This is a genomic window from Micromonospora sp. NPDC002575 (assembly GCF_042889525.1).
GTDB lineage: Bacteria > Actinomycetota > Actinomycetes > Mycobacteriales > Micromonosporaceae > Micromonospora > Micromonospora carbonacea.
The window spans coordinates 1-110,877 of sequence record NZ_JBIARA010000006.1 but is presented as its reverse complement, the minus strand read 5'-3'; the positions used below and the strand labels follow the sequence as shown (position 1 = coordinate 110,877).

The following is a 110,877-nucleotide window of genomic DNA, read 5'->3' as shown; positions in this document are numbered from 1 at the left end:
CTACACCATCTTCCCGATCGACGTGCTCCCCGACCCGATCTACCTGGACGACATCGGGGTGCTCGCCGCCGCCCTGCTCTACCTGGGCCGGCTGGTCCGGCAGCACCGCGCCGCCCAGCGGCAGCTTCCCGGCCAGCCCGGGCCCGACGCGAGCAGGAGCCGCCGCCCGGTCGGCTGAGCGTGCCATGATCGGAGTCGGCCCCCGCCCAGGGGGCGGCATGGTGCGGCGGGATCGGACAGGGGCGGGACAATGCCGGGCGACCATCGGTTGGGCATCCACGACGAACGGGTCCTCGCGTTCTGCCGGGAACGGCACCTGGCCACCCTGACGACGCTGCGCGCCGACGGGACCCCGCACGTCGTGCCGGTCGGGATGACCCTCGACCCGGCGGCCGGCCTGGCCCGGGTGATCACGTCGGGCACGTCGGCCAAGGCCCGGCACGTCGCGGCGGCCGGCGCGGCGGGCACGCCGGTGGCGGTCTGTCACGTCGACGGGAGGCGCTGGCTGACCGTGGAGGGTCGGGCGGTGCTGCGCGCCGACGCGGCGGCGGTCGCCGAGGCCGAGCGCCGGTACGCCGAGCGCTACCGCGTCCCGCGCCCCAACCCGCAGCGGGTCGTCATCGAGATCGCCGTGACCCGGGTGCTGGGCAGCCTCTGACCGTTCGGACGGTCGCTGCCTGCCGGGTCCTTCCCGGGCGACCCGGCAGGCGGCGGCGTGCCGATCGTTCCTAGCGGGACGGTGTGTCGACGGTCAGGGCTCGGGGGCGATCTGCCGGCGGCTGTCCGCCTCGGAGACGAGGATCGCCTCCATCGGGCAGGAGTCGGCCGCGTCGAGCACCGCCTGCGCCGGGGCCACCCGCTCGGCCAGCGGGCGGGACAGCCCGTCCACCAGGCCGAAGTGCCTGGGTGCCGTCCCGGCGCAGATGCCCGAGCCGATGCACCGCGTCGGGTCCACGTGCAGCCGCCACCCCGGGCCGGGCTGTCCTTCCTCCACGCTCACCTGATCCTCCCCCTCACCAGGCCACCGGCATCGCGGTGAGGCCGCGTACCAGTAGGCCGCTCTTCCAGGTCAGCTCCGGCTCGGGCACCGCCAGGCGCAGCCCCGGAGTGCGGTCGAGCAGGGTGTCCAGCACCACCTGGAGCTCCATCCGGGCGAGCTGGGCGCCGACGCAGTGGTGCACGCCGTGCCCGAAGCCCAGGTGCGGGTTGACCTCCCGGCCCAGGTCGAGCCGGTCGGCGTCGGCGAAGACCGTCTCGTCCCGGTTGGCCGACGGGATCGACACGATCACCGGCTCGCCCGCGCGCACGAGCACCCCACCGATCTCGACGTCCTCCTTCGCGTAGCGGGCGAAGGCGCTGGTCGCGCCGAGCGGCACGAACCGCATCAGCTCCTCGACCGCGCTGGGGACCAGCGTCCGGTCGGCCAGCAGCCGGGCCCACTCGTCGGGGTGGTGCAGCAGGACGTACACGAAGTTGGGGATCTGGGTGACGGTGGTCTCGTGGCCGGCGGCGAGCAGCCCCGCCGCGAGCTGGACCACCTCCTCCTCGCTGAGCCGGTCGTCGGCGTCGCGGGCCCGGACCATCGCGCCGATCAGGTCGTCGGTGGGCTCGTCGCGCCGCCGCGCGATCAGCTCGCCCATGTACGCGAACAGGTTGTCGATGTACTGCTGAATCCGCTCCTGGCTCAGCGAGGTGGTCGAGACGATCGCCTCCGACCAGGTGTGGAACCGGTCCTGGTCGGCGACCGGCACACCGAGCAGGTCGCAGATGACCCGGATCGGCAGCGGGGTGGCCACGTGCTCCACCAGGTCGGCCGGCGGGCCGGCGGCGAGCAGGTTGCCGACCAGTTCGTCGGCCACCTGCCGGGTGCGGGGGCGCAGCTCCTCGACCCGCCGCGCGGTGAACGCACGCGCCACGAGCCGGCGCAGGCGGGTGTGGTCGGGCGGGTCCATGGACAGGATGCCGCCCTGGATCTGCCGAGCGGTGTTGCGTGGCTCGTCGCGCCCCACGGCGGCGGCCCGGCTGAATCGGGCGTCACCGAGCACGGTACGCACGTCGGCGTGCCGGGTGGCCAGCCAGGCCGGCTCGCCGTACGGCAGGCGGACCCGGATCAGCGGCTCGTCGCGGCGCAGCCGGGCGTAGCGCGGATCGAGGTCGAGCCGGTCGGGGGCACTGAACGGGTAGTGCGGGATCGTCGCCTCGGATGTATCGGTCACCGGATGACTTCCTCTCGTCCGCGGCCCCGCCGTCGGGCCGCCCGGTCCGCCGGGGCAGCCCACCTGGAGTCATGCCCCGAATACGGATCGTAGCGAGAGTGTTCGATGGTCGGCCAGTGAGCGGGGCCGGATTTCCGGTGCCGGGTCGCGCTGCGGTCCCGGGCCGCCTCGGCGCGGCGGCCCGGGACCGCAGGCGGGCCCAGGTCAGCGTGGCGAGGTGTCGCCCTCGCCGGTGCGCCGCTGGGCCATGTCGACACCCTTGTCGATCTGCTTGTCGTACTTGCCGCCGCTGCGCTGGTCGGCCATGTCGCCGGCCTTCTCGATGCCCTGGTCGACCTGCTTGTCGTGCTTGTCGGCGACGTCCTTGGCCTTGTCCATGAAGTCACTCACGCGCTTCTCCCCCTCTGCTGGGTCCCTCCGCTGATTCCCTGGTGGCGGCGTTCCCTGCCGCAACCCGCACAAACCGCCGCCGGACCGGCCCCGCGCCAGCCGGACAGTTCGCGTTCCGCCCGAACGACAACTGTCCAAGATTGGTACGAGGTGGGGCGGGTGTCGGGGAGGCGGCGTTCGGGTACGGGGACCTCGCCGAGAGTGGGAGGCTGACGTGGTCGACGACGGTGCCGTGGGTACGACGGACGACGGGGAACACGCCGGGCGGGTCACGGTCGACGCAGGCGGGACGGTGCCGCGCCAGGCGTGGGCCGGGCTGCCGTGGCTGGTCCGCTCGGCCGTGCTGTGGAGCGCCTGCCTGGTGGTGGTCGTCGCCGGGCTCTACCTGGTCGGGAAGATCGCCGTGCTGCTGGCTCCGCTGGCGATCGCGCTGGCCGCGACGCTGTTCCTCACCGCCCTGCTCGACCCGGTGCTGCTCCTGCTGCGCCGGCTCCGGCTGCCGGCGGCGCTGGCCGCCCTGCTCACCGTGCTGTTCCTGCTCGGCGTCCTGGTCGGCGTCGGGGTGCTGGTGTGGAACCTGACCGCCAGCCAGTTCGGCGAGCTGAGCCAGGAGCTGGACCAGGGTCTCCAGCGGACGCGGGACTTCGTCACCTCCACCCTCCCGGTCACCGACGCCCAGCTCGACAAGCTGATCCGGCAGACCCGGGACGGGCTGGGCGGTGGCGCCCCCGACCCGGTCGGCGGGGCGCGGACGGCCGCCGAGGTCGCCGGCTCCGTCCTGCTCTCCCTGGTGCTGCTCTTCTTCCTGCTCAAGGACGGCCGCTCGATGTGGCACTGGGTGCTACGCCGCACGGCCGGCCCCAACCGGGACGTCGCCGCCGAGGCCGGCCGGGTGGGCTGGCGGACGCTCGGCGCGTACAGCCGGGGGACGATGATCATCGCGGCGATCGACGCGCTCGGGATCGGCCTGGCCCTGGTGGTGCTCCGGGTGCCGCTCGCCCTGCCGCTGGCCCTGATCACCTTCCTCGGCGGGTTCGTCCCCATCATCGGGGCTACCGTGGCCGGGGCGGTGGCGGTGCTGGTGGCGCTCGCCGCGAAGGGGCCGACCGTCGCGCTGCTCACGCTGGCCGCCGTGATCGCCGTACAGCAGATCGAGGGCAACCTGCTGGAGCCGCTGGTGATGAAGCGGCAGGTCCAACTGCACCCGGCGGTGGTCCTGGTGGCGGTGACGGCCGGCACGCTGATCGCCGGCATCGCCGGGGCGTTCGTCTCGGTGCCGGTCACGGCGGTCGCGTACCGGGTGATCGACACCGTGCAGCGGCACCGGCAGGCCGCCGCCGCACGGCCGCCCGCGCCCGCCTGAGACCGGTGGCCCGTCAGGCGGGCGGGCGCAGGTGGGTGGCGAACCAGTCGGCCGCCGCCTCGGCGACCTGCTCCAGGGTGCCCGGCTCCTCGAACAGGTGCGTCGCCCCGGGCACCACCCGCAGCTCGCCCGCCTCGCCCAGCTCCGCCATCGCCTGCTCGTTGAGCGTGATCACCTGCTCGTCCAGGCCACCCACCAGCAGCAACGTCGGGGCGGCCACCCGGGGCAGGGCCCGGCCGGCCAGGTCCGGCCGGCCGCCCCGGGAGACCACGGCCCGGACGCGCTCGGGACGGGCCGCCGCGGCGACCAGCGCGGCGGCGGCGCCGGTGCTCGCGCCGAACAGACCCACCGGCAACCGGGCCAGCGTCGGCTCGACGCCCATCCAGTCGACGATCGCGGCCAGCCGGTCGGCGAGCAGCCCGATGTCGAACCGGAGTTCGGCGGTGCGGGCGTCGACCCGGTCCTCCTCCGGCGTGAGCAGGTCCACCAGCACCGTGCCGAGCGCCCGCTCGTTCAGCACCCCCGCCACGGCCCTGTTCCGGGGACTGCGCCGGGAGCTGCCGCTGCCGTGCGCGAAGAGCACGACACCCGTGGCCCCGGCCGGGACCAGCACGTCGGCCGGCAGCCCGGCGTCGCCCACCGGGATCGTGACCTCGCCGCCCCGGGTCGTCGTGCCCACCTGTCCGCGCGTCGCCATCGCACACCCTCCCCACGGCTTCCGCCTCGTCCGGTGCCGCTTACCCGCCCCGGCGGCCGGGATTCGCCGTTGCCTTGACATCGGCGGCAAGGTCTAGCGTGGCGGTCAGCGACGGGTGGAGGAGGTCGGATGCTGATCGGTGAGCTGGCGGAGCGCGCCGGCACGAGCACCCGGACCCTGCGGTACTACGAGTCGCAGGGGCTGGTCCGGCCCCGGCGCTCCGCCAACGGCTACCGCGTCTACGACGAGGCGGAGCTGCGGGTCGTACACGAGATCCGGGCCCTGCTCGCGGTGGGCTTCGGCCTGGACGACATCCGGCCGTTCGTGGCCTGCCTCCGGGCCGGGCACGCCTCGGGGGACGTCTGCCCGGACTCGGTGGCCGTGCTGCGCCGCAAGCTGGCCGAGGTCGACGCCTACCTCGACCGGCTCGGCGCGGTGCGGCGGCAACTGCACGACCAACTCGCCCAGGCCATCGCGTACCGGGAGGAAACATGCCTCAGGAAACGGGAACGTCCCCGCTGACCGCCGTCACCGACGCCTCGTTCGCCGCGACGGTGCTCGCCGCCGACCGGCCGGTGGTCGTCGACTTCTGGGCCGAGTGGTGCCCGCCCTGCGTGGCGGTCTCGCGGAGCCTCGCCGAGTTGGCCGGGGAGTTCGGCGACCGGCTGCGCATCGTCACGCTGAACACCGACGAGAACCCGGCGACGACCCGGGCGTACCAGGTGATGTCGCTGCCGACCCTGCTGGTGTTCCGCGGTGGCGAGATGGTCGGCTCGACCGTCGGGGCCCGCCCCAAGAGCAACCTGCGGCTCAGCTTCGCCCGGCACCTGGAACCCTGGCGGCCCTGACCCGGCCGGCCCTGACCCGGCCGGCCGCCGCCCGCCGCAGATCGCCGCCGCCGTTTGCCGCCCAGCCGAGCGGGAAGGTGCGGGGTGACCGCAGCACCGGCGCAGCCGCGCCCCGACGGATCGCGAGGATCGTCATGGCCCGACAGCAGGACAGGTCCAAGCAGCAGACCGCCGAGCGGGACGAACGGCGGGAACGGGACGCCGAGCGCAGCCGGGACTGGGCGGACGAGGCGGCGCAGGCCCGCACCGCCGACGACCCGCGTACCGTCGCCCCGCACGACGCGGCCGGTCGCCCCTCCAACGGGCGACAGTTCTGACCCCTCCCCGGTCGGTCGGGGAAGCGCCCCGGCCGACCGGGAACGCCCGCCGCGGGGACGGGCTCAGCCGAGCTGCTCCGGGAGGCGGAGCCGCGGTGCCCGGCCGGGCGGCTGCTCCGGTTCGGTGGCCGGCGGCGTGAACGGCGGCACCGGCACGGTGACCGGCTCCGCGTAGGTCACCCGCACCTTCTCGCCGTGGTGCCGCAGTTCCACCACGTCGTCGGCGCGGCCGTGGCGCAGCGCGTACGTCGTCTGGTGCGCCCGAACGTCGACCCGCAGCCGCAGCCCCCGCCACTGCAACGAGAACTCCAGCCGGTCGAGCCGGCTCGGCAGCCGGGGCGCGAACGTCAGCGTCCCGTCGTGGTCGCGCAGCCCGCCGAACCCGGCGACCAGGGCGATCCACGCGCCGGCGAGGGACGCCATGTGCACCCCGTCGCGGGTGTTCTCGTTGAGGTCGTGCAGGTCCATCAGCGCGGCCTCGCGCAGGTACCGGTGGGCCAGCTCCAGGTAGCCCACCTCGGCGGCGATCACCGCCTGCGTGCAGGCCGACAGCGACGAGTCCCGTACGGTGCGCCGCTCGCAGTAGAGGAAGTTGCGCCGCTTCTGCTCCTCGGTGAACGCGTCCCCCCGCCAGTGCATGGCGAGCACCAGGTCGGCCTGCTTGATGACCTGCTTGCGATACAGGTCGAAGTACGGGTAGTGCAGCAGCAGCGGATACTTCTCGGTCGGCGTGTGCTCGAAGTCCCACTCCTGGAGCCGGGTGAACCCCTCCACCTGCTCGTGCACGGCGACGCCCTCGTCGTACGGGACGCACATCGCGTTCGCCGCGTCCCGCCAGGCCGCCGCCTCCTCCTCGGTGACCCCCAGGTCGATCGCCTGGTCCCGGAAGCGCATCGCGCACTCGGCGGCGGTGAGCAGGTTCCGCTGCGCCATCAGGTTGGTGTAGACGTTGTCGTTCTTCACGGCCGTGTACTCGTCGGGGCCGGTCACGCCGTCGATGTGGAACCGGCCGTGCCGGTCATGGTGCCCGAGGGAGCGCCACAGCCGGGCCGTCTCGATCAGCAGCTCCAGGCCGATCTCCCGCTCCAGCCCCTCGTCGCCGGTGACCAGCACGTACCGGCGCAGCGCGTCGGCCACGTCGGCGGCGATGTGGAACGCCGCCGTCCCCGCCGGCCAGTACGCCGACGACTCCGGCCCCTCGATCGTGCGCCACGGGAACGCCGCCCCGGCCAGGTTCAGCGTGCGGGCCCGCTCCTGCGCCTGGGCGATAGTGGAGTGCCGCCAGTACAGGGCGTCGCGCACCGCGCCGGGCTGGGTGTAGGTGAGCACCGGCAACACGAACATCTCGGTGTCCCAGAAGGCGTGCCCGTCGTACCCCGGGCCGGTGAGGCCCTTCGCGGAGATCGGCCGGCGCTCGGCCCGCGCCCCGGCCTGGAGCACGTGGAACAGCCCGAACCGCACCGCCTGCTGCACCTCCGGGTCGCCCTCGACCCGGACGTCGGCGGCGTCCCAGAATTCGTCGAGGTATTCCCGCTGCTCCCGGCGCAGCCCGTCCCAGCTGTCGAGGCGGGCCGCGGCGAGGGCCGCGCCGACCTGGTCGCGCAGCGCCGGCAGCGACCGGCGGCTCGACCAGCCGTACGCCAGGTACTTGACCACCCGCAGCGTCTCGCCGGGCTTCAGCACGCAACCCACGGTGGTACGGACCCAGTCCTCGTACCCCTCGGTGTCGACGGTGGCGTGCTCCGGCGCGTACACGTCGTGGTCCATGGCGGCGGCCACCCGCAGCCCGCTGACCTTGGTGCGGTGGATGAGCAGCCCTCCGTCGTTGGTGGTCAGTTCCTCCTCGGCCTGCAACGGCGACTCCAGCACCGCCGCCACCCGGGGGTCGCGGCTCTGCGCCGGCAGGGACTCGTTGGCCACCAACTCCGACTGGAGGATCAGCCGCAGCGGCCCGTCGACCGCCTCGACCTCGTAGTTGATGGCGGCCACGGAGCGCTGGGTGAACGACACCAGCCGGGTGCTGCGCACCTTGACCTCGCGCCCGGCGGGGGTGCGCCAGTGCAGCTCCCGGTGCAGGGTGCCGGCGCGCAGGTCGAGGACCCGCTCGTGGGCGAGGAGCTCGCCGTACCGCACGTCGAGGGGTTCGTCGTCGACGAGCAGCCGGATCAGCTTGCCGTTGGTGACGTTGACGATGGTCTGTCCGGACTCGGGGAAACCGAACCCGGCCTCCGCGTACGGCAGGGGGCGCAGCTCGTAGAAGCTGTTCAGGTACGTCCCGGGCAGGCCGTGCGGCTCGCCCTCGTCGAGGTTGCCGCGCAGGCCGATGTGCCCGTTGGAGAGCGCGAAGACCGACTCGGACTGGGCCAGGACGTCCATGTCGAGCCGGGTCTCCCGGATGTGCCAGGGCTCCACCGGATAGGCGCGTTCCCGGATCATGCGTCGGGCCTCCCGTCCACCAGGTCGGCGAGGTCGGTCACCACGACGTCCGCCCCGTGCGCGCGCAGCTCGTCGGCCTGGCCCACCCGGTCGACGCCGACGACGTACCCGAATCCGCCGGCCCGGCCGGCGGCCACCCCGGCTAGGGCGTCCTCGAAGACGGCGGCCTGCGCGGGGTCGACGCCGAGCAGCTTCGCGCCGGCCAGGAACGTGTCGGGCTGCGGCTTGCCGCGCAGCCCCTGCTCGCGGGCGACCACCCCGTCGACCCGGGCCTCCAGCAGCGGCTCCAGCCCGGCGGCGGCGACGACGTCGCGGCAGTTGGCGCTGGCCGAAACGACGGCGCGGCGCAGCCCGGCGGCGGTCGCCGCCCGCAGGTACGTCACGGAGCCCGGATAGACCTCGACCCCGTCGGTGTGGATGCGCTTGAGCAGGACCGCGTTCTTCCGGTTGCCGACACCGTGGACGGTGTCCGCGTCGGGCGGGTCGTCGGGCGAGCCCTCCGGCAGGACGATGCCCCGGGAGGCGAGGAACGACCGCACCCCGTCGGCGCGGGGCTTCCCGTCGACGTACCGGTTGTAGTCGGGCCCCGGGTCGAACGGCCGGTACGGCTCCCCGGTGGCCGCCGCGCGACGCCGGAGGAACGCGTCGAACGTCTCGGTCCACGCGGCGTTGTGCACCCGGGCGGTCTGCGTCAGCACACCGTCCAGGTCGAAGAGACACGCGGTCACGTGAGCAGGCAGGCCCAGCACGGTACGAATCTATCCACCCCCGGAACCCGCCAAACCCCTTTGAGAAGGAAGGGCCCCTTGTTAACGCCTACGGTATAGAAGGTCACCCCTCTCACCACGCGAGGCGGCGGCGCGCGGCGGCGGGGCGGCGCGCGGCGGCGGGGCGGCGCGCGGCGGCGGGGCGGCGGCGCGGCGGCGGCGGGGCGGCGCGGGATCGGGGCGCGGGGTCAGCGGTGGGGGCGCAGCGTCCAGACGACCGTCATCGCCGAGGTCGGGGTGCCGTCCTCGGTGCCGATCCCGACCTCGACCGGGAACTCGGGCCGCCGGCCGGCCTCCAGCTCCGCGAGCACCTCGGACGCGGGCCGGCCGAGCCGCGCGGTGGCCAGCACCGGGCCCATCGCCACCTTCTGGTACGCGATCTCCGCCCGCACCGCCAGCGGCACCACCCGGTCGAGGAGCTGCCCGAACGCGGCGAGCACCACCGCGCCGGAGGCGGTCTCGCCGAGGGCGAACATCGCTCCGGCGTGCGGGCCGCCGACGTGGTTGTGGGTGGCCGGCGAGTCGGGCAGCCGGACCACGGCGCGCACGCCGCCCTCGGCCTCGGGGGCCACCTCGACGAATTCGACGCCGAGCGTGCGGGCGAACGGCACCGCCTCCAGCATGCCGGCGGCGACCTGGCGCGAGTCGATGGTCATGCCCGCAGGCTACTCCGCAGTAACTTGTAGCTCAAGCAGCGGCCCGCGCCTCAACGCCGAACCACCTCAGCGCTGAACGACCACAACGCCGAGCGACCACAACGCCGAGCGACCTCAGCGCTGAACGATCTCAGCGCTGGACGACCACAACGCCGAGCGACCTCAGCGCCGAGCGAACTCGGCGGCGGTGGCCTCAGCGGCGCTTCGCCTGCGCGACGAACGCCGCCCAGCTCGCCGGGGCGAACACCAGCGCGGGGCCCCGCCGGTCCTTGCTGTCGCGCACCGCGACCGCCCCCGGCAGGTTGTCGGCCACCTCCACGCAGTCGCCCTGGTTGCCGCTGCTGCGGGAGCTCTTGCGCCAGGTCGCGCCGGTCAGGTCCATGCCTCTGCCGCCTCCGTGATCGCCGTGAGCGTGGCGCCGTGCGGCAGCGCCTCCGCCCGCACGGACTCCCACCCCTGCCGCAGCGAGTGTACGTCCACTGTGCGCTCCACGATGGTGCCCTGCAACTGGTTGTCCAGGTAACCGACGTCGTTCGCCTCGGGCAGGGTGGCGAGCACGAACGCGCCGTTGAGCCCCGGGTACGCGCCGGTGCCGCGCGGCACCAGGTGCAGGTGCACCCGGGGGCGGCGGCCCATCTCGACCAGGTGCCGCAACTGCTCGCGCATCACGGCGGGCCCGCCGACGGGGCGCTCCAGCACGGTGTGGTCGAGCACGGCCACGAGCTGCGGCGGGGCGGGCCGGTCGAGCACCGCCTGCCGGGCCAGCCGCGCGGCGAGGGGCTGCTCGATCGCGTCGCCGACGAGCTGGGCCGCGCCCTCGTAGAGCGCGCGGGCGTACGCCTCGGTCTGTAGCAGGCCCGGCACGACCAGCGGCTGGAAGCTGCGCAGCGTGGTGGCCTCCTGCTCGATGGTCACCCACTCGCGGAACCACGGCATCAGGCTCTCCCGCACCAGCGTGTCCCGGATGCGCACCAGCAACCCCTCGCCGCCCAGCGTGTCGTCGCACCGCTGGGTGAACTCCTCCCGGGGCGGGCGGCGGCACTGCTCGACCGCCGCCACCAGCGACGCCGAGTAGTTCACCCGCTCGCCGAGGGCCTCCTGCGACAGGCCCGCGCCCGTCCGCAGGCGGCGCAGCTCGCCGGCGAACAGCTCCAACATGGGGATCCGATGGCTCATCTGCACACCTCTGCACGCACGCCCGGGCCGAATCGGACGGCCGGGCTGGTGGGAGCGGAAAGGCTTCTGAGAGTAGTACCGCGATCAGCAGACTGTCACGCAGCGGGGCCGCCGCCGCTTCCACCCCCGGGAACGCGGCGCGACCGCGCGGGCCCGCCCCGCCATTCCCCCGGCGGGGCGGGCCCCTTCCGGCAAGAAAGGAGACGTACGTGATCAGCCACCAGCTTCCGCAGCCCGGTGACGGGCCGGCGGCGGACCGCCCTCGGGCGTACCCGCCGCACGCCACGCCGCACACCCCGCTGCGCCCACTGTGGTGCTGCCGGGCGTGCGGGCAGCCGTGGCCGTGCGCCGAGGCGCGGTTGCTGCTCAGGGCGGACTACGCGGACAACGCGATCGGCCTGTCGATCTACCTGTGCGGGATGTTCTACGAGGCGGCCCGGGACCTCTACCGGCTCAACCCCGACGACGGCCCCGCCCCCGGCGACCTGTACGCCCGCTTCGTCGCCTGGGGCCCGTACCGCCGCCGCCCACCCACCCCCGACCCCCCGTAGCCGATCATGCCCGCCTGGCCGGCGGCACCCGGGCCGCACGAACGAACCCGCATGATCGCGCTCGATCAGGGATCGAGTGGCCACGTTGCGCCGGAATGGCAACTCTTTCCGCGATCGAGCGCGATCATGCGGGACCGGGGGTCTACCGGACGGGCGTCAGAAGAGGTTGCCGATGGTGCGGATGATCTCGGCGTAGAAGTTGCCCTCGATGCTGCGGAACAGCGCGAACCCCTCCCCGGGGCTGCCGAAGAACGGGCGCAGGGTCCACGCTAGCTGGGTGCCGACGAAGCCGAACAGCAGGATCCACACGTACAGCAGGGTCATGCTGGCCGGGCGCTGCCCGTCCGGTGCGGGGCGCTCCGCCGGGTACGGCCACTGCCGGTGCGGCTGCGCCGGGTACCCGGGCGGGAGCGGGCCCGGCCCGGCCGGCACCAGGTGCTGCCCGGCCACCACCTGCTGCGGCGAAGCGCCGGCCGCGACGGGCACGGGCGCGGCAGGCACGGGCACGGGCACGGGCGCGGCAGGCACGGGCACGGGCGCGGCAGGCACGGGCGCGGCCGGCACGGGCGCGGCGGCGGGCTCGCCAGCCGCAGCCGCCGCAGTGGCGGGGGCGGCCGGAGCCGCCGGAGCGGCCGGGACCGCCGGGGTCGCGGCGCCCGCGCCGTTCGCGCCGACCGCCACCGGCTCGGCGGCGGGCTGACCGACGGCCTGCGGCGTCGCCTGAGCAGCCGGCACCCCCAAAGCCGGCGCAGCCGGCACCCCCAAAGCCGGCGCAGCCGGCACCCCCAAAGCCGGCGCAGCCGGCACCCCCAAAGCCGGCGCAGCCGGCACCGCCAAAGCCGGCGCGGCCGGCACCGCCGGAGCCAAAGCCGCCGGAGCCGAAGCCGCCGGAGCCGAAGCCGCCGGGGCCGGGGCAGCCGGGACGACGGCCGGGGCAGCCGGGACGACGGCCGGGGCAGCGACGGCAGGAGCCGCCGCCGGGGCGAGCAGGCCGTGCGCGTTGAGCACCTGCATCCCGCCGGTCAGGAAGCGCAGCCCGACCACCGCGCTCAGCGTCAGGATCGCGACGTTGAGCAGCTTGAAGAAGCCGTAGTCCGGTGCGGTGATCAGGAAGAACAGGCTGATCGGCGCGAACGCCACGGCCAGCATCGAGGTGACGGTGATCGCCACCATCACCAGCGCCAGCGACTGCCGCACCGACAGCCGGGCCCCGAACACGAGGTTGAACAGGTAGAGCGTGGGCAGGCAGATGGCGAGGGTGACCAGGAACAGCAGCGGCAGCTTCACCGCCGACGTCAACGCCATCAGCACGCTGTGGAACGCGCCCAGCACCGCGCCGTAGCAGGCCAGGGCGATGCCCGAGCTGGCCAGCATGCGCAGCGTGAGGCCGGTGAGGTCGCGGTCGGCCACGATCTGCTGCCAGACGCCCTGCCGGTCGCGCAGGATGCGTTCGATGACGAGCGGGCTCGGACGGTCACCCGACACGGGCTGACCCCTTTCTCACACCGTGCTCAGTGGACGAGGTCCGCTGACCGTAGGGCACCGCCCACCCCGCCCGCCACCCCGCTCCGGACCAGACCGCTCCGGACCAGACCGCGCCGGACCAGACCGCGCCAGCCCGGAGCGAAACGGGCCGCTCAGCGCCAGCCCACGTCGATCCGGTCGCCGCGCTCGTCGAAGAAGTGCAGGGCGTCCATGCGTACGGAGATGGCCAGCGGGTGCCCGGAGCTGACCGCCGGGTACGGGGCGAGCCGCACGGCCAGCTCGGCGGGACGGCGGTGGTGCCGGCCCGGGTCGTTGAGCACGCTGGTGCGGTTGCCGCCGCCCCGGGCCTGCTCGGCGGGGGCCTCCTCGGCGTCACCGGCGCGCCCGGTGAGCCGCTGCATGACCTGCCCGAACCGGCGCAGCCCGCGCTGGCCGCCGCCTGCCTCCTCGGCCCGGTTGCCCATCTCGTCGACCACGATCGCGGTGGCCCCGATGTCGAGGAAGGCCAACGACTCGTGCCCGTGGTGCTCCAGGTAGCGGATCCGGCCCTGGAGGACGTGCCCGGGGGTGTCCGGCGCGACCGGGGTGAGCGCCTCGGCCCGCATCCCGACCACGATCCGCTCGCCGTGGTAGTGCGCGACGGACCGGCTGCGGATGTCGTCCCACGGCAGGTAGAGCGACTGCTCGCCCAGGTTCAGCGTCACGTACCGGTCGAGGTGGACGTAGACCGACGCCTCCAGCAGGTTCATCCTCGGGCTGCCGAGGAACGCGGCGACGTAGAGGGTGGCCGGCCGCCCGTACACCTGGGTGGGGGTGCCGACGTCCTGGAGGACGCCCTTGCGCATGATCGCCACCCGGTCGGCCATGGTCAGCGCCTCGGCCTGGTCGTGGGTGACGTAGATGGTGGTGACGCCCAGCTCGCGGGTGAGGGCGGAGATCTCCGCGCGCAGCTCCGCCCGCAGGCCGCTGTCGAGGTTCGACAGCGGCTCGTCCATCAGGAACAGGCCCGGCCGGCGGACGATGGCGCGGCCCATCGCGACCCGCTGGCGCTGCCCGCCGGAGAGCTGGCTGGGCTTGCGGCCCAGCACGTCGCCGATGCCCAGCGCGCTGGCCACGTCGGCGACCCGTTCCCCGCGCGGCGACGGGTCGACCCCGGCCAGCCGCAGGGGGAAGCCGATGTTGTCGCCCACCGTCATGTGCGGGTAGAGGGCGAAGTCCTGGAAGACCATGGCGATCTTCCGGTCCCGGGGCGGCAGGTCGTTGGCCAGCTCGCCGTCGAGCAGCACCGCACCGGCGGTCGGGTCCTCCAGGCCCGCGATCATCCGCAGCACCGTCGACTTTCCACACCCCGACGGGCCGAGCAGGACCATGAACTCCCCGTCGTTCACGTCCAGGTTTATCTTGTCGACGGCTATCGTGCCGTCCTGAAACACCTTGGTCACATCCTTGAGCGCGACGGTTGTCACCGTCTCCTCCCCAGCCCCTCGGTTGAACCCCGAATGAATGTGACCAGGATCATGGACGCCGCACATCGGGTAAACGTGCCATGTTCGGCTCGTGACAGACCTATTACATGATCCTGCGGTTCAGCCGGCTTCCCCCAGGAACACCCGCCGGACGACCCGCTCGGCGGCGTGCCCGTCCTCCAGGGCACAGAACCGCTCCCGGAACCGGCGGCGGGCCGCCGTGGCGGGTTCGGCGTCGACCGCGCCGGAGCGGAACAGGTCCAGCAGGCCGGGGAAGCTGGTGGTCACCGCGCCGGGCGGCTCGGCGAGCAGGTCCAGGTAGACGCCCCGGGCCAGCCGGTACGCCTCCCAGTCCGGGGCGTATACGACGATCGGCCGGTCCAGCACGGCATAGTCGAACATCGCCGACGAGTAGTCGGTGACCAGCACGTCGGCGGCGAGGTAGAGGTCCTCCACCCGGTCGTGCCCGCTGACGTCGAGCACCCGCGCGGGGCCGGGACCGGGCGCGGAGCCGAGCGACGAGCCGGCAGCCGCCGGCAGCCGGTCCCGGTCCCGATCCCGCTCGGCGAAGTAGTGGCTGCGCATCAGCAGCACGCCGGCCGGGCCGAGCGCGTCGCGCAGCAGCTCCGGGTCGAACGGCGGCCGGTAGCCGGGCAGGTGCTCGCGGTGCGTCGGCGCGTACAGCACGACCCGGGCGTCCGCGGCGAGGCCGAGCCGGGCGCGCACCTCGCGTACGTCGGCGTCGGTGGCCGTGACCAGCCGGTCGTTGCGCGGGTAGCCCACCTCCAGGGTGGTGTACGCGGCCGGGTACGCCCGCTCCCACATCTGGGTGGAGAAGCTGTTCGCCGAGACGCTGTAGTCCCACCGGTCCACCCGGCGCAGTAGCTTCGCGAAGTCCATCCCGACCGCGCCGACCGGGTACCGCTGCTGGTCCAGCCCCATCACCTTTACCGGGGTGCCGTGGTGGGTCTGCACGTGCACCGACCCGGGGCGCTTGCGCACGAAGTCGGGGAAGTTGACGTTGTTGACCAGCCACGTCGCCCGCGCCAGCACGCGCTGGCACTCGCGGGTGCCGGCGACGACGTACTCCACCCCGGGCGGCAGGGACTCGACCCGGTCCCGCCGGACGATCCACACCCCGCGCACCTGCGGGGCCAGCCGGCGGGCCGCCTCGTAGATCGCGGCCGGGTTGCAGGCGTACCCCCGGAACCAGTAGGCGGCGTAGACGGCGAGCTGCGGGTCGAGCGGCCGGCGCAGCTCCGCCAGGTAGTACTCGCGCAGCACCGCGTCGCGGCCCAGCCGGGCGGCCCGACGGGCAGCGGGCCTGCCCCAGCGGACGTGCCGCCCGGCGACCTCCCGGGCCTGGTTGGCGGCCCGCAACGCGCTGAACGTCCGCCACCGGCCCGCGGCGACCAGCCGGTGCTTGAGCCCCTCCACCCCGGGTGGGGCCGGGTAGCCGCCGGGCGGCAGCCAGCGGACGTAGTCGGCGGTGATCCGGTCGAAGAAGGCCGACCGCAGCTCGGGGGCGATCCGCTCGCCGTTGCCGAGCACGGTCAGGTAGTGCCAGATCATCCGCTCGAAGACCGCCGGACGCAGGCCGTCGACCGGCGGCGTCCGCTCGGCCATCCACCGGAACACCCGGTGCCACTGGACGAACACCTCGAAGTGCCGGTCGCCCCGGGTGCGGGTGATCGCCCCGGCCCGGCGCTGCCGGTAGTTGAGGCAGACCCGGTCGAGCACCCCGATCCGCTCCGCGCCCAGCAGCAGCGGGTAGCTGAACGCGACGTCCTCGTACCAGCCGGGTTCGAAGCGCAGCCCGAGGTCGACCAGGAACTCCCGCCGGACCAGCTTGTTCCAGGCGGTGTGCAGCAGCCGCAGCGCCTCCGGCCGCTCGGCCAGCCGGAACGTCTCGTCCCCGGGCGGGGTGGGGAAGGCGTCGGCCAGCGCGCTGCGGGTGGTCCGCCCGTCCCAGCGCACCCGGACGTGGTCGACGACCAGCACGTCCGGGCGGGTCCGGCGCAGCCGGGCGGCCACCTCGGCGAGGCAGTCCGGGGCGAGCCAGTCGTCGCCGTCGACGAACCAGACGTACTCGCCGCCGGCCCGGTCCAGCCCGACGTTGCGGGCCGGACCGAGGCCGACGTTGTCGTCGAGCCGGACGGCGTGCACCCGGTGGTCCCGGGCCGCGTAGTCGGCGAGGATGCCGCCGCTGCCGTCCGGCGAGTGGTCGTCGACGCCGATGACCTCGACGTCGTCGAACGGCTGGCCGAGGATCGAGTCGAGGCATTCGCTCAGGTACGCCTGCACCCGGTAGGCCGGTACGACGAAGCTGATCAGCGTCATCGGCCGGCCCCTCACGTCAGCCCGGCTGGCGGACCTCACCGCCCGCCGGGACCCCCACGCCCCGCCGGGCGCGGGCGGGCAGCACGACCCAGGCCAGGACCACGCTCCCGACGAAAACCACGAGCAGGTACGCACCGAGTGTAGTCATGGCAATCCCCGCGAAACCGGCGAAAGCCGCTACCGCGAGCGCCGCCGAGCGCCCCTCCCAGCCCAGCGTGGCGCCGTGCAGCGGCGGGGCCGACTGCCGCTTCTCCAGCCGGGCGGTCAGGTCGTAGTGGTGCAGGGTCAGCACGAAGACGTAGCCGAAGACCACCCAGGCGGGGGCCCCGCCGACCACGCCGGCGGCGATGGCGAACAGGTACTCGCCGGCCCGCAGCGCCGCCGGCACCAGCCAGTCCAGCGGGCCGTTGTGCGCCGCCCCCGCCCCGAGCGCGGCGACCAGCAGCACCAGCAGCGCCACCGGCGTCGCCCAGGCCAGCCCGCCCGCCTCGTCGCCGGCCCGCACCCGCAGCCCGGCCGCGACCAGCAGCGCCGCCGGGCCGAGCGCCCCGAGCACGGCCAGGGTCAGCGGGCCCATCGGCCGCAGCACCGGGAACCGGGCCGCGATCGGCCCGTCGTCGCGGTGCAGCGTCGCGTCGACCGTGTCCAGCACCGGCACCCACATCCAGCGGGCCCGCAGCGTGCGCAGCGCACCCGTGTACGCGAACGCCAGCACCCCCCAGGCCAGCACCGCGACGAGGCTGACCAGCGGGCCGAACAGCGCCACCGTCAGCGCGATCAGCGCCCACCGCTCCCCGATCGGGAACACCACCGTGCGCTTGAGCCAGTACGACAGCGAGCCCGTGTCGGCCTGCACCCGGGTCGACGCGGCGTTCAGCCGGTCGCCGATCCCGCCGCCGCCACCGCCCGCGCCGACGGCCTTCGGCCGGCGGGCCGCCTCGTCGTGCAGCACCCCGTACCAGGTGTCGGTCATGTGCCGGACGGTCTGCAACGTCATCGCGGCCACGGCCAACGCCCAGCCGTAGCGGAACCCGGCGGCCGTCGCCCCGTAGCCGAGGCCGGCGTAGACCAGGTATTCCTTGGCCCGGTCGGCCATCGTGTCCAGCCAGCCGCCCCACGCGCTGAAGTGCCGGGTGTAGCGGGCGAGCTGCCCGTCGACGCAGTCCAGCACGAAGCCGAGGTAGAGCAGCACCGCGCCGGTGACCAGCGCCGGCCGGCCGCCGACGCCGAACAGCACCGCCGCGACGGCCGCGAACAGCACCGAGATCGCGGTGACCCCGGTCGGCGTCAGGCCGAGCTTCGCCGACGCCTTCGTCACGTACGGCGACCAGGTGCTGACGAAGAACGTGGTGAAGAAGTCGTCCTTCTCCTTCACCGACAGCCGCAGCTCGGCCCGGTCCTCGTCGACGGCGGCGACGGCCGCCTCGGCGGCGGCCAGCCCGGCCGGGTCGGTGACCCGGTGGGCGACGAGCAGGCGTACCCGGTGGGCGAACGTCAGCGTGCCCAGCGCGGTGAGGCCGGTGAACAGCCGGTCCACGGCGGACCCGGCCGCCTCGGACCCGGCGGCCGGCGGCGTGCCCGCGACGGCGGCCGGGTCGGTGCCGGCGATCGGCGTGCCCGCGACGGCGGCGCGGGCGGCGGCGATCGGCGTTCCAGCGACGGCGGCGCGGGCGGCGGCGGCCAGCGCGGGCAGGTCGTCGCGGCCCACCCGCAGCGCGCCGCCGAACACCCCGGTCTGCCCGCCGTCGAGCCGCCCGTCCGGGCCGGCGTCGACGACCTGGCCGCGCTCCTCGCGCACCACGGCCTGGCCGGGGGCCGGCGGATCGGTCAGCACCAGGGCCACGGTCGGGCCCACCGGGCTGGTGGCCAGGTGCCGCAGTACGGCGGTGTGCGCGACCAGGTCCGTCCCGCTGACGATCACCGGGCCGGTGGCGGCGTCGACAAGCGTCGCCAGCTCGGTCAGGTTCGCGGCGCGCCGCACGTGGGTCACCCCGGCCCGGTGCCACTGCTCGGCGAGCCGGTCGGCGAGGGTGGCCCCGGCCGCGTCCCCGCCTCCTGCCTGGGCATCGGCGGCGGTCGGCTGGCCCGCGGCCGGCGTTTCGGCGGCGAGCACGATCGCGACGGTCACCGCGCGACCGCGGCGTGGTAGGCGTCGAGCGCCTCGGCGATCGTCCCGTCGACGGTCAACCGCCCGGCGTCGAGGTAGAGCCCCCGACGGCAGAACCGGGTCAGATCCTTTTCGTTGTGTGACACCAGCACGAGTGTGCGTCCCTCCCGAAGCAATCGCTCGATCGTCGCATAGCACTTCTCGCGGAACTCCGCGTCCCCGACCGCCGTCACCTCGTCCATCAGCAGGATCGGGTGCGGCAGGTGGGAGATGATCGCGAAGCCGAGGCGGACCTTCATCCCCGACGAGTAGTGCCGCACCGCCGTGTCGATGGCCCGTTCCACCTGCTCGCCGGCGAAGGAGACGATCTCATGAAAGTGTTTCCGCAGGTAGCGCGCCGACAGGCCGTGCAGCCCGCCGACGAGGTAGAGGTTCTCCCGGCCGGTCAGGTCGTTGGAGAAGCCGGCCGACAGCTCCAGCAGCGGGGCCACGTCGCCGCGGACCCGGATGCTCCCCTCGTCCGGGATGAGCACCCCGGCGATCAGCCGCAGCAGGGTGCTCTTGCCGGTGCCGTTGCGGCCGACCACCCCGACCGTCTCGCCGGGCGCGACGCGGAACGACACGTCCCGCAGCGGCCAGAACCGCCCGTCGTCGCCGGACCGGCTCTTGTCGGCGGCGAGCCCGGCGGCGAGCCCGGCGGCGAGTCCGGCGGCGGACCGGCCGGAATCGGCGGACCGGCTGCCGTTGGCGTTGCGCCCACCGGGGCGGATGAAGAACTCGCGCAGCCGAAGCTGCCGCCGCCGGTTGCGGACGAACCGGATGCCCAGCCCGTCCGCCTCGATGATCGGGTCGGCCGCCATCACAGCTCCTTGAGCACGGCGGGTTCGAGCCGCCGGAACGCCCACCAGCCGGCCGCCAGCACCAGCACGCTCACCGCGACCGTGGTGGCGAGCAGCCGGGCGTCGGGGAACTGGTCCGGATACCAGACGGCGTGGTGCAGCTGGAAGATGCCGACCAGCGGGTTCAGCTCGTACGCGGCCTTCACCCAGCCCGGCAGCGTCGACTCCCGGACCAGGCTCAGGGGATAGATGATCGGGGTGGCGTAGAACAGCACCCGGATCACCAGGCGCATGAACCGCTCGATGTCGCGCATCAGCACGTTCAACGCCGACAGCAGCAGCGCCAGCCCGACCAGCAGCACCGCCTGCACGGCGACGGCCAGCGGCAGGGCGAGCACGGACCAGCCCGGACGCACCTCGCCGCGCACCGCGTACGCGACGGCGATGGCGGCCAGGATCGGCAGGCCGGCGGCGTACTCGGCGAACCGGCCGGTGATCCGGCCGATGGGGAACACCTGGCGCGGCACGTTCATCGTGGTGATCAGTCGGGCCTGGCCGGTGAGCGCGTTGGTCGCCTCGCTCAACGCCGAGCTGGTCCACATCCAGGCGAAGATGCCGGTGATCAGGAACAGCGGGTACGACCCGGCCGCCTGCCCCAGGTGCCGGCTCGTGTCCCCCGAGTAGAGCACCCCGAAGACGAACCAGTAGATCGCGCCCATGCCCAGCGGCTCGATCAGCGACCAGAAGTAGCCCAGCACCGACTGCTGGTACTTCACCGCGAGGTCGCGGCGGACGAGGATGCGCAGCGAGCCGCGGTGCGCCCACAGGCGGGCCGCCGGCCCCTGCGGGCCGGCCGCCCGGACGCCAGACGTCACTCCGCCTCCTCGCCGGCTCAGCACTCGATCACGGCTCAGCACTCGGTCGCGGCTCAGCACTCGATCACGTTGACGGCCAGGCCGCCCCGCGACGTCTCCTTGTACTTGACCTTCATGTCGGCGCCCGTCTCGCGCATCGTCTTGATCACCTTGTCCAGCGAGACGTGGTGCACCCCGTCGCCGCGCAGCGCCAGCCGGGCCGCAGTGATCGCCTTGATGCTAGCCACCGCGTTCCGCTCGATGCAGGGGATCTGCACCAGGCCCCCGACCGGGTCGCAGGTCAGCCCCAGGTTGTGCTCCATGCCGATCTCGGCCGCGTTCTCCACCTGCTCCGGGGTGCCGCCGAGCGCCTCGGCCAGCCCGGCGGCGGCCATCGAGCAGGCCGAGCCGACCTCGCCCTGACAGCCCACCTCGGCCCCGGAGATCGATGCGTTCTCCTTGAACAGCACGCCGATCGCCCCGGCCGCCAGCAGGAACCGGACCACGCCCGCCTCGTCCGCCCCCGGCACGAACCGGGTGTAGTAGTGCAGCACCGCCGGGATGATCCCGGCCGCGCCGTTCGTCGGCGCGGTCACCACCCGCCCGCCGGCCGCATTCTCCTCGTTGACCGCGAGCGCGAACAGGGTCACCCAGTCCATCACCCGCAGCGGGTCCGCGCTGTCGGCGTCCGCCTCCAGGCCGCGCCGCAGCTCCGCCGCCCGCCGCCGCACCTTCAACCCCCCGGGGAGTACGCCGTCGCGGGCGCAGCCGGACGCCACGCACTCCCGCATCACCCGCCAGATGTCCAGCAGACCGGCCCGCACCTCGCCCTCGGTGCGCCGGGCCAGCTCGTTGGCCAGCATCACCTCGCTGATCGACAGCCCGTTTCCGGCGCTGACCGCCAGCAGCTCCGCCCCCGTGCCGAACGGATACGGCACGCGGGTGGCGTCGGGGACGATCCGGTCCGCGCCGGCCGCCGCCTCGTCCACCACGAACCCGCCGCCGACCGAGTAGTACGTCCGCTCCCGCAGGAGCGCCCCCGCCCGGTCGTACGCGGCGAAGGTCATCCCGTTCGGGTGGTACGGCAGCGACCGGCGGCGGTGCAGCACCAGGTCCCGGTCCGGGTCGAAGTCGACCTCCTGCGCGCCGAGCAGGGTCAGCCGCCGCCCGGCGTGGATCGCGGCCACCCGGGGGGCGACGGTGTCGGTGTCGACGGTCTCCGGGGCGTCGCCCTCCAGGCCGAGCAGCACGGCGGGGCCGCTGCCGTGGCCGTGGCCGGTGGCGCCCAGCGAGCCGAACAGCTCGGCGCGCACCCGGGCGACGCCGGCGAGCAGGCCGTCGGCCTTGAGCCCGGTCACGAACGTCCGCGCCGCCCGCATCGGGCCCACCGTGTGCGAGCTGGACGGCCCGATGCCCACGCTGAAGAGATCGAAAACGCTGATCATATGCACTTCCTCGCCGTCGTACGCCCCTGTACGGACCCGACCGGCGAGCCTACCCGCCGCCCGCCTCCTCACTCGGTGCGTCGGGGCGGGCCCGCCCGGGTATGCACCTACGGGTCAGGGGTACCGGGATCCCCCTCGCGACGGAGGGCGGGTGCAACGGCGGTTCCTACCGTTGAGTCAGAGGCGGCGGGCACGCCGCAGAGTGGGAGTACGACGATGAGTCGCAAACTGGTCCGGCCCCGCGAGGGGCGCATGCTCGCCGGCGTCTGCGTCGGCCTGGCCCGCCGGTTCAACACGTCCGCCAACCTGGTCCGGCTGCTGTTCCTGCTGTCGCTGCTGCTGCCTGGCACCCAGGTAATCGTCTACCTGGTGCTGTGGGTGCTCATGCCGAACGAGGACCGCTACGCCACCACCCGCTACTGACCCGCCGCACGAGGACGCCCGCCCCGGCTCCCCCCGGGGCGGGCGTCTCGCCGTTCGCGGCGACGGGTCAGGGCGCGACGTAGGTGACGGTCACCTTCTCGTACCCGAGGGAGCGCAGCAGGCCCTCCAACATCTTGTTGGTGTTCTCCTGCGCGCGGTCGGTCAGGCCGCTGTCGCGGGCGGCTGCCGTGATCCGGTCCTCGGCCAGCTTGTAGACCTGCTGCTGGCGGTTCGGGTCGCCCTTGACCAGGTCGTTGATCCGGTTGAGCAGGCCGCGCTGCTCCGCCACGACATAGCTCTTCTCCATGTCGAGGTTGGTCTGGCCGAGCTGCGGCGCGGGCAGCTTCACCTCGACGGACTTCCCGTCGGGCGAGACGACCACCGCCCCCTCACCGATCTTGGTGAAGTCGACGTACGCCTCCACGCTGCCCGCCCCGACGAAGAGGGTGCGCTGGTTGAGCAGGAACTCCGGCACGTTGTCGCGGTCGTTCTGGAGGTCGACCACGACCTGGAAGTTGCCCTCGGCCGCGACGTAGCGGCTGAGATCCTGGATCGACTTGAGCAGCGGCGGCTGGCTGCGGTCGGTCTGCTCCTTGGCGAAGGGGTTACGGAAGTCGGGGAACACGCCGGTGGCCTGCGCGCCGAGCAGCACGACCACGGCCACCGCCGCCGCGCCGAGCACCACGAGCAGCCCCCGAGCGGGCCCGGAGGGGCCCCGGGGGGCGGGCCGGTCGACCTCACCGTCGTGGGACATCGCTCACCATCCTCGATCGAACATCGTCTGGGCATGACGTTACGGCCCCCATGCGACACCCGCCCGCCAACCACCCACCCCACCCACCCCGCCCACCCCGCCCCCCGCGCCCTCCCGGCGCCCCGCCCCGGCCTGGTGATCAAGAGGTTTGCGTCAGGCTGGTGCCCCTGCCGTGACGCAAACTTCTTGATCACCGCAGCGTATGGTTCGTGGCGTGCCCAGCGGTCGTCTCATGCGGATCCACAGCGCCGAGTTCCAGGCCATGGCCGCCCGGGTCCTGCGGGTCACCGAGCTGACCTCCCGCCTGAACGTGCTGCCCTTCGAGGACGAGGCGGGCAAGGCGGAGTTGTTCGCCCAGATCCTCGGCAGGCCGCTGCCGGCGCGGGTCACCATCTATCCGCCGTTCTACACCGACCACGGCCTCAACCTGGACCTCGCCGAACGTGTGTTCATCAACCAGAACTGCACGTTCCTCGACTACGCCGGCATCCGGCTCGCCGAGCGGGTGATGGTCGGCCCGAAGGTCACCTTCATCACCAGCGGCCACCCGGTCGACCCGGAGGAACGGCGGCTGTACCTCACCGGCGGGCCCATCGACGTGGCGGAGAACGTGTGGATCGGCGCGGGCGCCACGATCCTGCCCGGCGTCAGCATCGGCCGGGACGCCGTGGTCGCCGCCGGAGCGGTCGTGGCCGACGACGTCCCGCCGGCGACCCTGGTGACCGGAGCCAAGGCGACCACGCGCCGCCAGTGGTGACCGGGCCCTCCTGGTAGCGGCGGACCGGAGCACAAGATTGCGTTCCATCGGCGCCCAAGATCGTGCTCGATCAGGGAAAGCGTGGCCTCGCTCGGCCCAGAACCCAACTCCTTCCCCGATCGAGCACGATCTGCAGGCCACAACGCGACCGCCGAAACCCCGGCGGACCAACCGGCCCGAAACGCGCCAGAACCAGGAGATCTTGGAAGCCGATGGCCCCTCCGGGGGCCGGAATCTTCCAAGATCCGAGTCCCACCAACGGCATCGAGCCAGTCGGGGCAGGCGCTCTGTCAGTCGACGATCGCCGTCGCCTCGACCTCGACCTCGACGTCGGGCTCGAAGAGGTGGTCGACACCGATGAGCGACGCCGGAGGCAGGGGCCGCGGCAGGCCGAGTTCCGCCGCGACATCGTCGACGCCGGCCATGAAGTCGCCGATCCGCTCCGGCGCCCAGTTCGTGACGTAGAACGTCAGGCGGACGACGTCCGAGAAGCCCGCGCCAGCGCTACCCAGACCGCGGGCCGTGTTGCGGAGCGCTTGGGCGACCTGCCCCCGGAGGTCACCGGACGCCACCGGCCGCCCCGCCTCGTCGCGGCTGATCTGGCCCGCCACGTGGACGTGGCGCGACCCCGACGCGACCGCGACGTGGTGGTAGGGAACGGGCTGCATCATGCCTTGGGGGGAGAAGAGTTGGACACCCATCGCAATTCCTTCCTCGAACCAACCTTGGTATCCCCTTGATACCTGGTGCTTAGAGGAAACTTCAACGAGACTAGGTGTCATGGCAGATACCGACCCCGGCACGGCGGAACGCCTCGACGTCACCCCGGCGCACCGTGAACTCCTGGACCAGGTCCTCGACAAGTGGTCGCTGGAGGTGCTCAACACCCTCTGCGAACGACCCTCGCGGTTCAACGAGCTGCGCCAGGCGATCCCGGCCGTCAGCCAGAAGTCGCTGAGCGCGACCCTGCGCCGCCTCGAACGCAACGGCATCGTCGAGCGTCGCGTCCTCTCGTCGCGGCCGGTCGCCGTCGAATACCGGATCACGCCGCTGGGCAAGACCCTCCGGTCGCCGGTCGACGTCCTCCTCGACTGGGCCGACCATCACCTGGGTGCCATCGAGGCGGCACGCCGGGCGTACGACGAGGCAGACCCCACCGCATCGTGACGACGGACGAGATCGCGCAGCTCGACGGCAAGCGCCCGCCCCGAGTACGGGACGGGCGCGTCGCGCCTGCGCCGGGTCAGGCCCGCTCGGGGACGTGCGCGACGAACGCCCGCCACGCGACCGGCCCGAAGGCGAGCGCCGGCCCGCTCGGGTCCTTCGAGTCGCGTACGCCCACCACGCCCGAAAGATTGTCGGCGACCTCGACGCAGTTGCCGCCGTTGGAGCTGCTGCGGGTGCTGGTGCGCCACTGGGCGCCGGTCAGGTCAGCCACGGTCGCTCTCCCAGGAATTCGATGGACTGGTCTCGCGGCAGCGCGACCGACCTCACGGTATCCCAGACCGCCCACAGAGGAGCAACGTCGTTTGTGATGCGCCCGGCGGCCTGATCGTCGAGGTAGCCGACCTCGTCTCCATCGGGCGTCGTCGCGATGACGAAGGGTCCGGCCTGTCCGGGATGCAGGCCGGCGCTCAGCGGCAGCACGTGCACCATCACCATGGGCCGCTGGGCCATGGCGAGGAGGTGATCGAGCTGCGGGCGCATCACCTCGGGCTCGCCCCGACGCAGGGCAGCTTCGTCGATGACAAAGACGGACAGCGGCGGCCGGGGCCGATCGAACACCGCCGCGCAACGCCGAAGCCGCATCTCCACGTGATCGTCTGCGTCCGCCATCAGCGGACCGCAGGCAAGAACCGCGCGGGCGTATGCCTCGGTCTGAAGCAGACCCGGAATGACGACTGACTCGAAGCACCTCAGGCCAATGGCCTCGCGTTCGATTTCGGTCCAGGGGCGGAACCACGCCGGTTCCCTCCGCCGCAGTACGTCCGGCCACAGCTCCAGTACGTCCCTGCCCAGCAGTTGCGCGACCTTGGCGCGGTGTCTGGTCTGCGGAATCCGCCCGTGGCTCGCCCATCGGGCCGCTGTCTTCGGGTCCACGCCTATCTCGGCCGCAAGGCTCTCCGCCGTGTGCCCGGTCTCCACCATCGCCACCTGCACGACCTTGTTCATCACGCGCCCTCCCGCATCATCCCGCCACATCCCGCTACATTCAGGAGACATAGTGCAACGCAGTGTGTTCGCTCGGCAACCATCGGCATGGTGACGGGTGGAACGGCACGGCCGGTGGAGGGGTGACCCCGGCGGGCGTGTCCGTCGAGGGGGCCGCCCGGCTCCTACGTGCGCGAGGAGCGGCACGACGGGTGGGCGGCCCCCTCTCCAGAGTCGACGGAGAGGGACGATCCATGGCCCGCATACCCCGCCCGCACCTGCCCGTGCGCCCCGTCTGGCTGTGCCGCGCCTGCGGCCACCCGTGGCCCTGCGGCACGGCGCGGCTGTCGCTGCTGACGGAGTACCGGGGCAACCGCACCGCCCTGCTGATCTACCTGGCCACCCTCAAGGTCGAGGCCGAGGAGCAGCTCGCGCGGCTGACGCCCGGCGCGACGCCGGCCGAGCTGACCGAGCGCTTCCTGTCCTGGGCCCGCGCCCGGGGCTGAGCCGGGCGTGCGCGCTCGGACGGGCCGGGACCAGGTCAGGGGTTCGCCGGGGCCCGCCCGCGCAGGGATCAAGCCTGACCGCCCGGAGCGGGCGGGCCCCGGCGAACCCCCACCCCGCAGGGCAATCCGGCGAACCCCCACCCCGCAGGGCAGTCAGGCAAACCCCCACCCCGCAGGGCAGTCAGGCAAACCCCCACCCCGCAGGGCAGTCAGGCGAACGCGCTGAGCCCCGTCAGCCGCTGCCCGACGACGAGCTGGTGGATCTCGGAGGTGCCCTCGTAGGTGAGTACGCTCTCCAGGTTGTTGGCGTGCCGCATGATCGGGTACTCCCCCGAGACGCCGTTCGCGCCGAGGATGGTGCGGCACTGCCGGGCGATGGCCAGCGCCTCCCGCACGTTGTTCAGCTTGCCGACGCTGACCTGCTCGGGCCGCAGCCTCCCGGCGTCGGCGAGCCGACCCAGGTGCAGCGCCAGCAGGAAGCCCTTCTGCCACTCGACGGCCATGTCGGCGAGCTTGGCCTGGGTGAGCTGGAAGCCGGCGATCGGCCGGCCGAACTGGGTGCGCGTGGTCGCGTACGCCAGGGTGGTCTCCAGGCAGTCGCGGGCCGCGCCGAGCGCGCCCCAGACGATGCCGTGGCGGGCCTCGGTGAGGCAGCTCAGCGGGGCCTTGAGCCCGGCCGCGCCGGGCAGCAGCGCGTCCGCCGGGAGCCGGACGTCGTCGAGCGCGATCTCGCCGGTGACGGAGGCGCGCAGCGACATCTTGCGGCGGATCTCGCGCACCGACACCCCGGGCGTGTCCAGGGGTACGGCGAATCCGCGCACCCCCTCCTCGGCGCGGGCCCAGATCACGGCGACGTCGGCGACCGGCGCGTTGGTGATCCACATCTTGCCGCCGTGCAGCAGCCAGTCGTCGCCGTCGCGGCGGGCGCGGGTGGCCATCGACGCCGGGTCGGAGCCGTGGTCGGGCTCGGTCAGCCCGAAGCAGCCGATCGCCTCGCCGGCCGCCATCGGGGGCAGCCAGCGCCGCTTCTGCTCCTCGCTGCCGTAGCGCCAGATCGCGTACATGGCCAGCGAGCCCTGCACCGAGACCAGGGACCGCACGCCGGAGTCGCCGGCCTCCAGCTCCAGGCAGGCCAGCCCGTATGCCACGGCGGTGGAGCCGGCGCAGCCGTACCCGGTCAGGTGCATGCCGAGCAGGCCGAGCCGGCCGAACTCCCGGGCCAGCTCGCGGGCCGGCACCTCGCCCCGCTCGTACCAGTCGGCTACGTGCGGCCGAACCCGGTCGTCGACGAGCCGGCGCACGACGGACCGGATCTGGCGTTCCTCGTCGTCGAGGAGGGAGTCCAGGTCCAGCAGGTCGACAGGAGTCATCCCGTCACCCTAACGAAGCCTCAGGAGCGGGTCACTCGTGCTGACCGGCCAGCACCAGCACCCGGGCGTGGATCTGGTTGCGCTGCTGGAGGGCGGCGCGCAGCGCCCGGTGCAGCCCGTCCTCCAGGTAGAGCCCGCTGTTCCACTGCACCACGTGGGGGAACAGGTCCCCGTAGAAGGTGGAGTCCTCGGCGAGCAGCTTGTCCAACGCCAGCTCGCGCTTGGTGGTGATCAACTGGTCCAGCCGCAGCGGACGCGGCGGGATCTCCGCCCACTGCTTGAGCGTCAGATTGTGCTCCGGATAGGGACGCCCGTCCCGGACCGCTCTGAAGATCACGACGGCACGCTCCCCTCCCCCTCACCGTTCCGACCCACCGCGCCGGGTCGGATCGCGGCGTGGCGCCGCGCGGCACGGCACCGATGACCGTGCCAGCGTAGCCGCCCCCGCCACACCGCGTTTTACTCCCTCATGTCGCTTTCGCGACCACCGTTGGTCAACCCGCCAGGCGCCGCCGGGCCGGGCCGCCGACGCCCCCGGCGTCAGCTCCAGCGCCCCCGCCGGACCACCTCGTCGACCGGGCGACGCCCCCGCCGCAGCGACGGCGACGGGTGGTCCGGCGCCCGGTAGCCGACGGTGAGCGCGCCGACCGGGTCGAACTCCGCCGGCACCCCGAACGCCTCCCGGTACGCCTGCGTGCGCTGCGGCGGGATGCCGAAGAAACATGCGCCCAGCCCCTCGTCCACGGCGGTGAGCAGCATCAGCAGGGCGGCGAAACCGGCGTCGACATACCAGTACGGCACCGGCCAGCGCTCCTGCGCGCGGTCCGTCCAGCCCTTGTCCGGCTCGGCGTACCGGTCGAGGTACGCCGAGCGGTTGGCGTGCGGCACGACGATCAGCGGGGCCCGCCGCATCCCGGCCAGCCACCGCTCGCGCCCGCCGCCGTCCGGGGTGGTCGCCGCCCAGAACCGTTCCCGGTCCGCCGGCTCCTCCAGCACCAGGAACCCCCAGCCCTGGGCGAACCCGGCCGACGGGGCCCGCACGGCGTGGTCGAGCAGCCGCTGCACCACCTCCGGCGGGACGGGGCGGTCCGGGTCGTAGTTGCGCACCATCCGGCGTCGCCGGAGCACCTCGGCGAACTCCACGCCGCCCGCCCCGCTGCTACCGGGCCCCGGGCCGGATGCCCATGGTGCCCCGCCAGGTGTCCCCCGGCTCCAGGGTGATCACGTCCTTGCCCGAGCGGTACGCGTCCGGCGGGCAGGTCATCGGCTCGATCGCCACCGAGCGGCGGTGCCGCTCGCCGGTGAGGGTGTCCCCGGAGAAGACCTGCCACCAGCCGAACTCGCGGTCCGCCCAGACGGTGACGGCCGCCGCGTCGTCCGGGGCGGCCAGGGTCACCGAGGAGCCGCCGTCGGCGTCGCGGACCACGTCGCCGAACGCCGTGTCGAGCACCGCGTGGCCGATCCGCCGGGGGCTGGTGTAGTCGTATTCGGTGCCGGCGACCGGGGTCGCCCCGACCGGCAGCAGCCGCCCGTCCACCTGCACCCGCAGCTTCGCCGGCACCCGCAGGGCGAGGTCGTCCACCGCCACCCCGGGCAGTTGCAGGTAGGGGTGCATCGAGAAGCCGAACGGGCAGGGCTCCCCGCCGACGTTGGTGGCCTCGTGGTCGATGCGCAGGCCGCCGGGGCCGACCGAGTATCGGTTGCGCAGCCGCAGCGCCCACGGGTAGCCCGGCTGCGGGGGCAGGTCGTAGCCGAGGGTCACCGCGTCGTCGGACCGCTCGACGAGGTGCCACGGCACCCAGTTGACCAGGCCGTGCAGGGCCGCGCCCCGGCTCGGCTCGGTCAGCGTGAGCTGGAACTCCCGGCCGCCGAAGGCGTACTGGCCGTCGCGGATCCGGTTCGGCCAGGGGGCCAGCACCTGCCCGGCCCCGCCGGGGCAGAGCTCGTCGGCGGCGAACCCGTCGACGTAGTCGACGCCGTCGTGCCGGTACGTCCGCAGGCCGCCGCCGACCTCGACGAGCACAGCCTCGTGGCCGGCGGCGGAAATGGTCCACTGGGTGCCTGACGGCGGGCGGGGTGCGGCGTTCTGCATGCCGGTGACCTTAGTCGGTCACCTCGGCACACGGGGTGCGGCTGTCGGTCATGGCCGCGCCCCGGAGGCGACGCCCGCCCGGTAGCGCACCAGGGCCGGGAAGACGGCCGCCAGCAGCACCGCGAGCACCGCCGCGGCGAGGCCGCCGCCGACCCAGGCGACGCCGGTGCCGAAGCCGGCGGCCGTCGCGCCCGCCCGCAGGTCGCCGAGGCGGGGCCCGCCCGCCACCACCACCGTGTTGACGCCCTGGAGCCGGCCCCGCATCCGGTCCGGCGCGTGCACCAGCAGCATCGTCTGCCGCAGCACGGCGCTGACCAGGTCGGCCGCGCCGGCCACGGCGAGCAGCCCGACCACCAGCCAGAGCTGGCGGGCCAGCCCGGCGGCGGCGATGGCCAGCCCCCAGCCGACGACGGCGCACACCAGCGCCACTCCCTGCCGGTGGAGCCGGCCGATCCAGCCGGAGGTGAGCCCACCGAGCATCGACCCGATGGCGATGGCGCTGAACAGCCAGCCGACGGCCGCGCCGCCGCCGAAGCGTTCCTCGGCGATCTCGGGGAACAGGGCCCGGGGCATCGCCAGCACCATCGCGACGAGGTCGATGGCGAAGGAGAGCAGCAGCACCGGCGTGGTGGCCAGGTAGCGCAGCCCGTCGACGACGCTGGCCAGCCCTGCCTTGCGGGGCGAGCCGTCGCCGTCGGGGTCCGGCTCCGGCGGCAGCGCCGGCATCCGCAGCGTCGCCCAGACCGCCGCCGTGAAGAAGACCGTGTCCACGGCGTACGCGATGGGCAGCGCGACCCCGACCTCCCAGGCCGCGAAGATCAGCCCGGCCAGCAGCGGCCCCAGCACGGACGCGGCGGTGTGGGTGGTGAAGTTCAGGGTGCTCGCGGCCGGGACCAGCTCGGCCGGGACGAGCCGGGGGATGCTCGCGGTGCGGGCCGCCCCGCTGACCGCGAAGCCGACCGACTGCAACGCCACCAGGACCAGCAGCAGCACCGGGCTGCCCACCCGGAACACGGCCTGGGCCAGCAGCCCCACCATCGACGCCCAGAGCACCGCCTGGCTGACCAGCAGCACCGCGCGCCGGTCGCGGGCGTCCGCGACCGCGCCGCCCCACAGCCCGAAGACCAGCAGCGGCAGGAACGCGGCCACGCCGAGCAGCCCGACCCAGAACGAGTCCCGGGTCAACGCGAACATCTCCACCGGCACGGCCACGGCCGTGAACTGGAAGCCGAGCATCGCGACGCTGTTGCCGACCCAGATCCGCCGGTAGACGGGCACCCGCAGCGGGCGCAGGTCGATCGCCCAGCGGCGCGCCCCGCGCGGCCGGGTCTCCTTGACGGCGGTCACGGGGCGAGCCGCTCCACGACCCACCGGCCGTCGTCGGCCGGGCCGGGGTCGGGCGCGGTGCGGCGGAACCGCAGCCGGTCGTGCAGCCGGCTGGCCCGGCCCTGCCAGAACTCCACCGTCTCGGGGCGCACCCGCAGGCCGCCCCAGTGCGGGGGCGCGGGCACCCGGTCCACGTCGGCGAACCGCTCGGCCGCCGCCCGGTAGCCGGCGTCCAGCGCGGCCCGGTCGCCGATCACCCGCGACTGCTCGCTGGCCCACGCGCCGAGCTGCGAGCCGCGCGGCCGGCTGGCGAAGTACGCCTCGGTCTCGGCCCGGTCGACGGGCTCGATCCGCCCGGCGACCACCACCTGCCGCTGGCGGGGAAACCACGGAAAGACCAGGCTGGCGTACGGGTTGGCCAGCGCCTCCGTGCCCTTGCGCGAGCCGAGGTTGGTGAACAGGACGAAGCCCTGCGCGTCGTAGCCCTTGAGCAGGACGGTGCGCCCGCTGGGGCGGCCGGCGGCGTCGGCGGTGCCGAGCACCATCGCGTTCGGCTCGGGCAGGCCGGACGCGACCGCGTCGGCGAACCAGCGGGCGAACTGGGCGTGCCAGTCGGCGGCCAGATCCGCCTCGGAAAGGCCCAGGTCGGCGGCGTACTCGTTACGCATGCCGGCCGGGCTGGGTGTGTCACCCGTCACAGCTATCCTCCCCTTCGGTGGCCCCGTCACCCTCGGCGACGCTGGCCAGCCCCTACCGCCCAGTCTCATCGACCCGGCCCGCTTGTCTACCGGCGGGGATGTCGCGTGCAGCACAGTCGCAGCGGGTCGCGCAGCCGGTTACCCACCAGGCAAGATGTCACGAACACGTCCCTGAGGGTCGCCTAAGGCGCTCGGCCGGCCGGGCCGGATGAGCCCAGGCGGGCGCATCGAGCAGATCCAGGAGTAAGAATGGCCGACTTCAAACCGGGCCTGGAGGGCGTCGTAGCCTTCGAGACCGAGATCGCCGAGCCCGACCGCGAGGGTGGCGCGCTGCGCTACCGCGGCGTGGACATCGAGGATCTGATCGGTCAGGTCTCCTTCGGCAACGTCTGGGCGCTGCTGGTCGACGGCCGGTTCGGCCCGGGCCTGCCGCCGGCCGAGCCGTTCCCGGTGCCGGTGCACTCCGGCGACATCCGGGTCGACGTGCAGTCCGCCGTCGCGATGCTCGCCCCGTACTGGGGGCTCAGCCAGCTCCTCGACATCTCCGACTCCCAGGCCCGCGAGGACCTCGCCCGGGTGTCGGTCACCGCGCTCTCCTTCGTCGCCCAGTCCGCGCGGGGCCTGGGCCTGCCGGCGGTGCCGCAGAAGGAGATCGACAAGGCGGAGACGATCGTCGAGCGCTTCATGAAGCGCTGGCGCGGCGAGCCCGACCCCCGCCACGTCAAGGCCGTCGACGCCTACTTCATCTCGGCCGCCGAGCACGGCCTGAACGCCTCCACCTTCACCGCCCGGATCGTCGCCTCCACCGGCGCGGACGCCGCCGCCTGCATCTCCTCCGGCATCGGCGCGCTCTCCGGCCCGCTGCACGGCGGCGCGCCGTCGCGGGTGCTCAGCATGCTGGAGGCCGTCGAGCGCAGCGGCGACGCCGAGGGGTACGTCAAGGGCGTCCTCGACCGGGGCGAGCGGCTGATGGGCTTCGGCCACCGGGTCTACCGGGCCGAGGACCCGCGCGCCCGCGTGCTGCGCCGCACCGCCAAGGAGCTGGGCGCGCCGCGCTTCGAGATCGCCGAGGCGCTGGAGAAGGCGGCTCTGGCCGAGCTGCAGGCCCGCCGCCCGGACCGGGTGCTCGCCACGAACGTCGAGTTCTGGTCGGCCGTGGTGCTCGACTTCGCCGAGGTGCCCGCGCACATGTTCACCTCGATGTTCACCTGCGCCCGGATGGGCGGCTGGAGCGCGCACATCCTGGAGCAGAAGAAGCTCCAGCGGCTGGTCCGCCCGTCCGCCCGGTACGTCGGGCCGGGCAGCCGCAAGCCGCAGCAGGTCGAGGGCTGGGACGCCATCCCGCACGGCGTGTAGCAGTGCAAGGAAGGGCACCCTGTTAACGCTTTCTGCATAGCACGGGCCCCCTGTTAACACCCCGCCACCTGGGTGCGCGACGCCCGCCCGATCCACCCGTCGACGCGACGACGGAAGGGGCCCCGCCGGTTCGGCGGGGCCCCTCCGCGTACCACGGGGTCCGGCCGGCCCCGCGCGGCGCGTGACCGAGGGTGGGGTGGCGACGCAGCCGGGCGGATGTGTCAGACGCCTCAGCTCCGGCGGCGGGACCGCCGGGTGTCGGGGCCGGCCCGGGTGCGAGGATGGGGGCTCGGCAGTGCCGCCGGACCGGGCTCGGATCCGGCCGCCCGTGCGCCCCGCGCACGCGCCCGTCCTCCGCGCCCGACCACCACCTGTGACCGGGCCCCGCCCACGCGGAAGGATCTCGACAACCGTGGCTGACGCACCGACCATCCGGATTCCCGACGACATCAAGCCCGCCGACGGGCGGTTCGGCTGCGGGCCGTCCAAGGTCCGTCCGGCGGCCGTCTCCGCCCTCGCCGACGCGGCGACGGGCTTCCTGGGCACCTCGCACCGGCAGAAGACCGTCCGCGACCAGGTCGCCCGGCTGCGGCGCGGCATCGCCGAGTTCTACTCCCTCCCCGAGGGCTACGAGGTGGTCCTCGGCAACGGCGGCACCACGGCCTTCTGGGAGGTCGCGACGTTCGGCCTGATCCGGGACCGGGCGCAGTTCGCCAGCTTCGGCGAGTTCGGCGCGAAGTTCGTCAAGTCGGTCAAGGACGCGCCCTTCCTCGGCGAGCCCACCGTGCGCAAGGCCGAGCCGGGCAGCGCCCCGGCGCTCGTCGCCGAGGCCGGCGTCGACGCGTACGGGCTGCCGCAGAACGAGACCTCCACCGGCGTCGCGGTGCCGATCAACCGGGTCGCCGGTGCCGACGAGGGCGCGCTGCTGCTGGTCGACGCGACCTCGGCGGCCGGCGGCCTGGCGGTGGACGTCGCCGAGACCGACGTCTACTACTTCGCCCCGCAGAAGTGCTTCGCCTCCGACGGCGGCCTCTGGCTGGCCCTGATGTCGCCGGCCGCCCTCGACCGGGCCGCCGAGATCAAGGCGTCGGGCCGCTACATCCCGGCCTTCCTCGACCTGGTCACCGCAATCGACAACTCGCGGCTGGAGCAGACCTACAACACCCCGGCGCTGGCCACCATCTTCCTGGCCGCCGAGCAGACCGACTGGATGAACGAGCAGGGCGGCCTGGCCTGGGCGGCCAAGCGCACGGCCGAGAGCGCCGGCATCGTGTACGGCTGGGCCGAGCGCTCCGCCGTGGCGACCCCGTTCGTCACCGACCCGGCGCTGCGCTCCAACGTGGTCGCCACGATCGACTTCGCCGACGGGGTGGACGCGGCGGCGATCGCCAAGGCGCTGCGGGCCAACGGCATCGTCGACACCGAGCCCTACCGGAAGCTGGGCCGCAACCAGCTCCGGATCGCGCTCTACCCGGCCGTCGAGCCGGCCGACGTGGAGGCGCTGACCGCCTCGATCGACTACGTGGTCGAGCGGCTCTGAGGCATCGTCACACTGGGTGGCCACGGCAGCGCCGCCGGCCACCCAGTGTGATCATCTTCGCAGCTCATCCGCGACATGCGGGTGTCGCATCCCCCACGTGGTTGCGGATGGGCGTACCGTGGTGCGGGACGCCCGGGTGGCCGACCCGTGGCGTGCGGCCAGCGAAGCGGGACGGAGGCAACGCTCATGCGCCCAGTACGCTTCGTCGCCCTCTCCGAGGACGGCCAGGCTCTGGTGCTCGCCGACGAGGTCGGGCGGCTGCTCGCCCTGCCCATCGACGAGCGGATCGCCGGCGCCCTGCACGCCGAGCCGGGCGCACCCCCGCTCGCCGTGGTGCCGAACACCACCGACCACCCCCTGCCGTCGCTGTCCCCGCGCGACATCCAGGCCAAGATCCGCTCCGGCGAGTCCGCCGAGGACGTGGCGCGCGTCGCGGGCGTCCCGGTCGACCGCGTGCTGCGCTACGCGGGCCCGGTGCTCCAGGAGCGGGCGATGCTCGCCCAGCACGCCCGGCGCACCCGGCTCAAGGGCGCGGAGAAGCCGACCCCGCTGGCCGAGGTGGTCAACGGCCGGCTCGCCCAGCACGGGATCGACACCGAGAAGATCTCCTGGGACGCCTACCGGCGCGACGACGGCACCTGGCGGATCATCGCCACCTGGCCGTCGGGCAAGGCCACCGCGCAGGCGGTATGGGACCTGGACAAGACCCGCCAGCACGTCGTCCCGCACGACGACATGGCGCAATACCTGTGCGCCGAGCGCCCCACGCCGATCCTCGGCCAGGAGCCGGCCCCGGAGCGCGGCGGCCACGCGCTGCCCGGCCCGTCGCGCGGCGAGCCGAGCCGGGGCGGGCACGGGCTGCCCGCGGCGGCCGGCGAGCACAGCCGCCCGGGGCGGGACCCGATCCGCGCCGGGCGGGACGCCCTGCTCGCCTCCCTGGACCGGCCGCTCGGCTCGACGTCCGGCCGGGGCCTGGAGCCGCGTACGCCGGCGGCGCTGGCCGGGTCGGACGCGCCCCGGCAGCGGCCGGTCGCCGGCGGGGCGGCGGCCCTGCTCGGCGGCGGCCAGGGCTCCGCGTTCGACGACGACTCGGACGCGCCGAAGGAGGTCCCGGCCGTGCCGTCGCTGGCGGTGCTCCGGCCCCGCCGCACGGGCGCTGCCGCGGCGGCCTCCGGCGGCGAGGCCACCGACGCCTCCGGCAAGCCGCGCAAGCGCCTGCCGAGCTGGGACGACGTGCTGTTCGGCAGCGGCCCGGCCGCCCGCGAGTCCTCCTGATCCACCCGCCCGCCGGGCGGCGCGCCGACCCTGCCACGGCGAGGCGCGCTCGGCGTCCCGGCGTGGCAGGGTGGTGCGTATGGAGTACACGAATCTGGGACGCACCGGTCTGTCGGTGAGCCGGCTCTGCCTCGGCACGATGAACTTCGGGCCGCAGACCAGCGAGCCGGACAGCTTCGCCGTCATGGACCGGGCGATCGAGCACGGCATCAACTTCTTCGACACCGCCAACGTGTACGGCTGGCAGACCGGCGAGGGCATCACCGAGCAGATCATCGGCCGCTGGTTCGCCCAGGGTGGCGGGCGGCGCGAGAAGGTGGTGCTGGCCACCAAGGTCTACGGCAAGATGGGCGACTGGCCCAACGAGCAGGGCCTGTCCGCCCGGCACATCATCCGGGCCTGCGAGGACTCGCTGCGCCGGCTCCAGACCGACGTCATCGACCTCTACCAGATGCACCACGTCTCCCGGGCCACCCCGTGGGAGGAGATCTGGCAGGCGATGGAGACCCTGGTCGCCCAGGGCAAGGTCGTCTACGTCGGATCGTCCAACTTCGCCGGTTGGCACATCGGGCAGGCGCAGGCGGCGGCGGAGCGGCGCAACTTCCTCGGCCTCGTCTCCGAGCAGTCCATCTACAACCTGCTGACCCGGGCCGTCGAGCTGGAGGTGGTGCCGGCCGCCCAGCACTACGGCCTCGGCATCATCCCGTGGTCCCCGCTGCACGGCGGGCTGCTGTCGGGAGCCCTGCGCAAGATGGCCGAGGGCGGGGCCGCCCGCAGCGCCTCGGGCCGCGCCGCCGAGAGCCTGGCCGAGCACCGGCCGACCATCGAGGCGTACGAGAAGTTCTGCTCCGACCTCGGCCACGACCCGGCGGACGTGGCGCTCGGCTGGCTGCTCTCCCGGCCCGGGGTGACTGCCCCGATCATCGGCCCGCGCACCATCGACCAGCTCGACCGGTCGCTGGGCGCGCTGGACGTCCGGCTCGACGAGGCGGCGCTGACCCGGCTCGACGAGCTGTTCCCGCCGGTGGGCAAGGGCGGCCCAGGCCCGGAGGCGTGGGCCTGGTAGGGCCTTCGCCGGCCGGGCGCCGTCGCTGGGCGCGCGGCGTCGCCCCGGCGCGCGTCGCGATGTCGGCGACATGGCGGCTTCCCGCCCCAGGGATACCGCCATGTCGCCGACATGGCGGGCCGTCACCCGGCCCGCCCGGGCCGGTCAGATCGGCCAGGCGGCCACCCGGTCGTACGTCGGCTTCGGGCCCTGGTGGCTGCGGACCAGCACCAGCTCGGTGGCCGGCCACGGCGGCCCCAGGTAGTCGTGCAGGGCCGCCCGGTCGGCGGCCACGTCGGCGCGGTCGATCCGGTCGCCGGGGCGGGCGATGGTGAGGTGCGGGGTGAACGGCTTCTCGTCGTACGGCAGCCGCCACCTGCGCAGCCCCGCCCGGACGAGCCGGGCCAGGACGCGCAACGCCTCGACGTCGCCGTGCACGTCCGCCCAGAGGACCGTGAACCGGCCCTGGCCGAAGCTGCCCCCGCCGCCGAGCCGCAGCACGGCCGGCCCGGTCCGGCCGCCCGCCGGTCGTTCGGCCGCCGGCAGGTCGCGGGTGCGGAACGTCTCGGCGGCGATGCCGAGGGCGCTCTCGACGTCGACGAGGCGGCTGGCGTCGACCTGGCCGAGGAAGGCGACGGTGAGGTGCGCCCGCGCCGGGTCGGCGAGCCTGACGTTGGTGCCGGCCGCCGCCGCGCGCCCGACCCGGAGCCGGGCCACCTCGGCGCTCAGGTCGGCGACGGCCTCGGGCGGCGGGAACACCCCGGCGAAGAGCCGCATGCCGGCGCTGGGCACGACCGCGCCGGTCACCGGTGCGCCGCGTGCTGTCAGCGGCTGGGCCGGACCGTCGGCGATGGTGCCACGGCTGCCGTCGGCGGCGATGCCACGGCTGCCGTCGGCGGCGATGGTGCCGCGGCTGCCGTCGGCGGCGATGGTGCCGCGGCTGCCGTCGGCGGTGCCGGTCACCGGGGGCTCGGCGGCCGTCAGCGGTGCCGCTGGCGGTGCCGGGGGCGGGCGGCGGGCAGGGTGAGGCCGGCGGCGTGCAGCATCCCCTCGACCCGGACCCGCTCGATCTGCCGGTCGACGCCCTCCAGCTCGCCCAGGTGCTCGGGGAGCCCGAGGCAGCGGCAGGCGGCCCGCAGGTGCTCGTCGTACGCGTCGACGACGGCGGCGTGCCAGATCACCGCCCGGCCGCCCGGGTTGACCCGGTGCCCGGCGAACCGGTGCAGGTCGGCGGCGATCTGTTGGAGGGACCGGCGGTCCTCCCGGTCGAACTCGGTGAGGTCGATGCCCCGGGTCAGCCCCTCGGCGTCGACGGCCCGGTTCAGCCGGGCGATGGTGCGGCGTTCCCGGCGGCGTTCGCGCCACTCGGCGTAGCCGCAGGCGACCCGGTCGATGATCTCGTCGGCGCAGAACACCAGCGCAAAGGCGACCGGAAGACTCGCGACAGCGACGAACGCCAGGGCAAGGAGCATCGCTCGGCCTACCTCCACGTATCGACGCTATGCCCCCGCGAGCCTCACCGCCACCGGTTTGTTGACATTCATCAAGCTCAATTTCCCGGCATCCGCCGGGAGCCGCCCAGCGGGGTTAAGAAGGGGCCCCTGCTATACAGAAAGCGTTAACAGGGGGCCCCTCCTTGCTCCACGACGTAGAAGCGGGGGGACGGGAGCACCCGCAGGCGCAGCCGGGCGCCCGAGCGGCGCAGCTGCCAGGTGAGCGCCAGCAGGGCGGTGGCCAGCGAGATCAGCCCGCCGATCCAGATGCTCGCCCCCGCGCCGAACCGCTCGGCCACCCAGCCGATGATCGGTGCGCCGACCGGGTTGGTGCCGAGGAACACCAGCACCCACAGCGCCATGACCCGGCCCCGGAACGCGGCGTCGGTGCCGAGCTGCACCCGCTGGTTCGCGGACTGGGCGAAGAAGACCATGAAGAACCCGGCGGGCAGCAGCAGCGCCACCACCATCCAGTACGCCGGGGCGAGCCCGACCAGGGTGCCGAAGACGGCGCACCCGACCGCCGCGCCGAGCACCAGCCACACCGAGGGGCGGCTGCGCCGCCCGGTGCCGGCCAGCGCCCCGGCGAGCGCGCCGACGGCCAGCGCCGTGCTGAACAGGCCGAACGAGGCTGCGCCGGTGTTGAACACGGTCTTGGCCAGGGCGGCGAGGGTGAGCTGGAAGTTGAACAGGCTCATCCCGATCACCGACATCACGGCCATCGGCAGCAGCAGGTCGGGGCGGCGGGCGACGTAGCGCAGGCCGTCGACGACGCGGGCGGAGTCCCGCTCGGCGACCGGGAGGAGGTCCTTGCGGTGCAGCTCGGCGGGGCGCATCCGGATCACGGTGGCCAGCGGCCCCAGCGAGCTGAGCGCGGTGAACAGGAAGACCGGGCCGACGTCGACGGCGGCGATGGCCAGGCCGGCGACGGCGGGGCCGACGATGCGGGCCGAGTTGAACACGGCAGCGTTGAGCGACAGCGCGTTGGGCAGCAGCGACGTGCCGACGAGCTCGGAGACGAACGCCTGCCGCACGGGGGTCTCCACCGCGTTGGCGACGCCGAGCAGGGCGGCGAAGACGAAGACGTGCCAGAGCCGGACGAGGCCGGTGAGCACCAGCAGGCTCATCCCGAACGACAGCACCGTCCAGAACGCGTTCGCGACGAAGAGGAGCAGGCGCTTGTCGTACCGGTCGGCGAGCCGCCCGGAGAGCAGGGTGAGCAGCAGCACCGGGGTGAACTGGAGGGCGGTGACCACGCCGAGGGCGGTGGCGGAGTCGTCGGAGAGTTCGAGGACGAGCCAGTCCTGGGCGATGAACATCATCCAGACGCCGATCAGTTTGATCAGCTGCCCGGACGCGAAGAGCCGGTAGTTGCGGACCTGCAGTGACTGGAACATCGTGCTCAGCTTCGCCTGCACCCTGGATGCGCCTCCTCGCGTTCGTACGCCTCATCGACGGCGGACGGCGCGGACCCGGCGGCGACGCCCGGCGCCCGGTGGGGCGCGGGCGCGACTCAGGCGCGGGCGAGCTGCTGAAGGATCTCGGCGGCCCGTTGCAGGGTCTCCCGGTCGGTCTCGGGCAGCTCGGCCAGCCGGCGGGCCAGCCACTCGTTGCGGGCCCGCTCGAACTGGTCGAGCACGGCCCGGCCGCCCTCGGTCGCCGAGAGGATGACCTGCCGGCCGTCGGTCGGGTGGGGGGTGCGGCCCACGAGGCCGCGCTCCTCCAGCTTCGCGACGATCTTGGTCATCGTCGGCGGCTGCACCCGTTCGACGTCGGCCAGCTCCCGGGGCGTCAGCGCGCCCGCCAGCACGAGGCTGGTGAGCGCGGAGAGCTGGGTGACCGTCAGGTCGCCGACCGGTCGGGCCTGTCGGACCCGCCGGTTGAGCCGGGTGATCGCATCACGCAACTGGGGAGCCAGCTGCGCCGGTGGCACGCGTCTCGCCGTCACCGTCCGCTCCGTCACGATAGTTAGCCTAACTAATGAGCCTGGCTAACGACAGCCGATATGACCATGCTCACCAGGTGGTGTGCGCCCCGGGAGTCGGGGTACCGGACCGGCACCCCGACCCCCGGGCACGTGGTGCGTCAGAGTACGACCGACTCGATCGGCCCGCGCAGGAAGTACAGGACGAACAGCGCCGCCACCGCGTACAGCAGGGGGTGGACCTCGCGGGCCTTGCCCTTCGCCAGCTTCACCACGACGTACGTGATGACGCCCGCGCCGATGCCGTTCGAGATCGAGTACGTGAACGGCATCAGGGTGATCGTGAGGAACGCCGGGATCGCGATCTCGTAGTCGGTCCAGTCGATCGTCCGCACCGCCGTCATCATCAGGAAGCCGACCACCACCAGCGCCGTCGACGCCGCCTCGAACGGCACCACCACCGCCAGCGGCGCGAGGAACATCGCCAGCAGGAACAGCGCGCCCGTGACCAGGTTGGCCGCGCCCGTGCGGGCGCCCTCCGCGACACCGGCGGCGCTCTCGATGTACGACGTGTTGCTGGAGACGCTCGCCGCGCCCCCCGCCGCCGCGGCGATCGAGTCGACCAGCAGGATCTCCTTGGCCCGCGGCGGGGTGCCCCGCTCGTCGAGCATGCTCCCCTCCTGGCCGATCGCGACCATCGTGCCCATCGTGTCGAAGAAGTCCGTGATCAGCAGCGTGAAGACGAACATCAGCGGCACCAGCCAGCCGACCCGGGTCCACGAGTCCAGCACGTTGAAGTTGCCCAGCAGCGACAGGTCGGGCACGTCCACGACCGTCTTCGGCAGCTCCGGCACGTTCAGCGACCAGCCCTTGGGGTTGGGCTTGCCGTTGACGAAGGACGGGCCGACGTTCGCCACCGCCTCCACGACGATCGCCAGCACTGTCGAGGCGAGGATGCCGATCAGGATCGCGCCGCGTACCCGGCGCACCACCAGCACGATCGTGACCAGCAGGCCCACCACGAAGACCAGCATCGGCCAGCTCACGATCTTGCCGCCGATGCCCAACCCCACCGGGACGGTCGTGTTCGCCACGTCCGGGATGCGCCGGACGAAGCCGGCGTCGACCAGTCCGATGATCGTCAGGAAGAGGCCGATGCCGACGCCGATCGCGGTCTTGAGCTGCGTGGGCACCGAGCGGAACACCGCCGTACGCAGGCCGGTGAGCACCAGGATCGCGATGAGCACACCCTCGATCACCACCAGGCCCATCGCGTCGGCCCAGGTCATCTGCGGGGCGATCTCGTACGCCACCAGCGCGTTGACGCCCAGGCCGGCGGCCAGCGCCATCGGGAAGCGGCCGACGACCCCCATCAGGATGGTCATCAGGCCCGCGACGAGCGCCGTCGCGGCGGCCAGCGCCGGGATCGCCAGCTTCTTGCCGTCGCCGTCGACGGCGCTGCCGATGATCAGCGGGTTGAGCACCACGATGTACGCCATCGTGAAGAACGTCGCCAGGCCGCCCCGCACCTCCCGGCTCGGTGTCGAGCCGCGCGCGGTGATCTCGAAGAAGCGGTCGAAGGCGTTGCGGGGGTGAGCGGGATCGGGTGGAGTGCCGTTGTCCGGCGGCGCAATGGCCATCTGGTCCTCGCAGGTGATCATCCGTCTGGTGCGCGCATCGTCGCAGATCACGCGGCCAGCTGGGAAGGTTGATCGCGTACGCTTGCCCCCGTGCGACAGGAGCAACCGCCGCGGCCCGAGCCGCTCGACCCGCCGATGGTGCCGTTCGCGGTCGCCGGGCTGGTCGCCTGGGCGGTCGCCGGCCTGGTGCTGCTGGTCTTCTTCCGTGGCTGGCTGACCGAGCACGGCCACCAAGACTGGCTCTGGATCTGCCTGTCCGGTTTTCTCTGGGGCTTCCCCGGTCTCGCCGTGATGATGCGTCACGACGCCAACCGCCGTCGCCGCCGCGCCGCCGCGCGGGCCGGTCAGCCCGCCGACACCCGCCGCTGAGCCCTCCGGTCAAGGGTGGCCGTGCGGCTCGCCCGGCTCCGTCGCCTCCACCGAGCCCGGGGCCCGGCTCACCGCCACCGCCTCGACGGCGCTGTCGTCGTAGACCGTGGGCAGCTCGTCGACCGGGCTCTCGGGCGTCTCGACCAGCGTCTCCGAGTGCGCGCCGCAGCCGTGGTCGGCGCTGACCACCCGGCCGTCGTCGGGGGCGTAGAAGTTGCCGCACGCCCCGAACGCCTGCCGCAGCGCGCCGGCCAGCGGCAGGTAGAAGCCGCACGTGCCGCAGCGGGCGGCGGCCGGGGCGGCGGTGGAGATCGGCGCCGAGGGGCCGTGGTCGCCGTCGTACCAGCGCTGCGCGGCCTCGCCGCGCCCCTCCCGGGACAGCACCCGCGGCCGGCCGAGGCCCAGCTCCCAGGCGGTCTCCTCCACCGCCGGGTCGTCGGACAGGACGTAGCCCGGGGCGAGCCGCTCGTCGTCGGGCGGGGTCGGCAGGAGGTCGCCGGGGCCCAGGTCGCCCGGCTTGAGCCGCTCCTGCCAGGGCAGCCAGCCCGGCGCGAGCAGCGCGTCCGGCCCCGGCAGCAGGACCGTCTCGCAGACGGTGACCTTGCGGCTGCGCGGCACCCGGGTCACCGTGACCGCCCACCGCCAGCCCCGGTAGCCGGACAGCCGGCACTCGAAGTAGTGGGTGACGACCCGGTCCGCCTCGGCGACCGCCTGGAGGTGGTCGCCGACGTCGGACGGCTCCACCTCGGTGATGGCGTCGCGGGCCACCTCGACGGCGGCGGCGCAGACCTGGTCGAGGCGGGCGGCACGAGCGGAGGCGGGCCTGGTCACCCGTCCATTGTTCCCCATGGGTGACGAAGACCAACAGGCACTCCCCGCAAGGTCGTTCTCCGGCGGTGCTGGCGCGGGGGTGGGGTACATGGGCGAGGATGGTGCACATGCCGTTGTTCTCCCGCTCCGATAGGTCCATGCTGGGGCGGACCGTCGGCACCGGCATCCGTGCCGTCCGCCTCCTGCTGCGCGGCTCCGCGCGCGGCGGGCGCTGGATGACCCGCCAGGCCGGCTCGGCCCGGGCCCGGGGCGCGGGCGGTGAGGTCGGCATGGTGCGCCTGTTCGACCTGCACGCCCTCTCCTGTGCGGGGGACACGCTGATCGCGATCGGCCTCGCCGGGACGATCTTCTTCAACGTCCCCCTCGGCGAGGCGCGCAGCAAGGTCGCGCTCTACCTGCTGGTCACGATGGTGCCGTTCGCCATGCTCGCGCCGGTGGTCGGCCCGCTGCTGGACCACTTCCGGCACGGCCGGCGGTACGCGCTCGCCGCCACCATGCTCGGCCGGGCCTTCCTGGCCTGGCTGATCTCCGACTACATGCACGGCTTCGGCCTCTACCCGGCGGCCTTCGGGGTGCTCGCGCTCTCCCGGGCGTACGGCGTGGCCCGCTCGGCGGCCGTGCCCCGGCTGCTGCCCGAGGGCCTCGGCCTGTCCCAGGTCGGCGCGCGGGCCAGCGTCTACGGCACGGTGGCCGGCGCGCTCGTCGCCCCGATCGGGCTGGCCGCGTTCTGGTTCGGGCCGCAGTGGCCGCTGCGGGTCGCCTCGGTGATCTTCCTGGTCGGCATGGTGATCGCGTTGCGGCTTCCGCCCCGGGCCGACTCCGAGCCGCCCGAGCGGGTGCCCCGCCCGCTGCGCTCCCTGGGCCGGCGGGCCGCCGGGGACCGCCCGCTGGGGCGTGGCCGGCCGTCCGGCCGCCTCGTCATCGCCAGCCTGCTCGGCGCGGCGCTGCTCCGCGTCGTATACGGCTTCCTGCTGCTCTTCCTCGCGTTCGCGCTGAAGAAGGGCGACCTGACCACCGACTTCTTCGGGCGCGAGCTGAGCGCGGAGATGGCGCTCGGCCTCGTCGGCGGGGCGCTGGCGGTGGGCAGCTTCCTGGCCACCGCGATCGGCACCCGGCTGCGCATCCACCGCCCCACCGCGATCCAGTCCAGCAGCACGATCATCGTGGCCGGCACCGCCGTCCTCGCCACGATCCAGTTCTCGCTGCCGATGGTGGCCCTGCTCTGCCTGGTCGCCACGCTGGCCAGCGGCGTGGCGAAGCTCGCGGTCGACGCCTCCATCCAGGAACGCATTCCGGAGCGGCTGCGCGCCAGCTCGTTCGCCCACTCGGAGACGGCGCTGATGCTCGCCTTCGTGGCCGGCGGCGCGCTCGGCCTGGTCCCGTTCGACGGCCGGCTGGGCATCGCCGTGGCCGCCGGCGTGGGCGTGCTCGCCGCCGCCCGGGGCGCGTACGTCGCCGGCAAGCTCCGCGACCAGCGGCTGCTCGGCCGCCCGCTCGGCGACGACGAGCTGGCCGACGAGCCGGTCGAGGACCCGGCCGGGAAGCCGGCCACCGGAGACCGCGCGGCACCCGACGACCCGATCAAGCACGACCGGGTAGCGCACGACCCGGTGACGGACGTCGCCCCCACCTCGCCCGCGCCCGCCTCCTCCGCCCCGCCCGGCTACCACGTCTACCGGCCCTCCTCCGCGGTCGCCGGTGCCGGCGGCGCGGGCGCGGCCGACGAGGAGACCCGCCGGGAGCCCCGAGGGCCCCTGGCGTGACCGGCCTGCTCGTGGTGACGGCGGTACCGGCCGAGGCCGAGGCGATCCGCGCCGGCCTGCCCGCGTCGCCGCCCACGGCCGCGCCGCCCGCGGCTTCGCCGGCCGTCGCCGAGGTGACCGTGGTGCCCGTGACCGTGGTGCCCGTGGGCGTGGGCCCGGCCGTCGCCGGGGCGGCCACCGCCCGGCTGCTGGCGCTCGCCGAGGCCGCTGGCCGCCCGTACGCGGCCGTGGTCAGCGCGGGCATCGCCGGTGGCTTCGTCGGCCGGGCGGCCGTCGGCGCGACGGTGCTGGCCAGCCGCAGCGTCGCGGCCGACCTCGGTGCCGAGTCGCCGGCCGGCTTCATCCCGGTGGACCAGCTCGGCATGCCCCCCGAACTGCTCGGCGGCGGCACCGCCGTGGCCGCCGACCCGGGCCTGCTGGCCGCCCTGCGTGCGGCCCTGCCGGCGGCCACGGTCGGCGCGGTGCTCACCGTCAGCACGGTCACCGGCACCGCCGCCAGCACCGCCGCGCTCGCCGACCGGCACCCCGACGCGGTGGCCGAGGCCATGGAGGGGTACGGCGTGGCCGTCGCCGCCGCCCAGGCCGGCCTGCCCTTCGCGGAGCTGCGCACCGTCTCCAACCCGATCGGCCCCCGGGACCGCGGCGCGTGGCGGATGCGTGAGGCGTTCGCCGCCCTCACGGCCGCCGCGGCGGCGCTGGGCTAGGGCTGGAGCGGCACCGGGCCAGAGAGCGCAGGACCGAGCCACGAACGGTCGAGGCGCATCGCGTAGTGCCCACGCCCCTCGATCCGGTATCCGCAGGCGTTCAGCAGCTCGACGCCTTCGAAGTCGGCCACGGCGTGCGCCACCCGGATCCCGGCCCGGCCCATCTCCGCGGTCAACTCCTCCACCAGCCGCCGCCCGATCCCCAGCCGGCGACACGCCCCGGCCACCAGCACGCCGTCCAGCACGACCTCCCGTTCCCCGGCATCGATCAGGTCGCCGTAGAGCAACCGCGGGTCGCGTTCGTGGGCGCGTAGCTCACCGAGCAGGCGGCCGTCGGGCAACTCCGCCACGAACCGCCAGCACGTCCCAGGCAGCCCGCCCTCGGTCGCGCGGCGCACCGCGACCTCGCGGCGGATCCGGTCCGCCCACCGGCGCTGGTCCCGGTGCCGGCGGCTCAGCTCGTACGTGGCCGCCGGCACCGGCCGCGGGAACCGTTCCGGCGGCAGCTTCCACCACTGCGCCCACCAGGCGCCCGGCCAGTCCTTCGGATCGTGCACCTCCCAGGCGTCCAGGTGCGCCGGGTACCGCCGCCCCGCCTCGTCCCGCAGCCCGTCGTGCGGCACCCCCGGCACCGCGACCGGGCCGTCGGGCAACCCGTCGGGCCCATGCGCGTCCGGTGCACCGATCACCAGCCGGCCCCCGGCCGCGCGCACCAATCGCTCCACTGTCCGGAAGTGCGGGTCGGCCGCCCGCCCCGACTCGATCCGCGCGAGCGTGGCCTGGGGCACGCCGGCTCTCTCGGCTAGCTGGCGTTGGCTCAGGTCCGCCCGACGGCGCAACGCGCGGAGCAGTCCGCCCAGGGGTAAGGGTTCCGCCGTCTCGTCCACACCTCGATGCTGCCGTCGGCCCACCCGCCCATCAACAGCCCTCGTCGAGCTGTGGACAACCTGTGGATAACGCGGCCCGTTGGGGGATCGCTACCTTGTTCTGGGCGCTTTGGAGCTGAGTCGTTTGCGACATCGCGCCCGGCGTCCGAACCAGTTGTCGTGGGCAGGCCGCACGGTCGCGGCACGGGCGGCACGGCATTGACCTTGGCCCTGGTCAGAGTGCGGCCGTGCGGGACGGCGCGGTCTCGCCGCTGGTGAGTCCCGCCGCCGAAGCGTCCCCGGCCTTCTGCCGATTCAGGGGGCGGACGGCTCCGCCCACGGCGGTGGCCAGGCAGATCGCGGCGGCTGCGGTGAGCGTCACACGGTCCCCGAGGTGGACGGCGGCGGAGCCCAGGGGAATCGCCAGCACGATCGGACCGAACATCGCGGTGTTGGCCGTCCCGGACACCCGGCCGAGCATCGCCGCAGGCGTGTGGGTCTGCACCGCGGTCACCGCGGCGACCAGGGCCCAGGGCAGGCCGATGCCGGCGACCACCGAGGCCGCCACCATGGCGGGCCACCAGGGCAGGCAACGCGCCAGGCAGCTGAAGGCGAACAGCGTCGTGCCGGCGACGGCCACGGCGACCGGGCTCCACCGGGCGACGAGCCGCCCCACGCCCAGGCCGCCGACGACGGAACCGGCACCCTGCGCACTGAGCAGCACGCCGAGGAACGTCGCCGGTAGGTCCAGCTCCTCGGTGACGACCGCGTAGTTGGCGGCGGTGGTGAAGCCGGACATGGCGATCGACACGGCGGCGAGGACGACGGTGACGCGCGTCGCCCGCTGCGCGAGCAGGACGGTGAGGCCCGCACCCGAGCCGCGGCGCCGCTCGGTCTGCGGGTCGGGTGGCGGCTGCCGCAGGCGCACGGCCGCGTACAGGACGGCAACCAGAACCGGCAGCGCCACGCTGAGCAGAACGACCGCGTGACCCCCGCGCCACGCGTAGAGCCCCGCGCCGGCCAGGGGCGCCACCAGCTTCATTCCCTCCTTGGCACTGGACCGCCAGCCGTTGACGTTCCCGAGTTGCGCAGGTGACAGTGCGGCGGGCAGCAACGCCGTCTCGCCCGCGTCGATCAGCACATAGCTGATGCCGTAGGCGCAGGACGTCAGGTAGATGAGCCAGGCCCGATCCGCCCCCCGGACCGTGAGGAGACTGAGCAGGACGGCGGCCAGAGCGAGGTTGACCGCCATGACCAGCGGTCGCCTCGGTGCGCGGTCGAGCAGGCCCCCCAGCCAGGGACCGGCGAGGACGGGGGCATAGACGCAGAGCCCGGCGAGAGCCGCCCGGCTGGTCGATCCCGTGAGGTCCAGGAGCCAGATTCCGGCGACCAGCGACATGGCGCTGCTGCCGAAGCCGGACAGCAGCGAGATCGCCACGAACAGCCCGGCATTACGGCGCATCGGCCCTCCAGGGTTGAGTCGAGACGACTCAAATCCTCACCCTTGAGTGATGCCGAGGCAACGCCTTCAGGATCTGTCAAGCTTTCGTTGACAAGAGATCGTCGAGGCGGCTTGCGACCGCCCGTACCGACACGGGGAGTTCGGCTCCGGCGTCTGTCAGATCCACCGCCAGCAGCACCGCCAACGAGTGCAACGGGCCCGGTTCGGCGTCGACCGCCGCCTCCACCGTCTTGCGCACGAGCGCCGCACGCCGGAACCGCACGTCCCACCGTCGGTCCGCCTCGATCCACCGATGAAGCGCCAGAACCACGCTCCGGATCGCCGCGATCCGCGTCGCGTACCCGAGGTCCCGCTCCTGTCGCCGCGACCGCCGCACGGCCACCAGACGCTGCCGGCGCTGCTCCGCAGCCTGCCGGCTGCCGAGGCCGAGGGCCGCCGCGATCCGCGCCCAGGTGGCACCGGCATGGCGCGCTCGGTCGATCAGTTCCAGTTCCCGCTCGTCCAGCCGGGCCCGGGCCGCGGCGACCTCGGTCAACTGCGTCAGCTCGATCGTCACGTGTCAACGTTAGATTGACAAGCTGAGGGCGTGCGTCTCTCCTCCCCTGTGCCGGGCCGCCGGCCGAGGCACCCCGGCGCGGTGCGACCCGGCGGCTGGCCGAGTCGTCCACGACATCAGCTCCACAGGGCGCAGAGAACCCGGTGGCGGGGGCGGGGATACGGTGGGGGCGTGACGCTCACCCTGGCGATCTCGCCCTGCCCCAACGACACGTTCGTCTTCGACGCCCTGGTGCACGGCCGGGTGCCCGGCGCGCCGCCCGTCGAGGTGACCTACGCGGACGTGGATGTCACGAACACCGCCGCCGAGCGGGGCGCGTTCGACCTGGTGAAGGTGAGCTACGCGGCGCTGCCGTGGCTGCTGGAGGACTACCACCTGTTGCCCTGCGGGGGTGCGCTCGGCCGGGGCTGCGGGCCGCTGGTGCTGACCCGGCCCGACCAGGCCGGCAGCGGGCGGGCCGGTGCCGCCGACCTGGGCGGGGCGACGGTGGCGGTGCCCGGGGACCGGACCACGGCGTATCTGCTGTTCCGGCTCTGGTCGGCCGAGCGCCCGCCGGCGCGGATCGAGGTGGTCCCGTTCCACGAGATCATGCCGGCGGTGGCCGCCGGCCGGTACGACGCCGGTCTGGTGATCCACGAGGCCCGGTTCACCTACCAGCGACACGGGCTGACCGCCCTGGTCGACCTCGGCGAGTGGTGGGAGGGCGACACGGGGCTGCCCATCCCGCTCGGCGCGATCCTCGCCCGCAAGGGCGCGGTCGACCCGGTCGAGGCGGCCGGCTGGATCCGCGAGTCGGTGCGCCAGGCGTGGGCCGACCCGGAGGCCAGCCGGCCATACGTGCTCTCCCACGCGCAGGAGATGGAGCCCGACGTGGTGGACCGGCACATCGGCCTCTACGTCAACGAGTTCACCGCGGACCTGGGAGACGCGGGGTTCGCCGCCGTAGAGGCGCTGCTGGGCCGGGCCGCCGACGCCGGGCTCGTGCCCCGGACCGCCGGCCCTCAGACCTCCAGCTCGCGCGCCACCGCGTGGACCAGCTGAGCGATCTTCTGCGCCGTCTTCTTGTCGGGGAACCGCCCCCGCCGCAGGTCCGGCTGGACCTTCGCCTCCAGCACCTTGATCATGTCTTCCACGAGGCCGTGCAGCTCCTCCGCCGGCCGGCGGCGCAGCTCCGCCACCGACGGCGGGGCCTCCAGCAGCTTGACCCCCATCGCCTGGGCGCCCCGGCGGCTGTCCACCACGCTGAAGTCGACCCGCTGCCCACCCTTGAGGTCGGTGACACCCGCCGGCAGCGCGCCCTTCGGCAGGAACACGTCGCCACCCTCGTCGCTGGTGACGAACCCGTATCCCTTGGCCGCGTCATACCACTTCACTCGACCCGTCGGCACCTGAGAACCCCTGCTTCACTTGAGACGTCTACTGCTCCAAGGCTAGCCGGATCATGGTGGCGAGCGCCGCCGGGAATCCGGTGAGGTCGGCCAGGACCAGGCTGGCCCCGGCCGAGCGCAGTTCCTCGGCCGAGCAGGGGCCGGTGGCGACCGCCACGCCCGGCACGCCCGCCGCCGCGGCGGCGACCATGTCGGCGGTGTGGTCACCGACGTACAGGGTCGCGCCGTGCGCGCGCAGCGCCGTCGCCTTCCCCTCGGCGAACAGGTCGCCGGCCAGCTCGTCGACGGCCAGCCCGAGGTGGTCCAGGTGCAGCCGGGCGAGCCGGCCCAGCTTCGAGGTGACGACCACGACCCGGCCGCCGTGGGCGTGCACGGCCGCGATGGCCTCCACCGCGCCGGGCATCGGCACGGTCGGGGTGATCGCGTACGCCGGATACAGCTCGCGGAACGCCTCGACGGCCGAATCGACCCGCTCGGGCGGGAACCAGCGGGCGATCTCCACCCGCAGCGGCGGGCCCAGCCGGGACACCGCCGCGTCGGCGTCCACGGGTACGCCGGTGCGCGCCGTCAGCGCCCGGTACGCCGCGGCGATGCCGGGGCGGGAGTCGACGAGGGTCATGTCGAGGTCGAAACCGACGGTGAGCGGGGGCATGCCGAGAACCTACCCGGCCGCGCCGGTCCAGCCGGACGTCCGAGGGGCGCGCAGACCCCGACCCGGGCTAGCGTGGAACGACGATGACGACCTCACTCGCCGACCACCTGCGGACGCTGCCCGACGAGTCCCTGGCCGCCCTGCTCCAGCTCCGGCCGGACCTCGTCGTGCCCGTGCCGGCCGACGTGTCCGCGCTCGCGGTCCGGGCCCAGTCCCGGGTGTCGGTGGCCCGGGCGTTGGACGGGCTGGACCAGTTCACCCTCCAGGTCCTCGACGCCGCCCGGCTCAGCCGGGACCCGGGCGACGGCACCACCTCCACCGAGGCCGTCCTCGCCATGGCCACCGCCGGCCCGCGCCCGCCCGCCCCGGCCACCATCCGGGGCGCGGTGAACAAGCTGCGGGCGTTGTTCCTGCTGTACGGGCCCGAGCACGCCCTGCGCGTGGTGGACGGCGTCGACGAGGTCGCCCCGTACCCGGCGGGGCTGGGCCGGCCCGCGACGGAGCTGGACGCGCGCGCGGCGGCCCTCTGCGCGGACCCGGCGAAGCTGCGCCGCACGCTGCTGGCCGCGCCCCCGTCGGCCCGGGCGATCCTGGACCGGCTCGCCGCCGGCCCGCCGGTGGGCAGCGTGCCCCCGGGCGCGCTCCAGGCCCCGCCGCTCGGCGCGGAGCACAGCGTGCCGCCGGACCCGACCAACGGCGGCGCGCCCACCGGGTCGCCGGTGCGCTGGCTGGTCGACAACCGGCTGCTGGTGGCGGTGTCCGCCGGCACGGTGGAGCTGCCCCGCGAGGTCGGCCTGCTGCTGCGCCGCGACAGCGGCCCCCTCGGGCCGCTGCGCGCCAGCCCCCCGCCGGTGGCCGCCGTCGCGCGGGAGGCGAAGGCCGTCGACTCGGCCGGGGCCGGGCAGACCATGGAGGTGGTACGGCACACCGAGGCGCTGCTGGAGCTGCTCTCCGCCGAGCCGGCCCCGGTGCTGCGCTCCGGCGGGATCGGGGTGCGCGACCTGCGCCGGCTGGCAAAGGCCCTCGCCCTGGACGAGGCGACGACCGCCCTGCTGTTGGAGGTGGCGTACGCGGCGGGGCTGGCCGGCGAGCTGGAGCTGCCCGGGGCGACGACCGCCCGGTACGGCGCGGACCAGCAGGTCCTGCCCAGCGGCGGGTACGAGGTGTGGCGGGCCATGTCGCTGGCCCGGCGCTGGGAGCAACTGGCCCGGGCGTGGCTGCTGATGACCCGGCAGGTGGGCCTCGTCGGGCAGCGCGACGACCGGGACCGCCCGATCGGCGCCCTCTCGCCGGAGGCGGAACGGGCCGGCGCGCCGGCCGCCCGCCGGGCCGTGCTGGCGGTGCTGGCCGACCTGGACCCGGCCGTCGCGCCCACCCCGGAGGAGGTGCTGGGGCTGCTCGACTGGCGGGCCCCCCGGCGCAGCCGGGGCCGGGAGGCCGCGCACCGGGAGGCGCTGGTCGAGGCGGCCCGGCTGGGCGTGACGGGGCTCGGGGCGCTCACCTCGTACGGGCGGCTGCTGCTGGCCGACGTGGCCGAGGTCGACGAGCGGGGCGGGGACGACCCGCTGGGGCTGCGCGCCGACGCAGAGGACCCGTCCACGGCGGTGCGGGCGCTCGACGGGCTGCTGCCCGCGCCGGTCGACCACTTCCTGGTGCAGGCCGACCTGACGGTGGTGGTGCCCGGCCCGCCCGACCCGGCGCTCGCCGGGGAGCTGGAGGTGGTGGCCGAGCACGAGTCGGCGGGCGGGGCGAGCGTGCACCGGGTCACCACGGCCAGCGTGCGCCGGGCCCTGGACGCCGGCTACTCGGCCGACGACCTGCACGACCTGTTCCGCCGCCGGTCCCGCACGCCGGTGCCGCAGGGGCTGACGTACCTGGTGGACGACGTCGCGCGCAGGCACGGCGGGCTGCGGGTCGGCTCCGCCGGTGGGTACGTGCGCAGCGACGACGAGGCGCTGCTGGCGGAGGTGCTCGCCGACCGGCGGCTGGAGGCGCTGGCGTTCCGGAGGTTGGCCCCGACGGTGCTGGTCACGCCTTACCAGGTGAACCGGATGCTGCTGGCGTTGCGCGACGCCGGGTACGCCCCGGTGCCGGAGGACGCCGCCGGGGCGGCGGTGCTGTCGCGGCCGAAGACCCGGCGGGCTCCCGGGCGGGCCCCGGTGGGCCGTACGGTGGATCCGTTGGCGTCGCCGAAGCTGGCCCTGCCCCGGCTGCTGGGGGTGGTGGAGCAGATCCGGCGGGGCGAGGCGGCGGCGCGGGCCGCCCGGCGGGCCCCGGCGGTGGTGCGCGGCACGGCGACGCGCACCGGCCCGGCCCCGGTGCACGGCCACGCCGACGCCCTGGCCGTGCTGCAGCAGGCGGTGCGGGACAAGGCGCTGGTCTGGGTGGGCTACGTCGACGCGCACGGGGCGACCGCGTCGCGCCTCGTCCGGCCGGTGTCGATCGGGGCGGGCTATCTGCGCGCCGAGGACGAGCGCACGGAGATGCTGCACACCTTCGCGCTGCACCGGATCACCGCGGCGGTGCTGGAGGGCTCCTGAGCCGCCCGGCCGCCGGGAAGGGCGTTGCTGCCGACGGGTGGCCGTCAGCGGCGGCTGCGGCGCACGGTGCCGACCACGGAGACGGCCAGCAGCAGGGCGAACCCGGCCCCGGCGGACTCGCCGACGGAGGCGACGAAACCCTGCCGCTGGACCAGCCAGCCGTAGAGGAACCAGCCGACGAGGAGCACGGCGGCCGTCGCGTATCCGAGCAGGGCCGCCGCCGAGACCGCGCCGGCCGGCGCAGGATCGTCGTCGGTGGTCACGTGCCGGGCCGGCGGCCGAAGAGGACCACCCGGCTGCCGACCTTGCCCAGCTCCCAGGCGCGGCGGGCGTCGGCGGGGAGCAGGTTGACGCAGCCGTGCGAGCCGATCGACTTGTCGTGCAGGTAGGTGGTGGTCTGGTGGTAGCCCATGCCCTGGGTGAAGTGCTGCCAGTAGGGCAGCCACACCTCGTACGGGTCGGACCACTCCTTGATGTTGCGGTAGTTGATGGTGAAGGTGCCGGCGGGCGTGGCGTAGCCCTTCATGCCGGTGCGGGTCACCGTCGGGCCCCACACCACCTTGCCGCCGCGCAGCGCCCAGGTGGTCTGCCGGGTCAGGTCGATGCAGAACGTGGTGCCGGAGGAGGCGGCCTTGCAGCGCTTCGTGTCGGTGGTGGCGAGGCGCTTCGCCACGTCGTACGTGGTGGGGCCGGCGCGGCCGGCGGCGGGGCGGATGTCGTAGCGCTGCTGGAACTTCTTGATGGCGGCGCAGTCGGCGGCGGACTGGCGGCCGTCGACGGTCACCCGCCCGAAACCGCCCAGCCGGGCGAGGTAGGTCTCCACCTCGCGCTGGTGCTCGCCCAGCGGGCACCCGGCCGCCGTCGGCTTCGGCGCGGGCTTCGGCTTCGCCTTCGTCGGGCTGGGCTTCGGCTTCGGCTTGGCCTTCGTGCGGGTGGGCTTCGGTTCCGGCCGGGTCCGCTGGTCGGAGCCGGACGAGCCGCCCGCCCCCGTTTCCCGTTCCGCCGAGCCGGCCTGGGCGAGCCCTCCTCCACGGCCACCCGGGTCGGCCTGACGTTCGGGCGTGCACGCACCGACGCCGACCAGCGTGACCACGGCCAGGGCGACGACCCGGGCGCTGAAGCGAACCTGTCTCATGGGGCCTCCCCGGGTCGGTCGTCCCACTGCCTAGACGCCGGACGTACCGGAATGGTTGCACCTGGTGTCCGAATTTTCGGCTCCATTCGGCCTTCGTGCAACACTGGATGGTCGGTCCGGGGTGGGGCAGCCGCCCCGACCCGGCCCCTGACCAGGCCAAAGAGAGGACGCCGGCGTGAGCGGTGGACCACTGATCGTGCAGTCGGACAAGACGCTGCTGCTGGAGATCGACCACCCCGACGCCCAGTCCTGCCGGATGGCGATCGCCCCGTTCGCCGAGCTGGAGCGCTCGCCGGAGCACGTGCACACCTACCGGCTGACCCCGCTGGGCCTGTGGAACGCCCGCGCCGCCGGCCACGACGCCGAGGCCGTGGTGGACGCGCTGCTGAAGTTCAGCCGCTACCCGGTGCCGCACGCGCTGCTGGTCGACGTGGCCGAGACGATGGACCGGTACGGCCGGCTCCAGCTCGCCAACGACCCGGCGCACGGCCTGGTGCTGCGCGCCCTCGACCGGGTGGTGCTGATCGAGGTCGCCAAGAGCAAGAAGCTGGCCGGGATGCTCGGCGCGAAGCTCGACGACGACACGATCGCGGTGCACCCGTCGGAGCGGGGGCGGCTCAAGCAGGCGCTGCTGAAGCTGGGCTGGCCGGCGGAGGACCTCGCCGGGTACGTCGACGGCGAGGCGCACCCCATCGAGCTGGCCGAGGCCGGCAAGGACGGCGGCAAGCCGTTCACGCTGCGGTCGTACCAGCGGGAGGCCGTGGAGGCGTTCTGGGCCGGCGGGTCCGGCGTGGTGGTGCTGCCCTGCGGCGCGGGCAAGACCCTCGTCGGGGCGGCGGCCATGGCCGAGGCGAAGGCCACCACGCTGATCCTGGTCACCAACACGGTCGCCGGGCGGCAGTGGAAGCGGGAGCTGATCGCCCGCACCTCGCTGACCGAGGAGGAGATCGGCGAGTACAGCGGCGAGCGCAAGGAGATCCGGCCGGTCACCATCGCCACGTACCAGGTGCTCACCTCGCGGCGGGGCGGCGCGTTCACCCACCTGGACCTGTTCGGAGCCCGCGACTGGGGCCTGGTCGTCTACGACGAGGTGCACCTGCTGCCCGCGCCGATCTTCCGGTTCACCGCGGACCTCCAGGCCCGCCGCCGCCTCGGCCTCACCGCGACCCTGGTCCGCGAGGACGGCCGGGAGGGCGACGTGTTCAGCCTGATCGGGCCCAAGCGGTACGACGCGCCGTGGAAGGACATCGAGCAGCAGGGCTGGATCGCCCCGGCGCAGTGCACCGAGGTACGGGTGACCCTCACGGACGCCGAGCGGATGTCGTACGCGACGGCGGAGGCGGAGGAGCGCTACCGGATGGCGGCGACCGCCCGCACGAAGCTGCCGGTGGTGCGGGCGCTGGTCGACCGGCACCCGGACGAGCAGGTGCTCGTCATCGGCGGGTACATCGACCAGCTGCACCAGCTCGGCGAATACCTGGACGCGCCGATCGTGCAGGGGTCCACCACGAACAAGGAGCGGGAGCGGCTGTTCGACGCGTTCCGCTCCGGCGAGGTGCGCACACTGGTGATCTCGAAGGTCGGCAACTTCTCCATCGACCTGCCCGAGGCGGCGGTGGCGATCCAGGTGTCGGGCACGTTCGGGTCGCGGCAGGAGGAGGCGCAGCGGCTGGGCCGGGTGCTGCGGCCGAAGGCTGACGGGCGGCAGGCGCACTTCTACACGGTGGTGTCCCGGGACACGATCGACACCGAGTACGCGGCGCACCGGCAGCGCTTCCTGGCGGAGCAGGGCTACGCGTACACGATCGTCGACGCCGACGACGTCCTGGGCCCGCCGCTGCCCAGCGTGGACTGACGCCGGTGCGACCGGCTCAGCGGCTCAGCCTGGTCTCCCGCGCCATGTGCGACAGCTTCTCCGGATTGCGTACGGCGTAGAGCCCGCCGATGCGGCCCTCGTCGACGCGCACGGCCAGCACGGTGTCGAGTTCCCCGTCGAGCCGGATGACGAGCGCCGGGCTGCCGTTGACCTGCGTCGGCAGCAGCGCCGTGACACCAGCGACCTTGCCCCACCCGCCGGTGAGCAGCCGGGCCACCTTGTCGGCGCCCACGATGGGCCGCAGGACGGCCTGCTTGACTCCGCCGCCGTCGCCGAGCAGGACGACGTCCGGGGCGAGCAGGTCGAGCAGGCTCTGGAGGTCGCCGGTTTCGACCGCCCGCCGGAACGCGTCGAGCACGGTGCGGGTCTCGGCCGCCGGCACGACCCGGCGCGGCCGGCGCGCCGCGACGTGCGCCCGGGCCCGGTGCGCGATCTGCCGGACCGCGGTGGGGCTCTTGTCGACGGCTTCGGCGATCTCGTCGTACCCGAGGTCGAACACCTCGCGCAGCACGAACACGGCCCGTTCGGTCGGCCCGAGGGTCTCCAGCACCAGCAGCATCGCCATCGACACGCTGTCGGCCAGCGCGACGTCCTCGGCCACGTCGGGCGCGGTGAGCAGCGGTTCGGGCAGCCAGGGGCCGACGTAGGACTCCCGGCGGCGGCCGAGCGTACGCAGCCGGGTGAGCGCCTGGCGGGTGGTGATCCGGACCAGGTAGGCACGGGGGTCCCGCACCGCGTCGAGGTCGACGCCCGCCCACCGCAGCCACGTCTCCTGGAGGACGTCCTCCGCGTCGGCGGCCGAGCCGAGCAGCTCGTACGCGACGGTGAACAGCAGGTTCCGGTGGGCGAGGAACGCCTCCGTGGCCCGGTCCGGCAGCCCGGCGTCCCGGCCGGTGTCGGCTGCGGTGTGTGGCGTGCCCGCCATGGGTGGCCCCCGTTCGCTCTCGGCTGCGTCGCTTCGCTTTCGGCTGCGTCGCCCATCAGACGCCGGACCCCGCCGTCGTGTGACACCTCCGCCTGTGGCGATCGTCACCCGCGCCCGGACGTCACGGGGAGCCGGCCACCGGCATCTCGTGTTCGTCCCACTGCACGAGCGGACGAACGAAGCGAACGAGCGAAGGACGGAAGCCATGGACACCCGATTCGACCTGTTCAGCAACGAGCTGGCCGCGAGGTTCGCCAAGCGGTTCGCCAACGCCGGCATGGTGATCAACCAGTCGCCGCTGCCGAAGGCCACGCAGGAACTGGTGTCGCTGCGGGCCAGCCAGATCAACGGCTGCGGCTGGTGCATCGACATGCACACCAAGGAGGCGGCCGCCGCCGGTGAGAGCCAGGTCCGGCTGCACCTGGTCGCCGCCTGGCGCGAGTCGACGGTCTTCACCGAGGCGGAGCGGGCCGCGCTGGCGCTCGCCGAGGAGGGCAGCCGGCTCGCCGACGCCCACCAGGGCGTGTCCGACGAGACCTGGGCCCAGGTGCGCAAGCACTACGACGACGACCAGATCGCCGCGCTGGTCTGCCTGGTCGCCCTGATCAACGCCGCCAACCGGCTGGCCGTGATCGTGCACCAGCGGGGCGGCTCCTACGAGCCCGGCATGTTCGCCGCCGCGCTCGGCTGACGCCTGCCTGACCGACCCCCATGTCGGCGGGGTGGCGGTATCCGGCCGCCGGGATACCGCCACCTCGCCGACTTGACACGCCGGTGTCGGTCCACAGTGGCACAATCGGGGACCGTCACCGACACCCGCCCGAAGGGAGCAGAGTGAAGCGCCGAATCCTGTCCGCGCTGACGGTCGCCACCGTCGGCCTCGCCGGCTCCGCCGTGGCCCCCACGGCCGCCTCGGCGAGCGACGCGTGGGGCATCGTCTGCAACCTGACCCAGAACACCTGGCTGCGGGCCGCCCCGCACGCCCAGGTCCTGCGGACCCTGACCGCCGGGCGGGGCTTCCGCTGGCACGGCCAGGTCTGGGCCGAGGACGACGACGTCTGGATTTACGGCCACGGCGCCGAGGACCCGGCGATCGACGGCTGGGTCCCGGGCGGCAACACCACCTGCTGAGGTCCCGCCTCCTCCCACCGGTCGTCGCGCCCACGCAGGGCCTGGCCTGAGGTTGTTCGCCCGCCGTTCACGGCCGGTCCAGCTCCCGCTCGGCCCTGCGTGCCAGCCTCCGTCGCAGTCCGAACAGACGGAGGACGACGTGACACCGAAACGCACCCTCACCCCGACGGCCGGCATCGCCGCCGCCGCGCTGGCCATCACCGGCACGCTGGCCATCACCGGCTCCGCCGCCGCCGGCCCCGCGGACGCCGGACGGCACCACCCCGCCGGGGTCCGCACCTTCGACCGCACCGCCACCTACCCCGTGTTCCAGAACCGGCCGGCTGGCGAGGACCCGGCGACCGCGACGGTCGCCGAGATCTCGGCGGTCAGCCCCGACGGCCGCACCCTGGTCTACACCGACGCGGCGGCACGCCGGATCGGCTTCCTCGACATCTCCCGCCCGGACCGGCCGCGCGGGCTCGGCACGCTCTCCCTCGCCCAGCTCGGCGACGCCGAGGACGAGCCCACCTCGGTGGCGGTCCTCGGCCGGTACGTCCTGGTCGTGGTCAACACCAGCGCCAGCTACACCGCACCCTCCGGCCGCCTCGACGTGATCGAGCTGGCCACCCGCCAGCGGGTACGCAGCATCGACCTCGGCGGCCAGCCGGACTCGATCGCCATCAGCCACGACCAGCGGTACGCGGCGATCGCGATCGAGAACGAGCGCGACGAGGACGCCACCCCGCCCGGCCGCAAGAAGGGCGACCTGCCGCAGGCCCCCGCCGGCTTCGTGCAGATCCTCGACCTCGACGGCAGGGCGACGCCGCAGCGGTGGAAGCTGCGGACCGTGCCGCTGACCGCCGCCGACGGGCAGGCCCTGCCGGCGCTGGTCGCCGCCGGGATCACCGAACCCACCGACCCGGAACCCGAGTACGTCTCGATCAACGAGCGCAACCAGCTCGCGGTCACCCTCCAGGAGAACAACGGCATCGTCCTGGTGGACCTGCCCACCGGCCGGATCACCCGGGCCTTCAGCGCCGGCACGGCCACGGTCAGCGGCATCGACACCGTCAAGGACGGCAAGATCGAGCTGACCGGCTCGATCACCGACGTGCCCCGCGAGCCCGACGCCGTGGCCTGGGTGGACGACCGCTACCTGGCCACCGCCAACGAGGGCGACTGGCGGGGCGGCACCCGTGGCTGGTCCGTCTTCGACAGCCGCACCGGCCAGGTGGCCTGGGACGCGGGCAACACCTTCGAGCGCCTCGCCGTCCGCCACGGCCTGCACAACAACGACCGGGCCGCGAAGAAGGGCACCGAGCCGGAGGGCGTGGCCATCGCCGAGTACGACGGCGTGCGGTACGCGTTCGTCGGCTCGGAGCGGAGCAACTTCGTCGCCGTCTACGACCTCAGCCGGCCCACCGCCCCGGTCTTCCGCCAGGTTCTGCCCACCACCAACGGCCCGGAGGGGCTGCTGCCGATCCCGTCGCGGGGGCTGCTCGCGGTCTCCAGCGAGACCGACGACGCCTCGGTGGGCGTCCGCGCCTCGGTGTCGCTCTACCGGCTGGGCGGGGGCACCCCCGGCTTCCCGAGCATCGTCTCGGCCGACGACGCGCAGGGCGCACCGATCGGCTGGGGGGCACTCGGCGCCCTCTCCGCCGCGCCGGGCCGGCCGCAGCAGCTCCACAGCGTCACCGACGCGGCGTACACCCCGACCCGGATCCTCACCGTCGACGCCGGGCGGACGCCGGCCGTGATCACCGACGCCCTGACCGTGACCGACGCCGACGGCAACCCGGCCGCGTACGACGCGGAGGGGATCTTCGCCCGCCCGCAGGGCGGCTTCTGGCTCGCGGTGGAGGGCGCCAAGGGCGCGGAGAACAAGCTGGTCCGGCTCGACGCCGACGGGAAGACCCAGCAGACCGTGCCGCTGCCGGCGGAGGTCGCCGCCGGGCTCGGCAAGCAGGGCTTCGAGGGGGTCACCGCCGTGACCGACCGGCACGGCCGGGAGATCGTCTGGGCGGTGCTCCAGCGCGAGGTGTCCACCGACCCGGCGGGCGTCGCCCGCATCGGCCGGTACGACGTGACGGCCGGGACGTGGAGCTGGTTCGGCTACCGGCTGGAGTCCACCGCCGTCGCCGGCGACTGGATCGGGTTGTCCGAGGTGACCGTCGTCGGCAACCGGCTCGCCGTCATCGAACGGGACAAGCTCAACGGCCCGGCCGCCGCGCTCAAGCGCGTCTACACCGTGCCGATGCCCGCCGGCCCGGCCGCGCCCGGCCCGCTGGCGGTGCTGCCGAAGACGCTCGCCGTCGACGTGCTGCCGGCGCTGCGCGCCACCAACGGCTGGACCCAGGAGAAGCTGGAGGGCCTGACCGTGGCCGGCAACGGCCAGGTGTACGCGATCACCGACAACGACGGCGTCCAGGACGCCACGGGCGAGACGGTCCTGCTCCGGCTCGGCCCCGCCGCGAAAGTGTTCGGCCGCCGCTGACGCCTTCGCTCCTCGGCGCGGACGCCGGGTCAAGCGGCGCTGACGCGTCAACGTCGGGTGAGGGCTGGGCAGCCACAGCCCTCACCCGACGGCCACAAGACCCTCGTGGTCAGCTCAAGGGAGTAAGTAAGTTGTACAGTCTCACTCCTCGCGGGGGAATCGCACAAAAATCAGACAATCACTCGACCATTTCGCCGCCCGCGTCATCACTCAGACCCACGAAATAGACGCGCGCCGCGAGAGGAGTCGGAGTGTACTGTCGCCTCCCCTGCTCATTCTCACCCCTATGGACCAACCCTCGTTCAGAAAGCGCCTTGGCCCGCTTGCCAACAAGCTGATATGAGCAGTCGAGATCACCGGCCACCTCCTGCGCGAACAGGGGGCGCCCTTCGCTCTTAAGTGTATGAAGTATTCCGAGCTCTACACGTGGGAGCAAAAGGTTCTCATTAACCGCACGCAGAGTATCCTCATACTTGCGTGAAAGGTTGATTACATTACATTCGCCAATCCTGCATGCTGGACACAGCATTCCGTACCGACGCAACATTTCAAGGTCAGAATAGTCATGCCTCGCGCCACACTTCGAACAGACAATTTCTTGATTCGACGCGAGATAATCTCTCAGAATTGGCGAATAATCGAACAGTCTTTCTGCATAGTACTGTCGATAGCGCTGCTCCCGGGATCCAACCGGTCTGCCAAACTCAATGTTATTCTGTTGACACAGGCCGTAGTTCAACGCATAAACTGCTACTTTTCGACCATCCCTGTCCGTCATTACATAGTACTTTGTAACGAAGAAATTGAGCTCAAGGGTTGCGAGAAGAGGCTCCAGTTCGAGAAGAACGTGAAAATGACTAGTAGGAGCCCGCCCCTGCTGCTCCCGAATTACAGATGAAGTTGAGCCTCTTAGAGCCTTCGACTTGTCAACTACCTTGTCGAGCAGCTCTTTCAGACTAAAAATCGACGATCGCTCGTCAAAACTCTCCTGCAGAAATCTATTCATCTCAAAGTAAGCATTCAACTTCTCCTCGTAGTAACGTCGAGCAGCCAGCCTAACATCCCTAGCGCTAATTTCGCGCCCATAGATCAAAGACGTTTCATAGGCAAAGAAGAGCAGGTAGCCCAAGCTTCTGGGGTTCGCCATAGTCGCGTAGAAGAGTTGCCGCCAAAGATCATCCCCCTTCTTAACTGCAAAGAAGTTCACCCCCGGAGTCCCTAGCGTGAAGTGACCTAAACGTCGCTGGATCAGGCGCCTAGTGAAGTCGACCGCCTTCTCTTCCATTGCAACAATGTCGCCCGTACCATAGAGGGAGAACAAGTCCAAGTTGACTTCATCTATCTTCGATTTATCTACTTGCCCGTAATAGATTCGCCCGGGATAAGCGGCAATCTTAAACTTGACCAACTCATCGGACCAGTTGTTCAGCGGACCCAGCAGCGCATCCACGACAACCTTCATCGCCTCCAGCGGAAGCTCCGAAAAGTCATCAACAAAGATGTACAGATGGCGAATCTTGAATCGATCCAGCAGCACCTTCAACTGGAGAATGAAATTCTTGATATCAAAAGTTCGCATCAAGACGTCCGCATACGCGGATTCATCAGCTGTGGTTTCCGTATAGCTTGAGCTTGATTCAACGCCGAAACCTGCCGACAATTGCTTTGAGACACCTAGATTTGCGGAGGTTGCCGATGCCTCTCCTTGCTCAAGACTTTTGGTCGCTACACCGGCACGAAGATAGGCGCCTAAGACATTCTCAAACCTGATGCGATCCGCGTCAGCCAGAATGTCATCCAGCCCTTCAAAGATTTCGTCTAGCGTACCACCGAGCGCTCGGCGAAGCTTCTTCCACAGCGTCGGCTCTATCCTTCTTCGCAGCTCATCCCGAATAGAGCTGATCATAGAATGGAGGAACGCCTTATGCAGTAAAAGCCGCTCCAGCGCGCCCGGCGGGAGCGAGCCTTCCAGTTGTGCCAGTTGAGCCGACATCGCTGGATCTATCTGAGATGCTTCAAATACCGTCTTGATATCTATGTAGGCAGAAGTCACATCAGCCATCTTCCGAAGTTCATGCTGAGCTCGCTGGAAAATGGTGGACTTGCCTGTACCCTTTCTCCCCACCACGAAAGTCGTGTTGGGCTTTAAGATCGTATTCAAGACGTGATCGTTGGGCAGGGGGTCGACGTAAAGGCTCTCTATCAGACTATCCGATCCTGACGCATCCCCCAACTCGGCCCGTCGATACAGCTTCAACGACTGGGCTGCGTCACGGAATCCGTCCAAACTCTTCCGCGAAAACGATCCGACCATTTCTCCCCACTTGCACTTCTACAACAACGGCAACCCGACAGCGCAACGTCCCTACCGGCGTTCTACGGACATTAAAGTACATGTTGCCTCACATCCACCAGCAGCGAGCCTCCACTGTCAGCTGCCCGTCACAAATCTCCCTGACTTCCGGTTGGCACTGGCCGCTTCAACTTGGAAGTTCCAATCGATTTTGGATGCGCCCTCGGTCGACGAGCTTGGCCCCTTGAGGGTCTGTCGCGTCTGTCGGTGAGGTTTCGACGGGAACGCTGAAACCGTCGCCTGCGTGAGGGCAACTCGGGCGCGAAATATCCATGATACGACCAAAAGCGGGCGGTCGTCGTCCAGGCTTGGGGGCATCCGGAAGGAATAGCATCGAGCGGACGCATTGGGGTGATAGGGGCTGCATGCAGGATCCCTAGCACCGCGCTGTGGGTTCGGCCGTAGCCAACAGGTCTACGACGAATTCGGGGCTACAGCCTGCCAAGCTCGATTGAATGTCGAACTAGCACGAGGGGATCCAGCCGGTATGCAATCAGCGCCCCGGCGGATACTGTCGTTGACGCCTAGCCTAGCGCTGCTGCACTGCGTCGAGGCCGTCCGATCAGAGCACCCGGGTGATCCCCTCGGCGGCGACCCGCGCGTCGAGGCGGGACCGGTCGAGGTTGGCGCAGACGACCACCGACGCGCCGACGGACAGCGGGGCCAGGAGCCACTTCAGCGGCTGCTCGTGCTCGGCCGGGTCGACCAGCAGCCGGTCACCGGACCGCAGGCCGATCTGGTCGGCGATCTCCCGGGCGAGGCGACCCCACACACCGAAGCTGGTGCCGTCGGGAGTCGCCGCCTCCGCCGGATGGACGCCGGCATAATCGGGCGGCGCGTCGGTGTGCCGGAGCACCTCCGCGTCCCAGTCGAGCCAGCCGGCGGGCACATCCGCGAGCGGGCCCGGCCCGGTGCCGACGAGGTAGCGGTGCACCCCGTCGGGCACGTCCTCCAGCCAGTCGTCGAGCCGCTGCGGGGTGACGAACACCGCGTCGTACGGCCGGTCGCCGCCCGGCTCCAGAACCGGCAACCCGGCGGTGGCCCGGGGCCGGAACGACACGGCCAGCCCCACCGACCAGGCACCCAACAGCACGGCGGCGGTACGCCAGTGCGGCGGCAGCAGCACCGCGACCCGGCTGCCCGGGGCCAGCCCGCAGCCGTCGCGCAGCAGCCCGGCGGTACGCGCCGCCCAGCCGCCCAGGTCAGCGGCGCTCAGCGCGACCCGGTCACCGGTCGCGTCGTCGCAGTAGGTGAACAGCGGCCGGTCGGGTTCGGCGGGTTCGGCAACCGGCAAGACCACCACGTCCGGCGCTCCCATCGCGCACCCCCCTGTCAACAGCGGCCCACTCGGGCCACGGAAGGTCACCGTACCGCCACGAGGTGACGCCATGACGACCGCATGTGGCGACTACGCACCCGACGCCGGGCGTGGAATGACCAGGCGGCTCTGAGCTCCCGGATGACGTACTGAGGACCACCCCGCGTACGCGGGGAGCAGTATTCCGGCGGCGTCACCCTGATCGACACCGATGGATCACCCCCGCGTGCGCGGGGAGCAGACTTCCTGAGCTGGGGCGCTAAAGATCAACTACCACCGTTTCCTTCCGCCAGCTCAGCCGGCGGCACACCCGGGATCTTCTTCACGAGGTCGGCTGCGCGGGCGCGAGGGTCAGCAGACCGCACCCGTACGCCTTGGCATGCCCGATCCCGCCGGTCAGTGCCCGCCGGAAAATCTCCGCATCGGTGATCTGGAGCAGGCCGTCGAACGTCGCCGTGGTGAGGGTGACAGTGCCCATGGCCCGCTTGAAGGACTGTGTCTGGCGACGGTGCAGCCGTAGGTTGGGCCGCCCGTCCTGCTGGGCTGCGAGGGTGAACCCGTGCCGGTCGGCCCGCCTGGCCAGCCAATCGACCTGCTCCTGCTCGCGCAGGTAGCCGAAGCGCTGCGTCTCCTTGGCATCGGCGGTCTTGCGTCCGCTGTGTGTGGGGTTCGCGGTCAGCCGGAAGGCCCATGCCTGGCCCACGCGCAGTGAGCTGAGCAATCCGTCGTACTCCCGGGTGACCCAGGTCTCGGTGGTGGGCCAGCCGGCCTGCTCGACCAGATGGGTGAGATCGGGTCGGCCGGGACTGGCGATGTAGAGGTGGACGGTCGCGGCGCCCAGGGTGTCGAGCCGCCACAGCGTACGGGCGTCGGCGCGCTCGTAGTCTTCGACGGCGGCGAAGGCGCTTCGGACCGCCGCGTGCATGGCGTGCGGTGAGGAGAGCAGCTTGCGCGCGTTCCGGCGAGCCGGGTTGATCTGGAATCGGGTCAGGAACATGCTCAGCCTCCCAGCAGGCTCAGCGGGTCGTGCTCGGCGACCCCGGCCCGCTCCGCGAGGTCGTTGGTGACGTCGGCGTGCCGGCGCGACACCGACCGCCAGGTGTGCTCCCGGCGCGCGGGGTCGAAGCTGACCGGCTCGTCGGGCACTGTTTCGGTGGCGTGCTCGCCCGGACGGGCGTCCCGGATGATCTCCAGCCGGACCTCCCGGGCGGCCTGGCGGCGGTACCACTCGGCCGCAAGCCACGGCCAGGTTGCCAACGCGTCGTCGAGGGTCAGATCGTGTACGCCGAGGCTGATCGGACCGACCGGCGGGCACGACCGGCGACCGAGGTAGAGCGGAAACCGTGGCCGGTCCAGCACCTCGGCCAAGCCGTCCAGCAGGTCCCGTTCGCCGCCGACGGCGGCGAGGAAGACCGCATCGGAGAGGTAGAAGCGGTACGTCAGCGGGGCGCTGTGGCGGCCGTCGAGGCTACGGGCGGTCTGGAAGTCACGCAGGATCCGGCCGGGCTGGTCCAGCCGCACCCCGAATTCCAGGCCGAGCAGGTCGGTGAGCGGTTCGGTACGCCGCGCACCCCTGGCTGCGGCCAGCAGGCCGATCACCCCGCTCTTGGTCGGGGCGATCTCGGTGCCCCGGCGGGCAAAGCGGCTGGACGATCCCCAGGATTGCAGGGGGCCGGCCAGCCTCAGCAGCAGGACGCTCACGCCGGCTGTCCGAGCGCGACGGCGACCTGCTCCCCCACCCCGGCGACCAGTTCGGTGAAGCTGACCGCCTTGCCGAGGTCGGCCAGCACGGCGGTCTTCTCCCCGACCTGGGTGACCCAGCTACCGACGGGCCGTTCCCCGTAGGCGTTCTCGACCGCAACCGTGTGCCGTGCCAGCGCGGCGGCGGCCAGTTCGACCCGCCCGGCGGCGTGCGTCTCGACGATCGGCGTCTCGAAGGCGCCGACCAGGTTGATCGGCTGGGTGTCGCGCAGCCGCACCAGCACGGCGTCGGGCAGCGTCCGGTGGGCGAAGGTGTTCTGCTTGCCCGTCGGCATGCTGCGGGCGAACGCGGTCAGGAACGCCTCGACGGCTGCCCGGGTCGCGCCCGCGTCGCCGAGGGTCCGGTGCAGCGCGTCGACGTCGACCGTCGCGTACCGGTACAGCGTGGACGAGTTGAACTCGACGGTGCCGATCATGCCGGCACCGGTCTCGGCGGCGTCGGCCTTGCGGTCGTCGACCGCGGTGAAGTAGTCGAACTCGTTGTCGACGGCGTGCACGCTGATGGCGTGGGACACCTGGCAGGCGGCGTCTACGTTGATGTCCGCCATGTCCGCCACCATCCGGCCGAACATCGCGATGTCGACCGAGTGTTCGGTGTTGACCAGTTCCTTGAACCGGGCCTTGTCGAGGGCGCTGCCGGCGCGCGACGCGTCCAACGCGGCGGCGGCGAGATTGTCCAGTTGCCGGTGGCTCAGGAACAGCAGGTAGCCGGACTCGACGTCCTTCATCTCGCCCTTCTTCTTGTCGAACTTGGCCAGGCCACCGGCGACGAAGACCTCGGCGGCGAGGGCGGACGCCGCCTCCTCGGTCAGGCCGGGGTCGAGGGCCCTGATCCGGGCAGCGAGCGACTCACCCACCCGCTTGGTCCGTTCGCCGAGCTGGGACCGGTCGAGCAGGCCCGCGAAGGCGAGTCGGATCGCCCGCTTCCATGCCTGGCTGGAGACCCGCGCGCGGCGGACGCCGCCGTAGACGGCGGTCTTCGGCGAGCCGGTGTCGTCGCGGTTGAGGTTGCTCGGGGGCACGGTCTGCAACGCGTAGACGTCGATGATGGCACGGCTCATGAAGGGTCCTCCTCGGAATGGGTGGTGACGTCGGGGCTGGGTCGGCTGCGGAAGAACTCGCGGCCCCAGATGGCCTGGACCTTTGCCGGTCCATCCGGCAGACGCAGGGTCCGCAGGTCGTCGGCGAGCAGGCCGTAGTCGAGTGGGATCTGGTGCTCACGCAGCATCGTGACGAGGCTGCGCAGGTGGTAGATGCTTTCGTGATAGCTGCTGGCGGTGCCGAGCGCGGCGAAGCGTCGCCGTACGCCCTCCGGCCCGGCGGTCTTGCGGACGAGGTCGGCCAGAGCCTGGCCCAATCCGCGTCCGTCCAGGTGCATCCGTTCCCGGCGCGACTGCTGGTGCAGCGCGTACAGGGTCACCGCGTCGTGCACGGCGTACTCGGTGTCCGCCGCATCCGAGTCGTCTGCCGGCCGGCGGCCCAGCAGCTCATCGGGCACCTGGAGGTAGCGCTCCAGCGTGAAGTCGAAGCCCGGGGCCCGGCCGATACCGCGCCGGAGCCGGGCCAGCGCGCTGACCGCCTCGGGCTGGGGCACGGTGGCCAGCACCCGCGCCTGTAGGGTGCCGACCGTCCGGGCGACGTGGTCGCCGAGCCCACTCCGATGTCGTCCCCACGCCCTGTGACTTGCGCCGGGCGGCTCATCGCCGCCGAGCCGAGCCGGCGGTTCGGTGTCGAGCATGGTCATGCTGCGGTCTCCTTCCTCTGGTGTGGTGACCCGTTCTCCGGTTCCCGCTCGGCCGCCATTGGCAGCGCCTTGGCCAGGCCCGACCGGAACCAGGCGTCAGCCTGTGAACTGGAGTAGTGCACCTCCCGGCCGGCGCGATCGGTGCCGGCCCGGCCGACCCAGGCCGCTGGCCCGGCCGCGTCGACCAGCTCGCGGCCGAGCCGGAGGATCGCCCTGCGCACCAGCCGCTGCCAGGCCGCGCGCTCGTCGGCCGGGTCGCTGTCCGGACCGAGCCGGGCCAGCCAGTCGCGAAAGGCGCGGTCCAGCAGGGCGTACGCGCGTTCGGCCGCCCGGTCGGCCTCGCCGATGTCGGTGGCCCGGTTGCCGGCGGCGCGGGCCAAGTTGTCGGCGAGCCGGCGCAGCACCTTCACCGCCGCCTCGGCGTCGGCGGTGGCGTCGACGGCCGCTGCGCGCAGCGGGGAGTCCTCGACCAGCAGCAGCACGCTCATGGTGAGCGCGTCGCTGAACACTTCGTCCACGACCGCCTGTTGCGTGCCGTAGGTGACGCTGATGGCGCGCGTCCGGGTCTGGAAGTCCGGCCGGACAACCCCGGCTACGGTCAGCCGAGCCAGCCACTGCACCACCATCGGGGAGAGCCGCTGCGGCGCCTCGGCGACGGACGGCGGTGGTGCCGGCAGCAGGGTTTGCAGCCCGCGCCACAGTGCCCGGCTGTGGTCGTGCGGCCGGGGCAGATAGATCGGGCTGCGCTTCTGTTTCTGCTCGCGTGGTGCGCTGCGTCCCCAGACACTCATCGGCTCCAACAGGTGCCGGTCCTGCCACTCGATCTGGTCGCCGTTCGCGATCATCGCCCCGGTGACGCCGTCGGCGTCGCCGAAGAGCCGGATCCTGCGGGACTGCCAGGTGTAGAGGCCGAGCACACCGTACGGGCCACGGGTGGAGTCGGCCTCCTCGGCGGCGGTCTGCGGCTCGCGCTCCCAGACCGGCAGGTCCCGTTCGTCGGCTGCCTGCCAGCCGGGTGCGACGGGCACCAGGTTGAGCAGCAACGTTTCCAGCAGGGTCGAGCCCTCCAGATGGACGCCGCCCAGGGCCCCGAGCGACGCGACGCCGATGGGATAGCCCTTGCCACCCTTCATCCGTGGATCGCCGACCGCCCCGGTCTTGATGCCGGACGGGTCGTACGCCTGGCAGTGCACCAGCCAGCGGGCCGCCTCGGCGGGGGTGATCGAGGCCATGCCCGGCCCGGCGCGGGTGGTCAGGAACGGCATGCCGTTCGGCACGTCGGCGATGAGCCGCTCCAGCCCGTACGTGTTGGCTTTCGCCGCCCGCAGGCCGGCGACCTGGTAGAACGGGTGCTCCGGGTGGAACAGGTCGAAGCGGTCGCGGAAGGCGTCGAGGTAGTCGGCGATATCCGGGAGCGGCAGCCGCCGCTGCCGCCACAGCGCCCGCCAGGCTGCCTCACCGGGTGGACCACCGGTGGCCCGGTGCAGGATCGCCAGCGCGAGCCGCAGGATCGCGAAGGCTTGGGTGGGCAGTTCGCAGGCGATCATGCGCGCCTCGCCGGCGTGCTCGAAGAGGCCGCGCAGCGATACGTCGCGGCACCGACCCGTGTCGTCCAACACCGGGATCCACGGCTCGTCGACCAGCGAGAAGCCCGGCCTTCGGTCGATGTTTGTCAACTCACTCCCCACCGTCTGAAAGGCGGATCATCTGGAGACCTCGGTGCCGGTCGTAGTGAAGATCGAAGGAGCCCACGCGGCGTGCCGCGTCGCCCAGCTGTGGGCCGCTGGCGGCGGCGCGGACGCTCACCGACCCGCCAGCGGCAGCAGCGGACTCGGCGTGCCACTGTGCGACAGGTAGAGCACGTCCCGGGCGCGGGTCAGGGCGACGAAGAGGAGGCACCGTTCGCGTTGCAGGTCCTGCCGGTGGGCGTGCGGGTCCTCGGCGGCGGAGGTGAGCGCATTCGGCGCCGGAAGCACGCCCGCGTCGAGCCCGACGACCGCGAGGCACTGGAACTCCAGCCCTTTCATGCGGTGCATGGTCGCCACGTGCACCCCGTCGATGCCGTTCCTGTCGTCGGCGACGTCGATGTGGGCCTCGCCCAGGATCCTGCTGATCGCCTTGACGAGCTGGCCGGTGCGGACGGCCACGCCGATCGCGTGCGGCTCCACCCCCTGCTCCAGCCAGGTGCCGACCCGCTCGATCAGCGCCTCCCACTCGCCGTCGCGGCTGTCGGCCACCGCGATCTGGGGCACGCCGCCCCGGGTGATCGAACGGTAGCCACGCAACGTGTCGTCCTGCCCGTCCAATCCGACGGCGGCGTCGCCGTTGAGGACCCTGGTCGAAAGTTCCAGGATCTCGTGGGTGGTGCGGTAGTTGATGGTCAGCCTCCGCGTCCGGCCGCGCACCTCGATGCCGAGCTGCGCGAGCGAGACGTGGCTGTCGTAGATGCGCTGGTACGGATCGGCGAGCAGGAACATGTCGTTCGGACCGGGCGCGACGAGCGCCCGCAGCAGCCGCCACTGCGCCGGGTGCAGGTCCTGCCCTTCGTCGACGACGACGTGCCGGTATCGGGCCGGCGAATCGCGCAGGATCGCCGCCGCGTCGTCGGCGAGCTGGGTGTGGGTGCGCAGGCGGCGTTTCGTCAGCTCCCGCACGAAGGCGTCGATTGCGGCCCACACCTGGGCGCGTTGGGCCGCGCGCAGCCCCGCTCCGCGGCCCTTGCGGGGTGCGTCGCGATAGGCGTCCAGAGTGGTCAGCCGCTGCGCCAGCACGACCTGTTCCCACTCGTGCCGGAGGAAGGCGGGGCTGAAGGTGGTGACCTGGCCGGCGCGGTTCACGAAGGTGGGGCCGGACTTCGCGGTGACCTGCCAGAGCTGGTCGATGATCTCGCTCTCGGCGACCGAGACCCTCTTGCCGGCTCGGGCGACGATCTCGTAGGCCAGCCGGTCGACGCTGACCACGTCGATGCGTGCCCGCACCACCGGGTCGGTGGTGAGCCGGTGGAGCTGCCGGGTGAGCGCGTCGGCGAGCGCGCGGGTGAAGGTGGTCAGCAGGACCTTCTCGCCCTCCGGCAGCCGCTCGGCGAGGAACACCGCGCGGTGCAGGCCCGTCACCGTCTTTCCGGTCCCGGCGCTGCCGGTGACCAGCGCGGGGCCGCTGTAGGTCTCGCGGTAGGCAATGTCGCGCTGGGTCGGGTGCAGGAAGGTGCGCCATACGTCGAACGGGTGGGCGAGAATGGCGGCGAGTTCCACCGGGCCGGAGACGAAGGCGATCCGCTCGGGCGTACGCCGCGCTGCGGTCAGAAGGTCGCCGGTGTCCACGCCGGAGATGATCCGGTCGGCCTGCTCCGCCCAGACCTCTTCCACGGTCATCCCGCTGGCCAGGCCCAGCAGGATGTCGAGCTGCGCCTCCGGCAGCCGGCCGGCGAGGCTCTCCAGCTGTTTGTCGGTGGCGATGACGCGCAGCAGCGGCACCAGGTCCGCCTCGACGCCGAGGCGCACGAAGTCGGCGGTCGTGACGTGGTCGAACACGCCGACGCTCGGGGGGTGTGCCGGCTCGGTGCGGGCGAACTCCTCGATGCCGTCCTGATCGCGCATCTCCAGCACGCCGAGAACCTGGTTGACCGTGAACCGGCGGCTCACCGCGAAGGAGATGGCGTCGTCGTGGGGCAGGACGTCGAGAAGCGCGTACTTCTCCTCGCCGAGGGCGAGCACCACGCCGCGATAGAACTTGTCGATCCGGATGGTGCGGATGTTGGGGTCTCGTGCTCCGGTCAGCTTCTCCAGGTGCAGGCCCGCGTGGGTGTGCTCGGCGAACCTGCTGATGGCCGCGAGAACGGCGTGCTGCACGCGGCGTTGCAGCCTGGCAAAGGCGGGCAGGAAGCCCCGGCAAATGGCCAACTCAGCCATACCAATCCCCTGTTTGCCTGGCGCCTGGGCGTGAACCAGGGCGCGAGAGTCAGATTTGTCGCGAACCAGACACGATCGGCCGGCACTCTTTCCCGCAACATGAACGGCGGCACAGGCGAAGCCGTCCCCGCCGATGCACATTGAAGCACTTTGTGAACATGGTTTGCAAGTCTCATCCTGTGATCAGCATTCACCAGTATCTTGCCATCGGGCAGGAGGCTATCGACGGAGGCCGGTCCGATCAGGGGTTATGCTGGGCCCGTGCTGTCCGGCAAACGCCTCAAGGACCGGTATGAACTGGGCCGAAACCCCTTGGCGCACAAGGGAATGGGCGAGGTCTGGCCAGCCCTGGACACCCAACTCGACCGCCAGGTCGTCGTGAAGTTCGTCAGCGCCGCCCTCCCTGCCCCGGAGGCCGTACGCCGGTTCCGGCGAGAGGCGCTGCTGACCGCCCGCCTCGACCACCCTGGCGTACCGGCCGTCTACGACCTCGGCCACGAGGCTGGCCGGCCGTACGTCGTCCTCCAGAAGATCGACGGGATCACGCTCACGGACCTGGTCGCCGAGCAGAGTCCGCTGCCCTTCGGGTGGGTCGCCGCCATCGGCGCGCAGATCAGCGGCGTCCTGCTCGCCGCGCGGCGGATCGGCCTGGTGCACCGCGACCTCAAGCCGAGCAACGTCATGCTGGACACCAGCGGCGCGGTGAAGGTGCTGGACTTCGGCCTGGCGGCAATACACGGCGACGACCGATACTCGCGGATCACCGAGAGCGGGCAGAGCCTGGGCACGGTGGGCTACATGGCACCCGAACAGATCCTCGGGAAGCCCACCGACCATCGCACGGACCTGTACGGCCTGGGCGCCACGCTCTTCGACCTGCTCACCGGCTGCCCACCGTTCGACGGCGTGACCACCATGACGACGGTGCGGCACCAACTGGACGGCCCCCCACCACGCCCCGCCCGGCTGCGGCCGGAAACCCCCGCCGAGCTGGACGACCTGGTGCACAGGCTGCTGGCGATCGACCCCCGGGACCGGCCGGCCTCCGTCGCCGACGTCTACGCGGTGCTGGCACCGCTCTCCCTGGACCGGCCGTCGCTTCCCGGGGTCCTCACCGACGCCGCCGAGGCGGTGCAGAGCTATGCCGCCATCGTGGGGCGGGTCCCACAGCAGCCCCGCCCCACGACGACGACCATCCCAGGCCAGTCCGCACTCGACCTGGAGCTGACCGCAAGGGAGGCGGATCGGCTGCACTCCACGGGTGAGTTCCGGGCCGCCGCGCGGCTGTGGCGACGGCTCGCCGACCAGCACGCCGAGCAGCACGGCGACGCCGATCCCGTCGTCTTCGGCCTGCGGCTGCGGGCTGCTCGGGCACACGTGGCGCTCGGCGAGCGCAGCCGGGCGTTGCGCCAGCTCCAGGCATTGCTGGACGGCCGGGTTCGGGTCGACGGCCCGGACCATCCCGGGGTGCTGGGCCTGCGGCAGGAGATCGCGGGCCTCACCGGGCAGCGGATGGCCTCCTCCACACGCTCGCCTTCCACGCCCGGCGCGGATCACTGAACGCCCGAGGCAGCAGGACCGCCTTCTGCTCGGGAAACCGACCGTCAGGGTGGTGGTAGACCCGGGCACAGTTCTGCCCACGCGTCTCGGTCGCCAGGGCACGCCCAGCCAACCGCGAATACATCGCGCTGTGCTTCAACCAGGCCGCCTCCTCGCCGTGCCGGTCGAAGCCACGCCCGGTCGCCGCGTGCCCGAACACGTCGTGGACGGCCCGGAACATGTCGTTCTCCTCATCGGTGAGGAAGGGGTGCGGATTGCCGGTGGCCGCGCTGGCCCACACCTTCAACCGGCGCCGCCGCACGTCGTCGACCATCGACACGGCGTCCGGGTAGGGGTCGGCGTCGACGATCCGCACCGTCACCCCCAGGCCACCGAACTCGACCCGGCCCACCAGAAAGGCGTACTGCTGGACCGTCTCCCGGCAGAACGCGGCGTACGCAACGCGGGCCCGCTCGTCCCGAACCGGGGCCGCCAGGTAGGCATCCGCGATGGCGGCACCCACGACCGGGTCAAGGCGCACCCGTGCGTACGCCTGGGAGTCCATGCCGGCCGGGGCGCGGGAGCCATACTGCTGCGCGCCTCGGCGGACGTAGGGGATCGGTGGAAAGCACGGCGACAGGACGGTTGACTGCGGCGGTACGAGCAAGGGTGTTCATGGTCCTCCTTCGGTTGTCGGTGCGGGTGCGGGTTCGGCCCTGCGTGCGGCGCCGGCCGGTCAGCGGGCTGCCGGAACCTCCCGTACGTCGGGCGGCGGCTGGCCGGCAGCGCCGGGGTCGTGGTGCCCTTCGCGGCGCAGCAACTCGCCGAGCACCCGGATCTCGGACACCCGACGATCCTGGTGGAACTTGGCGAACTTTCCGATGGTCGTGCTTCGGCCACGACGTGGCATGAGCCCTCCAAAGCCGTCAATCCAGGGGATCACCAAGGAAGATAGATCCTGTGAACGCAGTACACAAGACCGATCGCCATGCTAGCGTTCACGCGTGAGGAAAGCGCGGAGCACGGCCGCCTCCAGCGAGGCCACCCTGACCGCCAGCGACATCGCTCGGCTGGCCAACGTCGGCAGGGCGGCGGTCAGCAACTGGCGTCGCCGGTACGCCGACTTCCCAGCGCCTGCGGGCGGCACCCCGGCCAGCCCGTCGTTCGACGCCGGAGAGATCACGGACTGGCTACGCCGACACGGCCGCCTGCATCAGGCGGGCACCGCGCACTGGGCCTGGCGGCACATCGAGAGCCACCAGCCCGCCTCGCAGATCAGCGATGTGCTCGGCATCGCCGGCGCACTTCTGCTCGTCCGCGCCGACCGGGCCGGCCAGGGCAGCAACCAGGCCGCACCCGGCAGCAACGACCTGCCGACTCCGGGGCAGCTCGTCGACCATCTCCGCACCCTGGACCCCGGCCTGGCGACGCTGATCGACGACGTGCTGCCGCGGCAGTGGACTCCGCAGCTCGCCACGCTCCTGCACACGGTCGACGAGCTCGGCTCTGAGCAGGGCGCGGAGGCCGCCTTCGAGCACCTGCACCACCGGTACGTGACCTCCGCCCACTCGCTCTCCGGCCTGGCCGGCACTCCGGACGCCGTCGCCGACGTGATGCTCACCCTCGCCGGCTCCGGGGCCCACGTCTTCGACTTCGCCAGCGGCACCGGGTCGATCCTGCGCATGGCCGCCGACCGGGCTTTGCGCGACGGCACCGCCATCCGGTGCTACGCACAGGAGATCAACCCGCAGTACGCCATGATCACCCTGCTGCGGCTGTGGTTCGTGCACCTACGCGCCCGACAGGCCAGGCACGATGCGGAGCCACCCGTCGTACACATCGGAGACAGCCTGCTCGCCGACGGCCTGCCCGATCTGCGGGCCGAGGTCGTCGTGGCCAACTTCCCCTTCGGCGTCCACGACTGGGGCCACGACCGCCTCGCCTACGACCCCCGCTGGACCTACGGCCTGCCTCCGCGCACCGAGCCCGAGCTGGCCTGGGTGCAGCACGCCATGGCACATCTCTCCCCCTCGGGCACCGCCGTGGTGCTGATGCCCCCGGCTGCCGCGTCGCGGCCGGCCGGCCGCCGGGTCCGCGCGGAGCTGATCCGACACGGTGCATTGCGGGCGGTCGTCGCCCTCCCCGCCGGCATGATGCCGCCGGCCGGCATTGGCCTGCACATCTGGGTCCTGGCCCAGCCCGACCCGCACCGGCCGCACGCCGGGGAGCTGCTGATGGTCGACGCCACGACCGCCTCGGCAGACCGACCGCCCAACGAGATCGTCGGCTCCGCATGGGATTCCTACCGGTCCGACCAGTACACGGAGCTGCCCGGCGTCCACCGCGCCCTGCCGGTCATCGACCTGCTCGACGACCAGGTCGACCTGACACCGCAGCGTCACCTCCCACAGGGCAACGCACTGGCCATCAGCCCGGCGCAGGTCCTCGCCGGCATCGCCGACTTCGGCAAGCTCCTCGACAGGCTGAAGCGCACGCTGCCCGCCGTGCAGGAAGCACCAGAAGCACCGCTACGCGAAGCACCGCAGGCCGATATCGCCGACCTGATCCGGTCCGGCAGCATCACCGTCCACCGGGCCGTCTCCCGCAGCCGATCGACCGCTGCCGCCGCCAGCACCGCCGTGTTGACCGTCGCCGACGTCCTGTCCGGCGGCCCCGCGACCGGCTCGACAGCCCGCACCGCGGCCGACGGATCCGGGCCCGAGGTGCTCCCCGGTGACGTTCTCATCCCCGCGATCGGCCACACCATCAGCGCTCGCGTCGCCACTGCGGACCAGGTCGGCGCCGAGATCGGGCCAGGCATCCAGTTGCTGCGCGTCGACACGACCCGCTTCGATCCGTGGTTCGTCGCCGGGGTCATCTCCCGCACGGACAACCTGCGCGTCGCCGGCCGTGCATCCAGCACCGCGAACGGCGCGCTGCGCATCGACGTACGGCGACTCACCATTCCGGTGCTGCCACTGCACCAGCAGCAGGCGTACGGCCAGGCCTTCCGCCAGTTGGCCGAGTTTCGCAACACCCTTGAGCAGGCGGCGGCAGCCGGCGCGGCCCTGGCCCGCGAAGTCGGCGACAACCTCGTTGTAGGCACCCTCGGCATCGCATCGCCGTCATCGGCTCGCCCCGCCTGAGGCCGACGGAGCCCGTGGCATCCAATGCCCCTTCGGACCGGCGTCCAAAAAGATCCCATCGGTACGCTGAACCGACTGCGACCGACCGGCATACCTCGAACGGAAATGATCTTATAAAGGCAAAGTGAAGGAAAGTAAAGGAGTTGATCTTTAGCACAGCAGGTCAGGAAGTCTGCTCCCCACACAAGCGGGGGTGATCCGCTGGTCGCGGCGTCCCACGCCAACGTGACGCACTGCTCCCCGCGCAGGCGGGGGTGATCCCAGTGTCCGGAGGGTGTCGGGGACCCCGGCGATCTGCTCCCCGCGCACGCTGGGGTGATCCGTCGCTCGGAAGCGGGCTGCCGATCGCGGCGGTCTGCTCCCCGCGCAGGCGGGGGCGATCCCTCCGCGGAAATCGAGACACACATGCCGGCCGCCTACTCCCCGCGCACGTCCGGCATGATCGGCCAGCGCAGGCGGCTAGGGCTCTGGCGGGCCCCTGCTCCCCGCACCACGCGAGGTTTCCCGGCACCGCGAGTTTCGCGCACTGTGGCCGACTGCTCTCTGCGCGCGGAGGGGTGATCCGCGCCCCGGGGCCGGGCGGACCGTGCCACCGCCTGCCCGCGCGGGTTGATCCCGAAATGTTAGAGATCTATTAGGAGTCCCGCTCTCGTCACCCAGCAGGCTGACCCACCCACCACGCCCCTACTTTGCTCTCCGGATCGAGCACGATCTTCGGCCTACATCTCCCGCCCTTCAAGGGCCCGAGGAGCAGACTCGCGAAACCGGCCCTGCTCCCCGCGCACGCGAGGGTGATCCCAAGCCCTTTCATTCCGCCACCGCCGGCAGTTCAGAGGCCCCTGCACATAGGGGCCTTTTCTCGCAGCCCTTGCCTAGCCCTCAGCGACGAAGACTCCCCGGCCTGGGCGACCAACCAGAATGCCCCGTTTCCGCAGGGCCGCCCAAGCTCTGTTGATGGTCGACAGCGACACGTCGTACTCATCTGCCAGCACATGACCTGCCGGCAACTGGGCGCCAGGAGCCCACTCCCCCTCGTCGATGCGCCTGACGAGATCCTCCAGCAGCTCGTTCATGGTGGGCGGGATAGGCACGAGCACCCCTTGCAGTCGGTTGGCCCCGCCAGTATCGATCCATCCCCTGAGACAGGCAAAACACCTAGGCCATTTGGCAGTGCTGACATAGGTGAGGACACTGCAACTACTATTGACATTGCCCCTAAGGTCCGTACGGTCGCTTTCAGTGACGCGGTGCCTGCGGTCGGTTGGCACTTGCCGTGGTGGTGGCCCGTCACGTCAGCACCACTCCCCCCGTTCCGGGGCGGCCGGGCCATTCCCCCGGCCCGGCCGCCCCGGCCCCAGTTGCACCCCTGCCGCCGCACGCCGAGTGGGACTGCGCCGGCAGGTCCATCCTCAACCAACCGAAGGGCACTGGAATGTCGAAGACCCCGACCCAAAGCCGATGAGGGGTCCCAACAGCCGGTGGGTCGTGCACGTGCCGATCGTCGTGCCGGACCTGCTCCGCGCCCGGATCCTCGCAGGCGCGGCGGCGCGGGTCCTGGCCCAGCTCACTCGATGCGTCGACGTCGGGGAAGTGACCGTGTCGACCAAGGACGAGCAGCGCGTACATCATCGGGTGTTCTGTGACCGGCGACTGGCCGGCGGCGCGCGGTGCGGCCTGCCCAGCGACCACCTCGCGCCGTGCGCGACCCGCCGCAACCAGCGGGGCTACGAGCGGCGCGAGCGGTGGCCACCGGGGGCGTAGTAGACCTACGGCGGTTGCCCGGCGACCGTCGAGCCTGGACAGTCAACGGATGACTGGTCACGGGGAAGCACGGATCGCCGCGCCTGCCGAGGGAGGCGAGCCACCACCGACGCCGGGCCGCTGGCGGCGGCTCGCGCCGGTGCTCGCCCTGTTCGTGCTCGCCCCGTGGGCCGCCGAGTGCTCCTGGGGCGGCTTCGTCGTCACCGACTATCCGCTGGTCCTGATCTTCCTGAGCCCGCTGTACGGCGGGGCCGCCCTGCTGGTCCGGGAGGCGGCCCGGCGCATCGGCGGCGGTTGGCCGGCGATCGTGCTGCTGGCCGCCGCGTTCGGGGTGGCGCAGGCCGGGCTGGTCGACCAGTCGCTGTTCAACACCGGCTTCCTCGACGACACGGAGTTCGCGGACTTCGACACCGCCGCCGCGCAGACCCGGGTGCCGGTGCTCGGGTTCAGCGTCGGCCAGGCGTTCGACTACGTCGGCAACCATGTCGCGCTGAGTGTCTGCGCGCCGATCGCGATCGTGGAGTCGTTCGTCTCCCCGTACCGTCGGCACCGGCCCTGGCTGCGGTGGCCCGGCCTGCTGGTGGTCGGCGCGCTCTTCCTGGCCGGCAGCCTGCTGATCTTCACCGACAGCGAGGACGGCCGGAAGGGGTTCGTGCTCGCCCCGGCCCAGCTCGTCTTCGCGGTGCTGGTGGTGCTGGCGCTCGTCGCCGCCGCGCTGCTGCCGCGCTGGCGGCGCGACCGGCCCGCGCCCGCTCCGGGCCGGCGGGCGGCGCCGGCTCCGCTGTGGGTCGGCATCCTGGTGTACGCCGGCCATGCCACCGCCGGCCTGGTGCCCGGCTGGGCGGGGATCGGGGTACGCACGGTGCTCACCGCAGGCGTCGTGGCGCTGGTGGTCGGGTGGTCGCGGCGGGCGGGGTGGGATCAGCGGCACGTCCTGGCCGCCTGGTCCGCCGGTCTGCTCTCCGCCGCCAGTTTCGCCTACGCCGTGCCGAGCTACGCGCGGGCGTCGCCGGTGGCTGCCCTGGTCAGCGACGTCGTGATCAGCGTCATCGCGCTGGCCCTGGTCGGCGGCGCGTTCCTGCGGCTGCGCCGCGAGCGGCGGTGAGAAGGGTGCCCTTCTCTACCGTATGCGTTAACAGGGGGCCCCTCCTTACACCTCGGGGCCGCCGTCGAGTAGCGGGGCGAGCAGGTCGCCGTGCTTGTCCACCCGTTTGAGCACCTCGGCCGCCGTGTACGGCTTCGCAGCCGGGCGCTTCCCGGCCGCGCCGGCCGCCACCTCGTCCCAGGTCAGCGGCGTCGACACCGCCGGCACGGGCTGGGCGCGCAGCGAGTACGGGGCGACCGTCGTCTTCGCCGCGTTGTTCTGGCTCCAGTCGATGAAGACCTTCCCGCCGCGCAGGTTCTTCGCCATCTTCGACACGACCAGCTTCGGGTGTGCGCCCTCCAGCTCGCGGGCGACGCGGTGGGCGTAGTCGGAGACCGTGTCCGAGGATTGGGTGCCGGCGATCGGGCAGCAGAGCTGCATGCCCTTCTTGCCCGACGTCTTCGGATAGGCGGTCAGCCCGTCAAGAGCCAGCCGGTCGCGCAGCAGCAGGGCCACCTGGCTGCACTCGCGCAGCCCGGCCGGGGGCCCCGGGTCAAGGTCGACGACCAGCAGGTCGGGGCGGCTGCCGATCTTCCACTGCGGGGTGTGCAGTTCCAGGGCGGCGAGGTTGGCCAACCAGACGAGGGTGGGCAGGTCGTCGGCGACCACGTAGTCGATCGTCTCGCGGCCCTTGCTGGAGCCGGGGGCGGGGAGGTTCTCGGTGCGTACCCAGGCGGGGGTGGCGGCGGGGGCGTTCTTCTCGAAGAAGCTCTTGTCCTCCACCCCGTTGGGGTAGCGGATGCGGGTCAGGGCCCGGTCGGCGAGGTGCGGCAGGAGCACCGGGGCGATGCGGGTGTAGTAGTCGATCACCTCGCCCTTGGTGAAGCCCGCCGCCGGATAGAGCACCTTGTCCAGGTTGGACAGCTCCAGCGAGCGGCCCTGCACGTCGACCTTGAGCCGGTCAGCCGGCATCGTCCACCTCCTCGGGCGGCTTGTCGGGGCGCAGCCGCAGCACCCGGGGGAAGCGCAGCCGGCCGTCGGGGGTGCGCTGGCCGTACTTCACCTCCACCACGACCTCGGGGGTTACCCAGATGGCGCCCCGGGCATCCTCGCGGGGCACGTCGCCGGCGAACGGCGAGCCGCCGGCACGCAGGGGTTCCAGCTCGCGCAGCAGTTCGCGTTCGAGGGCCGCGCCGATGCCGCCGCCGACGCGGCCCCGGTAGGTGAGCCGGCCGTCGGGGCGGGGCACGCCGACGAGCAGGCCGCCGATCTTGCGGGCCCCGGGCCGCCAGCCGCCGACGACGAAGTCGCCGGTGACCTCCAGCTTGACCTTGACCCAGTCGGGCGAGCGGACGCCGGGCCGGTAGGCCGAGCCGGCGCGCTTGGCCATCACCCCTTCGAGGCCGTGTTCGCCGGCCGCCTCGTAGGTGGCGGGCCCGTCGGCGAAGACGGGGGGCACGGCCCATCGGGCGCCGCCGAGGCCGAGGCCCTCCAGCAGGTCGCGGCGTTCGCGCCAGGGCCGGCCGGTGAGGTCCGCGCCGCGCAGCCGCAACAGATCGAAGATCAGATACGTCACGGGTACGCTCGCCGCGAGCCGGGCCGCCTTCGCCGGGTCGCGCACGTGCATCCGTTCGGCGAGCGCCGTGAAGGAGGGCTGACCGGCCTGGTTGAGCAGCACCACCTCCCCGTCGAGCAGGGCGTCGTCGACCTGCTCGGCGAGGGTGATCAGCTCCGGGTACGCGGCGGTGATCTGCACGCCGGAGCGGGCGTACAGGTGTTGCCGGCCGCCGACGATGTCGGCGAGCGCGCGTACGCCGTCCCACTTGAACTCGTACGCCCAGTCTTCGCCGGCGGGCAGCGGGCCGGTCGTCGCGAGCATCGGCTTCAGCGGCGCGCCGGGCATTTCCTGACTGTAGTAGGGCAACGGAAGTCATCGCGCCCGCTTCGATCCTTTGCGATCCTGATCTGTAGCCGGGGAGAGGAGCGGGGGATGCGGGCGATCTGGAAGGGGGCTGTCTCGTTCGGGCTGGTCTCGATCGCGGTGAAGCTCTATTCGGCCACCGAGGAGAAGGACATCCGCTTCCACCAGGTGCACCGGGAGGACGGGGGGCGCATCCGGTACAAGCGCACCTGTTCGGTGTGCGGCGAGGAGGTCACCTACGACGACATCGCCAAGGGGTACGACATCGGCGGCGGCGAGATGGTGATCCTGACCGACGAGGACTTCGCCGACCTGCCGCTGACCACGTCGCACGCGATCGACGTGCTGGAGTTCGTCCCGGCGGAGCAGGTCGACCCGATCCTCTACAACAAGGCGTACTTCCTGGAGCCGGAGGGCGCGGCGACCAAGCCGTACGTGCTGCTGCGCGACGCGCTGGCCGACTCGGAGCGGGTGGCGATCGTGAAGGTGGCCCTGCGCCAGCGGGAGCAGTTGGCGACCCTGCGGGTGCGCGAGGGGGTGCTGCTGCTCAACACGATGTTGTGGCCGGACGAGGTGCGTACCCCCGATTTCGGTTTCCTGGGCGAGGACCTGAAGGTCCGGCCGCCGGAGCTGGCGATGGCCAGTTCGTTGATCGACTCGATGGCGGGCGAGTTCGAGCCGGAGGTCTTCACCGACGACTACCGGGCGGCGTTGCAGGAGGTCATCGACGCGAAGGTGGAGGGCCGGGAGGTCGTCCAGCCGGAGGAGGTCGAGGAGGCCCCGGCGGCGGCGGTGGACCTGATGGCGGCGCTGAAGGCGTCGGTGGAGCGGGCCCGGGCGGCGCGCGGTGAGCAGCCGGAGTCCGGCGGCGAGCCGACCCCGATCACGTCGGCCCGGTCGGCGCAGAAGGCCGCGAAGGCGGCGAAGACGGCGAAGGAGGCCAAGGCCCCGGCGCGCAGGACGGCCGAGAAGAAGACGGCGAAGAAGGCGGCCGGGGGGACCGGCGGCGGTTCGGCCGGGGCGACGAAGGCGGCCGGGGGCACGAAGAAGGCGGCCCCGGGGCAGGCCACGACGAAGGCGGCGGCGGGGAAGGCCGAGAAGAAGGCGCCGGCGCGGAAGGCCGCCCCGAAGAAGGCGGCGCCCCGCAAGACCGCCTAGCCGGGTGGCTTCGGGGGCCGGCCGGCGAGGTCAGCCCTGTTCGGCGAGCCGCCGCCGGTCGAGCCCCTCGATCAGCAGGTCGAGGGCGAACGCGAACTCGTCCTCGTCGTCGCAGCCGCCGAGGGCCCCGCTGTGCGATACCGCGACGGCGAGTTCCGCGATGTGCGGCATCGTCTCGGCCCAGGCGGCGGCCTGCGCGGCGGTCGCCTCGTCGGTCGCGGGGGTGCTCGGCGAGTCGTCGAACAGGTCCTGGCTGAAGCCGAGGATCCGGCTGCCGAGCAGGTGCAGGGCGTGGTGGCTCAGGCTCACCGAGCAGCCGCCGGCGCGCAGCACGGCGAGCACCCGCTCGATGTGCCGCAACACGGCCGGGGTGGGCGTGTCGCGGGCCTCCAGCACGCGGGCCGCCCACGGGTGGCGCAGCATGGTCCGGCGGGCCCGCATGATCAGCGCCCGCAGTTGGTCGGTCCACGGCCCGGGAACGCCTGCCGGGCCGCTGCCGGCCGCCGCCCCGCCGCCGGCCCCGGCCCCGCCGCCGAATGCGCCGGACCCGGACCCGCCTCCGCCGAGTGCGCCGGCCCCGGACCCGCCTCCGCCGAGTGCGCCAGCCCCGGCCCCGCCGACGAGTGCGGCGGCCTCGGACCCGGCGTCGACCTCGATCTCGGCGGCGACGGCGTCGACCATCGCGGCGAGCAGGGTGTCCTTGTCGCGCAGGTGGTAGTAGATCGACATCGCGTCCACGCCGAGGTGCTGGGCGAGCCGCCGCATGCTCAGCCCGGCGAGGCCGTCCCGGTCGGCGAGGTCGATCGCGGCGGCGACGATCGCCTCCCGGGTCAGGCGGGCGGGGGCGCGGGTCGCGGAGCGGTCGTCGGCGCGTCTGGGCACCCTCGGATCCTACTTGCCGCCCTACGGCGTAGGGTTTACTCTACGATGTAGACCTACACCGTAGAAACGAGGCCGCCATGGGTACGTCCCCCAAACCCCCGCCGAGGTGGTTCGTCCGCAGCGCCTGGCTGGGCCACAAGGCACTGCTCCGCGTCACCGCCGACCGGGTGGGCCTAAGCGCCCCGACGCCGGGCGGCCGGTTCGGCATGCTGCGGCTGCGCACGACCGGCCGCCGCTCGGGCCGGCCGCGCGCCGTCGTCGTCGGCTACATCCGCGACGGCGACCGATTCGTCACGCTCGCCATGAACGGCTGGGACGCGGCCGACCCCGCCTGGTGGCTCAACCTCCAGGCCCACCCCCGGGCGACCGTCGACCTCGGCGGCCGGTCCCTCGAGGTGACCGCCCACCGGGCCACCGGCGTCGAGCGCGACCGGCTGTGGTCGGCGCTGCACGACTACCGGGGCTACGGCGACCTGGACGGCCTCGCCGCCCAGCGCGGCCGGGAGACCGCGATCGTCGTCCTGACCCCGGTGCCCGAATAGGCCCCCGACCGGCGGGGCGAAGCGGCAGGCAGGAAGCGGCGGGGCGGAGCGGCAGGCAGGAAGCGGCGGGGCGAACCGATCAGGAATCAAGAAGCGCAGGTCAGCCGGCCGCAACTAGCGTGGTCGCCATGGACATCACCATTCACACGAGCTTCCTGCCACACACTGACCCGGAGGAGTCCCTCGCCTTCTACCGCGACGTGCTCGGCTTCGAGGTCCGCAACGACGTCGGCGCGGGCACCATGCGCTGGATCACCGTCGGCCCCGCCGGCCAGCCCGACACCAGCATCCTCCTGGCACCGCCGGCCGTCGACCCGGGCATCACCGACGACGAGCGTCGCACGATCGCCGAGATGATGGCGAAGGGGACGTACGGCTGGATCCTGCTGGCCACGCCCGACCTGGACGGCGTCTTCGAGAAGATCCAGGCCAGCGACGCCGAGGTCGTCCAGGAGCCGACCGAGCAGCCGTACGGGATGCGCGACTGCGCCTTCCGCGACCCTGCCGGCAACCTCGTCCGGATCCAGGAGCTGCGCTGAGCATGGCGGCGGGAACGGGGCCGGAATCGGGGTCGGCCGGGCGGCGCGCCGCCGGGAGCCACGACCTGATCCGGGTGCGGGGCGCACGCGAGAACAACCTGAAGGACGTCAGCGTCGACCTGCCGAAGCGACAGCTCACGGTCTTCACCGGCGTCTCCGGCTCCGGCAAGAGCTCGCTGGTGTTCGGCACCGTCGCGGCGGAGTCGCAGCGGCTGATCAACGAGACGTACAGCGCCTTCGTGCAGGGCTTCCTGCCGACGCTGGCCCGGCCCGAGGTCGACGTGCTCGACGGGTTGACCACGGCCATCGTCGTCGACCAGCAGCGGCTGGGTGGCGACGTGCGCTCGACGGTCGGCACCGTCACCGACGCCAACGCGATGCTGCGCATCCTGTTCAGCCGGCTGGGGCAGCCGCACGTCGGTCCGCCGGCCGCGTTCTCCTTCAACGTGCCCTCGGTGCGGGCGAGCGGCGCGATCACGGTGGAGCGCGGCGGCGGCCGGACCGTGCGGCAGACCTTCACCCGCACCGGCGGCATGTGTCCGCGCTGCGAGGGCCGGGGCACGGTCTCCGACCTCGACCTCGCCCAGCTCTTCGACGACTCGTTGTCGATCGCGGAGGGCGCGATCACCATCCCCGGCTGGAAGGCCGACAGCTTCTGGACGGTGCGGGTCTACGCCGAGTCGGGTTTCCTCGACCCGCACAAGCCGATCCGCGAGTTCACGGCGCAGGAGCGGCACGACTTCCTGCACAAGGAGCCCACCAGGGTGAAGGTGGAGGGCGTCAACCTCACGTACGAGGGGCTGATCCCCAAGGTCCAGAAGTCGTTCCTCGCGAAGGACCGCGAGGCGATGCAGCCGCACATCCGGGCGTTCGTGGACCGGGCGGTGACTTTCACCGCCTGCCCGGAGTGCGGCGGCACCCGGCTCAGCGAGGCCGCCCGCGCCTCCCGGATCGGCGGCGTCAGCATCGCGGACGCCTGCGCGATGCAGGTCAGTGACCTGGCCGAATGGGTCCGTGGCCTCGACGAGCCGTCGGTGGCGCCGCTGCTGGACAAGCTGCACCAGACCCTCGCCTCGTTCGGGGAGATCGGGCTGGGCTACCTGTCGCTGGACCGGCCGTCGGGCACGCTGTCGGGCGGCGAGGCGCAGCGGGTGAAGATGCTGCGGCACCTCGGGTCCCCGCTCACCGACGTCACGTACGTCTTCGACGAACCCACCACGGGCCTGCACCCGCACGACGTGCGGCGGATGAACGACCTGCTGCTGCGGCTGCGGGACAAGGGGAACACGGTGCTCGTCGTGGAGCACAAGCCGGACACCATCGCGATCGCCGACCACGTCGTCGACCTGGGGCCCGGCGCGGGCGCGGCCGGCGGCGCCGTCTGCTTCGAGGGCACCGTCGCGGGGCTGCGGGCCAGCGACACCGTGACCGGCCGTCACCTCGCCGACCGGGTCGCCCTCAAGCAGACGGTACGCGCGCCCACGGGCCGGCTGCCGATCCGGGGCGCGTCGACGCACAACCTGCGCGACGTCGACGTCGACATCCCGCTCGGGGTGCTCGTCGTCGTCACCGGCGTGGCCGGCTCGGGCAAGAGCTCGCTGGTGCACGGGTCGATCCCGGCCGGCGCGGGGGTGGTGTCGGTCGACCAGGGCCCGATCCGGGGTTCGCGGCGGAGCAACCCGGCGACGTACACGGGGCTGCTCGACCCGGTCCGCAAGGCGTTCGCGAAGGCCAACGGCGTGAAGCCGGCCCTGTTCAGCGCCAACTCGGAGGGCGCCTGCCCGGGCTGCAACGGCGCGGGCGTGGTCTACGTGGACCTGGCGGTGATGGCCGGGGTCGCCACGGTGTGCGAGGAGTGCGAGGGGCGGCGGTTCGAGGCGTCGGTGCTGGAATACCGCCTCGGCGGCCGGGACATCGCCGAGGTACTCGCGATGCCGGTGACCGAGGCGCGGGAGTTCTTCGCCGACGGCGAGGCCCGTACGCCGGCCGCGAAGGCGATCCTCGACCGCCTCGCCGACGTGGGGCTCGGATATCTCACCCTGGGCCAGCCGCTCAGCACACTGTCCGGTGGGGAGCGGCAGCGGCTCAGGCTGGCCACCCACCTGGGCACCCGGGGCGGCGTGTACGTCCTCGACGAGCCGACCGCCGGCCTGCACCTCGCCGACATCGGGCAACTGTTGGGGCTGCTCGACCGGCTCGTCGACGCCGGCAAGTCGGTGATCGTCGTCGAGCACCACCTGGCGGTCGTGGCGCACGCCGACTGGATCGTCGACCTCGGCCCCGGAGCCGGCCACGACGGGGGCCGGATCGTCTTCGAGGGCACGCCGGCCGACCTGGTCGCCGCCCCCTCCACGCTCACGGGCGAGCACCTGGCGGCGTACGTCGGGGGGTAAGGAGGGGCCCCTTGTTAACGCATACGGTAGAGAAGGGTCCCCTTCTCACCGCAGCCTGTTAAGAAGGGGCCCTTCCTTGCAAGCAGGGTCAGCCTCGGCCGAGCTTCTGAGTGGGGGTGACCCGGACGATCACCCGTTCCTCGCCGGGCTGCCGGAACGGGTAGGTGTCCTGGCCGAGGTACTTCTGCGCCATCCTGTCGATGTGCGCGTCGGCCCCCTCCTCGACGAGCTCGGCGGTGCCCTTGACCCACAGGGTGCGGAAGTCGTTGGCCTTGTCGACCACGGAGACGGCCACGATCGGGGTCCGCTGGATGTTGTTGTACTTCTGCCGCCCCTTGGCGGTGTTGAACACGATGTGCTCGCCGTCCGTGTCCACCCAGACCGGCGTGACGTGCGGGCTGCCGTCGGGCTCGATGGTGGCCACGTGGGCGAGCTGGGGTTCGGCCAGCAGGGCCAGGTCTTGTTCGGTGAGGATCGCCATGGTCGAAAAGCTACCCCCGTCGACGCCCCCGCGCCGGCAACCGCAGCCGCCCGGACCGGTACGGGTGGCGGCCGAGGCAGCACCGTGGGCAGCAGGGCGGGTACCGTGTGCGCTGGCCTCGGCAGCGGCCGCCGGGCCCCCCACCTCTTGATCAGGGAGTCGACGTGAGCGAGCGTGTGCAGAACCGGTCGGCGGGCCAGGGCCCGGGCAAGGCGGAGCGGCGGCTGGCCGCCCAGCTGGCGGCGAAGAAGGCCGCCGAGAAGAAGCGCCGCCTCCAGTCGATCGTCGGCGCGCTCGCCGGTGTCGCCGTCGTCGGCGTGCTGATCACCGTGTTCGTGGTGGTCAACCAGGGTAAGGACGACGCGCCGGAGGACGTCGCCTCCGCCCCGTCGGCGACCGCGCCGGCCGAGGAGCAGCCCCCCACCGCGCCGCCCGCCCCGCAGCTGCCCGAGGGGTCGGACCCGGCGCTGGGCACCAAGCCGAAGGTCGAGGCGGGCAAGGGCGAGCTGAAGAAGCTGACGGTCAAGACGCTGATCGAGGGCAAGGGCGCGGCGGTGAAGGCCGGGCAGCAGATCACCACCAACTACGTGGGCGTGTTCTACGCCGACGGCAAGGAGTTCGACGCGTCCTGGAACAGCGGCCAGCCGGCCACCTTCCCGATCGGCGTGGGCCAGGTCATCAAGGGCTGGGACCAGGGCCTCGTCGGGGTCAAGGTGGGCAGCCGGGTGCAGCTCGACATCCCCGCCGACCTGGCGTACGGCAACGACTCCTCGGGCGGCCGGCCGGCCGGTCCGCTGCGGTTCGTCGTCGACGTGCTCGCCGCGCAGTAGCCCGCACCTGGTGCGGTAGTTCACAACAGTCTTTCTTCCCGTCGCCTACGACCAGTAGGTTCGGGGTCACCGTGGGCGGTCCGGCCCGCCGCACGGTGACCCCATCGACGCGGAGGTGCACGTGGCGGCGCTGGACGATCCGGGGATCGCCCGGTTGATGTGGATGCACTTCGAGCCGGTGCACACGGTGACCTACTTCCACCCGCGGGCGCGGGCGGCGTTCGAGGCGGTGGGGCTGCGGGGCTTCTGGCGGAGCTACTTCGCCGGCCGGGCCGCCCCGCTGGGTGCCGTGGAGGCCGCCCCGGTGGTGGCCGCGTTCTTCAGCTTCACCCCGCCCGTGGTGGCGCGGGCGGTGCCGGCGGTGTGGCAGCTGGTGACGCCGGCCGAGGCGCTGCGGGCCCGGCTCACCGGCGCCGTGCAGGCGCTGGCGGAGCTGGCGTACGAGCTGCCGGAGCGGCACCTCGCCGAGGCCGCCGAGCTGCTGGAGGAGGCCGCCCGGGCGGCGCGGCCGGAGGGCCGGGTGCTGGGTGCGGCCAACGCCGCCCTGCCGGCCGCCGAATACCCGCTGGCCCGGCTGTGGCAGGCGGCGACGACGCTGCGGGAGCACCGGGGCGACGGGCACATCGCGGCGCTGGTCGCCGCCGGCCTGGACCCGGTGGAGACGCTCGCCTGGCGGGTCGCCGAGGGCATGCCGGAGCTGAACCTGCTCGGCCGGGGCTGGTCGCCGCAGGAATGGGAGGCGGCGGCCGGGCGGCTCGCCGAGCGCGGCTGGCTGACCGGGGACGGGAAGCCGACCGAGCACGGCCGGGCGGGGTTCCGGGCGGTGGAGGACGCCACCGACGTGGCCGCCCTGCACCCGTGGCAGGCGCTCGGCGCGGAGCGCACCGACCGGCTGCGGGAGCTGCTGGAGCCGCTGGCCCGGGCCGGGCGCACGGTGATCCCGCCGGAGAACCCGAGCCGCCTGCCGCCGTTGCCGGCCTGACCCGCTTCCGGCGGCGGCACCGGGCCGCCCCGGAAGGCGGGCGGGTGGCGGCTCGGGCAGGATGGTGCCGTGGCGGATGCGGTGGTCTTCGACCTGGACGGCGTGATCGTGGACTCCGAGCCGGTCTGGGAGGAGGTGCGCCGGGCGTACGTGGCGACGCACGGCGGCGCCTGGCAGCCCGACACCCAGCGGCGGCTGATGGGGATGAGCACGGGCGAGTGGGCCCGCTACCTCAGCGGCGAGCTGGGCGTCGGCCGGACGGCCGAGCAGGTGGCCGTCGAGGTGGTCGACGAGATGGCCCGGCGGTACGCCGAGCGCGTACCGGTGATCGACGGGGCCGACGAGGTGGTGCGCCGGTTGGCGGCGCGGTGGCCGTTGGGGCTGGCCAGTTCGTCGCCGACGCGGCTGATCGCGGCGGCGCTGGCGGCGACGGGACTGACGGAGGCGTTCGGCGCGACGCTGTCGACGGAGGAGACCGAGCGGGGCAAGCCGGCCCCGGACGTCTACCTGGAGGTGGCCCGGCGGCTCGGCGTCGACCCGGCGCGCTGCGTGGCGGTGGAGGACTCCTCGAACGGGGTGCGCTCGGCCGCCGCGGCGGGCATGCGGGTGGTGGCGGTGCCGCACGGGGCGTACCCGTTGGATCCGGACGCGGAGGCGCTCGCGGCCGTGGTGCTGCCGGCGGTGGGTGACCTGACCCCGGAGGTCGTCGCCGCCCTCGGCTGACCGCGCAGGCCGGCCGGCCATGGGGACAGGCCGGCCGGGGCGGCCCGGCTAAGCGGGCCGGGCGGCCGGTCTGCCCGAATCGCGGCCTTCACCCGGCTTGCTCGCCTACCGTCGGTGGCATGAGGGCTGTGGTGTACCAGGGGCCGCACGAGGTGGCGGTGAACGAGGTCCCCGATCCGCGGATCGAGGCGCCGAACGACGTGATCGTCAGGATCACCACGACCGCGATCTGCGGCTCGGACCTGCACATGTACGAGGGCCGGACGCTGGCCGAGCCGGGCATCGTCTTCGGCCACGAGAACATGGGCGTGGTGGAGGAGGTCGGGCCGGGGGTCGTGCACATCCGCAAGGGCGACCGGGTGTCGATGCCGTTCAACGTGGCGTGCGGGTTCTGCCGCAACTGCCGCGAGGGGAAGACGGGGTTCTGCCTGACCGTGAACCCGGGCTTCGCCGGGGGCGCGTACGGCTACGTCGCGATGGGGCCGTACCGGGGCGGGCAGGCCGAATACCTGCGGGTGCCGTTCGCCGACTTCAACTGCCTGCGGCTGCCGCCCGGCACGGAGCACGAGAACGACTTCGCGATGCTGGCCGACATCTTCCCGACCGGGTACCACGGGGTGGCGATGACCGGGCTGCGCCCCGGGGAGAACATCACCGTGATGGGCGGCGGGCCGGTGGGGCTGATGGCCGCGTACTCGGCGCTGCTGATGGGCGCGGCCGAGGTGTTCGTGGTGGACAAGGTCCCCGACCGGTTGCGGCTGGCCGAGTCGATCGGCGCGATCCCGGTCGACTTCACCGCCGGCGACCCGGTCGAGCAGATCCGGGAGCAGACCGACGGGGTCGGCACCGACCGGGGCGTGGACGCGGTGGGCTACCAGGCGTCCGGGGCGGGCGGCGAGGAGCATCCGGCGGCGGTGCTGAACAGCCTGGTGGACGTCGTGCGGCCGACGGGGTCGATCGGGGTGGTCGGGCTGTACCTGGCGCACGACCCGGGCGCGCCGGACGAGCGGGCGGGCCGGGGCGAGCTGGTGTTCAAGGTCGGCAAGTTCTTCGAGAAGGGCCTGCGGATGGGGACGGGGCAGGCCAACGTGAAGTCGTACAACGAGTACCTGCGGAACCTGATCATGGCGGGGCGGGCGAAGCCGAGCTTCGTGGTGAGCAAGGAGCTGCCGCTGGCCGCCGCGCCGGAGGCGTACCAGCGCTTCGACCAGCGGGAGGCCGGCTACTCGAAGGTGGTGCTGAAGCCGGCCGCGTAGGCCGGCCGCACCCGGGGCGGGCCTGCGACGGGCCCACCGCAGGCGAGGGTGAGGAGAGACGGCGATGCGGGCGATCGTGTACGAGAGCAACGGCGACGCCTCGGTGCTGCGCCTGGTCGACCGGCCGGTGCCGGAGCCGGGGCCCGGCGAGGTGCTGGTCCGGGTGGCCGTCTCCGGGGTGAACCCGACCGACTGGAAGGCCCGCCGGTCCACGCCGCCGCCGGCGGGTTGGCAGACGCCCGGCCAGGACGGCGCCGGGGTGGTCGAGGCGGTCGGGGCGGGGGTCGACCGGAACCTGATCGGCGAGCGGGTGTGGCTCTGGGAGGCCGCCTGGCAGCGCCCGTGGGGCACCGCCGCCGAGTACACGGTGGCGCCGGTCCGGCAGGCGGTGCCCCTCGGCGACGCCTCCTTCGACGTGGGGGCCGCCCTGGGCATCCCGTTCCTCACCGCGCACCGCTGCCTGACCGCCGGGGAGATGATGCCGGGCAAGCTGCACGCCGGGGCGCTGACCGACCACATCGTGCTGGTGCAGGGCGGCGCGGGGGCGGTCGGCAACGCGGCGATCCAGCTCGCCCGCTGGGCCGACGCCACCGTCGTCGCCACCGTCAGCAGCGCGGAGAAGGCGAACCTCGCGGCGGCGGCCGGCGCGTCGTTCGTGGTCAACTACCGCGAGCAGGACGTCGTCGAGGAGGTCCGCAAGATCGCCCCGGACGGCGTGCACACGATCGTCGAGGTGTCGGCGGCGCGCAACGCGGCGGCCGACGTGCAGGTGCTGCGCACCGGCGGGGCGGTCTGCGTCTACGCCGACGACGGCGGGGGCGAGGTGACGCTGCCGATCCGGCCGCTGATGGCCCCGAACGCCCGCTGGCAGTTCGTGCTGGTCTACACCGCCCCGGCGGCGGCCAAGGCACAGGCCGTCGCCGACGTGGCGGCGGCCGTCGCGCAGGGCGGCGTGCGGGTCGGCGCGGAGGCCGGGCTGCCGCTGCACCACCACCCGCTGGCCGCCACGACGGCGGCCCACGAGGCGGTGGAGAACTCGGTGGTCGGCAAGGTGCTGGTCACGACCACCGAGGAGGCGGGCGCCGAGTAGGCGGGTGCGCCGGGTAGGCGGCGACCGGGCAGGAAGCCACGGGCAGGCGCGTTAACCGGCTGTTTTCCCCGTCGCCAGGACAGAGCCGAACAAGTTTCGCAGAATGGAGGGGCGGGTGAACCGCCCCTGGGCGGGCGGCCCCGGCGCGGTGCGAACGCCGGGGCCGCCCTTGGGGGAGGGAGGCTAGGAGTACATCCCTGCCCATTCAGGCGACGATGCGCCCGAAGTTGTTACGGCGTTGTCAACTCCCGGACAGTCAGGCCCCCGTCGGCGTACCGGGACCGGACGACCTTCTTGTCGAACTTGCCGACGCTGGTCTTCGGCACCGCGTCGATGAACGCCCACCGCTCCGGCAGCTGCCAGCGCGCCACCGACCCGGCCAGGAAGTCGCGCAGCTCCTCGGCGGTCACCTCGACGCCCTCCCGGATTACCACCGTGGCCAGGGGCCGCTCGTCCCAGCGCTCGTCCGGCACGCCCACCACGCACGCCTCCAACACGGCCGGGTGGGCCATCAGGGCGTTCTCCAACTCGACCGAGGAGATCCACTCGCCGCCGGACTTGATCACGTCCTTCGCCCGGTCGGTGAGCGTGAGGTACCCGTCGGGCGACAGCGTGCCGACGTCGCCCGTACGCAGCCAGCCGTCGCGGAACTTCTCCTCGTCCGGGGCGTCGTCGCCGACGTACCGGGCGGTCACCCACGGCCCCCGGACCTCCAGCTCCCCGACGGAGACCCCGTCGGCGGGCAGCGGCTCGCCCAGCGGGCCCACGATCCGGGCGGCGACCCCGGCCGGGACGCGGCCCTGCGTGTACCGGTAGCGCCAGGCCGTCTCGCCCGTCGCCCCCGCCGGCGGCCGGGACACCGAGCCCAGTGGGGACATCTCGGTCATCCCCCACGCGTGGATCACGTCGATGTGGTGCCGCTCGTCGAACGCGTGCATGAGGGCGGGCGGGCAGGCCGAGCCGCCGACGATGACCTCCTTCAGCGAGGAGGTGTCCACGTCGTGCTCGTCGAGGTGGGCCAGCAGATCGGTCCAGATGGTCGGCACCGCGCCGGCCAGGGTGGGCCGCTCGGCGGCGATCATCGCGGCGATGGGGGCGGCCTGGAGGAACCGGTCCGGCATGATCAGCGACGCGCCGGAGAGGAACGCCGCGTACGGCAGCCCCCAGGACATGGCGTGGAACATCGGCACGATGGCCAGCTCGCGGTCGGTCGGCCCGAGGCCGAACCCCTCCGGCATGCAGATCTGCAACGAGTGCAGGTAGATCGACCGGTGCGAGTAGGCCACCCCCTTGGGGTTGCCGGTGGTCCCGGAGGTGTAGCAGAGGGCGGCGGCGTCGCGCTCGTCGACCTCCGGCCAGTCGAAGACCTCCGGCCTGTCGGCCAGCAGGGCGTCCCAGTGGTGTACGGCGATCCGGTCGCCGGCCGCCGCCAGCAGCGGGGCGGGGTCGCCCCCGCCGACGACCACCACGTGCCGCACCGTGGCCAGCTCGCCGACGACCCGGGCCAGCAGCGGGATCAGCGTCGAGTCGACCAGCACCACTCGGTCCTGCGCGTGGTTGGCGATGTAGGCGACCTGGTCGGGGAAGAGCCGCAGGTTCAGCGTGTGCAGCACCGCGCCCATGCTGGGCACCGCGAAGTAGGCCACCAGGTGCTCGTTGTTGTTCCACATGAACGTGGCGACGCGCTCGTCGCCGGTCACCCCGCACTCGTCGCGCAGCGCGTGGGCCAGCCGGGCCGCCGTCCGCCCCACCTCGGCGTACGACATGCGCCGCGGCTCGCCGCCGGTCCAGGTGACCACCTCGGCGGCGCCGTGCACGGTGGCGCCGTGTTCGAGGATCCGGGCGACCTGGAGCGGGGCGTCCATCATCGTGCTACGCATGGGTAACAAGCTAGTGTCGGCGGTCATCCGTTGGGAACCCCCGTTAGGTTGTCCGGGTGAGCATCTCCTGGGCCGACTCGTACGTCGGGCAGCTTCGCGCCCTCGCCGGTGACCGCACCCTGATGTTCGTCGGCGCTCGCGCGGTGGTCCGCGACAGCGCCGGCCGGGTGCTGGTGATCCGGCGCTCCGACAACGGCCAGTGGGCCATGCCGGCCGGGGCGATGGAGCTGGGCGAGTCGATCGCCGACTGCGCGGTGCGCGAGGTGCGCGAGGAGACCGGGCTGCGCGCCCTGCGGGTGGGCGCCTTCGCCCTCTACACCGGCCCCGACCGGATCAACACCAACATGTACGGCCACACCTACCAGCTCTTCACCGTCGCCTTTCGGGTCGAGGACTGGGACGGCGAGCTGGTCCGGGTCACCGACGAGACCACCGACGCGGGCTTCTTCCACCGCGATCGGCTCCCCGCCCCGCTGTCGGCCTCCGTCACCGAGACCCTCGCCGACCTGGACGTCTTCGAGCAGACCAACCGCCTGATCCTCAAGTAGCCGCCGCCCCGGGCCGGCCTTTCCGCCGGGCCGGCCTTTCCGCCGGGCCGGGCCCGGCCGCCGCCGTCCGGCCGGCGGGGGCGTCACAGCATCGTCTGGCTCTTGGCCTCCATCTCGGCGGCGGCCTCGCCCCGCGACTCCTTCGCCAGCGGCTTGCCGCCCGGGGCGGGGGCCTTCCCGCCCAGCGGGTCGGCCCCGCCCGACGCGCCGCGCGGCCCGGCCCCGCGCAGCTTCTCGTTGGGCAGCGCCAGGGTCACCAGCACCGCCACGACGGCGATCAGCCCGGTGGTGAGGAAGACCAGGTGCAGCGACTCCACGAAGGCGGCCTGGATGGCGGCGCGCACCGGGCCGGGCAGGGCCAGGATCGTCGCCGGGTCGTTGATCGACACGTTCTCCCCGCCGCTGGCCAACACCGCCGCCCGCTGCTGCGGCGGGAGCTGGGCGATCGCGGCCGGCATCCGGGTGGCGAGCTCGCCGGCGAGCCGGGACGACAGCACCGCCCCGAGGATCGCCACCCCGAACGAGCCGCCCAGCGACCGGAAGAACGTCGCCGAGGAGGTGCCCGCGCCGAGGTCCCGGGGGCCCACCGAGTTCTGCACGGCGAGGATCAGCGACTGCATGGACAGCCCCAGCCCGACGCCGATGACCGTCAGGTAGCCGAACGCCACCCACAGCGACGTGTCGACGGCCAGGCGGGTGAACAGCAGCATGCCGGCGAGCAGCACCAGCGACCCGGCGACCGGGAACCACTTGTACCGGCCGATCCGGGTCATCGCCCGGCCGGTGAGGATCGAGGTGACGATGATGCCGGCCATCATCGGCAGCATCAGCAGGCCGCTGCGGGTCGGCGAGGCGCCCCTGACGATCTGGAGATACAGCGGGATGAAGATGATCGACCCGAACATCACCAGGCCGAGGACGAAGCCCGCCCCGTTGGCCAGCGCGAACGTCCGGCTGCGGAACAGCCGCAGCGGCAGGATCGGCTCGGCGACCCGCGCCTCCTGGAGCAGGAAGAGCCCGCCCAGCACCGCCCCGGCCACGAACAGCCCGATGATCAGGGCGGAGCCCCAGGCGTACGAGGTGCCGCCCCAGCTCAGCGCGAGCAGCAGGCAGCTCACCCCGGCGACCAGCAGCGCCGCGCCGAGCCAGTCGATCGCGTGCTTGCGCCGCTGGAACGGGACGAGCCGCATGACGTGGTAGCAGACCACGATGGCCAGGATCGCCAGCGGCACGTTCAGGTAGAAGATCCACCGCCAGTTGCTCTCGGCGAAGTAGCCGCCGACCAGCGGCCCGGCCACCGAGGAGATGCCGAACACCGCCCCGAACAGGCCCTGGTAGCGACCGCGTTCCCGGGGCGACACCACGTCCGAGATGATCGTGAACGCGAGCGTCATCAGGCCGCCCGCGCCGAGGCCCTGCACGCCCCGGGTCACGATCAACTGCGTCATGTCCTGGGACAGCCCGGCCAGCAGCGAGCCGAGCAGGAACGTCCCGATCGAGAAGAGGAACACCGGGCGGCGTCCGTACAGGTCGGCCATCTTGCCGTACAGCGGGGTGGAGGCGGTGGAGGCGAGCAGATACGCGGTGACCACCCACGAGTAGTGGTCGATCCCGCCCAGCTCGCCGACGATGGTGGGCAGCGCCGTGCCGACGATGGTCTGGTCCAGCGCGGCGAGCAGCATGCCCGTCATCAGGCCGAACATGAGCAGGCGTAGCTGCCGGGGGTTCAACACCGGGCTTTCTTGCGTGGTCATCCCGCCTTCTATCCCGCCCGGCGCGGATCATGCGGGCCGGGCGGGAGAGAAGGCGGGCCGGGCGGGATGGAAGGCGGGCCCGCTCAGTGGCGGGACCCGGCGAACTCCTCGACGATCTTGGCGCAGAAGGCCGGCAGGTCGTCCGGCCTGCGGCTGCTGACCAGCCCGTCGTCCGTGACGACCTGCTCGTCGACCCAGGTCGCGCCGGCGTTCGTCAGGTCGGTGCGCAGGCTCGGCCACGAGGTGATCCGGCGGCCCCGCACCACGTCCGCCTCGACCAGCGTCCACGGGCCGTGGCAGATCACCCCGACCGGCTTGCCGGCGTCGAAGAACGCGCGCACGAACCGGACCGCGTCCGGGTCGGTGCGCAGGAAGTCCGGGTTCGCCACCCCGCCGGGCAGCACCAGGCCGTCGTACCGGCCGGCGTCCGCGTCGGCCACGGTCACCTCGACGTCGTACGTCCCGCCGTGGTCCAGATGGTCGAATGCCTGGATCTTGCCCGGCTTGGGCGAGACCAGCTCGGCCGTCGCCCCGGCGTTCTCGACCGCCTCGCGCGGCCGGGTGTACTCGACCTCCTCCACGCCGTCGGTGGCCAGGAAGGCGATCCGCTTGCCGTGCAGTGTCGTCGCTGCCATGTCGTGTCTCTCCTCTCCGGGGTACCCCTGGACGGTTCCCCGGCCCGGTTGCCCGAAACCGGTGCAGGTTTGATCGCGCGGGTCGGGGGGACCCGGGGTGGCATGGCAGGAGCAGCAGCGGAAGAGCGCCGGCTCGCCACCGTCGTGGAGAGCTGGCTGGGCCGCCCCGTGCTGGTGATCGGCGACGCCATGCTCGACGAGTGGCGGTTCGCCGAGAGCGACCGGCTCTGCCGGGAGGCCCCGGCCCCCGTCCTCACCCTGCGCCGACGCATCTCGGCGGCCGGCGGGGCGGCGAACACGGCCGTCAACGTGGCCGCCCTCGGCGGGCGGGCGGTGCTGGTCGCCCCGGTCGGCGCGGACGTCGCCGGGGACGAGCTGCACGACTGCCTCGACCGGGCCGGGGTCTGGGACCGCACGGTCGCCCAGCCCGGCCGGCACACCCCGGTCAAGCGGCGGATGCTCGCCGGCAACCAGATCCTGCTGCGCGAGGACTCCGGCGACCCCGACGACGCGCTCGACGCCGACGGGGTGCAGCGGCTGCTCACCGCCCTCGACTGCGCCACCGAGGAGCTGCGGGCCGCCGCCCGGGGCGAGGCGCCGACGCTGGTGGTCTGCGACTACGGGCTGGGCGCGCTGCCCGCGCCCGTCCGCGCCTGGCTGGTCGCCGCCCGCGACCGGTACGCCACGATCGCCCTCGACGCGCACGACCTGGCCGACTGGCGGGGGCTCGCGCCGACCGTGGTGACCCCGAGCTTCGCGGAGGCGACCCGGCTGCTCGCCCGCGCCGCCTCGCGTACCGACTCGCATCTGCACCTGGACCACCCGGCGGCCGACCCGGCGGACGGGCCCTCGGAGCTGAGCGTGGGCACCGCGCCGGGCGCGGCGGGGGTCCCGGCGGTCTCTGCGCCGGCCGGAGTGTCGGGCGCCGGAGCGTCGGGGGCCGCGCCGCCGCCGGCCGGGGTGCCGCTCGGCCGGCCCACGGGCGGGACCGGCGAGCCGACGCCCGGCGAGGACCGGGTGGCGATGACCGGCGACGGGCTCAGCGTCACCGGGACCGGCGTGACGGTGAGCGCCCTGGCCGGCGAGGGGGTGGACCGGGCGGTGCTGGCCGAGGCCCGCCTCGCCGAGCTGCGCGCGCACACGGGCGCGGACGTGGTCGCGGTGACCCTGGACACCGAGGGCGCGGTGGTCGGCGGCGCGGACGGCACTCCCCGGCGCAGCCACAGCACCCCGGTCCCGGCGAGCCACGCCGTCGGCGCGGGGGACGCCTACCTGGCCGCGATGACGCTGGCGCTGGCCGCCGACGCGCCCCTGCCGACCGCCGCGCAGCTCGCCCAGCTCGCCGCCACCATCACCGTGTCGGACACCGGCACCTGCGTGTGCCGGCGGGAGGATCTGCTGTACGCGCTCGGCGCGCGCGGCGACGACGCCGGGCACCCCGTGCTGGTGGCCCCGGACGAGCTGGCGGCCATCGTGGAGACCCAGCGCGGCGCGGGCCGGTCGGTGGTCTTCACCAACGGCTGCTTCGACGTGCTGCACCCCGGGCACGTGCGGTACCTGGAGCAGGCGCGGGCCCTCGGGGACCTGCTGGTGGTGGCGGTCAACTCCGACGGCAGCGTACGCCGGTTGAAGGGCCCGGACCGGCCGGTCAACCCGGTGGAGGACCGGGTCGCGCTGCTCGCCGCCCTGGCCTGCGTGGACCACGTGGTGATCTTCGAGGAGGACTCCCCGGCGGGGCTGATCGAGGTCGTCCGCCCCGACGTGTACGTCAAGGGCGGCGACTACCCGCCGGAGATGGTGCCGGAGGCCCCGCTGGTGCGGCGGCTCGGCGGCCAGGTCCGCACCCTCGGGTACGTGCCCGACCGGTCCACCTCCGCGATCATCGACCGCATCCGGGCGCACGGCCACGGGACCGCGCCGGCCGGGCCGGAGCAGGTGGACGCGCACGGTTCCACGGTGTCGGTGCCGGGCCGGCCGGCGTGAACCGCCCGCTCGACCCCGGCACGGCCGAGGGGTTCCGCCGGGTCCGGCAGCTCGACGTGCTGATCCCGACGCGCAACCGGCCCGCCGAGCTGGCGGTCACCCTCGCCGGGCTGGCCGCCCAGGAGGGCGTCGCCGGGTTCGGCGTGGTGGTCAGCGACCAGTCCGACGGGGGCCCCGCGTACGCCCACCCGGCCGCCGCGACGATGGTCCGGGCGCTGCGCCACCGGGGCCACCCGGTGCTGCTGACCCGGCGGCTGCCCCGGCGGGGGCTGGCCGAGCACCGGGCGTACCTGCTGGACCGTTCGGCCGCCCGGTACGTGCTCTGCCTCGACGACGACGTCTGGCTGGAGCCGGGGACGCTGCGCCGGCTGGTCGCCGCGATCGGCGAGCTGGGCTGCGGCTTCGTCGGCAACGCGGTGCACGGCCTGTCGTACGTCGACGACGTCCGGCCGCAGACCCACCGGCACTACGAGGAGTGGGCGGGCCGGCCGGTGCCGGAGCGGGTCCGCCCCGGCACGCCGCAGTGGCAGCGGGCGTCGATCCACTCGGCGGCGAACCTGCTGCACGTCACCGAGGGGCTGCGCCTGCCGGCGGGGGCGTGGCGGGCGTACAAGGTCTCCTGGATCGGCGGGTGCGTGCTGTACGACCGGGCGGCGCTGGTCGACTCGGGCGGCTTCGACTTCTGGCGGCGGGTGCAGCCCAACCACCAGGGCGAGGACGTGGCCGCCCAGCTCGCCGTGCTGGAGCGCCATGGCGGCGCGGGCGTTCTGCCCAGCGGCGCCTACCACCTGGAGTCGCCGACCACGGTCACCGAGCGGGACGTGGAGGCGTGGGAGGTCGTGCTCGCCGACTCCCCCGAGCGGGTGTGAGAAGGGGACCCTTCTCGACCGTATGCGTTAACAGGGGGCCCTTCCTTGCACGCCCAGCAGGTCGTGGGCCGCCTCCAGCACCTCGATCGCCGGGACGTCGGCGACGAAGGAGTCCCGGTGCGGGCACTCGCCGTCGCCGGGGCGGTGCGGGTAGATGCCGGGGGTGCAGTCGACGCCGCAGACCGGGCAGCGCACCGTCCAGGAGGCGATCGGGCGGTGCCGCCCGCGCAGCAGGTGCCCCCCGTTGATCAGGTTGCCGATCCAGTAGACCCCCACCGTCGCGGTGCCCACAGCGGCGGCCAAATGCAGCGGGCCGGTGTCGTTGGAGACCACCAGCGCGCAGCCGGCGTAGCAGGCGGCCAGCCCGCCGAGGCCCAGCGCGCCGACGAGCGGGCGCACCGGCACGCCGGCCGCCGCGACCACCCGGTCCACCACGTCGCGTTCGGCGGGGGTGCCGGTGACCAGCACCTCGTAGCCGTCCCCGGCCAGGGCGCGGGCCACCTCGGCGAACCGCTCGGCCGGCCAGCGTCGCCGCGTGTCGGTGGCACCGGGATGCAGGGCCACCCGGGGCCGCCCCGGCGGGCCGAGCACCGCGTCGGCCTCGGCCCGGTCGGCGTCGGTGACCGCCAGCGTGGGGACGATCCCGGCGGGCGGCGCGCCGACCAGGCCGACCACCTCCAGGTAGCGCAGCACCTCGTGCTGGTAGTAGACGTAGCGGATCCACCGGTCCAGCGGCGGGGCGTCCTCGGCCCGCAGCCCGGCGGTGACCCGCGCGCCCAGCCCGCCGACGATCGGGTTGGAGTTGCCCCCGCCGCCGTGCAGCTGCACCGCCAGGTCGAAGCGCTCGGCGCGGGCGGCGGCCAGGAAGTCGGCCATCGACGACTCCGGCTCGCCCGCGCCGGGCTCCCGGATGCCGGGCGCGGGCGGAACCACCAGCACGCGGTCCACCGGGCCGGGCCGGTCGCGCCAGAGCTGCGCGTGCCACGGCGCGCCGAGCAGCACGATCTCCGCCTGCGGGTACGCGGCGCGCAGCGCCTCTAGCGCGGGCAGGATGAAGATGAAGTCGCCGAGCGCGTTGGCGCGGAGCACGGCGATCCGCGCGACGTCGGGGACGCGGTCGCCCAGCGCAGCCGGTGCAGCGACACCGCCCGGCGGGCCGGACGTCGACGGGGTGGCCATCCGCGCGACCCGCTACGGCCGGTCGATCTCGTCGACGGCCGTGTCCGGGTGGTGCAGCTCCCGGTCGGCGGCCGGGTCGACGGGGGCGGGCGTGCCCGTCGTGCCGGTGTCGCCGCCGAAGGTCGCCGGGTGGCCCGGCCCGCCGCCGGCCCCCCGGTAGCCGGTGCGGCCGACGGTGATGGTGCGCGGGGCGGGCCGGGCCGCCCGGGGCAGCCGGACCCGGAGCAGGCCGTGGTCCATCACGGCGTCGATCCGGTCGGGGTCGACCCGGGCGGGCAGGCCGACGCGATACTCGAAGCCCCGGGTCTCGAAGCCACCGGGGATGCCCTGGTCGGCGTTGACCTCGGCCTCCGACCGGGCCCGGACGCACAGCTCCCGGTCGTCCAGCTCGACGGCCACCTCCTCGGGGGCGACGCCGGGCAGCCGGACGACGACCTCCCAGCCGTCGGCGGTCTCGCCCAGCTCCACCTCGGGCGGGCCGGACCGGCCGCCGCCGAGGAGGCGGCTCAGCTCGGCGCGCAGCGACTGGAGCTCCCCCATCGGGTCCCAGCTCTGCTGCCGGCCGCGCCAGCCACGGCCGTCGGGCTGCTGGCTCATCGCACGTCTCCCATCCGCTGGCCGGCCGCCTGGGGCCGCAGTGAGCTGGGCGCGTCAAGGTGGGCGTCGGTGTCGACGCCGACGCCGAGCCGGTCGACCAGCTCGCCGCCGAGCCAGGCGCTCGCGCCGAGGATCGCCAGCGCCACGACCTCGATGGCGATCAGCGCGCCGCCGGCGGCCCGGGAGTCGGCGTTGAGCCGGACCACCCAGACGGCGGCGAAGAGGAGGATCACCGCGAGGTTGGCGGCGGCGTGGGTGAGACCCACCCGCTTGGCGCGGGTGCCGGTGGGGATGGCCAGCAGGTCGAACGCGCCGGCCGCCGCGGCCAGCAGGCCGCCGATCAGGCCGACGGTGATGTTCCAGTACGCCACCTCGCCGAGGAAGCCCGGGCCGCCGGCGGTGTCGATGACGTCGAAGATCACGGCGGTGACCAGCAGGCCGACCGGGAACGTGATCAGCATCGGGTGCACGGGGTGCCCGAGCACCTTGAGTCGGCTCTCCATCGCGGCCTCCGTTGGTCGGTCCGTGCTCGGTCCCAGCGGGCTGGGCTGCTCGTTCTCGGCTGGGCTGCTGTGCGGCTCTCGGCGGCGCCGCGTGGGGCCGTACCCGGGGCGTCGGGTGACAAACCTCGCGCTCGCGGCGTTCGCCTAGGCTCGACCCGACGGGCCGGGCAGCGCCGCCGCGGGCCGCCACCGGGGTCAACGGTTACGGGGAGGCTGACGTGACGGTGGAGATCACCTCGCACGAGGAACTGCGCGAGCTGCTGGGGGCGCCGATGCCCAAGGCACTGGCCAAGGAACGGCAGGCCCTGCACGAGCGGGACCGGCAGTGGCTGGCGGCCTCGCCGTTCTGCCTGGTCGCCACGGCCGGCGCGGACGGCGCCTGCGACGTCTCGCCGAAGGGCGACCCGCCCGGCTTCGCCCTGGTCCTGGACGACACGACGATCGCGATCCCCGAACGGCCGGGCAACCGGCGGGCGGACGGCTACCACAACATCGTGGACAACCCGCACGTCGGGCTGATCTTCCTGATCCCCGGCCGGACGGACACGCTGCGGATCAACGGCCGGGCCCGCCTGGTGCGCGACGCCCCGTTCTTCGACGACATGGTGGTCCGGGGCCACCGGCCCGTCCTGGCGATCGTCGTGGAGATCGAGCAGATCTTCTTCCACTGCGGGAAGGCGTTCCTCCGCTCGGAGCTGTGGCGGCCGGAGTCCTGGCAGCCTGACGCGCTGCCGTCCCGGCCCCGGCTCGCCAAGGAGGTCGAGGCGTACCCGGAGAGCCTGGCGGACCTGGAGGTCTACTACGGCGAGGCGTACGAGCGCAAGATCTACGGCTGAGCTGAAGGTCGGGAGGCGGCGGTATCCCCGTCCCCGGATACCGCCGCCTCCCCGACATGATCTTGTTACCCAGCCACGCTGTGCAGGTCCTCCAGCACGGAGTCCGGCACCGGCTTGCCGAGCATCGCGCAGACGGACGCGTCGGTGGCCGCCATGGCCACCCGGTAGTAGCGGTCCCAGCCGGCGTTGGGCTCGGCGTCGAACGGCTCCGCGTTGGCGACGCTGACCACGGTGCGCCGGCCGTCGGCGGTCGCCAGGGCGATGCTGTGGTGGCCGAGGGTGTCGCCGCCGTGGCCCCACACCGTCCCGCACGCCGAGTCGAGCCTGACCAGCCCGAGGCCGTAGCCGCCCTTCATGGGGTAGTCCGCCGGCAGCTCGACCGTGGTCGTCATCTGCCTGAGCTGCGCGGCGGAGAACAGTTCGCCCCGCAGCACGGCGGAGAAGAACCGGGAGAGGTCGTCGGTGGTGGAGATGACGGCCCCGGCGGCACCGCCCCAGCCGCCGATCGGCCAGGTGGCCGTGTCGACGTAGACGGGCTGCGGGCCGGCGAGCTTCACCCCGTAGCCGTGGGCGTAGCCGGGGCCGGTGTGGACGGCACGCGGGTCGGCGAAGTAGGTGTGCCGCAGGCCCAGCGGCGCGGCGATGCGCTGCCGCACCAGCTCCGGCAGGCCCTTGCCGGTCAGCTTCTCGATGATCATCCCGAGCAGCGTGTAGTTGGTGTTGGAGTAGGACCAGCCCGTGCCCGGCGCGAAGTTCGGCTCGTGCGCGAACGCCACGGCGAGCAGCTCCGCCTCGGTCCACACCCGCTGCGGGTCGCCCGCCATGTCGGCCATGAAGCCCTCGTCGGCGGTGTAGCTGAACAGGCCGCTGGTGTGGTTGAGCAGCATCCGGACGGTGATGTGCCGGCCGTCCGGCACGACGCCGGGCAGATACCGGGCGACCGGCGCGTCCAGCCTGAGCTGCCCGCGGTCCACCAGTTGCAGGGCGAGCACCGCCGTGAACGTCTTCGTGTTGCTGCCCACCTCGAACTGGTCGCCGGCGGCCATGCGTCGCCCGGTGGCGATGTCCGCGAGCCCGGCGACCGTGCGGGTCACCCGGCGGCCGTCGCCGATCCGGGCCGCGTACCCGGGCGGGCCGACCGCCATCATCCGGCGGGCGACGTCCTCCAGCACGGCGCTGCCACCCGGCTGGGCGGGAGTGAACGCCACCGGGCGCTCGTCGGCCCCGGCGGCGGTGGCGACCCCGGAGGCGGTCAGCACGGCCGCAGCGGTCGCCAGGATCGCGGCGGCACGCATCAGGCGGGACTGCTTGGGGGTGGTGTTCCGCGTCGTCGTCATGCATTCGAGCATGTCGGCCTGCCGACGCCGGGTCATTGCCGCCAACTGCCCGACCGTCGTCCAGGGCACACCACCGTCCACGGTGGCGCCAGCACTACCCGCGCCGTGCTGCGGTAGCGTCGCGGGCGTGCTGATCAGGGAGTTCACCGACACCGACTGGCCCCGGGTGTGGGAGATCGTCGCCGAGGTCGTCCGAGCCGGGGACACCTTCACGTACGACCCGGCGATGACCGCCGAGCAGGCGTACGACGTCTGGGTGGAACGCCCACCCGGGCGGACCGTCGTGGCGGTCGACGGCGACCGGGTGCTCGGCACGGCCAAGATGGGCACCAACCGGCCGGGGCCGGGATCGCACGTGGCCACCGCGAGTTTCATGGTGGCGGCCGACGCCCGGGGGCGCGGAATCGGCACGGCCCTGTGCCGGCACGCGCTGGACTGGGCGCGCGGGCGCGGCTATGCCGGGATGCAGTTCAACGCGGTGGCCGAATCCAACCACGCGGCGGTCGGGATCTACCGGCGGCTCGGGTTCGAGGTGGTCGGCACCGTGCCCGGCGCGTTCGCGCACCCGGGCCTGGGCCGGGTCGGCCTGCACGTCATGTACTGCGCGTTCTGACTACTCCCGCCAGCCGTCGGGGTTGCGGAACGACTCCCGGGAGATGCCCGACCCGGTGCGCGGCCAGTCGCCGAACCGCTTGTCGTGCAGGTGCGCGAACAGGTAGCAGATGCTCTCGCACTCGGCGTCGATGACCGCCAGGGCGGGATCGGCGCGCACCGCCTCGTAGAACTCGCGCCCGAGGGCGACGATGTGGCCCCGGGCGTAGAGGAAGCCGTCGTCGGAGCCGTCGGTCACGGCGTGGATGTCGGCGCGGTCGAGGTCGTAGAGCTTCCGCTCGACCACCCGGTCCAGGGCGGTCAGCTCCTCGCTCGACAGGTCGGCGGCGAGGGCGCGCAACTGGTCGACGAACGGACGCAACCATTCGTCGAGGGCGTACGGGTCGACGTCGCCGGCCGCCGGGTCCCGCTCCCGCAGGGCCCGGCGCAGCGCCGCCGGCTCGGGGCCCAGCCGCTCCCACGCGGCCTCCACCATGGCCCAGAACCGGGCCTCTTCCTCGACACTGGGCAGCTTCGCGACACCGTCCACCGACACGCTCATGAACGGCAGGCTAGCGGGAGGCCCCGACATCCTTCGGCCCGGCCGGCGGGCGGGGCGGCTACCGGTGGCGGGCCAGCAGGTCGGCCACGGTGGCCGGCGAGTAGACCCGGCCCCGGGCGAGCACCGCCACCACCAGCGGGGCGAGCACCGCGACCAGGCCGAGGAGCGCGGTCTGCTGGTCGTCCGACACCGGCAGCCCGAAGGCGACCAGCAGGCTGAGCACGGCGGCACCGGCGGCGGTGACCCCGCCGACGGTCAGCAGCGGCTCGGAGGCCGCCGGCGCGTGCGCGGGAACGGGGACGGAGACGGACTCGGGCATGGCGGGCCTCCTACGGGCTCGGTTGCGGACAGTCGATCGTTCATCCGGTCACGCAGGCGACGATGCGCTGCGTGCCGTCGGCGGTGACGACGGTGACGACCTGCACCGTCGTACCGTCGGGGCACCAGGGCCCCGGCGCGCCGCTCGGACCGGCGGGCCCGGCCTCGCCCTGTGGTCCCCGCTCCCCCTGCGGGCCCACCTCGCCCCGGGGCCCCTCCGGGCCGGACGGCCCCGGCGGGCCACCTGGGCCAGCCGGACCACCTGGGCCAGCCGGACCACCTGGGCCAGCCGGACCGCTCGGGCCGCTCGGGCCGGCTGCGCCGCCGGATCCGGCGGGGCCGGACGGGCCCTGCGGACCCTGCTCGCCGCGCGGGCCCGGCGGGCCGGTGGGGCCGGCGGCACCCTTGAGGCCAGGCACGCCCGGTGGTCCCGGCGGGCCGGCCGGGCCGGGATTCCCGGGTACGCCCTTGAGGTCTTCCGGGTCGATGACGCACGTCCCGCCGAGCTGCCGGACCTGCTGGCACAGTTGCTCGGCGCCGGACAGGGCGGTGGCCGCACGCTGCTGCTGCCGGACGGTCTGCCGCCCCATCGACGCCGCCCACCAGCCGAGCGTGGCGGCGATCAGGGCGGTGGCCACGACGGCGATCACCGCGCGACGGCGGTTGAGGCGGTTCATCCGTAGCCGTAGCTGAAGGGTCTCGTCGGTCACGCATCACCGCCTGGCTCGTACGGACGCAGTCTCGTCAGTTCCCGCAGCAGGGAGTCGGCGTGGTCCTCGGCCGCCCGCCGGGCGGACCGTGCCTCGTCCACGGCCTGCTGGAGGGTGTCGAGCCGGGCCTCGGCGGCCGAGCGGCGCACCTCCGCCTCGTCGGCGCGCCGCTCGGCCCGGTCGATGGCCTCCTGGTACTCCCTGCGGTCGGCCCGGTTCGCGTTGAGGAGGTACAGGACGACCGTGACGAGCAACCCGCCGGCACCGACCGCGCCGAGGCCGCCGGGCGGGACGAGAGTCGCCAGGTCCACACGACGTCAGTTGGACAGCCGGGCGGTCAGCTCGTCGACGACCTGGCGGGCCATGTCGGGCGGCACCGCGGCTGCGATGGCCTCCGGGGTGAGCCCGGCGGCGGCCAGCGCCTCGGCGAGCCGCTGCGGGGACAGGCCGGCGAGGACCCCGGCGATGATGGCGGGCTCGTCCGTCCAGTCCTTGCCCTGCAGGGTGGTGACCCCGGCGACGACGCCGTCCAGGCGGGCCATCAGGTAGTCGAGCTTGGCGACGAGGCTGTTGCTGGCCTTCGCCGGCCCGGTGCCGTCGGGGTCGACGGCGCGGCCCATGCTGTTCCCGCCGTTGAACAGGCCGGTGAAGACCTGGTGGATCTCGTTCTCGGCCTTTGCGCTCATGTCGTCCTCCGGTGTCGGGGGGCTGATCAGCCCGATGTCGGTCAGGTAGCGGCGGAACAGCGGGGTCTGGTCCCGGCCCGCCTTCGTCGAGTCGCGGAAGAAGCTGAAGTGGGTGTGCCAGAGGTGGGAGCTGTCGCCCGTGCTGCGCTTGCCGAGCCGGTCCCACCGCTTGACCGTCTTGCCGTCGGGGGAATAGATGATCTCCCTGATGTCCCGCGTGTCGGCCGTGCCGGCGACGCACTGCTGCACGCACCAGAGCGAGAACGAACGCAGGTCGTGGGTGCTGCCGCCGGACTTCACGCTGAAGCCGCCGACGTCCAGGCCGGACGCGTCGAGGGTCAGCCCCGACTTGTCCCGGTTGGACTCCACCACCGAGTAGTCGCCGGACACCACGCGGTCGGAGCCGCAGTGGTAGCCGCCCCGGTGCGAGGCGTCGCCGACGATGCCGACCTCCGCCGGCTCCAGGTCCTGCGGGCGCGAGGTCTTCGGGTCGAGGTCCAGGTGTGCCAGGAGCAGGCTTCGGACGGCCATCAGGTTCGCCGGGGCCCGGGTCATGGGATGCTCCCCTCGGGTGGTTGGGAGCCGGGCCAGATGACTACCGAGTACGCATACCCCCCGTTAGGCACAAGCCCGACCAAGTGGTGCACAACGTCGGGCAGATAACCCAAGAGTAACTAGATAATCACGCCTTCACCAGGGCAAACGCCTCGCCTTCGGATAGTGCAATCCAAGCCCGACCTGCCACGATGCCGGTGGCCTCGTCGTCGGACGCCGCCGCCATCGCCAGGCATAGGCGAGTCACCGCCCCTCCACCCCCGCCCACATCTCGCGTCCCCTTTGCTCTGCACCCATATCCGCAGCACCGGAACTGACCTGCGGTTCTGCGTTCTCGCGCAGAGCGCGGCGGGGAACGGCCGATCACGCCAGGTGAGTCGTTGCGCATCTGGGTGCAGAGCAAAGGGAACGGTTCGGGGTGACGCCGCCCGGCAGAGGGACATTCAGGGCGGACGGGGGTAGGCCGCAGCAGGCCCATCAGCCCGTCTGGGCGGCACCGTCGACTGTGGCAGCCCTTCGGGGTGGAGGTCGGCGAGTCTATGGCCGTACCGTGGGGTACACGATGTACCCAACCCCGGGCGAGGTGCCGAATGACCACCGAGCAACCCACCACACCAGGCCAGCGCGTCGAGCGACTCCGCCGAGCGGTCGGCCTCTCCCGAGAGCGCCTCGCCGGACTCGCCGGACTCAGCCCGACCACCGTGAAGTTCATCGAGAACGGCCGGAGGGGATTGACCCTCCGGGCGGCGCAGCAACTGGCCCCGCACCTCGGCGTCCGGGACCTCGGCGAACTGTTCGGCCCCGCCGTCGCCCTGTCCCTCGACGCCCGGCCCAGCCACCCCGCCGTCGACGACGTACGCCGCGCGCTCACCGCCTGGCACATCACCCTCGACGGCGACCCGGAAAGCCCCGCCTACCTCAACGGCGCCATCGATGCCGCGTGGCAGACGTGGCACACATCCCGGCATCAGCGCACCGAGGCCGGCCTGGTCCTGCCCGGGCTCCTGGACGCCACGCAACGGGCCGCGCGGCTGCACGAGGGCGCAGACCGGCGGGCCAGCCTTGCCCTGCTCGCCCAGGCTTACCACCTCGCACAGGCGTACCTGGCCTGGCACGGCGACCGCGAGATGGTGTGGCTCACCGTGGACCGCGGCATGGCCGCCGCGCTGGACTCCGACGACCCGCTGGCCATCGCACAGTCCATCTGGTACGCCGCGCACCTGCTCCGCGCCGTCGGCCGCGCCGACGAGGCGGTGGAGCGGCTACGGGAGGCGCGCGGCCTCGTCGAGCCGCGAGTCGCCGACGGCGGGCCCGAGTGGGCGGAGATGCTCGCCGACCTGCACCTGTGCGCGGCGCTGACCCGCGCCCGGTCCGGCGACCAGAGCGCCTGGTCGGACTGGGACGCCGCACGGCAGGTCGTCGAACGCGCGCTGCCGGAGGGCTACGTGGGCCTGCGCACCCGCGTCTCCCGGCCGCTCGTCGACGTCTACGCGGTGATGTGCGCCGTCGACCTCGGCGACCCCGACGAGGCGCAGCGCCGAGCCCACTCGCTTGACCCGGCGTCGATCCCGTCGACCGAGCGGCGCGGCCGGCACTACGTGGAGCTGGCGCGGTCGGCTGACCTGGAAGGCGCGCGGGAGGCGGCGCTGCATCTGCTCACGCGGGCCGAGGCGACGTCGCCGGAGACGGTCCGGTACTCGCCACCGGCGCGGGACATGGCGGCGCGGCTGGCGCGGGAGGCCCCGGCGTCGATCCGGGCCGAGGCGGTCGAGCTGTCTCGGCGAATCGGTGTTCCTGACCTGTAGGTACGCCCTGTCACCGGGTACGCGGCGTACCCCCACCGCCCGACCGCGCTGCTTAACGTGATCGCACGGTTGCGGCAGGGAGTCGCCGGCGTACGACGAGCCGCTCTCCCAGCCCGCCGCGTCAGGCGGCGGCGGAGGTCCTTCCAGCCCCGATCCCCGTGCGGGGTAGGAACTCCGCCGCCGCCTCCCACTGAGCGAGGGAGGCGACCCGATGGCGATCCTGTCCGAGCTGTACGCCGAGGCGCGCGCCATGACGCGCTGGCTACTGCGGCGGCCCCCCGAGCCGCCCCCGCCGCCCGGCACCGGCCAGGCCATCCAGGTCGCCGAGCAGGCCGCCGCCCGCCGGCAGCTGCTCGGTTTGGCCGAGGCCGAGCGGGTCCGGCGGGGCCGTTGGTGCGACGAGCCGACGCAGATCGTCCCCGAGGTGCCGATGACCCCGGGGCAGCGTGCCCGGAGCGAGTGGTGACCCGGGCCGTCGACGATCTGGACGGCGACAGCGTCCTGGCCGTCGCCCAGCTCGTCATCGTCAGTCACGCCGACGGGCATCCGTGTCCGCGCTGCACCGACGACGGCTGCGACCAGGTGCCCTGGGCCCGTGACCTGCTCGATCTGGCCGACACCGACCGGCGTCGCCTCGATGAGCTGGTGGCGTCCTGGTGAACGATCTGCCGATAGGTCGCCGGGTGGCGTACTGGCGTGGCCAGCGGAACATGTCGCAGCAGGTGTTCGCCGACCGGTTGGGCAGGTCGAAGTCGTGGGTGGACAAGGTCGAGCGGGGCGTCCGTGCCCTGGACAAGGTGTCGATCATCCGGGAGATCGCCGCCGTGCTGCGTGTCGACCCGGATGTGCTGATCCCGCGCGCCGACGCGGCCGAGGCCGAGCCGGCTGCCGGGGGCGTCGACGGGGTCCGTGCCGCGCTGACCCGGCACCCCGCGCTGCTGCCCGCCCCGGATGTCCTGACCGACCCGGCCGCCTACCGGGCCCGAGTCGCCCATGCCGCCAGCGTCTACGCCCACGCCGGGTACCCCGAGCTGTTGCGCCGGATACCCCTGCTGCTCGTTGACGGCCACCGCCTGGCCGCTGGCGACGATGCCGCCGGGCTGCTCGTGCAGGCGTACCGGCTTACCGCGCAGGTCCTGGT

112 protein-coding genes (1 of these 112 only partly in view) are annotated in these 110,877 nt (G+C 73.1%); 46 read left to right on the top strand and 66 right to left on the bottom strand.

Annotation, left to right across the window (positions count from 1 at the left end; translation table 11 throughout):
* Together ACFYWL_RS11865 and ACFYWL_RS11860 are read left to right on the top strand one after the other, a co-directional pair.
* Positions 1-178 carry the 3' portion of a YkvA family protein gene (locus tag ACFYWL_RS11865; protein WP_386970845.1) on the top strand. The gene continues 155 nt to the left of window position 1, outside the view, so the window shows 178 of its 333 coding nt (coding positions 156-333); the start codon falls outside the window, past its left edge; its stop codon occupies positions 176-178.
* 72 nt (positions 179-250) lie between these two features.
* A complete protein-coding gene (locus ACFYWL_RS11860; protein ID WP_386970843.1) occupies positions 251-658 on the top strand; it encodes a TIGR03618 family F420-dependent PPOX class oxidoreductase in 408 nt (135 codons plus the stop codon).
* A 93-nt stretch (positions 659-751) separates the two neighbouring features.
* Here ACFYWL_RS11860 and ACFYWL_RS11855 read toward each other — a convergent pair whose 3' ends face one another.
* The 3 genes from ACFYWL_RS11855 to ACFYWL_RS11845 all read right to left on the bottom strand — a co-directional run bounded on the left by ACFYWL_RS11855 (position 752) and on the right by ACFYWL_RS11845 (position 2,606).
* The gene (locus ACFYWL_RS11855) at positions 752-1,000 is read right to left on the bottom strand and encodes a ferredoxin (protein WP_386970840.1); all 249 of its coding nucleotides are present in this window, start codon (positions 998-1,000) and stop codon (positions 752-754) included.
* A gap of 13 nt (positions 1,001-1,013) precedes the next feature.
* A complete protein-coding gene (locus ACFYWL_RS11850; protein ID WP_386970837.1) occupies positions 1,014-2,216 on the bottom strand; it encodes a cytochrome P450 in 1,203 nt (400 codons plus the stop codon).
* A gap of 204 nt (positions 2,217-2,420) precedes the next feature.
* Positions 2,421-2,606: an antitoxin gene (locus tag ACFYWL_RS11845; protein WP_386970834.1), complete on the bottom strand. Its 186-nt coding sequence runs from the start codon at positions 2,604-2,606 to the stop codon at positions 2,421-2,423.
* 214 nt (positions 2,607-2,820) lie between these two features.
* Between ACFYWL_RS11845 and ACFYWL_RS11840 the strand changes: the two genes are divergently transcribed.
* Entirely contained in the window at positions 2,821-3,969 is a 1,149-nt protein-coding gene (locus tag ACFYWL_RS11840; protein WP_386970832.1) for an AI-2E family transporter, read from the top strand.
* 13 nt (positions 3,970-3,982) lie between these two features.
* Here the strand turns inward: ACFYWL_RS11840 and ACFYWL_RS11835 are convergent, their stop codons facing one another.
* Positions 3,983-4,666, bottom strand: coding sequence for a dienelactone hydrolase family protein (locus ACFYWL_RS11835; protein ID WP_386970830.1), 684 nt, complete (start codon positions 4,664-4,666; stop codon positions 3,983-3,985).
* A 129-nt stretch (positions 4,667-4,795) separates the two neighbouring features.
* Between ACFYWL_RS11835 and ACFYWL_RS11830 the strand changes: the two genes are divergently transcribed.
* The 3 genes from ACFYWL_RS11830 to ACFYWL_RS11820 all read left to right on the top strand — a co-directional run bounded on the left by ACFYWL_RS11830 (position 4,796) and on the right by ACFYWL_RS11820 (position 5,831).
* Positions 4,796-5,188 (top strand): MerR family transcriptional regulator, encoded by a 393-nt coding sequence (locus ACFYWL_RS11830; protein WP_386970828.1) that lies wholly within the window; start codon positions 4,796-4,798, stop codon positions 5,186-5,188.
* A complete protein-coding gene (locus tag ACFYWL_RS11825) occupies positions 5,158-5,514 on the top strand; it encodes a thioredoxin family protein (RefSeq protein WP_386970825.1) in 357 nt (118 codons plus the stop codon). Before ACFYWL_RS11830 ends, ACFYWL_RS11825 begins: the two co-directional genes overlap by 31 nt.
* 134 nt (positions 5,515-5,648) lie before the next feature.
* Positions 5,649-5,831, top strand: a complete 183-nt coding sequence (locus tag ACFYWL_RS11820; protein WP_386970822.1) for a hypothetical protein — start codon at positions 5,649-5,651, stop codon at positions 5,829-5,831.
* A 63-nt stretch (positions 5,832-5,894) separates the two neighbouring features.
* Here ACFYWL_RS11820 and ACFYWL_RS11815 read toward each other — a convergent pair whose 3' ends face one another.
* The 5 genes from ACFYWL_RS11815 to ACFYWL_RS11795 all read right to left on the bottom strand — a co-directional run bounded on the left by ACFYWL_RS11815 (position 5,895) and on the right by ACFYWL_RS11795 (position 10,866).
* Positions 5,895-8,267 (bottom strand): glycoside hydrolase family 65 protein, encoded by a 2,373-nt coding sequence (locus ACFYWL_RS11815; protein WP_386970819.1) that lies wholly within the window; start codon positions 8,265-8,267, stop codon positions 5,895-5,897.
* The gene (locus ACFYWL_RS11810; RefSeq protein WP_386970817.1) at positions 8,264-9,016 is read right to left on the bottom strand and encodes a beta-phosphoglucomutase family hydrolase; all 753 of its coding nucleotides are present in this window, start codon (positions 9,014-9,016) and stop codon (positions 8,264-8,266) included. The genes ACFYWL_RS11815 and ACFYWL_RS11810 overlap by 4 nt, the downstream gene beginning before the upstream one ends.
* 206 nt (positions 9,017-9,222) lie before the next feature.
* Positions 9,223-9,690, bottom strand: a complete 468-nt coding sequence (locus ACFYWL_RS11805; RefSeq protein ID WP_386970815.1) for a DUF4442 domain-containing protein — start codon at positions 9,688-9,690, stop codon at positions 9,223-9,225.
* Positions 9,691-9,883: 193 nt separating this feature from the next.
* Positions 9,884-10,072 (bottom strand): DUF397 domain-containing protein, encoded by a 189-nt coding sequence (locus ACFYWL_RS11800; RefSeq protein WP_386970812.1) that lies wholly within the window; start codon positions 10,070-10,072, stop codon positions 9,884-9,886.
* Entirely contained in the window at positions 10,063-10,866 is an 804-nt protein-coding gene (locus ACFYWL_RS11795) for a Scr1 family TA system antitoxin-like transcriptional regulator (protein WP_386970809.1), read from the bottom strand. Before ACFYWL_RS11795 ends, ACFYWL_RS11800 begins: the two co-directional genes overlap by 10 nt.
* Positions 10,867-11,075: 209 nt before the next feature.
* Between ACFYWL_RS11795 and ACFYWL_RS11790 the strand changes: the two genes are divergently transcribed.
* Entirely contained in the window at positions 11,076-11,417 is a 342-nt protein-coding gene (locus ACFYWL_RS11790) for a hypothetical protein (protein WP_386970806.1), read from the top strand.
* A 156-nt stretch (positions 11,418-11,573) separates the two neighbouring features.
* Here ACFYWL_RS11790 and ACFYWL_RS11785 read toward each other — a convergent pair whose 3' ends face one another.
* From ACFYWL_RS11785 to ACFYWL_RS11755, 7 genes are all read right to left on the bottom strand, one after another.
* A complete protein-coding gene (locus ACFYWL_RS11785; RefSeq protein WP_386970803.1) occupies positions 11,574-12,902 on the bottom strand; it encodes a hypothetical protein in 1,329 nt (442 codons plus the stop codon).
* Positions 12,903-13,054: 152 nt separating this feature from the next.
* Positions 13,055-14,368, bottom strand: coding sequence for an ABC transporter ATP-binding protein (locus ACFYWL_RS11780; protein WP_386970800.1), 1,314 nt, complete (start codon positions 14,366-14,368; stop codon positions 13,055-13,057).
* A gap of 120 nt (positions 14,369-14,488) precedes the next feature.
* A complete protein-coding gene (locus tag ACFYWL_RS11775; protein WP_386970797.1) occupies positions 14,489-16,708 on the bottom strand; it encodes a CDP-glycerol glycerophosphotransferase family protein in 2,220 nt (739 codons plus the stop codon).
* A 16-nt stretch (positions 16,709-16,724) separates the two neighbouring features.
* Positions 16,725-18,698 (bottom strand): DUF5941 domain-containing protein, encoded by a 1,974-nt coding sequence (locus ACFYWL_RS11770; protein WP_386971315.1) that lies wholly within the window; start codon positions 18,696-18,698, stop codon positions 16,725-16,727.
* 134 nt (positions 18,699-18,832) lie between these two features.
* Positions 18,833-19,675 carry an ABC transporter ATP-binding protein gene (locus ACFYWL_RS11765; RefSeq protein ID WP_386970795.1) on the bottom strand — a complete coding sequence of 281 codons (843 nt, stop codon included), beginning with the start codon at positions 19,673-19,675 and terminating at the stop codon, positions 18,833-18,835.
* Complete coding sequence (locus ACFYWL_RS11760) at positions 19,675-20,529, bottom strand: ABC transporter permease (protein ID WP_386970794.1); 855 nt, start codon at positions 20,527-20,529, stop codon at positions 19,675-19,677. The genes ACFYWL_RS11765 and ACFYWL_RS11760 overlap by 1 nt, the downstream gene beginning before the upstream one ends.
* Positions 20,530-20,582: 53 nt before the next feature.
* Positions 20,583-21,953, bottom strand: coding sequence for an L-serine ammonia-lyase (locus ACFYWL_RS11755; protein ID WP_386970792.1), 1,371 nt, complete (start codon positions 21,951-21,953; stop codon positions 20,583-20,585).
* Positions 21,954-22,169: 216 nt separating this feature from the next.
* On the opposite strand from ACFYWL_RS11755, the gene ACFYWL_RS11750 reads away from it, so the two are divergent.
* Positions 22,170-22,376, top strand: coding sequence for a PspC domain-containing protein (locus ACFYWL_RS11750; protein ID WP_386970790.1), 207 nt, complete (start codon positions 22,170-22,172; stop codon positions 22,374-22,376).
* A 67-nt stretch (positions 22,377-22,443) separates the two neighbouring features.
* Here ACFYWL_RS11750 and ACFYWL_RS11745 read toward each other — a convergent pair whose 3' ends face one another.
* Positions 22,444-23,130, bottom strand: a complete 687-nt coding sequence (locus ACFYWL_RS11745; RefSeq protein WP_386970788.1) for a DUF4230 domain-containing protein — start codon at positions 23,128-23,130, stop codon at positions 22,444-22,446.
* A gap of 214 nt (positions 23,131-23,344) precedes the next feature.
* On the opposite strand from ACFYWL_RS11745, the gene ACFYWL_RS11740 reads away from it, so the two are divergent.
* A complete protein-coding gene (locus ACFYWL_RS11740; protein WP_386970786.1) occupies positions 23,345-23,887 on the top strand; it encodes a DapH/DapD/GlmU-related protein in 543 nt (180 codons plus the stop codon).
* 290 nt (positions 23,888-24,177) lie between these two features.
* Here the strand turns inward: ACFYWL_RS11740 and ACFYWL_RS11735 are convergent, their stop codons facing one another.
* Positions 24,178-24,588 (bottom strand): RidA family protein, encoded by a 411-nt coding sequence (locus ACFYWL_RS11735; RefSeq protein ID WP_386970783.1) that lies wholly within the window; start codon positions 24,586-24,588, stop codon positions 24,178-24,180.
* Between the two features lie 79 nt (positions 24,589-24,667).
* Here ACFYWL_RS11735 and ACFYWL_RS11730 point away from each other — a divergent pair, with 79 nt between their 5' ends.
* Complete coding sequence (locus ACFYWL_RS11730) at positions 24,668-25,054, top strand: winged helix-turn-helix transcriptional regulator (RefSeq protein WP_386970780.1); 387 nt, start codon at positions 24,668-24,670, stop codon at positions 25,052-25,054.
* A 76-nt stretch (positions 25,055-25,130) separates the two neighbouring features.
* Here ACFYWL_RS11730 and ACFYWL_RS11725 read toward each other — a convergent pair whose 3' ends face one another.
* Complete coding sequence (locus tag ACFYWL_RS11725) at positions 25,131-25,325, bottom strand: DUF397 domain-containing protein (RefSeq protein ID WP_386970777.1); 195 nt, start codon at positions 25,323-25,325, stop codon at positions 25,131-25,133.
* Positions 25,313-26,059, bottom strand: coding sequence for a Scr1 family TA system antitoxin-like transcriptional regulator (locus tag ACFYWL_RS11720; RefSeq protein ID WP_386971313.1), 747 nt, complete (start codon positions 26,057-26,059; stop codon positions 25,313-25,315). Before ACFYWL_RS11720 ends, ACFYWL_RS11725 begins: the two co-directional genes overlap by 13 nt.
* 233 nt (positions 26,060-26,292) lie before the next feature.
* Between ACFYWL_RS11720 and ACFYWL_RS11715 the strand changes: the two genes are divergently transcribed.
* The gene (locus ACFYWL_RS11715; RefSeq protein ID WP_386970775.1) at positions 26,293-26,544 is read left to right on the top strand and encodes a flavin reductase; all 252 of its coding nucleotides are present in this window, start codon (positions 26,293-26,295) and stop codon (positions 26,542-26,544) included.
* A gap of 209 nt (positions 26,545-26,753) precedes the next feature.
* On the opposite strand, the gene ACFYWL_RS11710 is transcribed toward ACFYWL_RS11715, so the two are convergent.
* The 6 genes from ACFYWL_RS11710 to pdxH all read right to left on the bottom strand — a co-directional run bounded on the left by ACFYWL_RS11710 (position 26,754) and on the right by pdxH (position 32,036).
* Positions 26,754-27,914, bottom strand: a complete 1,161-nt coding sequence (locus ACFYWL_RS11710; RefSeq protein WP_386970772.1) for an acyl-CoA dehydrogenase family protein — start codon at positions 27,912-27,914, stop codon at positions 26,754-26,756.
* Positions 27,915-27,945: 31 nt separating this feature from the next.
* The gene (locus ACFYWL_RS11705) at positions 27,946-28,251 is read right to left on the bottom strand and encodes a type II toxin-antitoxin system VapB family antitoxin (protein ID WP_043961565.1); all 306 of its coding nucleotides are present in this window, start codon (positions 28,249-28,251) and stop codon (positions 27,946-27,948) included.
* A gap of 203 nt (positions 28,252-28,454) precedes the next feature.
* Positions 28,455-29,057, bottom strand: a complete 603-nt coding sequence (locus ACFYWL_RS11700; RefSeq protein ID WP_386970769.1) for a nitroreductase family protein — start codon at positions 29,055-29,057, stop codon at positions 28,455-28,457.
* A gap of 16 nt (positions 29,058-29,073) precedes the next feature.
* Positions 29,074-30,006, bottom strand: coding sequence for an aldose 1-epimerase family protein (locus ACFYWL_RS11695; protein ID WP_386970767.1), 933 nt, complete (start codon positions 30,004-30,006; stop codon positions 29,074-29,076).
* Between the two features lie 48 nt (positions 30,007-30,054).
* Complete coding sequence (locus ACFYWL_RS11690) at positions 30,055-31,353, bottom strand: MFS transporter (RefSeq protein ID WP_386970765.1); 1,299 nt, start codon at positions 31,351-31,353, stop codon at positions 30,055-30,057.
* On the bottom strand, positions 31,350-32,036 hold the full coding sequence (gene pdxH / locus ACFYWL_RS11685; protein WP_386971310.1) for a pyridoxamine 5'-phosphate oxidase: 687 nt from the start codon (positions 32,034-32,036) through the stop codon (positions 31,350-31,352). The genes ACFYWL_RS11690 and pdxH overlap by 4 nt, the downstream gene beginning before the upstream one ends.
* Positions 32,037-32,279: 243 nt before the next feature.
* On the opposite strand from pdxH, the gene ACFYWL_RS11680 reads away from it, so the two are divergent.
* The 4 genes from ACFYWL_RS11680 to ACFYWL_RS11665 all read left to right on the top strand — a co-directional run bounded on the left by ACFYWL_RS11680 (position 32,280) and on the right by ACFYWL_RS11665 (position 37,267).
* Positions 32,280-33,386, top strand: a complete 1,107-nt coding sequence (locus ACFYWL_RS11680; RefSeq protein ID WP_077935784.1) for a citrate synthase 2 — start codon at positions 32,280-32,282, stop codon at positions 33,384-33,386.
* Positions 33,387-33,798: 412 nt separating this feature from the next.
* Positions 33,799-34,926: a phosphoserine transaminase gene (serC, locus tag ACFYWL_RS11675; RefSeq protein WP_386970762.1), complete on the top strand. Its 1,128-nt coding sequence runs from the start codon at positions 33,799-33,801 to the stop codon at positions 34,924-34,926.
* Between the two features lie 186 nt (positions 34,927-35,112).
* Entirely contained in the window at positions 35,113-36,201 is a 1,089-nt protein-coding gene (gene sepH, locus ACFYWL_RS11670) for a septation protein SepH (protein WP_386970759.1), read from the top strand.
* A gap of 79 nt (positions 36,202-36,280) precedes the next feature.
* Positions 36,281-37,267 (top strand): aldo/keto reductase, encoded by a 987-nt coding sequence (locus ACFYWL_RS11665; RefSeq protein WP_386970757.1) that lies wholly within the window; start codon positions 36,281-36,283, stop codon positions 37,265-37,267.
* 144 nt (positions 37,268-37,411) lie between these two features.
* Here ACFYWL_RS11665 and thpR read toward each other — a convergent pair whose 3' ends face one another.
* From thpR to ACFYWL_RS11640, 5 genes are all read right to left on the bottom strand, one after another.
* Positions 37,412-38,023: an RNA 2',3'-cyclic phosphodiesterase gene (gene thpR / locus ACFYWL_RS11660; RefSeq protein WP_386971307.1), complete on the bottom strand. Its 612-nt coding sequence runs from the start codon at positions 38,021-38,023 to the stop codon at positions 37,412-37,414.
* Between the two features lie 203 nt (positions 38,024-38,226).
* Positions 38,227-38,736 (bottom strand): hypothetical protein, encoded by a 510-nt coding sequence (locus ACFYWL_RS11655; RefSeq protein ID WP_386970755.1) that lies wholly within the window; start codon positions 38,734-38,736, stop codon positions 38,227-38,229.
* Between the two features lie 128 nt (positions 38,737-38,864).
* Positions 38,865-40,157 (bottom strand): MFS transporter, encoded by a 1,293-nt coding sequence (locus ACFYWL_RS11650; protein ID WP_386970753.1) that lies wholly within the window; start codon positions 40,155-40,157, stop codon positions 38,865-38,867.
* Between the two features lie 95 nt (positions 40,158-40,252).
* On the bottom strand, positions 40,253-40,702 hold the full coding sequence (locus ACFYWL_RS11645) for a MarR family winged helix-turn-helix transcriptional regulator (protein WP_386970751.1): 450 nt from the start codon (positions 40,700-40,702) through the stop codon (positions 40,253-40,255).
* Between the two features lie 122 nt (positions 40,703-40,824).
* Positions 40,825-42,303: an NCS2 family permease gene (locus ACFYWL_RS11640; protein ID WP_386970749.1), complete on the bottom strand. Its 1,479-nt coding sequence runs from the start codon at positions 42,301-42,303 to the stop codon at positions 40,825-40,827.
* A 90-nt stretch (positions 42,304-42,393) separates the two neighbouring features.
* On the opposite strand from ACFYWL_RS11640, the gene ACFYWL_RS11635 reads away from it, so the two are divergent.
* Positions 42,394-42,672 carry a DUF2530 domain-containing protein gene (locus ACFYWL_RS11635; RefSeq protein ID WP_386970746.1) on the top strand — a complete coding sequence of 93 codons (279 nt, stop codon included), beginning with the start codon at positions 42,394-42,396 and terminating at the stop codon, positions 42,670-42,672.
* A gap of 9 nt (positions 42,673-42,681) precedes the next feature.
* On the opposite strand, the gene ACFYWL_RS11630 is transcribed toward ACFYWL_RS11635, so the two are convergent.
* Positions 42,682-43,521 (bottom strand): DUF3027 domain-containing protein, encoded by an 840-nt coding sequence (locus ACFYWL_RS11630; protein ID WP_386970743.1) that lies wholly within the window; start codon positions 43,519-43,521, stop codon positions 42,682-42,684.
* 89 nt (positions 43,522-43,610) lie between these two features.
* Here ACFYWL_RS11630 and ACFYWL_RS11625 point away from each other — a divergent pair, with 89 nt between their 5' ends.
* The gene (locus ACFYWL_RS11625; protein WP_386970740.1) at positions 43,611-45,266 is read left to right on the top strand and encodes an MFS transporter; all 1,656 of its coding nucleotides are present in this window, start codon (positions 43,611-43,613) and stop codon (positions 45,264-45,266) included.
* Entirely contained in the window at positions 45,263-45,970 is a 708-nt protein-coding gene (locus tag ACFYWL_RS11620; RefSeq protein WP_386970737.1) for a futalosine hydrolase, read from the top strand. The genes ACFYWL_RS11625 and ACFYWL_RS11620 overlap by 4 nt, the downstream gene beginning before the upstream one ends.
* Here ACFYWL_RS11620 and ACFYWL_RS11615 read toward each other — a convergent pair.
* The 3 genes from ACFYWL_RS11615 to ACFYWL_RS11605 form a co-directional block, all read right to left on the bottom strand.
* Positions 45,967-46,857 carry a GNAT family N-acetyltransferase gene (locus ACFYWL_RS11615; RefSeq protein WP_386970735.1) on the bottom strand — a complete coding sequence of 297 codons (891 nt, stop codon included), beginning with the start codon at positions 46,855-46,857 and terminating at the stop codon, positions 45,967-45,969. The genes ACFYWL_RS11620 and ACFYWL_RS11615 overlap by 4 nt on opposite strands.
* Positions 46,858-47,071: 214 nt before the next feature.
* Positions 47,072-48,298: an MFS transporter gene (locus tag ACFYWL_RS11610; protein WP_386970733.1), complete on the bottom strand. Its 1,227-nt coding sequence runs from the start codon at positions 48,296-48,298 to the stop codon at positions 47,072-47,074.
* A gap of 76 nt (positions 48,299-48,374) precedes the next feature.
* Entirely contained in the window at positions 48,375-48,854 is a 480-nt protein-coding gene (locus tag ACFYWL_RS11605; protein WP_386970730.1) for a hypothetical protein, read from the bottom strand.
* Between the two features lie 171 nt (positions 48,855-49,025).
* On the opposite strand from ACFYWL_RS11605, the gene ACFYWL_RS11600 reads away from it, so the two are divergent.
* Complete coding sequence (locus tag ACFYWL_RS11600; protein WP_386970727.1) at positions 49,026-49,895, top strand: 1,4-dihydroxy-6-naphthoate synthase; 870 nt, start codon at positions 49,026-49,028, stop codon at positions 49,893-49,895.
* Here the strand turns inward: ACFYWL_RS11600 and ACFYWL_RS11595 are convergent.
* Entirely contained in the window at positions 49,856-50,242 is a 387-nt protein-coding gene (locus ACFYWL_RS11595; RefSeq protein ID WP_007074225.1) for a cold-shock protein, read from the bottom strand. The two genes, ACFYWL_RS11600 and ACFYWL_RS11595, sit on opposite strands and share 40 nt — an antisense overlap.
* A gap of 28 nt (positions 50,243-50,270) precedes the next feature.
* Positions 50,271-50,894: an HAD family hydrolase gene (locus ACFYWL_RS11590; protein ID WP_386970725.1), complete on the bottom strand. Its 624-nt coding sequence runs from the start codon at positions 50,892-50,894 to the stop codon at positions 50,271-50,273.
* An 83-nt stretch (positions 50,895-50,977) separates the two neighbouring features.
* Between ACFYWL_RS11590 and ACFYWL_RS11585 the strand changes: the two genes are divergently transcribed.
* A complete protein-coding gene (locus ACFYWL_RS11585; protein WP_386970723.1) occupies positions 50,978-53,434 on the top strand; it encodes a helicase-associated domain-containing protein in 2,457 nt (818 codons plus the stop codon).
* 44 nt (positions 53,435-53,478) lie between these two features.
* Here the strand turns inward: ACFYWL_RS11585 and ACFYWL_RS11580 are convergent, their stop codons facing one another.
* Entirely contained in the window at positions 53,479-53,697 is a 219-nt protein-coding gene (locus ACFYWL_RS11580) for a hypothetical protein (RefSeq protein ID WP_386970721.1), read from the bottom strand.
* On the bottom strand, positions 53,694-54,569 hold the full coding sequence (locus tag ACFYWL_RS11575; RefSeq protein WP_386970718.1) for a L,D-transpeptidase family protein: 876 nt from the start codon (positions 54,567-54,569) through the stop codon (positions 53,694-53,696). The genes ACFYWL_RS11580 and ACFYWL_RS11575 overlap by 4 nt, the downstream gene beginning before the upstream one ends.
* A 175-nt stretch (positions 54,570-54,744) precedes the next feature.
* Here ACFYWL_RS11575 and ACFYWL_RS11570 point away from each other — a divergent pair, with 175 nt between their 5' ends.
* Positions 54,745-56,424, top strand: a complete 1,680-nt coding sequence (locus ACFYWL_RS11570) for a DNA repair helicase XPB (protein WP_386970715.1) — start codon at positions 54,745-54,747, stop codon at positions 56,422-56,424.
* A gap of 16 nt (positions 56,425-56,440) precedes the next feature.
* Here ACFYWL_RS11570 and ACFYWL_RS11565 read toward each other — a convergent pair whose 3' ends face one another.
* Complete coding sequence (locus ACFYWL_RS11565) at positions 56,441-57,370, bottom strand: RNA polymerase sigma-70 factor (RefSeq protein WP_386970712.1); 930 nt, start codon at positions 57,368-57,370, stop codon at positions 56,441-56,443.
* Between the two features lie 205 nt (positions 57,371-57,575).
* On the opposite strand from ACFYWL_RS11565, the gene ACFYWL_RS11560 reads away from it, so the two are divergent.
* The 3 genes from ACFYWL_RS11560 (at position 57,576) to ACFYWL_RS11550 (ending at position 60,977) form a co-directional block, all read left to right on the top strand.
* Complete coding sequence (locus tag ACFYWL_RS11560) at positions 57,576-58,061, top strand: carboxymuconolactone decarboxylase family protein (protein ID WP_386970709.1); 486 nt, start codon at positions 57,576-57,578, stop codon at positions 58,059-58,061.
* A 143-nt stretch (positions 58,062-58,204) separates the two neighbouring features.
* Positions 58,205-58,501, top strand: coding sequence for a hypothetical protein (locus ACFYWL_RS11555; RefSeq protein WP_386970707.1), 297 nt, complete (start codon positions 58,205-58,207; stop codon positions 58,499-58,501).
* A 139-nt stretch (positions 58,502-58,640) separates the two neighbouring features.
* Positions 58,641-60,977, top strand: a complete 2,337-nt coding sequence (locus ACFYWL_RS11550; RefSeq protein ID WP_386970704.1) for an esterase-like activity of phytase family protein — start codon at positions 58,641-58,643, stop codon at positions 60,975-60,977.
* 178 nt (positions 60,978-61,155) lie between these two features.
* Here the strand turns inward: ACFYWL_RS11550 and ACFYWL_RS11545 are convergent, their stop codons facing one another.
* From ACFYWL_RS11545 to ACFYWL_RS11510, 8 genes are all read right to left on the bottom strand, one after another.
* Positions 61,156-63,138, bottom strand: coding sequence for a hypothetical protein (locus ACFYWL_RS11545; protein ID WP_386970701.1), 1,983 nt, complete (start codon positions 63,136-63,138; stop codon positions 61,156-61,158).
* A 754-nt stretch (positions 63,139-63,892) separates the two neighbouring features.
* Positions 63,893-64,633, bottom strand: coding sequence for a TIGR03089 family protein (locus ACFYWL_RS11540; RefSeq protein ID WP_386970699.1), 741 nt, complete (start codon positions 64,631-64,633; stop codon positions 63,893-63,895).
* Positions 64,634-64,970: 337 nt separating this feature from the next.
* Positions 64,971-65,645: a type I-E CRISPR-associated protein Cas6/Cse3/CasE gene (cas6e, locus tag ACFYWL_RS11535; protein ID WP_386970696.1), complete on the bottom strand. Its 675-nt coding sequence runs from the start codon at positions 65,643-65,645 to the stop codon at positions 64,971-64,973.
* A gap of 2 nt (positions 65,646-65,647) precedes the next feature.
* Entirely contained in the window at positions 65,648-66,349 is a 702-nt protein-coding gene (cas5e, locus tag ACFYWL_RS11530; RefSeq protein ID WP_386970694.1) for a type I-E CRISPR-associated protein Cas5/CasD, read from the bottom strand.
* Complete coding sequence (cas7e, locus tag ACFYWL_RS11525; RefSeq protein ID WP_386970691.1) at positions 66,346-67,470, bottom strand: type I-E CRISPR-associated protein Cas7/Cse4/CasC; 1,125 nt, start codon at positions 67,468-67,470, stop codon at positions 66,346-66,348. The genes cas5e and cas7e overlap by 4 nt, the downstream gene beginning before the upstream one ends.
* A complete protein-coding gene (gene casB, locus ACFYWL_RS11520; protein WP_386970688.1) occupies positions 67,467-68,153 on the bottom strand; it encodes a type I-E CRISPR-associated protein Cse2/CasB in 687 nt (228 codons plus the stop codon). Before casB ends, cas7e begins: the two co-directional genes overlap by 4 nt.
* Positions 68,150-69,829 carry a type I-E CRISPR-associated protein Cse1/CasA gene (gene casA / locus ACFYWL_RS11515; protein WP_386970685.1) on the bottom strand — a complete coding sequence of 560 codons (1,680 nt, stop codon included), beginning with the start codon at positions 69,827-69,829 and terminating at the stop codon, positions 68,150-68,152. Before casA ends, casB begins: the two co-directional genes overlap by 4 nt.
* Positions 69,830-69,955: 126 nt before the next feature.
* Positions 69,956-72,001, bottom strand: coding sequence for a UvrD-helicase domain-containing protein (locus ACFYWL_RS11510; protein ID WP_386970682.1), 2,046 nt, complete (start codon positions 71,999-72,001; stop codon positions 69,956-69,958).
* A 321-nt stretch (positions 72,002-72,322) separates the two neighbouring features.
* Between ACFYWL_RS11510 and ACFYWL_RS11505 the strand changes: the two genes are divergently transcribed.
* Positions 72,323-73,621, top strand: a complete 1,299-nt coding sequence (locus tag ACFYWL_RS11505) for a protein kinase (RefSeq protein WP_386970680.1) — start codon at positions 72,323-72,325, stop codon at positions 73,619-73,621.
* Here ACFYWL_RS11505 and ACFYWL_RS11500 read toward each other — a convergent pair.
* Positions 73,560-74,267, bottom strand: a complete 708-nt coding sequence (locus ACFYWL_RS11500; protein WP_386970677.1) for a hypothetical protein — start codon at positions 74,265-74,267, stop codon at positions 73,560-73,562. The genes ACFYWL_RS11505 and ACFYWL_RS11500 overlap by 62 nt on opposite strands.
* A 337-nt stretch (positions 74,268-74,604) precedes the next feature.
* On the opposite strand from ACFYWL_RS11500, the gene ACFYWL_RS11495 reads away from it, so the two are divergent.
* Positions 74,605-76,746, top strand: coding sequence for a class I SAM-dependent DNA methyltransferase (locus tag ACFYWL_RS11495; RefSeq protein WP_386970675.1), 2,142 nt, complete (start codon positions 74,605-74,607; stop codon positions 76,744-76,746).
* Positions 76,747-77,618: 872 nt separating this feature from the next.
* Here the strand turns inward: ACFYWL_RS11495 and ACFYWL_RS11490 are convergent.
* Positions 77,619-77,837, bottom strand: a complete 219-nt coding sequence (locus ACFYWL_RS11490) for a winged helix-turn-helix domain-containing protein (protein ID WP_386970672.1) — start codon at positions 77,835-77,837, stop codon at positions 77,619-77,621.
* Positions 77,838-78,204: 367 nt separating this feature from the next.
* On the opposite strand from ACFYWL_RS11490, the gene ACFYWL_RS11485 reads away from it, so the two are divergent.
* Both ACFYWL_RS11485 and ACFYWL_RS11480 read left to right on the top strand, forming a co-directional pair.
* Positions 78,205-78,507 (top strand): hypothetical protein, encoded by a 303-nt coding sequence (locus ACFYWL_RS11485; RefSeq protein ID WP_386970670.1) that lies wholly within the window; start codon positions 78,205-78,207, stop codon positions 78,505-78,507.
* Between the two features lie 49 nt (positions 78,508-78,556).
* The gene (locus tag ACFYWL_RS11480; RefSeq protein ID WP_386970668.1) at positions 78,557-79,612 is read left to right on the top strand and encodes a hypothetical protein; all 1,056 of its coding nucleotides are present in this window, start codon (positions 78,557-78,559) and stop codon (positions 79,610-79,612) included.
* Between the two features lie 45 nt (positions 79,613-79,657).
* On the opposite strand, the gene ligD (ACFYWL_RS11475) is transcribed toward ACFYWL_RS11480, so the two are convergent.
* On the bottom strand, positions 79,658-80,563 hold the full coding sequence (gene ligD / locus ACFYWL_RS11475; RefSeq protein WP_386970665.1) for a non-homologous end-joining DNA ligase: 906 nt from the start codon (positions 80,561-80,563) through the stop codon (positions 79,658-79,660).
* Complete coding sequence (ligD, locus tag ACFYWL_RS11470; RefSeq protein WP_386970662.1) at positions 80,553-81,494, bottom strand: non-homologous end-joining DNA ligase; 942 nt, start codon at positions 81,492-81,494, stop codon at positions 80,553-80,555. The genes ligD (ACFYWL_RS11475) and ligD (ACFYWL_RS11470) overlap by 11 nt, the downstream gene beginning before the upstream one ends.
* 87 nt (positions 81,495-81,581) lie before the next feature.
* On the opposite strand from ligD (ACFYWL_RS11470), the gene ACFYWL_RS11465 reads away from it, so the two are divergent.
* A complete protein-coding gene (locus ACFYWL_RS11465; RefSeq protein ID WP_386970659.1) occupies positions 81,582-82,670 on the top strand; it encodes a Ku protein in 1,089 nt (362 codons plus the stop codon).
* Positions 82,671-82,700: 30 nt separating this feature from the next.
* Here the strand turns inward: ACFYWL_RS11465 and ACFYWL_RS11460 are convergent, their stop codons facing one another.
* Positions 82,701-83,552: a TetR/AcrR family transcriptional regulator gene (locus ACFYWL_RS11460; RefSeq protein ID WP_386970657.1), complete on the bottom strand. Its 852-nt coding sequence runs from the start codon at positions 83,550-83,552 to the stop codon at positions 82,701-82,703.
* 77 nt (positions 83,553-83,629) lie between these two features.
* Between ACFYWL_RS11460 and ACFYWL_RS11455 the strand changes: the two genes are divergently transcribed.
* The 3 genes from ACFYWL_RS11455 (at position 83,630) to ACFYWL_RS11445 (ending at position 87,026) form a co-directional block, all read left to right on the top strand.
* Positions 83,630-84,094 carry a nitroreductase/quinone reductase family protein gene (locus ACFYWL_RS11455; protein WP_386970654.1) on the top strand — a complete coding sequence of 155 codons (465 nt, stop codon included), beginning with the start codon at positions 83,630-83,632 and terminating at the stop codon, positions 84,092-84,094.
* A gap of 128 nt (positions 84,095-84,222) precedes the next feature.
* Entirely contained in the window at positions 84,223-84,633 is a 411-nt protein-coding gene (locus ACFYWL_RS11450) for a VOC family protein (RefSeq protein WP_386970651.1), read from the top strand.
* Between the two features lie 2 nt (positions 84,634-84,635).
* The gene (locus tag ACFYWL_RS11445; RefSeq protein WP_386970648.1) at positions 84,636-87,026 is read left to right on the top strand and encodes an ATP-binding cassette domain-containing protein; all 2,391 of its coding nucleotides are present in this window, start codon (positions 84,636-84,638) and stop codon (positions 87,024-87,026) included.
* A gap of 88 nt (positions 87,027-87,114) precedes the next feature.
* On the opposite strand, the gene ACFYWL_RS11440 is transcribed toward ACFYWL_RS11445, so the two are convergent.
* Positions 87,115-87,507, bottom strand: coding sequence for a PPOX class F420-dependent oxidoreductase (locus ACFYWL_RS11440; protein ID WP_386970645.1), 393 nt, complete (start codon positions 87,505-87,507; stop codon positions 87,115-87,117).
* Positions 87,508-87,671: 164 nt separating this feature from the next.
* Between ACFYWL_RS11440 and ACFYWL_RS11435 the strand changes: the two genes are divergently transcribed.
* From ACFYWL_RS11435 to ACFYWL_RS11415, 5 genes are all read left to right on the top strand, one after another.
* Positions 87,672-88,337 carry an FKBP-type peptidyl-prolyl cis-trans isomerase gene (locus ACFYWL_RS11435; RefSeq protein WP_386970642.1) on the top strand — a complete coding sequence of 222 codons (666 nt, stop codon included), beginning with the start codon at positions 87,672-87,674 and terminating at the stop codon, positions 88,335-88,337.
* Positions 88,338-88,494: 157 nt separating this feature from the next.
* Positions 88,495-89,319, top strand: a complete 825-nt coding sequence (locus tag ACFYWL_RS11430) for a hypothetical protein (protein WP_386971304.1) — start codon at positions 88,495-88,497, stop codon at positions 89,317-89,319.
* Positions 89,320-89,388: 69 nt separating this feature from the next.
* On the top strand, positions 89,389-90,042 hold the full coding sequence (locus ACFYWL_RS11425) for an HAD family hydrolase (RefSeq protein ID WP_386970640.1): 654 nt from the start codon (positions 89,389-89,391) through the stop codon (positions 90,040-90,042).
* A 119-nt stretch (positions 90,043-90,161) separates the two neighbouring features.
* The gene (locus tag ACFYWL_RS11420; protein ID WP_386970637.1) at positions 90,162-91,298 is read left to right on the top strand and encodes a glutathione-independent formaldehyde dehydrogenase; all 1,137 of its coding nucleotides are present in this window, start codon (positions 90,162-90,164) and stop codon (positions 91,296-91,298) included.
* 64 nt (positions 91,299-91,362) lie between these two features.
* Positions 91,363-92,388, top strand: coding sequence for an NADPH:quinone reductase (locus ACFYWL_RS11415; RefSeq protein WP_386970635.1), 1,026 nt, complete (start codon positions 91,363-91,365; stop codon positions 92,386-92,388).
* Positions 92,389-92,618: 230 nt separating this feature from the next.
* Here the strand turns inward: ACFYWL_RS11415 and ACFYWL_RS11410 are convergent, their stop codons facing one another.
* Positions 92,619-94,268 carry a fatty acid--CoA ligase gene (locus tag ACFYWL_RS11410; protein WP_386970633.1) on the bottom strand — a complete coding sequence of 550 codons (1,650 nt, stop codon included), beginning with the start codon at positions 94,266-94,268 and terminating at the stop codon, positions 92,619-92,621.
* Positions 94,269-94,324: 56 nt separating this feature from the next.
* On the opposite strand from ACFYWL_RS11410, the gene ACFYWL_RS11405 reads away from it, so the two are divergent.
* Positions 94,325-94,816, top strand: coding sequence for an NUDIX domain-containing protein (locus ACFYWL_RS11405; protein WP_386970630.1), 492 nt, complete (start codon positions 94,325-94,327; stop codon positions 94,814-94,816).
* A gap of 83 nt (positions 94,817-94,899) precedes the next feature.
* Here the strand turns inward: ACFYWL_RS11405 and ACFYWL_RS11400 are convergent, their stop codons facing one another.
* Complete coding sequence (locus ACFYWL_RS11400; RefSeq protein WP_386970627.1) at positions 94,900-96,570, bottom strand: DHA2 family efflux MFS transporter permease subunit; 1,671 nt, start codon at positions 96,568-96,570, stop codon at positions 94,900-94,902.
* A gap of 83 nt (positions 96,571-96,653) precedes the next feature.
* A complete protein-coding gene (locus tag ACFYWL_RS11395; RefSeq protein WP_386970624.1) occupies positions 96,654-97,205 on the bottom strand; it encodes a type 1 glutamine amidotransferase domain-containing protein in 552 nt (183 codons plus the stop codon).
* 102 nt (positions 97,206-97,307) lie between these two features.
* On the opposite strand from ACFYWL_RS11395, the gene rfaE2 reads away from it, so the two are divergent.
* Positions 97,308-99,188, top strand: a complete 1,881-nt coding sequence (gene rfaE2 / locus ACFYWL_RS11390; protein WP_386970621.1) for a D-glycero-beta-D-manno-heptose 1-phosphate adenylyltransferase — start codon at positions 97,308-97,310, stop codon at positions 99,186-99,188.
* Positions 99,185-100,057: a glycosyltransferase gene (locus tag ACFYWL_RS11385; RefSeq protein WP_386970618.1), complete on the top strand. Its 873-nt coding sequence runs from the start codon at positions 99,185-99,187 to the stop codon at positions 100,055-100,057. Before rfaE2 ends, ACFYWL_RS11385 begins: the two co-directional genes overlap by 4 nt.
* A gap of 27 nt (positions 100,058-100,084) precedes the next feature.
* Here the strand turns inward: ACFYWL_RS11385 and ACFYWL_RS11380 are convergent, their stop codons facing one another.
* Genes ACFYWL_RS11380 through ACFYWL_RS11370 form a run of 3 tightly spaced genes read right to left on the bottom strand, consistent with a single transcriptional unit; the run spans position 100,085 to position 102,336 of the window.
* Complete coding sequence (locus ACFYWL_RS11380) at positions 100,085-101,236, bottom strand: glycosyltransferase family 9 protein (RefSeq protein WP_386970615.1); 1,152 nt, start codon at positions 101,234-101,236, stop codon at positions 100,085-100,087.
* A gap of 12 nt (positions 101,237-101,248) precedes the next feature.
* Positions 101,249-101,833, bottom strand: coding sequence for an Hsp20/alpha crystallin family protein (locus ACFYWL_RS11375; protein WP_386970612.1), 585 nt, complete (start codon positions 101,831-101,833; stop codon positions 101,249-101,251).
* On the bottom strand, positions 101,830-102,336 hold the full coding sequence (locus tag ACFYWL_RS11370) for a DUF2231 domain-containing protein (RefSeq protein ID WP_386970609.1): 507 nt from the start codon (positions 102,334-102,336) through the stop codon (positions 101,830-101,832). Before ACFYWL_RS11370 ends, ACFYWL_RS11375 begins: the two co-directional genes overlap by 4 nt.
* A 218-nt stretch (positions 102,337-102,554) precedes the next feature.
* On the opposite strand from ACFYWL_RS11370, the gene ACFYWL_RS11365 reads away from it, so the two are divergent.
* Positions 102,555-103,172: a pyridoxamine 5'-phosphate oxidase family protein gene (locus ACFYWL_RS11365; RefSeq protein WP_386970606.1), complete on the top strand. Its 618-nt coding sequence runs from the start codon at positions 102,555-102,557 to the stop codon at positions 103,170-103,172.
* A 65-nt stretch (positions 103,173-103,237) separates the two neighbouring features.
* Here ACFYWL_RS11365 and ACFYWL_RS11360 read toward each other — a convergent pair whose 3' ends face one another.
* Entirely contained in the window at positions 103,238-104,509 is a 1,272-nt protein-coding gene (locus ACFYWL_RS11360; protein ID WP_386970603.1) for a serine hydrolase domain-containing protein, read from the bottom strand.
* A 127-nt stretch (positions 104,510-104,636) separates the two neighbouring features.
* Here ACFYWL_RS11360 and ACFYWL_RS11355 point away from each other — a divergent pair, with 127 nt between their 5' ends.
* Positions 104,637-105,122, top strand: a complete 486-nt coding sequence (locus ACFYWL_RS11355; RefSeq protein WP_386970600.1) for a GNAT family N-acetyltransferase — start codon at positions 104,637-104,639, stop codon at positions 105,120-105,122.
* Here the strand turns inward: ACFYWL_RS11355 and ACFYWL_RS11350 are convergent, their stop codons facing one another.
* Genes ACFYWL_RS11350 through ACFYWL_RS11330 form a run of 5 tightly spaced genes read right to left on the bottom strand, consistent with a single transcriptional unit; the run spans position 105,123 to position 107,931 of the window.
* Positions 105,123-105,662 (bottom strand): DUF4240 domain-containing protein, encoded by a 540-nt coding sequence (locus ACFYWL_RS11350; protein WP_386970597.1) that lies wholly within the window; start codon positions 105,660-105,662, stop codon positions 105,123-105,125.
* 58 nt (positions 105,663-105,720) lie between these two features.
* Entirely contained in the window at positions 105,721-105,981 is a 261-nt protein-coding gene (locus ACFYWL_RS11345) for a hypothetical protein (RefSeq protein WP_386970594.1), read from the bottom strand.
* A gap of 40 nt (positions 105,982-106,021) precedes the next feature.
* On the bottom strand, positions 106,022-106,690 hold the full coding sequence (locus ACFYWL_RS11340; protein ID WP_386970592.1) for a hypothetical protein: 669 nt from the start codon (positions 106,688-106,690) through the stop codon (positions 106,022-106,024).
* Positions 106,687-107,001, bottom strand: a complete 315-nt coding sequence (locus tag ACFYWL_RS11335) for a hypothetical protein (RefSeq protein ID WP_386970590.1) — start codon at positions 106,999-107,001, stop codon at positions 106,687-106,689. Before ACFYWL_RS11335 ends, ACFYWL_RS11340 begins: the two co-directional genes overlap by 4 nt.
* 6 nt (positions 107,002-107,007) lie before the next feature.
* Complete coding sequence (locus tag ACFYWL_RS11330; protein WP_386970587.1) at positions 107,008-107,931, bottom strand: hypothetical protein; 924 nt, start codon at positions 107,929-107,931, stop codon at positions 107,008-107,010.
* A gap of 590 nt (positions 107,932-108,521) precedes the next feature.
* Here ACFYWL_RS11330 and ACFYWL_RS11325 point away from each other — a divergent pair.
* The 4 genes from ACFYWL_RS11325 to ACFYWL_RS11310 all read left to right on the top strand — a co-directional run.
* Positions 108,522-109,736 carry a helix-turn-helix domain-containing protein gene (locus ACFYWL_RS11325; RefSeq protein ID WP_386970585.1) on the top strand — a complete coding sequence of 405 codons (1,215 nt, stop codon included), beginning with the start codon at positions 108,522-108,524 and terminating at the stop codon, positions 109,734-109,736.
* Positions 109,737-109,947: 211 nt separating this feature from the next.
* Positions 109,948-110,202 carry a hypothetical protein gene (locus ACFYWL_RS11320; RefSeq protein ID WP_386970582.1) on the top strand — a complete coding sequence of 85 codons (255 nt, stop codon included), beginning with the start codon at positions 109,948-109,950 and terminating at the stop codon, positions 110,200-110,202.
* On the top strand, positions 110,199-110,396 hold the full coding sequence (locus ACFYWL_RS11315; RefSeq protein WP_386970579.1) for a hypothetical protein: 198 nt from the start codon (positions 110,199-110,201) through the stop codon (positions 110,394-110,396). The genes ACFYWL_RS11320 and ACFYWL_RS11315 overlap by 4 nt, the downstream gene beginning before the upstream one ends.
* 23 nt (positions 110,397-110,419) lie before the next feature.
* Positions 110,420-110,877: helix-turn-helix domain-containing protein (locus ACFYWL_RS11310; protein WP_386970577.1), on the top strand; the 458-nt coding region annotated here is incomplete at its 3' end.

Excerpts from the sequence above, each read along its gene's own strand:
- ACFYWL_RS11860 (WP_386970843.1), top strand. The coding sequence starts at position 251 with ATGCCGGGCGACCATCGGTTGGGCATCCACGACGAACGGGTCCTCGCG.
- ACFYWL_RS11835 (WP_386970830.1), bottom strand. The coding sequence starts at position 4,666 with ATGGCGACGCGCGGACAGGTGGGCACGACGACCCGGGGCGGCGAGGTC.
- ACFYWL_RS11830 (WP_386970828.1), top strand. The coding sequence starts at position 4,796 with ATGCTGATCGGTGAGCTGGCGGAGCGCGCCGGCACGAGCACCCGGACC.
- ACFYWL_RS11825 (WP_386970825.1), top strand. The coding sequence starts at position 5,158 with ATGCCTCAGGAAACGGGAACGTCCCCGCTGACCGCCGTCACCGACGCC.
- ACFYWL_RS11820 (WP_386970822.1), top strand. The coding sequence starts at position 5,649 with ATGGCCCGACAGCAGGACAGGTCCAAGCAGCAGACCGCCGAGCGGGAC.
- ACFYWL_RS11815 (WP_386970819.1), bottom strand. The coding sequence starts at position 8,267 with ATGATCCGGGAACGCGCCTATCCGGTGGAGCCCTGGCACATCCGGGAG.
- ACFYWL_RS11805 (WP_386970815.1), bottom strand. The coding sequence starts at position 9,690 with ATGACCATCGACTCGCGCCAGGTCGCCGCCGGCATGCTGGAGGCGGTG.
- ACFYWL_RS11800 (WP_386970812.1), bottom strand. The coding sequence starts at position 10,072 with ATGGACCTGACCGGCGCGACCTGGCGCAAGAGCTCCCGCAGCAGCGGC.
- ACFYWL_RS11795 (WP_386970809.1), bottom strand. The coding sequence starts at position 10,866 with ATGAGCCATCGGATCCCCATGTTGGAGCTGTTCGCCGGCGAGCTGCGC.
- ACFYWL_RS11775 (WP_386970797.1), bottom strand. The coding sequence starts at position 16,708 with ATGACGCTGATCAGCTTCGTCGTACCGGCCTACCGGGTGCAGGCGTAC.
- ACFYWL_RS11765 (WP_386970795.1), bottom strand. The coding sequence starts at position 19,675 with ATGGCGGCCGACCCGATCATCGAGGCGGACGGGCTGGGCATCCGGTTC.
- ACFYWL_RS11755 (WP_386970792.1), bottom strand. The coding sequence starts at position 21,953 with ATGATCAGCGTTTTCGATCTCTTCAGCGTGGGCATCGGGCCGTCCAGC.
- ACFYWL_RS11750 (WP_386970790.1), top strand. The coding sequence starts at position 22,170 with ATGAGTCGCAAACTGGTCCGGCCCCGCGAGGGGCGCATGCTCGCCGGC.
- ACFYWL_RS11745 (WP_386970788.1), bottom strand. The coding sequence starts at position 23,130 with ATGTCCCACGACGGTGAGGTCGACCGGCCCGCCCCCCGGGGCCCCTCC.
- ACFYWL_RS11735 (WP_386970783.1), bottom strand. The coding sequence starts at position 24,588 with ATGGGTGTCCAACTCTTCTCCCCCCAAGGCATGATGCAGCCCGTTCCC.
- ACFYWL_RS11730 (WP_386970780.1), top strand. The coding sequence starts at position 24,668 with ATGGCAGATACCGACCCCGGCACGGCGGAACGCCTCGACGTCACCCCG.
- ACFYWL_RS11720 (WP_386971313.1), bottom strand. The coding sequence starts at position 26,059 with ATGAACAAGGTCGTGCAGGTGGCGATGGTGGAGACCGGGCACACGGCG.
- ACFYWL_RS11715 (WP_386970775.1), top strand. The coding sequence starts at position 26,293 with ATGGCCCGCATACCCCGCCCGCACCTGCCCGTGCGCCCCGTCTGGCTG.
- ACFYWL_RS11710 (WP_386970772.1), bottom strand. The coding sequence starts at position 27,914 with ATGACTCCTGTCGACCTGCTGGACCTGGACTCCCTCCTCGACGACGAG.
- ACFYWL_RS11695 (WP_386970767.1), bottom strand. The coding sequence starts at position 30,006 with ATGCAGAACGCCGCACCCCGCCCGCCGTCAGGCACCCAGTGGACCATT.
- ACFYWL_RS11680 (WP_077935784.1), top strand. The coding sequence starts at position 32,280 with ATGGCCGACTTCAAACCGGGCCTGGAGGGCGTCGTAGCCTTCGAGACC.
- sepH (WP_386970759.1), top strand. The coding sequence starts at position 35,113 with ATGCGCCCAGTACGCTTCGTCGCCCTCTCCGAGGACGGCCAGGCTCTG.
- ACFYWL_RS11665 (WP_386970757.1), top strand. The coding sequence starts at position 36,281 with ATGGAGTACACGAATCTGGGACGCACCGGTCTGTCGGTGAGCCGGCTC.
- thpR (WP_386971307.1), bottom strand. The coding sequence starts at position 38,023 with ATGCGGCTCTTCGCCGGGGTGTTCCCGCCGCCCGAGGCCGTCGCCGAC.
- ACFYWL_RS11640 (WP_386970749.1), bottom strand. The coding sequence starts at position 42,303 with ATGGCCATTGCGCCGCCGGACAACGGCACTCCACCCGATCCCGCTCAC.
- ACFYWL_RS11630 (WP_386970743.1), bottom strand. The coding sequence starts at position 43,521 with ATGGGGAACAATGGACGGGTGACCAGGCCCGCCTCCGCTCGTGCCGCC.
- ACFYWL_RS11625 (WP_386970740.1), top strand. The coding sequence starts at position 43,611 with ATGCCGTTGTTCTCCCGCTCCGATAGGTCCATGCTGGGGCGGACCGTC.
- ACFYWL_RS11610 (WP_386970733.1), bottom strand. The coding sequence starts at position 48,298 with ATGCGCCGTAATGCCGGGCTGTTCGTGGCGATCTCGCTGCTGTCCGGC.
- ACFYWL_RS11590 (WP_386970725.1), bottom strand. The coding sequence starts at position 50,894 with ATGCCCCCGCTCACCGTCGGTTTCGACCTCGACATGACCCTCGTCGAC.
- ACFYWL_RS11585 (WP_386970723.1), top strand. The coding sequence starts at position 50,978 with ATGACGACCTCACTCGCCGACCACCTGCGGACGCTGCCCGACGAGTCC.
- ACFYWL_RS11575 (WP_386970718.1), bottom strand. The coding sequence starts at position 54,569 with ATGAGACAGGTTCGCTTCAGCGCCCGGGTCGTCGCCCTGGCCGTGGTC.
- ACFYWL_RS11565 (WP_386970712.1), bottom strand. The coding sequence starts at position 57,370 with ATGGCGGGCACGCCACACACCGCAGCCGACACCGGCCGGGACGCCGGG.
- ACFYWL_RS11560 (WP_386970709.1), top strand. The coding sequence starts at position 57,576 with ATGGACACCCGATTCGACCTGTTCAGCAACGAGCTGGCCGCGAGGTTC.
- cas6e (WP_386970696.1), bottom strand. The coding sequence starts at position 65,645 with ATGTTCCTGACCCGATTCCAGATCAACCCGGCTCGCCGGAACGCGCGC.
- cas7e (WP_386970691.1), bottom strand. The coding sequence starts at position 67,470 with ATGAGCCGTGCCATCATCGACGTCTACGCGTTGCAGACCGTGCCCCCG.
- casB (WP_386970688.1), bottom strand. The coding sequence starts at position 68,153 with ATGACCATGCTCGACACCGAACCGCCGGCTCGGCTCGGCGGCGATGAG.
- ACFYWL_RS11485 (WP_386970670.1), top strand. The coding sequence starts at position 78,205 with ATGAGGGGTCCCAACAGCCGGTGGGTCGTGCACGTGCCGATCGTCGTG.
- ACFYWL_RS11480 (WP_386970668.1), top strand. The coding sequence starts at position 78,557 with ATGACTGGTCACGGGGAAGCACGGATCGCCGCGCCTGCCGAGGGAGGC.
- ligD (WP_386970665.1), bottom strand. The coding sequence starts at position 80,563 with ATGCCGGCTGACCGGCTCAAGGTCGACGTGCAGGGCCGCTCGCTGGAG.
- ligD (WP_386970662.1), bottom strand. The coding sequence starts at position 81,494 with ATGCCCGGCGCGCCGCTGAAGCCGATGCTCGCGACGACCGGCCCGCTG.
- ACFYWL_RS11465 (WP_386970659.1), top strand. The coding sequence starts at position 81,582 with ATGCGGGCGATCTGGAAGGGGGCTGTCTCGTTCGGGCTGGTCTCGATC.
- ACFYWL_RS11455 (WP_386970654.1), top strand. The coding sequence starts at position 83,630 with ATGGGTACGTCCCCCAAACCCCCGCCGAGGTGGTTCGTCCGCAGCGCC.
- ACFYWL_RS11450 (WP_386970651.1), top strand. The coding sequence starts at position 84,223 with ATGGACATCACCATTCACACGAGCTTCCTGCCACACACTGACCCGGAG.
- ACFYWL_RS11445 (WP_386970648.1), top strand. The coding sequence starts at position 84,636 with ATGGCGGCGGGAACGGGGCCGGAATCGGGGTCGGCCGGGCGGCGCGCC.
- ACFYWL_RS11440 (WP_386970645.1), bottom strand. The coding sequence starts at position 87,507 with ATGGCGATCCTCACCGAACAAGACCTGGCCCTGCTGGCCGAACCCCAG.
- ACFYWL_RS11430 (WP_386971304.1), top strand. The coding sequence starts at position 88,495 with ATGTGGATGCACTTCGAGCCGGTGCACACGGTGACCTACTTCCACCCG.
- ACFYWL_RS11420 (WP_386970637.1), top strand. The coding sequence starts at position 90,162 with ATGAGGGCTGTGGTGTACCAGGGGCCGCACGAGGTGGCGGTGAACGAG.
- ACFYWL_RS11415 (WP_386970635.1), top strand. The coding sequence starts at position 91,363 with ATGCGGGCGATCGTGTACGAGAGCAACGGCGACGCCTCGGTGCTGCGC.
- ACFYWL_RS11410 (WP_386970633.1), bottom strand. The coding sequence starts at position 94,268 with ATGCGTAGCACGATGATGGACGCCCCGCTCCAGGTCGCCCGGATCCTC.
- ACFYWL_RS11400 (WP_386970627.1), bottom strand. The coding sequence starts at position 96,570 with ATGACCACGCAAGAAAGCCCGGTGTTGAACCCCCGGCAGCTACGCCTG.
- ACFYWL_RS11395 (WP_386970624.1), bottom strand. The coding sequence starts at position 97,205 with ATGGCAGCGACGACACTGCACGGCAAGCGGATCGCCTTCCTGGCCACC.
- rfaE2 (WP_386970621.1), top strand. The coding sequence starts at position 97,308 with ATGGCAGGAGCAGCAGCGGAAGAGCGCCGGCTCGCCACCGTCGTGGAG.
- ACFYWL_RS11380 (WP_386970615.1), bottom strand. The coding sequence starts at position 101,236 with ATGGCCACCCCGTCGACGTCCGGCCCGCCGGGCGGTGTCGCTGCACCG.
- ACFYWL_RS11375 (WP_386970612.1), bottom strand. The coding sequence starts at position 101,833 with ATGAGCCAGCAGCCCGACGGCCGTGGCTGGCGCGGCCGGCAGCAGAGC.
- ACFYWL_RS11370 (WP_386970609.1), bottom strand. The coding sequence starts at position 102,336 with ATGGAGAGCCGACTCAAGGTGCTCGGGCACCCCGTGCACCCGATGCTG.
- ACFYWL_RS11360 (WP_386970603.1), bottom strand. The coding sequence starts at position 104,509 with ATGACGACGACGCGGAACACCACCCCCAAGCAGTCCCGCCTGATGCGT.
- ACFYWL_RS11350 (WP_386970597.1), bottom strand. The coding sequence starts at position 105,662 with ATGAGCGTGTCGGTGGACGGTGTCGCGAAGCTGCCCAGTGTCGAGGAA.
- ACFYWL_RS11345 (WP_386970594.1), bottom strand. The coding sequence starts at position 105,981 with ATGCCCGAGTCCGTCTCCGTCCCCGTTCCCGCGCACGCGCCGGCGGCC.
- ACFYWL_RS11330 (WP_386970587.1), bottom strand. The coding sequence starts at position 107,931 with ATGACCCGGGCCCCGGCGAACCTGATGGCCGTCCGAAGCCTGCTCCTG.
- ACFYWL_RS11325 (WP_386970585.1), top strand. The coding sequence starts at position 108,522 with ATGACCACCGAGCAACCCACCACACCAGGCCAGCGCGTCGAGCGACTC.
- ACFYWL_RS11320 (WP_386970582.1), top strand. The coding sequence starts at position 109,948 with ATGGCGATCCTGTCCGAGCTGTACGCCGAGGCGCGCGCCATGACGCGC.